Origin of the sequence: Cupriavidus sp. SZY C1 (genome assembly GCF_032190535.1) — a bacterium.
Taxonomy (GTDB): Bacteria; Pseudomonadota; Gammaproteobacteria; order Burkholderiales; family Burkholderiaceae; genus Cupriavidus; species Cupriavidus pauculus_C.
Genome location: NZ_JAUANU010000004.1, coordinates 112,638 through 227,407 on the forward strand (window position 1 = coordinate 112,638; position 114,770 = coordinate 227,407).

The following is a 114,770-nucleotide window of genomic DNA, read 5'->3' on the forward strand; positions in this document are numbered from 1 at the left end:
CCGGCCGTCGAGCCCGCCCCGCTGGACGGCCAGCCCGCGCCGGCGACGATCGACCCGCTAATCGACTGCATCGTGCCGATGCACCTGGAGCGCAAGGCGTCGGGCGACCGCATCCTGCCGCTGACCGGACGGCTGCGCCGCGCCGGCACCAAGCAGGTCCACATCGAGGGCCTGCGCGTGGAATCGAACGCCTGGGAGCCGGTGACCGCCGGCCACCAGTACGAAGACCTGCAGGTAGCGGTGCAGCTTGCCAACCGCAGCGGCCCGCTCAACGCGCTGGAGTTCTCGGAATTCGTCAACGCCGTGGAGGCGCTGGCGGAGGCGCTGGACGCGTCGGCCGAACTGCCCGACATGACAGAAACCGTGGCCAACGCGCGCGAACTGGACGGGTTTGCCGCCAGCGCGGACGTGCAGCTTGGCGTGAACGTGATTTCCGATGGCGCGCCGTGGTCGGCCGCCTACGTGCAGACCGTGGCCACGCAGGACGGCCTGGTGCTGTCCCGCGACGGCACGCGCTTCATCCGCTATGAACCTGGCGCCGACGGCGTGCAGAAGCCGCTGTTCACGCTGCAGTTCGGCGACACGAACTTCCTGCGCGACGACCTGACGCTGAACGCGGGCCGCCAGATCACGCTGCTGCTGGACGTGCCGCAGGCCGCGCAGGCCATCAAGCCGTTCAAGACGGTCTGCGAGTACGGCTACAGCCTGGCCCAGCGGATGGGCGCGCAACTGGTGGACGACAACATGCGCCCGCTCAGCGAGGCGTCGTTCGTGGCCATCTTCACCCAGCTCGAAAAACTCTACGAAAAGCTGGAAGCGCGCGGCATGCCGGCCGGATCGCCGGTGGCCCAGCGGCTGTTCAGCGTCTGACGACAAGCCCCCTATGACCGCCAAGAACGAAGGCGCGCGGGCTCCGGCCCCCGCGCCCGCCGGCGCATTGCCGGCCGACGCCTCTCCCGCCGAGCGCGTGCAATGGCTGCGCGCCGAACTCGATCGCCATAGCTACCAGTACTACGTGCTCGATGCGCCGACCATCCCCGACGCCGACTACGACGCGCTGTTCAGCGAGCTCCAGGCGCTGGAAACCGAGCATCCCGACCTGCTGACCGACGACTCGCCCACCCAGCGCGTGGGCGGGGCACCGCTGGCCGCGTTCGACACGGTGCGCCACCGCGTGCCGATGCTGTCGCTGAACAACGGGTTCGAGGACGAGGACGTGGTCAGCTTCGACCGCCGCTGCGCGCAGGGGCTGGGCCGGGCCCCCGTGGCCGCGCCGGCCGACGACCTGTTCAGCGCCGCCGAGGCGGACGACAACGGCGTGGAATATAGCTGCGAACTGAAGTTCGACGGCCTGGCGATGTCGCTGCGTTACGAGGACGGCCGGCTCGTGCAGGCCGCCACGCGCGGCGACGGCGAGACCGGCGAGGACGTGACCGCGAACGTGCGGACGATCAAGGACATCCCGCTGAAGCTGCGCGGCAAGGCGCCGGCCGTGCTGGAAGTGCGCGGCGAGGTGTTCATGTACCGCGCCGATTTCGACAAGCTCAACGCGCGCCAGGCCGAGGCCGGCGAGAAGACCTTCGTCAACCCGCGCAACGCCGCCGCCGGCAGCCTGCGCCAGCTGGACCCGCGCATCACGGCCAGGCGGCCGCTGTCGTTCTTTGCCTACGGGCTGGGCGAGCTGGAGGGCGCCGAGCGCCCGCCGACGCATGCGGTGATGCTGGACGGGTTTGCCGCACTAGGCCTGCCCGTCTGCGATGAGCGCCGGGTGGTGAAGGGCGCCCAGGGGCTGCTGTCGTTCCATCGTGACATCGGCGCCCGGCGCGACCAGTTGCCGTACGACATCGACGGCGTGGTGTACAAGGTCAACGCGATTCCCGAGCAGGAGCAACTGGGTTTTGTCTCGCGCGCGCCGCGCTTTGCGCTGGCGCACAAGTTCCCGGCCCAGGAGATGACCACGACGGTCGAAGACATCGAGGTGCAGGTCGGCCGCACCGGCGCGATTACCCCGGTGGCGCGGCTGGCGCCCGTGTTCGTGGGCGGCGTGACGGTGACCAACGCCACGCTGCACAACGAGGACGAGATCCGCCGCAAGGACGTGCACGTGGGCGATACGGTGATCGTGCGGCGCGCCGGCGACGTCATCCCCGAGGTGGTGGCCGTGGTGCTGGAACGCCGCCCGGCCGACGCCCGCGCGTTCGTGATGCCTACCGCGTGCCCGGTGTGCGGGTCGCACGTCGAGAAGCTGGAAGGCGAGGCCGTGGCGCGCTGCACGGGCGGGCTGATCTGCGCGGCGCAGCGCAAGCAGGCGCTGATCCACTTCGCGCAGCGGCGCGCGATGGACATCGACGGGTTGGGCGACAAGATCGTCGAGCAGCTGGTGGACATGGGCATCGTCCGCACGCCGGCCGACCTCTACAAGCTCGGCGTGGCCAAGCTGGCCGCGCTGGACCGCATGGCCGACAAGTCGGCGACGAACCTCGTGGCTGCCATCGACAAGTCGCGGTCCACCACGCTGAACCGGTTCATCTTCGCGCTGGGCATCCGCCATGTCGGCGAGGCCACGGCCAAGGACCTGGCCAAGCACTTCGGCAAGCTCGACAACCTGCTGGCGGCCGACGAGGCCGCGCTGCTGGAAGTCAACGACGTGGGGCCGGTCGTGGCCCAGTCGATCGCGGGCTTTCTGGCCGAATCGCACAACGTCGAGGTGATCGAACAGCTTCGCGCGGCGGGCGTACACTGGCCGGAATCGGAGCCCACGGCCCGCGCGCCGCTGCCGCTGGCCGGCAAGACCATCGTGCTGACCGGCACGCTGCCGACGCTGTCGCGCGAGGACGCCAAGGAAAAGCTGGAGGCCGCCGGTGCCAAGGTGGCGGGCTCCGTGTCAAAGAAGACCGACTACGTGGTGGCCGGCGCCGAGGCGGGCAGCAAGCTGGAGAAGGCCCAGGCCCTGGGCGTGCCCGTGCTGGACGAGGACGGGATGCTGAAGCTGCTGGCCGACGCCGGCGAAGGAGAGCCACAATGATCCGCGAAATCCTGAAGATGGGCGATCCCCGGCTGCTGCAGCAGGCGCGGCCCGTGACGCAGTTCAACACGCCAGAGCTGCGGCTGCTGATCGACGACATGTTCGACACGATGGAACACGCCAACGGCGCCGGCCTGGCCGCGCCGCAGATCGGCGTCGACTTGCAGGTGGTGATCTTCGGCTTCGACCGGAATCCGCGCTACCCGGACGCGCCCACCGTGCCCAAGACCGTGCTGATCAATCCGGTGCTGGAGCCGCTGTCCGACGAGATGGAGGAGGGCTGGGAAGGCTGCCTGTCGGTGCCGGGGCTGCGCGGCGTGGTGCCACGCCACCTGCGGCTCAGGTACTCGGGCTTCGACATGCTCGGCAACCCGATCGAGCGCGTGGCCGAAGGCTTCCACGCCCGTGTGGTCCAGCATGAATGCGACCACCTGATCGGCGTGCTGTACCCGATGCGGATCAAAGATTTCACGCGGTTCGGGTTCACGGAGATCCTGTTTCCAGAACTGCCGGCGAATTACGACGATTGAGGTTGGGGAGGATGGCTGGATCGTCGCGGCTTGCGGCGCTGGCCCTCTCCCCCGGCCCCTCTCCCGCAGGCGGGAGAGGGGAGCAAACCATTGGCCAGTTCAGGCTTGATCTCCCGACGGTGTTCTCCCCTCTCCCGCGCGCGGGAGAGGGGCCGGGGGAGAGGGCGTCGCGCTTCTGCTTGCCGACTCGTCCCCCGCAAGCCCCCAACTCAGAACTTCTCGAACTGCCCCAGGAAGCGCCACTTGCCCGGCGGCAGGTCGCCCAGGGCGATGCGGCCCATGCGGACGCGCTTCAGGCCCACCACCTTCAGCCCCACCTGTTCGCACATGCGGCGGATCTGGCGCTTGCGGCCTTCGCGCAGCACGAAGCGTAGCTGCTCCTCGTTCTGCCAGCTCACCTTGGCCGGCTTCAGCGCCACGCCGTCGAGCGACAGGCCGAAGCGCAGCCGCTCCAGCAGGTCTTCCGGGAAGACCGCGCTGATATTGCGTTCCACCGGCCCCTGCGGCGACTCCCAGACCACGCGCACCAGGTATTCCTTCTCCACGGTGGAGTCGTCGCCGATCAGCGCGCGCGCCACGCGGCCGTCCTGCGTCAGCACCAGCAGGCCCGTGGAATCGATGTCGAGCCGGCCGGCCGGGGCCAGGTTCTTGCGCTGCCAGGGCGCAAAGCGCTTGCGCGTGGGGTCCTCTTCCCACTGGTTCTCGGGCGCGAACAGCACCGCGGCGGGCTCGTAGCCGTCCTCGGCCTGGCCGGACACGTAGCCGACCGGCTTGTTCAGCAGCACGGTCACGCGCTCGCCCTGCTCGGAGCGGGCTTCCTGCCGGATCTCGATCTCGGCGTCGGGGCGCACGCGGGTGCCCAGTTCGGTGATCGGCTCGCCGTCCACCAGCACCCAGCCGCGCGGGATCCACTCGTCGGCCTCGCGGCGCGAGCACAGGCCCAGCTCGGACATGCGCTTGGACAGCCGCACCAGCCCGTCCTCGCGCGGCTCGGCAGCCGGCTGCGGGGCGGGGCGTTCGGCCCGGTCGGTCCGCTCGCCGCGCTCGGGGCGCGCCGGACGGGCGCGGTCGGCGGTATCGCTGAAACGACGCGCCGGCGCAGTGCCACGGCGCGGCGCGGCATCATCCCGTCGCGGCCGCTCGGCCCGCGCGTCATCGCCAAAGCGACGCGGGCGCTCGTCACGCTCGCCTTCGAAGCGGCGGGGGCGCTCGGTGCGCTCGCCTTCGAAGCGTCGGGGGCGCTCGGTGCGTTCGCCTTCGAAGCGGCGCGGGCGCTCGGTGCGCTCGCCTTCGAAGCGGCGGGGTTGATCGGCGCGCTCGCCCTCAAGGCGGCGGGGGCGCTCCGTGCGTTCACCCTCGAAGCGGCGTGGACGCTCGGTGCGCTCGCCTTCGAAGCGGCGGGGGCGCTCGGTGCGCTCGCCTTCGAAGCGGCGGGGCTGCTCGGTGCGTTCGCCTTCAAAGCGGCGCGGGCGCTCGGTGCGCTCGCCTTCGAAGCGGCGGGGGCGCTCGGTGCGCTCGCCTTCGAAGCGGCGGGGGCGCTCGGTGCGCTCGCCTTCGAAGCGGCGGGGCTGCTCGGTGCGTTCGCCTTCAAAGCGGCGCGGGCGCTCGGTACGTTCACCCTCGAAGCGACGCGGACGCTCGGTCCGCTCGCCTTCAAATCGACGCGGGCGCTCGTCGCGCTCGCCTTGAAACCGGCGCGGGGCCCGCTCGCCGTCGGCCGGGCGGGGACGCGCCGGGCGGGCCTGGCGATCCTGGCGCGGTGCCGTGTCGGCCGGCGCGGGCTTGCGCTTGTCCTTGTCGGCCGCGCGTTCCTTGGCCTGCTTGATGCCGGAGACCACGTCCTGCACGCGCTTGCGGTTCAGGTCCGACACGCGCACCGGGCGGGTGGCCTTGCGGGGCGCGCCCGAGGTGGAGGCCTTGACGCCCAGTGTCTTGCGGCCGGAGGTATTGCTGTCTGTCATATCTTTCCAAGCGCTCGCGCGCTGGCCATCGGAGGATCAGATGGCCAGCGCGTCGAGCAAATCCTGTTCCACTTGAATCTGCAATCGGTTGTCGGCGGTCAGGCGCGAGCCATCGACCAGGAACACGTCTTCCACGCGTTCGCCGAGGGTGTTGATGCGCGCCGAATGGACGGACACGCGGTATTTGGCCAGCACGCGGGCAATGGCGTACAGCAGGCCGGTGCGGTCGTTGGCCGACACCGACAGCAGGTAGTACTGGCCGCGCTCGTCGGGGCGCAGGTCCACGCGCGGCTTGATCGGGAAGCTGCGCGACTGGCGCGACAGCCGGCCCTGCGTCGGCTCGGGCAGCGGGCACTCCAGGCGCACGCGCTCGGCCAGTTCATGCTCGACCAGCGCCAGGATGTCGCGGTAGTCGCCGGCCAGGCCGGGGTCGGTGATCTGGAACGTGTCCAGCGCGTAGCCGTCGCGCGTGGTCTCGATCTTGGCATCCTGGATCGAGAACGCCTTGCGCTCGAAATAGCCGCAGATGCGCGCGAACAGGTCCGGCTGGTCCTTGATGTAGACCACCACCTGCAGCCCCTCGCCGGCGGGCGACACGCGGGCCTTGACCACCGGGTTGGCGCTGTTGACCTGGTTGAACAGGTGCCGTGTGACCCACGCGATGTCGCGCGCATCGTGCCGCATGAAGAACGACATGTCGAGCTTGTCCCACAACGGCTTGGCCAGCTCGGGGTCGAACGCCTTCAGGCGCAGCTGGGCGATGGTGTCGTCGCGCTTCTGGGCCCACAGCGAGTGCTGGTCCAGCCGGGCGCCGCCCAGCACGCGCAGCGTGATGCGGTACAGGTCTTCCAGCAGCTTGCCCTTCCAGGCATTCCACACCTTGGGGCTGGTGCCGCGGATGTCGGCCACGGTCAGCAGGTAGAGCGCGGTCAGGTAGCGCTCGTTGCCGACCACGTCGGCAAACGCCTTCACCACGTCCGGGTCCGTCAGGTCCTGCTTCTGGGCCACGTGGCTCATCGTCAGGTGGTGCTCGACGAGCCAGGCGATCAGGTCGGTGTCCTCGCGGGAGATGCCGTGCTGCCTGCAGAAGCGCCGCGCATCGACGGTGCCGAGCTTCGAATGGTCGCCGCCGCGGCCCTTGGCGATGTCGTGGAACAGCGCCGCCACCCAGAGCACCCACGGACGGTCGAACCCGGCCATCAGCTGGCTGCAGAACGGGAATTCGTGGGTGTGCTCGACGATGGCGAACCGGCGCATGTTGCGCACGACCATCAGGATGTGCTGGTCCACGGTGTAGACGTGGAACAGGTCGTGCTGCATCTGGCCGACGATGCGCCGGAAATTGATCAGGTAGCGGCCCAGCACGCTGGTCTGGTTCATCAGCCGCAGCGCGTGGGTGATGCCCTGCGGCTCCTGCACGATGGCCAGGAACAGCTTGCGGTTGACCGGATCGTTGCGCCAGCTTGCGTCCATCACGGTACGCGCGTTGTACAGGCCGCGCAGCGTGCGGGGCGACAGGCCCTTCACGCCCGGGGTGCGCTCGTAGAGCAGGAACGTTTCCAGGATGGCGTGCGGCTCGCGCTCGTAGAGGTCGTCGCTGGTGATCTCCAGCATGCCCTGGCGCTCGACGAACCGTTCGTTGATCTCGCGCGTGACCATCGACTCGCTCGGAAATAGCATGGCCTCGATGTTCAGCAGCAGCACGCTGTTGAGCTGCGTGACCGCCTTGGCCGCCCAGTAATAGCGGCGCATGAGCTGCTCGCTGGCGCGCTTGTGCGTGGTCTGGCGGTAGCCGAACGATTCGGCCAGCGCGGTCTGCATGTCGAAGACCAGCACGTCCTGGCGGCGGCCGGCCAGCAGGTGCAGCCGGGCGCGGATGGTGCGCAGCAGCCGCTCGTTGCGGGCCAGTTCCTGCGACTCGCGCTCGGTCAGCAGGCCGCGCTCGAACAGTTGCTTCCAGCTATCGCCCAGGCCGGCCGCCTTGGTCATCCACAGGATCACCTGCAGGTCGCGCAGGCCGCCGGGGCTTTCCTTGCAGTTCGGCTCCAGCGCGTACGGCGTGTCCTGGTACTTGGCGTGGCGCTGGCGCAGTTCCAGCAGCTTGGCCTGGAAGAAGTCGGCCGCGTCCATGTCGGCCTGGTAGCGCTGCTGCAGCTCGCCGAACAGCGGCCTGCTGCCGGTCAGCAGCCGGGCTTCCAGCAGCGACGTACGGATGGTGATGTCGGCGGCGGATTCGCGGATGCAATCGTCCACGGTGCGCACCGACGAGCCGATCTCAAGGCCCAGGTCCCAGCACAGGCCGATGAAGCGCTCCAGGCGGCTGGCCGTGTCGGCATCGGGCTCGTCGCGCAGCAACAGCAGCACGTCGACGTCGGAATGCGGGAACAGCTCGCCGCGGCCGTAGCCACCGACGGCCACCAGCGCGGCCGAATCGGGCAGTTCCAGCCCGGTCCAGGCGTCGATCAGCGCGGCATCGACGGCGCGGCGCAGCCGGGTGACCAGCGGCATCACCTGGTTGCTGGCGTCGAATTCGGCAAACAGGGCCTGCTTGGCGGCCTTGAGCGCGTCGCGTATGCGCTGGCAGAGCAGCAGTTCCGGCGTGGTGTCCATGGGCGGTTCGAAGGTGGGCGCGGGCACGGCTGGAAGAAGAAAGGGCGCCTTGGTGGGCGCCCTGGCTATCGGTGCGGGATCAGGCCGCTACGGTGTCGGTGATGAAGGCCGGCGGCACGGGCGAGCCTTCGGACAGCGTCAGCACCTCGTAGCCGGTCTCGGTCACCAGCACCGTGTGCTCCCACTGGGCCGACAGGCTGCGGTCGCGCGTCTTGACCGTCCACTGGTCGGGCATCGTGCGGATGTCGCGCTTGCCGGCGTTGATCATTGGCTCCACGGTGAAGATCATGCCGGTCTTGATCTCCATGCCGGTGTTCGGGCGGCCGTAATGGAGGATCTGCGGGTCCGAGTGGAATACCTTGCCGATGCCGTGGCCGCAGTACTCGCGCACCACGCTGTAGCCGGCGCCTTCCGCGTGCTGCTGGATGGCGTGGCCGATATCGCCAAGCCGGGCGCCGTTGCGCACCTGCTGGATACCCTTCCACATGCATTCATAGGTCACCTGCGCCAGGCGCTTGGCCAGGATCGATGCCTCGCCCACCACGAACATGCGGCTGGTATCGCCGTAGTAGCCGTCCTTGGTGATGACCGTGATGTCGAGGTTGACCACGTCGCCGCCCTTGAGCACGCGGTCGCCGGGAATGCCGTGGCAGATCACGTCGTTGACCGACGTGCAGATGGCGCCGGGGAAGGGCGGGTAGCCCGGCGGCGCGTAGTTCAGCGGGGCCGGCACGGTGCCTTGCACGTCACGCATGTAGGCGTGGCAAAGGCGGTCGAGTTCGCCGGTCGTCACGCCGGCCTTGACGAACGGGGTGATGTAGTCGAGGACTTCGGAGGCAAGGCGGCAAGCCACGCGCATGTGGGCGATGTCTTCGGCGGTATTGATATGGATGCTCATGCTGCTTCGCCTGAAATGTGATGGCCCAGCCACTGACTGCGCCTGAAACTGTTCGCAAAGCGGGATTATCTCACCTTCGTGACGAGAAAGCAGGGATTTGCGGGGCGGGCCTGGGCCGCCGATCCGCGCGGGGCCGTCCTTGTGCATCGCAATAGGGGCTTGAGCGACCGGCCGCTTTGTTGTTACAATCGCGGGCTGACTTGCCGTGGGTCCGGAATCGGGCTGCGGGGGTCGGTAAATCGAACTGTTTGTAAATCGCTGGTCCGCCCATCCGGGGTGTTCCTTTTCAGGAATGTCGGGGCGGACTTCAGACTAAACCCTTTTGGAGTCCCTCACATGTCCGTGACCATGCGCGAAATGCTGGAAGCCGGTTGCCACTTTGGCCACCAGACCCGCTTCTGGAACCCGAAGATGGCCCCCTTCATCTTCGGTCATCGCAACAAGATCCACATCATCAACCTCGAAAAGACCCTGCCGATGTTCCAGGACGCGCTGAAGTACGTGCGTCAACTGGCAGCAAACCGCGGCACCGTGCTTTTCGTGGGTACCAAGCGTCAGTCGCGCGAGATCCTGGCCGAGGAAGCCGGCCGCGCCGGCATGCCCTACGTCGATGCCCGCTGGCTCGGCGGCATGCTGACCAACTTCAAGACCGTCAAGATCTCGATCAAGCGCCTGAAGGACATGGAAGCCGCCAAGGAAGCCGGCGCGCTGGAAACCATGAGCAAGAAGGAAGCGCTGATGTTCGAGCGCGAGATGGAAAAGCTGGAAAAGTCCATCGGCGGCATCAAGGACATGGGCGGCGTGCCTGACGCCATCTTCGTGGTGGACGTCGGCTACCACAAGATCGCCGTGACCGAAGCCAACAAGCTGGGCATCCCCGTGATCGGCGTGGTCGACACGAACCACACGCCGGAAGGCATCGATTACGTGATCCCGGGTAACGACGACTCGAGCAAGGCCGTGGCCCTGTACGTGCGCGGCGTGGCTGACGCCATCCTGGAAGGCCGCGCCAATGCGGTCCAGGAAGTGGTGGAAGCCGCTCGCGGCGACGACGAATTCGTCGAAGTCCAGGAAGGCTGATTGCCCGCTGGCGCCTGAGGCCGGGACACACCGGCCGCCGGCGCCCGCCCTGCGGCAACCAAGAAAGGGGGCACTTCTGGCGCCCCCTTTTTGCAAACAGATTCAGTTGTCATCCGCCGCGGATAGCATCTGCCCCGGATGAAGCCAACCAAATCAAGGAGTGACAAATGGCGGCAATTACCGCAAGCATGGTTGCAGAACTGCGCGCAAAGACCGACGCGCCGATGATGGAATGCAAGAAGGCCCTGACGGAGGCCGACGGCGACCTGGACAAGGCTGAAGAGCTGCTGCGCGTGAAGCTGGGCAACAAGGCCAGCAAGGCCGCGTCGCGCGTGACCGCCGAGGGCATCGTGTCGACGTACATCGACGGCACGACCGGCGCGCTGGTCGAACTGAACTGCGAAACCGACTTCGTGTCGAAGAACGACGACTTCCTGGGCTTCGGCGCCAAGGTTGCCGAGCTGGTGGCCAAGCAGGCTCCGGCCGACGTGGCAGCCCTGTCGGCCCTGGAACTGGACGGCTCGACGGTCGACGCCGTGCGCGCCGCTCTGATCGGCAAGATCGGCGAGAACATGACGATCCGCCGCTTCGTGCGCTACGCCAACGGCGGCAAGCTGGCTTCGTACCTGCACGGCACCCGCATCGGCGTGATGGTCGAGTTCGACGGCGACGAAGTGGCCGCCAAGGACGTGGCCATGCACGTGGCCGCCATGAAGCCGGTGTCGCTGTCGTCGGAACAGGTGCCCGCCGAGCTGATCGCCAAGGAGCGCAGCATCGCCGAGCAGAAGGCTGCCGAGTCGGGCAAGCCGGCCGAGATCGCCGCCAAGATGGTGGAAGGTTCGGTCCAGAAGTACCTGAAGGAAGTGTCGCTGCTGAACCAGCCGTTCGTGAAGAACGACAAGCAGACCGTCGAGCAGATGCTGAAGGCCGCCAACACGACCGTGAAGGGCTTTACGCTGTTCGTGGTGGGCGAAGGCATCGAGAAGAAGCAGGACGACTTTGCCGCTGAAGTGGCTGCCCAGGTGGCCGCCGCCCAGAAGGGCTGATGTCCGGGTGGCGGGGCGGGTTTCCCTGGCGGGATGCCCGGCCTGCCACCGTATAATGCCGAGGGGCGCCGAAAGGTGCCCCTCTGCACAAGTGCGGGCGCCACGGCGCCGGCACCAGTCAGTTTTCGCAGTCACCGGCGATCTACGCGTTTTTTAGCGGCGCGTTGCACGCAGATGACGGCGAAAACCGGCTTTCGAGCTGTCTAGCAGTCCATATTCATGCGCGGCCGGTGCGCAGTTGCGTTGTGCCGCCCGCGTCCATCCATCCGTTCAAACGAGCGATCTAGAACCTGCCCGAGGGTGAACATGCCAGCCTACAAGCGCGTCCTTCTGAAACTGTCCGGTGAGGCCCTGATGGGCGACGATGCCTTCGGCATCAACCGGGCGACCATCGAAGGCATGGTCAACGACATTGCCGAAATCGTGAAGCTGGGCGTCCAGGTGGCCGTGGTCATCGGCGGCGGCAACATCTTCCGCGGCGTGGCCGGCGGCGCGGCCGGCATGGACCGTGCCACGGCCGACTACATGGGCATGCTGGCCACAATGATGAACGCACTGGCCCTGCAGGACGCCATGCGCCACGCCAACATCGAGGGCCGCGTGCAGTCGGCCCTGCGCATGGACCAGGTGGTCGAGCCCTACATCCGCCCCCGCGCCATCCGCCAGCTTGAAGAGGGCAAGGTGGTGATCTTTGCCGCCGGCACCGGCAACCCGTTCTTCACGACCGACACGGCCGCCGCGCTGCGCGGGTCGGAAATCGGCGCCGAGATCGTGCTGAAGGCCACCAAGGTGGACGGCGTCTACACGGCCGACCCCAAGAAGGACCCGAGCGCCACCCGCTACGCCACCATTTCGTTCGACGAAGCCATTTCCCGCAACCTCCAGGTCATGGACGCCACCGCCTTTGCGCTGTGCCGCGACCAGAAGCTGCCGATCAAGGTGTTCTCGATCGTGAAGCCGGGTGCCCTGAAGCGCGTGATCCTGGGTGAGGACGAAGGTACGCTAGTGCACGTTTAATCGGCGCGGACCGCATCAGAATGCGGATTCGGTCCGGCCTGAGAGTAGAATGTTTCATTTTCGATCCCGCCGTGCGGGGTCCTGTCTGGCAGTTTCCCGGAGGTAAACATGACCGTCGCCGACACCAAGAAGAGCGCCGAGCAGAAAATGCAGAAGTCGATCGAAGCCTTCAGGGCCGATCTGGCGAAAATCCGTACCGGCCGTGCGCATACCGGCCTGCTCGATCACGTCCAGGTGGATTACTACGGCTCGCTGGTGCCGATCAGCCAGGTGGCCAACGTCGGCCTGGGCGACGCCCGCACGATTACCGTGCAGCCGTGGGAAAAGAAGATGGTGCAGGCCGTGGAAAAGGCAATCCGCGACGCCGACCTGGGCCTGAACCCCGCCACGATGGGTGATGTCATCCGCGTGCCGATGCCCCCGCTGACCGAAGAGCGCCGCAAGGAGCTGATCAAGGTGGTCAAGAGCGAGGCCGAGGGTGCCAAGGTGGCCGTGCGCAACCTGCGTCGCGACGCCAACGAGCAGTTCAAGAAGCTCGTCAAGGACAAGACCATCTCGGAAGACGACGAGCGCCGCGGCGCCGACGACGTCCAGAAGCTGACCGACAAGTACGTCGGCGAAATCGACAAGCTGGTCGCCGAGAAAGAGAAGGAGATCATGACGGTGTAAGGCCGTCCCGGCGGCACGTCCGCCGGGGTAGCTCCCACTGTCGGCCAATCCATGCAGCATATCAGTTCGACGCTCGGCGTTCCCGATACCACCTATGTGCCACGACACGTTGCCATCATCATGGATGGCAACGGCCGCTGGGCGACGCAGCGTCATCTGCCGCGCGTGGCAGGCCACACCCGGGGCCTGGATACTGTGCGCGACATCGTCCAGGCGTGCGCCGCGCGCGGCGTGCAGTACCTGACGCTGTTCGCGTTCAGTTCCGAGAACTGGCGGCGCCCGGCCGACGAAGTGTCGTTCCTGATGCGCCTGTTCATGACCGCGCTGCGCCGCGAGGTGGTGCGGATGCACGCCAACAACATCCGGCTACGCGTGGTGGGCGACCTGGTGCGCTTCAGCCCCCGCATCCAGCAGATGATCAAGGACGCGGAGGCCCGCACGGCCGCCAACACCGGCCTGACCGTGACCATCGCCGCCAACTACGGCGGGCGCTGGGACCTGCTGCAGGCCATGCGCAAGATGCTGGCCCGTTCGCCGATGCTGGACAGCGAATCGGTCGACGAATCGATGCTGGCGCCGCACCTGGCCATGGCCTATGCGCCCGAGCCGGACCTGTTCATCCGCACCGGCGGCGAGCAGCGCATCAGCAATTTCCTGCTCTGGCAGCTTGCCTACACCGAGCTGTATTTCACCGATACGTTCTGGCCCGATTTCGACGCCGCCGAACTCGACAAGGCCTTTGCTTCCTACCGCCAGCGCGAGCGCCGCTTTGGCCGGACCAGCGCCCAAGTGGTGGCGCCGGGCCTGTCGGGAACGGCCTGAGCGCGGCCATCCAACCTCCACGGGAACCGCAGCCGCATGCTTCTGACCCGCGTTATCACCGCCGTATGCCTGTTGCTGTTGATCCTACCGATCCTGTTCCTGGCGCCGCCCACGGCGCTGGCGGTGCTGGTGGCGATCATCGTCCTGCTGGGCGGATGGGAATTCGCCCGCCTGATCGGTCTGCGCCGGCCTTGGACCTATGTCTACGCCGCGGCCTGCCTGCTGGCGTTGCTGGCGTGGCACCTGGCGCCGTCGGGCTACGCGATCGACTGGCTGCTTGAAGCGTCGCTGGTGGCGTGGGGCGTGGCGGTGGTGCTGCTGGCCCGGGGCGTGCGCAAGGCCACGCCGGGTTTCACGGCGCTGGGTGCCGTGCTGGGGCTGATCATGCTGCCGGCCTTCGGCCACGCGGTGATGGTGCTGCGTGCCGCCGGCGTGGGCGTGCTGCTGAGCGCCGCCGTGCTGGTCTGGGCGGCCGACGTGGGCGCCTATTTTGTCGGCAAGGCCATCGGCCGGCGCAAGCTGGCGCCGACCATCAGCCCCGGCAAGTCCTGGGAAGGCGCCATCGGCGGCTGGCTGCTGGCGATGATCGTCGCGCTGGGCCTGGCGGCCACCCATACGTTTGCCCCGACCTGGTATTCGCTGGTGGCGGACAAGGGCGGCCTCGGCCTGCTGGCCGTGCTGACGACTCTGCTCGTGGCGGCCAGCGTGGTGGGCGACCTCTTCGAATCCCTGCTCAAGCGGCAGGTCGGCATCAAGGACAGCAGCCGGCTGCTGCCCGGCCACGGCGGCGTGCTCGACCGCATCGACGCGCTGATCCCGGTGCTGCCGCTGGCGGCGCTGCTGCTGGCCTGGGTCTGATCAACTGAATTCCTCCGTCATATGCAACGCATTACGATTCTGGGCGCCACGGGTTCCATCGGCGAAAGCACACTCGACGTGGTGCGCCGCCATCCGGACCGCTATACCGTGCACGCGCTCAGCGCTCATCGGCAAGTGGACAAGCTGGCCGCCGCCTGTGCCGAATTCCGGCCCGCGCGGGCGGTGGTGGGGTCCGCCGAGGCCGCGGGCGAGCTGGAAGCCAGGCTGCGCGCGGCCGGTGTGCCTACCGAGGTCAGCCACGGCCCGGAAGCGCTGGAGTCGATCGCCTCGGACGCCGGCACCGATGCCGTGATGGCCGCCATCGTCGGCGCGGCCGGCCTGCGGTCGTCGCTGGCCGCCGCCCGGGCGGGCAAGCGCGTTCTGCTGGCCAACAAGGAATCGCTGGTCATGTCCGGCGGCATCTTCATGGATGCGGTGCAGCATCACGGCGCCACGCTGCTGCCAATCGACAGCGAACACAACGCGATCTTCCAGTGCCTGCCGACCAGCGACCCGCGCTATGGCGCCGGGGTATCGAAGGTGCTGCTGACGGCCTCGGGCGGGCCGTTCCGGACGCGCGATCCGTCCACGCTGCACGACATCACGCCCGACCAGGCATGCGCCCATCCCAAGTGGGTCATGGGCCGCAAGATCTCGGTGGATTCGGCCACGATGATGAACAAGGGGCTCGAAGTCATCGAGGCCCACTGGCTCTTTGGCGCGCCGGCGGACAAGATCGAGGTGCTGATTCACCCGCAGAGCATCGTCCATTCGATGGTGGCCTATGCCGACGGATCGGTGCTGGCCCAGCTCGGCAATCCGGACATGCGCACGCCGATCGCCTACGGCATGGCCTATCCGGAGCGGATCGACTCGGGCGTCACGCCGCTGGACCTGACGGTGGTCGGCGGACTGCATTTTGAGACTCCGGACCTTGAGCGCTTCCCGTGCCTCGGGCTAGCCTTCGATGCATTGCGTGCGGGCGGCGTGGCGCCGGCCGTGCTGAACGCGGCCAACGAGGTCGCCGTGGAGGCGTTCCTGGCCGGTAGTATCCGGTTCACGGACATCGCCCGGCTGGTGGCCGGGGTGCTGGAGCAGCCCGCCGACGGCGACGCCGGATCGCTGGAAGGCGTGCTGGCGGCCGACGCCGCCGCACGGGACGCCGCCCAGGCGCTGCTGAAATCATTGGCCAGCCGTTGACCACCGTCGCGGCCCGGCCCGGATCTGGAAAGGGGGATTTGCCATGCAAACCGTGATCGCGTTTATCGTCGCCCTCTGCGTCCTGATCTTCGTGCACGAGATGGGCCACTACCTGGCCGCCCGCGCCTGCGGGGTCAAGGTGCTGCGGTTCTCCATCGGCTTTGGCCGCCCGCTGGCGCGCTGGGTCAGCAAGGGCCGGGACCGGACCGAATGGACGCTCGCGGCCATTCCGCTCGGCGGCTACGTCAAGATGCTGGACGAGCGGGAGCGGGATCCGGAGACCGATCCGCCCATCGATGCCGCCGAACTGCCGCGCGCGTTCAACCGGCAGCCGGTCGGCAAGCGGTTCGTGATCGTCGCGGCCGGTCCGCTGGCCAACTTTGCGCTGGCCATCGCGCTGTATCTGGTGCTGTTTGCCGGCGGCATGCGCGAGCCGGTGCCGGTGCTGTCGACGCCCGCGGCCGGCACGGTGGCAGCCGAGGCCGGGGTGCGGGACGGCGACCGAGTGCTGTCGCTGGCGGCGAACGGCCAGACCGAGCCGGTCCGTTCCTGGAACGACCTGCGCATGGCCGTGTTCGCCCAGGGTTTTGGCGATGCCCGCGCGGTGCTGCGGGTGCGGGGCGCCGACGGCGCCGAACGCGACGTCACGCTGGGCCGGCTGCCCGATACGGGCGGCAATCCGGAACAGGATCCGCTGGCCACGCTGGGGCTGGCGCTCAAGGGCGGCCCCGTCACCATCACCGAGATCGTCGCCGATTCGGCCGCCCAGCGGGCTGGGCTACGCGCCGGTGACAAGGTACTGGCCTGGCAGGGCCAGCCGCTGACGCAGGCCGGGGAGCTCATCCGGGGCGTGCGCGCACGGCCGGGGCAAGACGTTACGCTCGGCATCGAACGCGGCGGACAGCGGCTGGACGTGGCCGTGAAGCTGGACGCCGCGCCCGGCGGCAAGTCCGACGCGGACGGCACGCCGGCGGCCACGGTCGGCAAGCTGGGCGCCGCGCTGAACCAGGCGGTCCAAACCGAGGTCGTGCGCTACCCGTTCGCCCAGGCGCTGGCCCGGGCGGCGGATCAGGTCTGGGACACCAGCACGCTGTCCCTGAAGCTGCTTGGGAAAATGCTGGTGGGGCAGGCGTCGCTGCAGAACCTGAGCGGTCCGCTGACCGTGGCGGACTACGCCGGACGCGCCGCCAACATGGGCTGGCAGCCGTTCGTGAGCTTCCTGGCGCTGGTCAGCGTGAGCCTCGGTGTACTGAATTTGTTACCCATTCCGGTGCTGGATGGGGGGCATTTGCTGTATTATTGCGTGGAATTTTTGACTGGCAGGCCTGTACCAGACCACTGGCAAGCGATGCTGCAGAAGGTCGGCATCGCGTGCATCTTGCTCCTGACCTCACTCGCTTTGTTCAATGACGTCAGCCGACTGTTTCTTGCGCGCGGCTAGTTTCGTGCAGCCGGAAACGTCTGTCGGCCGGGGGCGGTCGCATCCTGAGGGGATTTCCCCCGTCGGGCGGGAACGGTCGTGCCGGTATTGTCAGGCGTAGCTGCAATCGGCGTTGGAGCCAACACCCTGCATGAAATCGATGAGGAAGAGGGGATCGACTTTGATCAGAAATAAGCGCATCTCGCTGAGCTTGCTGACGAGTGCCATTATTGCGGCCTGGAGCCCGGTGGGCTGGGCCGCCGATCCGTTTGTGGTCAGGGATATCCGCGTGGAGGGCCTGCAGCGCGTGGAGCCGGGCACGGTCTTCGGCTACCTCCCCGTGCGCGTCGGCGAAACCTTCACCGACGACAAGGGCGCCGATGCCATCCGTGCGCTCTACAATACCGGCTTTTTCAAGGACGTGCAGATCCGCGCCGAGGACGGCGTGCTGGTCGTGCAGGTCGAGGAACGTCCGGCCATCTCGCAGCTCGAATTCGTCGGCATCAAGGAATTCGACAAGGACACGCTGCGCCGCTCCCTGCGGGCCGTGGGCGTGGCCGAGGCGCGCTACTACGACAAGGCGCTGATCGACAAGGCCGAGCAGGAACTCAAGCGCCAGTACGTGGCGCGCGGCTACTATGCCGCCGAGGTCCAGACCACCGTGACGCCGGTGGACCGCAACCGCGTGTCCGTGGTGTTCAACGTGGAAGAAGGCCCGGTCGCCAAGATCCGCCAGATCAATATCGTCGGCAACAAGGCGTTCAAGGAAAGCACGCTGCGCGACGAAATGCAGCTTTCCACGCCGAACTGGCTGTCCTGGTACACCAAGAACGACCTGTACTCGAAGCAGAAGCTGACGGCCGACCTGGAAGCGCTGCGCTCGTACTACCTGAACCGCGGCTACCTGGAGTTCCAGATCGAGTCGACGCAGGTGTCGATCACGCCGGACAAGAAGGACATCTACCTGACCCTCAACATCAACGAGGGCGAGCAGTTCAAGGTGTCCGATGTGCGCCTGGCCGGCGAGCTGCTGGGCAAGCAGGACGAGATGCAGAAGCTGCTGCAGCTCAAGAAGGGCGACATCTTCTCGTCCGAGAAGCTGACGGCCAGCACCAAGGCCATCACCGACCTGCTCGGTACCTACGGCTACGCATTCACGACGATCAACCCGCAGCCGCAGATCGACAAGGAGAAGCGCGAAGTGGCGCTGACCCTGATGGTCGACCCGGGCCGCCGCGTCTATGTGCGCCGCGTGAACGTGGTGGGCAACAGCAAGACGCGCGACGAAGTGGTGCGCCGCGAAATGCGCCAGATGGAAAGCTCGTGGTTCGACAGCGAGAAGCTCCAGCAGTCGCAGGCCCGTATCAACCGTACCGGCTACTTCACCGACACCAACATCACGACCGAGGACGTGGCCGGCGCGCCCGACCAGGTGGACGTGAACGTCAACGTGACCGAGAAGCCGACCGGCCAGATCAGCCTGGGCCTGGGTTTCTCGTCGACCGACAAGCTCGTGCTGCAGGCCGGCCTGCGCCAGGACAACGTGTTCGGCTCCGGTACCAGCCTGGGCCTCGACGTGAACACGGCCAAGTCGTTCCGGACGATCGCGCTGACGCAGTACGACCCGTATTTCACGGTGGACGGCATCAGCCGCTCGACCGACATCTACTACCGCACGTCGCGCCCGCTGTACTACACCGGTGACCAGGACTACAAGATCGTCTCGGCCGGCGGTGGCTTCAAGTTCGGCGTGCCGTTCTCGGAAAACGATACCGTCTTCTTCGGCATCGGCTACGAGCGCACGCAGGTGCACACGTCGGTCAATACGCCCAGCCAGTACACGGCCTGGCTGCAGAAGATCGGCAAGAACAGCGGCGACCCGATCAACAACTTCCCGTTCACGATCGGCTGGGCGCGGGACCGCCGCGACAGCGCGCTGATCCCGACCAAGGGCCCGTACACCCAGGCCAACCTGGAAGTGGGCGTGCCGGGCGGCGACACCCAGTACTACCGCGCCAGCTTCCAGCAGCAGTACTTCTACCCGCTGTCCAAGGCGTTTACGCTGGCCTTCAACGGCGAGGTGGCGTACGGTCACGGCTACGGCGACACGCCGTTCCCGGTGTTCAAGTACTTCTACGCCGGTGGTATCGGCTCGGTCCGTGGCTACCAGACCAGCACGCTCGGTCCGAAGGACCAGAACGGCAACCCGGTGGGTGGTGCCTCGAAGCTGATCGGTAACGTGGAATTCGTGTTCCCGCTGCCGGGCTCGGGCGTCGACCGCACGCTGCGCCTGTTCACGTTCTTCGACTTCGGTAACGTGTACCAGGAAGGCGCGCCGATCACGTTCAGCGACCTCAAGTATTCGACCGGTTTCGGTATGTCGTGGCTGTCGCCGATCGGCCCGCTGAAGGTCAGCATGGGCTTCCCGCTGAAGAAGGACGATACCGATCGCGTGCAGCGATTCCAGTTCCAGATCGGTACTGCATTCTGATCCCCACGAAGGATTCTGTTTTATGAAACGCCACACCCCACTGATCAAATCCCTGAGCGCGGCCGCGCTGGCCGCGGCGGCCCTTTGCGCGGCAGCCCCGGCGATGGCTCAGGAGGCGCGCATCGCCGCGGTGAATTCGGAACGTATCCTGCGCGACTCGCAGCCCGCCAAGGCGGCCCAGGTCAAGCTCGAGCAGGAGTTCTCCAAGCGCGACCGCGAACTGCAGGACATGGCCCAGAAGATCAAGGGCATGGCCGACAAGCTCGACAAGGACACGGCCGTGCTGGCCGACGCCGACCGCCAGCGCCGCCAGCGCGAGGTGGCCGACCTGGACCGCGAATTCCAGCGCAAGCAGCGCGAGTTCCGCGAAGACCTGAACCAGCGCCGCAACGAGGAACTGGCCCAGGTGCTGGAGCGCGCCAACCGCGTGATCCGCCAGCTGGCCGAGCAGCGCAAGTACGACCTGATCGTGCAGGAAGCGGTCTACGTCAATCCGCGTATCGACATCACCGACGACGTGATGAAGGCGCTGAACGCCGGTTCGGGCAAGTAAGCGGCGGCCGTCTGACGACCGTCTACGCTTTTTTCAAGGAAGTACCGCCATGCAGACACCCACACTGGGTCAGCTCGCCACCGAGAACGGCGCGCAGGTTGTGGGTGATCCCGACCTGCCCGTGGGCGGCCTGGCGCCGCTAGACCAGGCTGGCCCCGGCGACCTGTCGTTTCTCTCCAATCCGCTCTACCTGGCCCAGGCCGTGGCGTCGAAGGCCGGCGCGATCATCGTGTCGCAGGCCGACCTGGAGCGCATCCGCGCAGACGGGCAGGCCGATGGCCGCAACTGGCTGGTCGCGCGCAATCCTTACGTCTGCTTTGCCCGCGTGGCGCAGCGCTTCGACCGCGCCGCCAATGCTGATCCGCGTGTCGGCATCGACGCACGTGCGACGGTGTCGCCCGATGCCACGGTCCCGGCCTCGTGCTATATCGGCCCGAACGTCGTGATCGAGGCCGGTGCGCGGCTGGGCGAGCGGGTGCGCGTGCTGGCAAATGCCTTTATCGGCGCAGCCGCGGAGATTGGCGAAGATACGCTCATTTACGCGAACGTTTCTGTCTATCATCGTTGCGTGGTGGGTGCGCGCAACATCCTGCACAGCGGGGCGGTGATTGGCGCCGACGGCTTTGGCTTTGCGCCCGACATCGGGCCGGCCGGCGTGGCGTACGTCAAGATCCCGCAGGTGGGACGCGCGGTGCTTGGCGACGACGTGGAAATCGGCGCCAATACCTGCGTGGATCGCGGGGCGATGGCCGATACCGTGATCGAGGAAGGCTGCAAGATCGACAACCAGGTACAGATCGCCCACAACGTGCACGTGGGCGCCCATACCGTGATCGCCGGCACGGCGGCCGTGTCGGGCAGCACCAGGATCGGACGGTTCTGCGTGATCGGCGGCGCGGCGAACTTTTCAGGGCATCTGACGATTGCCGACCGGACCACGGTGTCCGGCGGCACGTCGATTACCAAATCGATTACAAAACCCGGTGGCCATTTCACCAGCGTGTTCCCGTTCACGTCGCATGGCGAGTGGGAGCGCAATGCGGCAATCGTGCGCGGGCTGTCGAAGCTGCGCGAGCGCGTCGTGCAGCTCGAGCGCCGGCTGCGCGGCGACGCCAGCGGGTCCCATGGCAACAAACAAGACGAAGAGAAATCATCATGACAGCCTCCGATATCGACATCCGCAAGATCCTGAAGCTGCTGCCGCATCGGTACCCGATCCTGCTGGTCGACCGCGTGCTGGAGTTCGAGCCGCAGAAGCGGATCAAGACCCTGAAGAACGTGACGATCAACGAGCCGTACTTCATGGGCCATTTCCCGGAACAACCGGTGATGCCGGGTGTCATGATCCTGGAGGCGCTGGCGCAGTCGGCCGGCCTGCTGACCTTTGGCGCCGACATGGAGCGCAAGGAAGGCGCGCTGTACTACTTCGTCGGCATCGACGGCGCCCGCTTCAAGCGCGTGGTGTACCCCGGTGACCAGTTGCACCTGAATGTGACCGTGGAACGCTACATCCGCGGTATCTGGAAGTTCAAGGCCAGCGCCACCGTGGACGGCGAGGTGGCTTGCGAGGCCGAACTGATGTGCACGGTCAAGCAGGCCGAAGGCTGAGCTTCCGATACCGAGCAGAACTGAACGCACAGGACAGGACGAATGACGCAAATCCATCCCACCGCACTGGTCGATCCGAAGGCCGAGCTTGCCGCCGACGTGGAAGTCGGCCCGTTCTCGATCGTCGGCCCGAACGTCCGGATCGGCAGCGGCACGCGGATCGGCTCGCACACGACCGTCGAGGGTTACACCACGATCGGCGCGGGTAACCGTATCGGCCCCTATGCCTCCGTGGGTGGCGTGCCGCAGGACATGAAGTACGCCAACGAGCCCACCCGGCTGGAGATTGGCGACCGCAACACGATTCGCGAATTCACGACGATCCACACCGGCACGGTGCAGGACCGCGGCGTGACGAGCCTGGGCAACGACAACTGGATCATGGCGTACGTGCACATCGCGCACGACTGCCAGGTGGGCAACCACACGGTGTTCTCCAGCAACGCGCAGATCGCCGGCCACGTCGAGGTCGGTGACTGGGCGATCCTGGGCGGCATGAGCGGCGTGCACCAGTTCGTGCGCATCGGCGCGCATGCCATGCTGGGCGGCGCGTCGGCGCTGGTGCAGGACGTGCCGCCGTTCGTGATCGCGGCCAGCGACAAGAGCGGCAACAAGGCCACGCCGCACGGCATCAACGTGGAAGGGCTGCGCCGCCGTGGTTTTGACGCGGGCCAGATCGCCGCGCTGCGCCAGGCGTACAAGCTGCTGTACAAGTCGGACCTGAGCTTCGACGACGCCCAGCGCGAGATTGCCGCGCTGCTGGGCCAGTCGGACGCCACGACCGCGGCGCCCCTGCAGTCGTTTGTCGATTTTCTTGCCGCCACCCAGCGCGGCATCGTGCGCTAAAGCCGGCCGCAGATGGTCGAGGCAGCCATGCCGGCCGCGCTTTCCGCCGAAGCGCCGGCCCACGTGAACAAGCGCGGCACGATCGCCATGGTTGCCGGCGAGGCATCGGGCGATTTGCTGGCGTCTTTGTTGCTGGAGGGCCTGCACGCGCGGCTGGGCGATTCGGTGGACTACGCCGGCATCGGCGGCCGTCGCATGATGGCCCAGGGATTCGTCTCGCACTGGCCGATGGAGACGCTGTCGGTCAACGGCTATGTCGAGGTGCTCGGCTCGCTGCGGGAAATCCTGGCGACGCGCCGCGCCATCCGCGACCGGCTGCTGGCGCATCCGCCGCTCTGTTTCATCGGCGTGGATGCGCCGGATTTCAATTTCGGGCTGGAGGTGCCGCTGCGGCGCGCCGGGATTCCGGTCGTGCACTTTGTCAGCCCGTCGATCTGGGCGTGGCGCGGCGGCCGGATCCGCACGATTGCCCGCGCCGTCGACCACATCCTCTGCTTGTTTCCGTTCGAGCCCGAGATCTACGCCAAGGCGGGCATTCCCGCCACGTACGTCGGCCACCCGCTGGCCGACGTGATTCCGATGGTGCCCGACGTGGCTGGCGCCCGCCGGGCGCTGGGGCTGCCCGACGGCAAGCGGATCGTCGCGGTGCTGCCGGGGAGCCGGCAGTCCGAGGTGCGCAATCTCGGCGCCACGTTCTTCGAGGCCATGGCGCGCATGCAGCGCATGGATGGCAACCTGGCCTTCGTGCTGCCGGCCGCCAACGCGGCGCTGCATGCCATCGTCGAGGCGTTGCACGCGCAGCATCCCGAGATCGACCTGACGATTGTGGACGGTCAATCGCATCTGGCGATGGAGTCGGCCGACGTCGTGCTGCTGGCCAGCGGCACGGCCACGCTGGAGGCGGCGCTGTACAAGAAGCCGATGGTGATTTCGTACAAGGTGCCCTGGCTGACCGCGCAGATCATGAAGCGGCAGGGCTACCTGCCGTACGTGGGGCTGCCTAATATTCTGTCAGGGCGCTTTGTCGTGCCCGAGTTGCTGCAGGACGATGCCACGCCCGAGGCGCTGGCGCGCGAAACGCTGCTGCAACTGAACGACGAAGGCAATATCGCCTTCCTGCGCGAACACTTCACGACCATGCACGAGACGTTGAAGCGCGACACGGCCCGGCTGGCGTCGGGCGTGGTGGCGGACCTGATGCACAGCCGGGGAGTTGCCTGATGCCGCGCGCCAAGGCCGCCCAGGCCGCCGACGCCGGCCAGCTCGGGCTCGAACTCACCCAGACCGTCGCCGTCGTCCGCTACCTCTGCGGCGTGGACGAGGCCGGACGCGGTCCGCTGGCCGGCCCCGTGTACGCGGCGGCCGTCGTGCTGAACCCGGAACGGCAGATTCGCGGCCTGGCCGATTCGAAGATCCTGTCGGCGGACAAGCGCGAGGTGCTGTTCGACCGCATCTGCGAGCGGGCGCTGGGCTGGCACATCGCCTTTGCCACGGTCGAGGAAATCGACCAGATCAACATCCTCCATGCCTCGATGCTGGCGATGCAGCGCGCCGTGCAGGGGCTGGCGGCCAGCGGCGTGATACCGGACCTCGTGCAGGTCGACGGCAACCGTTGTCCGCAGGTGTCGTATCCGGTGGAAGCCATCGTCAAGGGCGATGCCAAGGTGCGCGCCATCTCGGCGGCGTCGATCCTGGCCAAGGTCGCGCGCGACCGCAACCTCGTGGAACTGCACGCGGAATACCCGGAGTACGGCTTCGATTCGCATTTCGGCTATCCCACGCCGCAGCATTTCGCCGCGCTGGAGCGCCACGGCCCCACGCCGCATCACCGCCGGTCGTTCGCGCCCGTGCGCGTGGCGCTGGAGCGGCTGAGCGGCCTGGCGCCGGAAGCGCCGCCTTTCTAAGCTTTTTTCGACGTTCCTAAGACGTCTCCTACGACGACCACGCCTTGAAGCACGTCACTTCGCGCGACAACGCGCTGTTCAAGCATTTGAAGGCCCTGACGGGCTCGACCCATCAGCGCCGCAAGGCGGGCCAGTCCGTGCTCGATGGCGTGCACCTGGCGCAAGCCTATCTTGCCGCGCTGGGCCAGCCCGCGTCGTGCGTGGTGGGCGAGCGCCATTACGACCATCCCGAAGTCCTGGCGCTGCGCGACCAGGTGGAGTCCGAGCGCGTGGTCGTGCTGGCGGACGCGCTGTTCAGCCAGATCAGCAACGTGGCCAATGGCGTGGACCTGCTGTTCGTCATCGACACCCCCGGCGGCCACCTGCCGGCCAGGATCGACACGGACTGCGTGATCCTGGACGGCGTGCAGGACGCCGGCAACGTCGGCTCGATCCTGCGCAGCGCGGCAGCGGCCGGCATTCCGCATGCGTTCCTGACCACGGGCTGCGCGTTCGCGTGGTCGGTCAAGACGCTGCGGGCGGGCATGGGCGCGAACTTCCACCTGAACATCGTCGAACACTGCACGATGGACATGCTGGCGCCGCGCCTGGCGGTGCCGCTGCTGGCCACGTCCTCGCACGCCGATGCGGCCGTGTTCGATACCGATCTGCGGCAGCCGGTGGGCTGGGTGGTAGGGAACGAAGGGGCGGGCGTCGGGCCCGAGTGGATGGCGCGCGTGGCGCGCACGGTCGGCATCCCGCAGCCGGGCGGCCTGGAGTCGCTGAACGTGGCCGCCGCCACCGCCGTCTGCATGTTCGAGGCGGTGCGGCAGCGGCGGTCGGGTCAGTAGTTGTCCCGGTCGACCTTGATTTCCTGAAGGATCGTCGTCGCGATCTCCTCGATCGACTTGTGGGTCGACGACAGCCACTTGATGCCCTCGCGGCGCATCATCGCCTCGGCTTCGTTGACCTCGTAGCGGCAGTTCTCGATGGCGGCATACTTGCTGCCCGGCCGCCGCTCGTTGCGGATCTCGGTCAGCCGCTGCGGGTCGATCGACAGCCCGAAAATCTTCTGCTTGAACGCATAGAGCGCCGTGGGCAGCCGGCCCCGTTCGAAATCGTCCGGAATCAGCGGATAGTTGGCCGCCTTGAGCCCGTACTGCATGGCCAGATAGAGGCTGGTCGGCGTCTTGCCGCTGCGCGACACGCCCACCAGGATCACATCGGCTTCTTCCAGGTTCTTATGTGACTGACCGTCATCATGGGCCAGCGAGAAATTGATCGCCTCGATCCGGTTCTTGTACGCTTCGGTGTCGGCGTTCTGGTGGAAGCGGCCAATTGCATGCGTCGATTTCAGGCCAAGTTCTTTCTCCAGCGGCTCGATGAAAGTCTGAAACATATCCAGAATCATCGCCTTGGCGCGGCGAATCGCCTTGTTCGACTCCGGATTGACCAACGTGGTGAACACGATGGGCGGCACGCCCTCGTTGTAGAACGCTTCATTGATCTTGCTGACGGCTACGTGCGCCTTGTCCGGCGTATCGACAAACGGCATCCGCACCTTGCGGAAGCGCATCTCGAACTGGGCCAGGATCGAATGGCTGAACGTCTCGGCCGTGATGCCGGTGCCGTCCGAGACGATAAAGACCGTGCGGACGGCGGGGCGATCCGCGGCCACCGGGCTGGCGGCGGGTGACGGAGCAGGCTGGGAAGGCGTGGCCGGCGCCGGTTGCGAGGCGTCTGGCGCGTCGGGCAGGGACATATCTGAACGATAAAATGGAGCAGCCGCTGAGCGAAAGTGCGGTGCGGCACGGTAGAATAGCGGCGATCTTTTGGCTAAGCAATTCCGCCAACGCCGGCCAGACAACGATTCGGGGCCGGATTGTCGACAATGTGCGGCGCAGCATCGGCAAATGCCGAATCGCAGTCGGAATTGCTCAGCCAAGCGATCCGCCGGGGCCAGAACACCAAGAAAATACCGGTCGGTGCAAAAGATTTCTTACTTTGTTTTGAGGCTTTTATGACCAACCAGGTAGATAACGGCGCCTACGTGCTGCCGTTCGAAGAACTGCGCATGCAGGACGTGGAGACCGTCGGCGGCAAGAATTCGTCGCTTGGCGAGATGATCTCGCAACTGGCCGGCGCCGGCGTGCGCGTGCCGGGCGGCTTTGCCACCACGGCCCTCGCGTTCCGCGACTTCCTCGAACACAACAACCTGACCGCCCGGATCTCCGAGCGCCTGAAGACGCTCAACGTCGACGACGTCAAGGCCCTGGCCGAAGCCGGCGCCGAGATCCGCAACTGGGTGGCCACCGCCCCGTTCCAGCCCCGCCTGGAAGCCGAAATCCGCGACCACTACGCCCGTGTCTCCGCCCGCGAAGGCGCCGAGGCATCGTTCGCGGTGCGCTCGTCGGCCACGGCCGAAGACCTGCCCGACGCCTCGTTCGCCGGCCAGCAGGAGTCGTACCTCAACGTCAGCGGCATCGACGACATCCTCGACAAGATCAAGCACGTCTTCGCGTCGCTCTACAACGACCGCGCGATCTCGTACCGCGTGCACAAGGGCTTTGCGCACGACGTGGTGGCGCTGTCGGCCGGCGTGCAACGCATGGTCCGTTCGGACCTGGCCGCGTCGGGCGTGATGTTCACGATCGATACGGAATCGGGCTTCCCGGACGTGGTCTTCATCACGTCGAGCTACGGCCTGGGTGAGACGGTGGTGCAGGGCGCCGTGAACCCGGACGAGTTCTACGTCTTCAAGCCGACGCTGGAAGCGGGCAAGTACCCGGTCATCCGCCGTTCGATCGGCTCGAAGCTGATCAAGATGGAATTCACGAAGCCGGGCGAAGCCGGCCGCGTCAAGACCGTGGACGTGCCGCCCGAACTGCGCAACCGCTACTCGATCACCGACGAGGACGTCAGCGAGCTGGCGCGCTACGCGATGATCATCGAGAAGCACTATGGCCGCCCGATGGACATCGAGTGGGGCAAGGACGGCAAGGACGGCAAGATCTACATCCTCCAGGCTCGCCCGGAGACCGTGAAGAGCCAGTCGGCCGGCAAGGCCGAGCAGCGCTTCAAGCTCAAGGGTACCTCGGCCGTGCTGACCAGCGGCCGCGCCATTGGCCAGAAGATCGGCACGGGCCCGGTCCGCGTGATCAACGATCCGTCGGAAATGGAACGCGTGCAGCCGGGCGACGTGCTGGTGGCCGACATGACCGACCCGAACTGGGAACCGGTGATGAAGCGCGCCGCGGCCATCGTCACCAACCGTGGTGGCCGTACCTGCCACGCGGCGATCATCGCGCGTGAACTGGGCGTGCCGGCCGTGGTCGGCTGCGGCGACGCCACCGACGTGCTGAAGGACGGCACGCTGGTGACGGTGTCGTGCGCCGAGGGCGACGAAGGCCGCATCTACGACGGCCTGCTGGAGACGGAAGTCACCGAGGTCACGCGCGGCGAGATGCCCGAGATCGAGACCAAGATCATGATGAACGTGGGCAACCCGCAGCTCGCGTTCGACTTCGCGCAGATCCCGAACCACGGCGTCGGCCTGGCCCGCCTGGAATTCATCATCAACAACAACATCGGCGTCCACCCGAAGGCGATCCTGGACTACCCGCAGGTCGACTCCGACCTGAAGAAGGCCGTGGAATCGGTGGCCCGTGGCCACGCCAGCCCGCGCGCGTTCTACGTCGACAAGCTGGCCGAGGGCATCGCCACGATCGGCGCGGCGTTCTACCCGAAGCCCGTGATCGTGCGCCTGTCGGACTTCAAGTCGAACGAGTACAAGAAGCTGATCGGCGGTTCGCGCTACGAGCCGGACGAGGAAAACCCGATGCTGGGCTTCCGCGGCGCGTCGCGCTACATCGCCGACGACTTTGCCGAGGCGTTCGAGATGGAATGCAAGGCCATGAAGCGCGTGCGCGACGAAATGGGCCTGACCAATGTCGAGATCATGGTGCCGTTCGTGCGCACGCTGGGCCAGGCCGAGCGCGTGATCGAACTGCTGGCCAAGCACGGCCTGAAGCGCGGCGAGAACGGCCTGCGCATCATCATGATGTGCGAAGTGCCGTCCAACGCCATCCTTGCCGAGGAATTCCTGCAGTTCTTCGACGGTTTCTCGATCGGCTCGAACGACCTGACGCAGCTCACGCTGGGCCTGGACCGCGACTCGGGCATGGAACTGCTGGCCAAGGACTTCGACGAGCGCGACCCGGCCGTGCGCTTCATGCTGCAGCGTGCCATCTCCACGGCGCTGCGCCTGGACAAGTACGTCGGCATCTGCGGCCAGGGTCCTTCGGATCATCCGGATTTCGCGGCATGGCTGGCGAAGGAAGGCATCAAGTCTATCTCGCTGAATCCTGATTCTGTCGTGGAAACCTGGCAACAACTGGCTTCCTAAGGCATTTCGCGTCACAATAGCGACGTCCATACAAGCGGTGCCCGGCCTCGATGGCTGGCGCGCCGTGTGACACCGGCCCTGCGGCCAGGTGTTCCAACTGCCCCCGCAGGCGCCTCAGGCGTTTGGCGGGGGTTTTGTTTTTGGGGATCGGGATGACGTCGTACTTTTTTTGGTTTGCCGCGGCCGTGGTGCTGGTGATTGCCGAGATGGCCACCGGCACGTTTTACCTGCTGATGGTGGCCTGTGGCGTGGTGGCCGGCGGCCTGGCCGCCCTGTTTGGCGCGGAAGTGCCCATGCAGACCGTGACGGCCGCGCTGGTGGCGATCGTCGCCATCGCGGCGCTCCGGCGCACGCGCTACGGCAGGCTGCGCCGCAAGGACGCCGCGACCGACCCCGACGTGATCCTCGATATCGGGCAGGAGCTGGAAGTGCCTGCCTGGGATGCCTCGCGGCGCGCCCGCGTGCCGTACCGGGGCGCGGACTGGACGGTCGAGCTGGCGCCGGGCAACGAACCCGCGCCCGGCCGCTACCGGATCGTCGAGGTCCGGGGCGCCACGCTGATCGTGTCGCCGCGTTAGCCCGGCCCACGTTTTCCCTTTGCTTTTCCATGACCTTTGACGGGAGTCGTACATGCTCGCCTATCAGCTTGGTTTGTTTCCGCTGATCCTGCTCATCGCCGCGATCGTTCTGATCGCGAAGGCCATCAAGATCGTGCCGCAGCAGCACGCCTGGGTGCTCGAACGGCTGGGCCGCTACCACGCCACGCTGACGCCCGGCCTGTCGATCGTCGTGCCGTTCATCGACCGCGTGGCCTACAAGCACGTGCTCAAGGAAATCCCGCTCGACGTGCCGAGCCAGGTCTGTATCACCAAGGACAACACGCAGCTGCAGGTGGACGGCGTGCTGTACTTCCAGGTGACCGATCCGATGAAGGCGTCGTACGGGTCGAGCAACTTCGTGGTGGCCATCACGCAGTTGTCGCAGACCACGCTGCGCTCGGTGATCGGCAAGCTGGAGCTGGACAAGACGTTCGAGGAGCGCGAGTACATCAACCATAGCGTGGTCAACGCGCTGGACGAGGCCGCGGCCAACTGGGGCGTCAAGGTGCTGCGCTACGAGATCAAGGACCTGACGCCGCCAAAGGAAATCCTGCACGCGATGCAGGCGCAGATCACGGCCGAGCGCGAGAAGCGGGCGCTGATCGCGGCGTCCGAAGGCAAGCGGCAGGAGCAGATCAACCTGGCGTCGGGCGCCCGGGAGGCCGCCATCCAGAAGTCCGAGGGCGAGAAGCAGGCGGCCATCAACACCGCGCAGGGCGAGGCGGCCGCCATCCTGGCCGTGGCCGACGCGAACGCGCAGGCAATCGAGAAGATCGGCCATGCGATTCGCGGCGAGGGCGGGGCGGAAGCGGTCAACCTCAAGGTGGCGGAGGAATACGTGGCGGCGTTTGCCAACCTGGCCAAGCAGGGCAACACGCTGATCGTGCCGGGCAACCTGGGCGACATGAGTTCGATGATCGCCACCGCGCTGCAGATCGTGAAGGGTCAGAAGGTGGACCGCGTGCTCTGAGCGCGGCCTTGCGGAGCGCCCAAGAAAAACGGAGGCCGAAGCCTCCGTTTTGTCATTCCTTGCCGTCGCTTTTCATCAGGCGGGCTTTTTCGCGCTGCCAGTCGCGATTCTTCTCGGTCTCGCGCTTGTCGAACTGCTTCTTGCCCTTGGCCAGGCCGATCTCGCATTTGACGCGGCCGCGCGTGTAATGCAGGTTCAGCGGCACCAGCGTGTAGCCGCGCTGTTCGACCTTGCCAATCAGCTTCTTGATCTCGTCGGCCTTGAGCAGCAGCTTGCGCGTGCGCACGGGGTCTGGCTTGACGTGGGTGGACGCGCTCTGCAGCGGGCTGATATGGGCGCCGATCAGGAACATCTCGGCGTCGCGCACCACCACGTAGCCTTCCTTGATCTGCACGCGGTTGGCCCGGATGGCCTTGACCTCCCAGCCTTCCAGCACGATCCCGGCCTCGTAGCGCTCTTCGATGAAGTAGTCGAAAAAGGCCTTCTTGTTGTCAGCGATCGTCATGCGGGAGGTGGTTTCCTAGCGTAAGGTTGGGCGCCGCCGGGCAGGGCGGCGGTTGCGCTGCGGCGCGGCAAGTGGCGGCGCCGGGGTGCGGCAGCGTGCCGGGTTGGCGGCTGTCGGCTAAAATCACGATTTTAGCAAACCGCTCCGGCCCGGCCCAGCCCCGGGGCCACCGCAACCCGACTACATGGCAGACGTCCATAAATCCGTACTGCTCGGTTTTTCGGCCGAACAGATGTACGACCTGGTCACGCGCGTGGAGGACTATCCCAAGTTCCTGCCATGGTGCGGCGGCGTGGAGGTCTTCGAGCAGACCGAAACCCTGCTCGATGCCAAGATCCATATCCATTTCAGCGGCATCAAGCAGTATTTCCGCACCCGCAACACCCAGGAACGCCCCACACGCATCGATATGACGTTCGCGGACGGACCTTTCAAGACCTTCAACGGGTCCTGGCGGTTCACCCCGCTGCGCGCCGATGCCTGCAAGATCGAATTCCACCTGCACTACGAGTTTTCCAGCGTGCTGCTGGAAAAGATCATCGGCCCGGCGTTCAGCGTGATTGCCAACACGTTCGTCGATGCCTTCGTGAAACGGGCCGAGGTGGTCTATGCCAGCAAGCCCTGACGCGCCCGGCACGGTGCATGTGGCCGTCTGCTACGCGCGGCCCGACGCCATGTTCCTGAAGTCGCTGGACGTGCCGGCCGGCACCACGCTGCTGGGCGCCATACAGGCCAGCGGACTGACCGAGGCGCACCGCGAGGTTGATCCGACCACGCTGCGCGTGGGCATCTACGGCAAGCTCAAGACGCTCGATACGGTGGTGCGGGAAGGCGACCGGGTGGAGGTGTACCGCGCCCTGACTGCCGACCCGAAGACGGCGCGCCGCAAGCGCGTGCAGAAAACCCGCGCCTCCGGCGAGCGCGAGGGCCAGAAATGGCTGCGCGGCGGCGGGCAGGGCGCCTGACGGCCCCGCCCGGGCATCGGCCGAGCGGCTCAGCGGCTCAGCTCGTGCAGTGCTGGTTGATCGAATCGTTGGTCCGGGCCAGTTCGGCGGCGCGTTCGTCGTCATTGAGCCGCACCGGCGCGCCATCGGCGCCCGACCGCGACACGCGCACGCCGGCGCTCAGGCCCGTGGCGTAGTTGCGCATCTGCTGGCACCGCTCGTCGCGGGCCAGTTGCTCCCGTTCCTTCGTGGCGGCCTCCACATCGGCCTTCAGCCGTGCATCGCGCCGTTCGCGGAACGCCTCGTCGGCGTCGGCGGGCTTGTCGGTCTTGGCCTTGGCGCTCACCGTCTGCATGCGCGGCCCGCCGGCCTTGGCCTCGCCCTTGGCATCGGCAACCCGGGCCGGCTCGGCTTCCACCGGCCGATAGGTCCCCACTGCGCGGCCCGGCGCGGCCAGGATGGCGCGTTCCGGCACAGAAGGCGGCGGGGCGACATCGCTGTAGACCGTGCGCCCGTTGGCGTCCTTCCATTGCCATTGCGAGAAGGCGGTGCCGGGAAGGGCCAGGCTGGCGGCCAGCAGCAGGTACGGCGCGGACGATCGTTTCATGGCGATGGCGTGGGCAGAGTCGGGCAGGTCGGAGCGCAGGGACATCCAGCATCAGACGCCAGTGGGGTTGACTTTCGGAGTGACCCCTGCGGCATTGTCCGCTAGTCTACTGAGACTTGTCCGCCGCGTGCAAGCGGACGGACCATGCCACGCCGGCCATCAGCAACACGATGGCGGCGATTTCGAGCGGCCGGGGCCAGCGGTGGTCGAACACAAAGCCATATGCCAGCGCGAACAGCGTCTCGAAAACGATCATCTGGCCCGACAGCGTCAGCGGCAGCCGGCGGCTGGAAATGTTCCAGAGGTTGTTGCCAATAAGCGACGCGCCGAGCGCCACGGCCGCGTTGACCGTCCAGAACCACTGCCAGTCTCGGCCGCTGCCGGGCGCCGATAGCGCGTCGCCGACGGCCAGCCAGCCGGCCCCCGCCAGCACCAGCGATACCAGTCCGGTCGATAGCCCGTACAGGGCCGACCACTCGTTGCCGCTGAAGTGCGGATGGCGCTGCAGGTAGCGCGCGTTGTCCACCGCGTAGAGCGTCCAGCTCACCAGCGCGCCGGCCGCGCAGAGCACGCCGACGATCTTCTGCCAGACCGTGCGCACCGCGCCGTCCGCCGCGGCGGCGCCATGCGCGGCACCGCCGCCGCCGAACAGGTCGACGTTGATGCACGCAATGCCGGCCGCCACCACCAGCAACGGCAGCGCCAGCCGGGCCAGCGGCACGGCGCCGTGGTCGCGACGCCCCATCAGCGTGACCGAGATCGGCAGGATGCCGATGATCAGCGACGTCGGCCCCACGCCGGCCAGTTGCACGCCGAACGCCAGGAACACGTAGTAGAGCAGGTTGCCCGTGAACGCCTGGCGCAGCAGCGCCACGCAATCGCCGCGCGTGAGCTTGCGCGCGATCCGCCGCATCAGCGGCACCGACGCGACCAGCGCCACCAGCCCGTACGCCAGGTAGCGCCCGAGCGCCAGTTCCCACGGCGAAAACGCCGGCAGCAGCTTGGGTGCGATGAAGACCATGCCCCAGAACGCGCCCGCCAGCAGGCCGCACAACACGCCGATTCCCATGGTCTCCAGAGCCTTGCCCGAAAAGGAGGCCGAGAATAGCAAACCGGATGCAAGAAGGCATCAGCAAATCCTGCATTCCTGTATAATCTGCTTTTGCGCCTAGAGGATTCGCTATGCGTCTTGTCCAGAAAGCACTCACATTCGATGACGTGCTGCTCGTCCCGGCCTATTCGGCCGTCCTGCCCCGGGATGTTTCCCTCCGCACCAAGCTGACCCGTTCGATCGACCTGAATATCCCGCTGCTGTCCGCCGCCATGGACACGGTGACGGAAGCCCGCCTGGCCATCGCCATGGCACAGGCCGGCGGTATCGGTATCGTCCACAAGAACCTGAAGCCTGCCGACCAGGCCCGCGAAGTGGCGCGCGTGAAGCGCTACGAGTCGGGCGTGCTGCGTGATCCGATCACCATTTCGCCGGACATGAAGGTCCGCGATGTGATCGCGCTGTCGCAGCAGCATGGCATTTCGGGTTTTCCGGTGCTGGAAGGCAAGACCGTAGTCGGCATCATCACCAACCGCGACCTGCGTTTCGAGGAAGAACTCGACGCCCCGGTGCGCGCCAAGATGACCCCGCGCGACAAGCTGGTGACCGTGGCCGAAGGCGCGCCGCTGGACGAAGCCAAGCGCCTGATGAACCGCCACCGCCTGGAGCGCGTGCTGGTGGTCAACAGCGCGTTCGAGCTGCGCGGCCTGATCACCGTCAAGGACATCCAGAAGGCCGTGGACAACCCGCTGGCCAGCAAGGACGCCCACGGCCAACTGCGCGTAGGCGCCGCAGTCGGTGTGGGTCCGGACAATGACGAGCGCGTGGAACTGCTGGTCAAGGCCGGCGTGGACGTGATCGTCGTCGACACGGCGCACGGCCACAGCCAGGGCGTGCTGGACCGCGTGCGCTGGGTCAAGCAGAACTTCCCGCAGGTGGACGTGATCGGCGGCAACATCGCCACCGGCGCGGCCGCGCTGGCGCTGGTCGAGCACGGCGCCGACGGCGTCAAGGTGGGCATCGGCCCCGGTTCGATCTGCACCACGCGGATCGTGGCCGGCGTGGGCGTGCCGCAGATCACCGCCGTGTCGAACGTGGCCGAGGCGCTGAACGGCACCGGCGTGCCGCTGATCGCCGATGGCGGCATCCGCTACTCGGGCGACGTGGCCAAGGCCCTGGCGGCCGGCGCGCACACCGTGATGATGGGCGGCATGTTCTCGGGCACCGAGGAAGCGCCCGGCGAGGTGTTCCTGTTCCAGGGCCGCTCGTTCAAGAGCTACCGCGGCATGGGTTCGGTCGGAGCGATGAAGGACGGCGCGGCCGACCGCTACTTCCAGGAAGACAACACCGCCAACGTCGACAAGCTCGTGCCGGAAGGCATCGAGGGCCGCGTGGCCTACAAGGGCCCGGTGCAGGCGATCATCCACCAGTTGACCGGTGGCATCCGCGCGTCGATGGGCTACTGCGGCGCGAGCTCGATCCCGCAATGGCACGAGACCGCCGAGTTCGTCCAGATCACCGCCGCGGGCATGCGCGAATCGCATGTCCACGACGTGCAGATCACCAAGGAAGCCCCGAACTACCATATCGACTGATTGCGACATGGTCGGTACCACGGCCGCGCCGGTTCCGTTTCGCGACGGGGCGGCGCGGCCGCGTCGTAACAAGGAGCGCCCATGAAGGTTTTGCTGCGAGCCGTGCTGTTCTTCGATGCCTTGCTCGATCTGCTGCTTGGCCTGCTGCTCGTGATGTCGCCGTTCACCACGCTGTACGCCGCGCTGCAGCTGCCGGTGCCCGAGCCGGCCCTGTTCGGCCAGTTGCTGGGCGTGGTCACGCTCGGCATGTCCTGGCTGCTGTTCTCCGCCACGTTCAATGGCCAGATGACAGTGCCCGTGGCGCGCGTCGCCGGCTTCGTCAACCTGGCCAGTGCCTTGCTGGTCGCCGCCTGGACGCTGTTCCTGGACATGCCTGTGCAGCCGGCCGGCAAGGTCTGGCTGCTGACGCTGGCGGCCATGTTGATGTTCTTCGCGATTGTCCAGTTGCCGTCGGCCAAGAAGGTGCGGCTGCGCGAACGCGCGCTAGCTGACCAGGCAAAGGCTGACCGCGCCGGGCGCGAGACCGGTGTCTACTATCCGAATCCCGTAACTGACGTAAGCGACGTGACCGACGTTGCCGACAGCGGCGTCGGCCGCCCGGTACACCCGGCCACGAAGTCCCCCGCATCCCCCGAATACCGGCGCGAGCCGGTCATCACGCCGCCCCCGGGCTATGGCCCGGGCACCGAGGTGATGCCCGAACCCGATCCGGACGCACTGCCCAATGCCCATCATGCACGACAAAATCCTCATTCTTGATTTCGGTTCGCAAGTCACGCAGCTTATCGCCCGCCGCGTGCGCGAAGCGCACGTCTACTGCGAGATCCATCCGAACGACGTCACCGACGAGTTCGTCCGCGACTTCGCGCCGAAGGGCATCATCCTGTCCGGCAGCCACGCCAGCACCTACGAGGACCACCAGTTGCGCGCGCCGCAGGCCGTGTGGGACCTGGGCGTGCCCGTGCTGGGCATCTGCTACGGCATGCAGACCATGGCCGTGCAACTGGGCGGCAAGGTGGAGTGGAGCGATTCGCGCGAATTCGGCTACGCCGAGGTGCGCGCCCACGGCCACACGAACCTGCTCAAGGACATCGAGGACTTCGCCACGCCGGAAGGCCACGGCATGCTCAAGGTCTGGATGAGCCACGGCGACAAGGTCACGGCGCTGCCGGACGGCTTCAAGCTGATGGCGTCCACCCCGAGCTGCCCGATCGCCGGCATGGCCGACGAGGCGCGCGGCTACTACGGCGTGCAGTTCCACCCCGAAGTCACGCACACGGCCAAGGGCCGCGAGATGCTGGAGCGCTTTGTCCTGCAGATCTGCGGCACCCGCGCGGACTGGGTGATGCGCGACCACATCGCCGAAGCAGTGCAGAAGATCCGCGAGCAGGTGGGCGACGAGGAGGTGATTCTGGGCCTGTCCGGCGGCGTCGATTCGTCGGTGGCGGCCGCGCTGATCCACCGCGCCATCGGCGACCAGCTCACCTGCGTGTTTGTCGACCACGGCCTGCTGCGCCAGGACGAAGGCAAGATGGTGATGGAGATGTTCGCGGGCCGCCTGCACGCGAAGGTCGTCCACATCGACGCGTCCGAGCAGTTCCTGGGCCACCTGGCCGGCGTGACCGATCCCGAGCAGAAGCGCAAGATCATCGGCCGCGAGTTCGTCGAGGTGTTCCAGGCCGAGGCCCGGAAGCTCAGCAACGCCAAGTGGCTGGCGCAGGGCACGATCTACCCGGACGTGGTGGAATCGGGCGGCACCAAGACCAAGAAGGCGACCACGATCAAGAGCCACCACAACGTGGGCGGCCTGCCGGAGACGCTGGGCCTGAAGCTGCTGGAGCCGCTGCGCGACCTGTTCAAGGACGAAGTGCGCGAACTGGGCGTGGCACTGGGCCTGCCGCCCGAGATGGTCTATCGCCACCCGTTCCCGGGCCCGGGCCTGGGCGTGCGGATCCTGGGCGAGGTCAAGCGCGACTACGCCGACCTGCTGCGCCGTGCGGACGCCATCTTCATCGAGGAACTGCGCAAGACCGTGGCCACCGAGCAGGACGCCGCCGCGGGCCTGTGCGAGCCGCACCACGTCGGCAAAAGCTGGTACGACCTGACCAGCCAGGCGTTCGCGGTGTTCCTGCCGGTCAAGTCGGTCGGCGTGATGGGCGATGGCCGCACATACGACTACGTGGTGGCTCTGCGCGCCGTGCAGACCACGGACTTCATGACCGCCCACTGGGCGCACCTGCCGTACGCGCTGCTGGGCCGCTGCTCGAACCGCATCATCAATGAAGTGCGCGGCCTGAACCGCGTGGTCTACGACGTCTCGGGCAAGCCGCCGGCGACGATCGAGTGGGAGTGATCTCCCCGATGACCCCTCCGGGCGCGGCCATCCGCGCCTGAACCGGGCGGTGGCGCCGCGTCCGCGTCGCCCCGTCCGTCTTCCCTCAGACAGCCGCCGGGTATGCCTCGCGCGGCGCCACTTCCAGCCGGTTGCCACCCAGCGCCTTGGCGCGGTAGAGCGCCCGGTCCGCCTGCGCCAGCGCGTCGCCCAGGGCCGGGGCCGGGCCATCGAACTGCGCCAGCCCAATGCTGACCGTGGCCGGGATGCCGACATTGCCGGTCGGGGCCGAGACGTTCTCGGCGAACCGTTTCGCCACGGCCTCGCCCAGCGCCTGCGCGCGGCGCGCGTCGTCGCCCGACAGCAGGGCGGCGAATTCCTCCCCGCCGATGCGCGCCAGCAGCGTGTCCGCGCCCACCACCTCGCGCGCGATGGCCGCGAACGACTTCAGCACCTCGTCGCCCGCGTGATGGCCGTAGCGGTCGTTGATCGCCTTGAACTGGTCGAGGTCGAAGGCCAGCACGGCCACGGGCCCCCGGGCGCCGGCGCCGCCGAGAATGCGGTGGCCCTGCTCGAAGAACCAGCGGCGGTTGCCCAGGCGCGTCAGGTAGTCGGTCAGCGATTCCTGCAGCAGCTGGCCGTGATTTTCCTCCCGGATCATTTTCAGGATGGTCATCGGCAGGATCACCGAATACAGCACGCCTTCGTACATCGTCACCTTGCTGGCGGCGGCCTGCAGCGCCGGCCCGTAGGCCGACACCAGCCACGGCAGCAGGAAGGCGCGACCCAGGTACAGCACGGCGTGGATGCCGGTCACGGCCACGACGATATGCCGCGCGAAGAACGGCTTCATGGCTTCGCAGCGCAGCATCTCGCGCGCGGTCATCGCGCTGACGGCGGCGATGGGGAAGGCGCTGATGTGATTCCAGACCAGATCCATCCACCGGGCGCCGGATACGACCCATATGCCCGCCATGCCGACGAGCACCACCACCGCGCTGACGCGATAGCGCCGCCCGCTCAAGGCGGCAATGCCGTTGAGGACCAGCAGGTAACCAGACAGGATGACGAGATTGCAAAGTGCCGAACCGAGCGCACCGGGCAGGGTGCGGCGGAACAGCACGCCGGCGCAGCCGATGGCGATCGTCGCAAACCCGGCGGCGAGCACGCGCAGCGCCCGGCTGTGGCGAGGATTGGCGCGATGCTCCCAGAACATCATGCCCGCGCTGGCCAGCAGGGTGCCTATCGCCAGAAGATAAAGGGTGAGGAGATCGACGTACATCCAGATGTAAAGACATTGCGCCAGCGCGTTGCGCCGGCAGCCGGAATTCTACGTTGGAATTACGGCTGTCCGTGGATGGTTCCGAAGTTCTCCGTGGCTTGCCTGTTGCGGGAAAACGCCGCGCGGCCGGCCCTTGCGGGCCGACGTGCCGCCGGCATTACACGGTCACGGGCGGGGCAGGCGCGCCGGGGCGCGCGGAATCGTCAGCATGATCGAGATGGCAGCCACCACGACCATCGACAGGTTGAACAGCAGCGCCAGGATCGCGGCGGCCCGTACGGCTACCTGTTCCTGCGAGCCCTGGAAGTCGATCAGGCCGCTCAGCACCGACGCCCCCTCGGGGTGAACGCGCACCGCCGTGAAGATGGCCGCGGAGATCGCCACGCCAAACGCGCCGCCCAGCGACGACGCCATCTTGTAGATGCCGGCCCCGGCGCCCGCCTGCTGCTCGGGCAGGGCGGACAGCGCCGCATCGGTCGACGGCGTCGCGTAGAACGCCAGCCCGATGCCCTGCAGCGCAAAACCGATCATCGCCGCGATCTTGTAGTCCTCAAGCGTCAGGTGCGTCATCCCCAGGCAGATCACCGACGCCCCGGTCAGCACGCAGCCCCACAGCATCGGCTTGCGCGCGCCAAACCGCTGCAGCAGCTTCTCGCCCACGCGGATGAACGCGATGATGGTCACCGCGAACCCGATCGTCAGCATGCCGGCCTGCCGGGCGGTCAGGCTGCCGCCCAGTTGCACCAGCTGCATGACCACGATCAGCGTGCCGGCCACGCCGTTGAGCATGAAGTTGGAGATCGTGGCGCCGGTGTAGATGCGGCTGCGGAACAGACGGAAGTCGATGAACGGGTCGGCCGTGCGGCGCTCGTGGCGCAGGAAGACCGCGCCGAACACCACCGCCAGCGCCGCCAGCAGCAGCGTGTTGAGGCTGGACCAGCCAAACCGGGCGCCCTGCGTGACCACCACCTGCAGCGCGATCATCGCCACCATGAAGGTCAGGATGCCCAGCCGGTCGATCCCGGCGTCGCGCCGGCTCTCGGCGCGCGTCTCGGGCGTGCCGCGGATCATCATCAGCCCGGCCACGGCCGCCGCTACCGAGATGAAGAAGATGGCGCGCCAGCCGAACTGGGCCGAAACCACCCCGCCGAAGATCGAGCACAGCCCCGATCCGCCCCAGGAGCCGATCGACCAGATGCTGATCGCGCGCTGGCGTGCCGCGCCTTGCCAGTAGGTCTTGATCAGCGCCAGGCTCGACGGCATGATGCACGCCGCCGACAGCCCCTGCAGCGCGCGGCCGGCCAGCAGCGCGGGTGCGGCCAGCGTGCCGGCCGGGGCCAGCGCCACCAGCAGCGATCCCGCGATGCTCAGGCAGAAGCCGAGTTGCAGGATCCGGTAGCGGCCGATGCGGTCGGCAATGCCGCCCATGAACACGATGAAGATGCCCGAGAACAGTGCCGTGATGGCCACGGCGATGTTCATCGTCGTGGGCGCCAGGCCCAGCTCCTCGCCCATGTCGGGCGCGATGTTGAGCGTGGTCTGGGCGAACAGCCAGAACGTCAGCACCCCCAGGACGATGCCAAACAGCACCCGGTCGTTGCCGGCGAAGTGTGGCGGTTGCGCTTGCGCTGGCCTGGGCGGTGTGTCGATGCCGCGACCGCCCGCGGTATTACCCGTGACGTGGTTCATGACTGTCCTCTGGTTGTGATGGGTGCGATGCTCGGTCCATCGTATTTCCGGGGATAAGTGACAGTCTTGACGCGGATCACGGGGTGCGGTGCGGCATCGTCGTCTGCTGGAAAAGGGGGCCGGCGGCGCGGAGTCTTGACGCAGGCCATGGCAGACCGGCGCGGGCGTGGCCACGATGGCCGCTTTTTTACAAGCGGCCACGCTCTCCCATGACCCATTACGATTGCCTCGAACAGATCACAGACGCCGCCGCGCGCGCGCGCGCCATCGGCGGCCTGACCCGCCTGCGGCAGGCGCTGGCGCAGGAAATTCCCGCTCGCACCGCCACCGACACGCTGCTGCTGGCGACGTGGAACATCCGCGAGTTCGATTCAGGCAAGTACGGCTACCGGTCCGACGAGGCGTACCTGTACATCGCCGAAGTGCTGAGCCGCTTCGACCTGATCGCGGTCCAGGAGGTGCGCGACGGCCTGTACCCGCTGCAGCGCCTGCAGCGGATGCTCGGCCCGTGGTGGGGCCATCTGGTGACGGACGTCACGCTGGGCGCCTCCGGCAACGCCGAGCGCATGGCCTATCTCTACGACCGCCGCAAGGTCCGCTTCACGGGGCTGGCGGCCGAGCTGGTGCTGCCCCCGCCGGGCCGGTCCGCGCCGGCGCCGGTGCAACTGGCGCGCTCGCCGTACCTGGCCGGGTTCCAGGCGGGATGGGCCTACCTGACGCTGGCCACCGTCCACATCTACTACGGCACCAGCCGGCCCGACGACGCGCGCCGGCTGGCCGAGATCACGGCGTTCAGCCAGACCGTCGCCCAGGCGGCCGGCAAACTGTCCGCCGCGCCGCAGCCGGCGCCCGGCGCCAAGCCCGATCCGGGCAACCTGATCCTGCTCGGCGACTTCAATATCTTCAATCGCCGCGACGTGACGATGCAGGCCATCACCAAGGCGGGCTTCATCGTGCCGCCCGAGCTGCAATCGGTGCCAGGATCGAACGTGGGCAAGGACCGCCACTACGACCAGATCGCCTATTTCCGGCAGCTGTCGAGCATGGCGCCCACCGGCCGCGCGGGCGTGTTCGACGTGTTCGAGCACGTGTACCGGCTGGCCGATGCCGACGCCTACGCCGCCGAGCGCCAGTCGCGCCCGGGCCGCAGCTTCAAGGACTGGCGGACCTACCGCATGAGCGACCATCTGCCGATGTGGATCGAGTTCGGCATCGACGACGCCGACGCCTGGCTGGAGGGCCTGGCGCGCTAGCCAGCACGGCGCGCGGTTCCGGTCTATGCTTGCGCCTGCGGCGCCGCCAGGCGGGGCCAACCACCGCCGGACACCGCGCAGGCATCGTCCCCATCCCACGACCAAGGAGCCCCCATGGCCCTCTCGATGTACGACGTTTCGATCCCGGTGTTCATCCGGGCCCTGACGAACCTGTCCGCGATCCTGGACAAGGGCGCCGCCCACGCCAAGGCGCAGGGCATGGACGCCGCCGAGTTGATCCAGACCCGCCTGGTGGCGGACATGGACGCGCTGCCGGCCCAGATCCAGCGGGCCAGCGATTCGGCCAAGGGCTGCGCGGCGCGGCTGGCCGGCATCGAGATCCCGTCGTACCCCGACGACGAGACCACGTTCCCGGACCTTCAGGCGCGGATTGCCAAGACCATCGGCTTCCTGAAGACCATCCGCCCCGAACAGCTGGAAGGCAGCGAGACGCGCGTGGTGGAGCTGAAGCTGCGCAACGGCCCGGTGACGTTCGACGGCAAGAGCTACCTGCTCGGGTTTGCGCTGCCGAACTTCTACTTCCACGTGACCACGGCCTACGACATCCTGCGCCACAAGGGCGTGCAGATCGGCAAGATGGACTACCTGGGCGCCCCGCGCTGATCCGGCAGGGCGACGGGAGCGGTGTGGCGGTGTGGCGGCCTCGGCCACTTAGCAAAAACCCTAGGTTCTTGATACAATCGCCGGTTGCTCGCCTGCCGGCGATTGCCTAGTTTTTAGGCAGAAAGGCCCCCGCGCCCCATTACCGTTCCCATCGCATGACTTACGCCGTCAAGGAAATCTTCTATACGCTGCAGGGCGAAGGCGCCAACGCCGGCCGTGCGGCGGTGTTCTGCCGGTTCTCGGGGTGCAACCTCTGGACCGGCCGCGAGGAAGATCGCGCCCGCGCGGTGTGCCAGTTCTGCGACACCGACTTCGTCGGCACCGACGGCACGCGCGGCGGCAAGTACCGCACCGCCGAGGAACTGGCGGCCGTGGTGGCCTCGGAATGGCCGCAGGGCGCCGGCGGCCAGCCGCTGGTGGTCTGCACGGGCGGCGAGCCGCTGCTGCAACTCGATGCGCCGCTGATCGACGCGCTGCACGCGCACGGTTTCGAGATCGCCATCGAGACCAATGGCACGATTCCGGTGCCCGAGGGCATTGACTGGGTCTGCGTCAGCCCGAAGATGGGCTCGGAACTGGTGGTCACCAAGGGCGACGAGCTGAAGGTGGTGATGCCGCAGGCCGGCCAGGACTTCGCCGCATACGAGCAACTGGATTTCCGCTATTTCCTGGTGCAGGCCATGGACGGCCCGCTGGCCCGTCAGAATACGGCTGCGGCGGTGGATTTCTGCCAGCGCCATCCGCGCTGGCGCCTGTCGCTCCAGACCCACAAGCTGCTGGGCATTCGCTGACACATGAGCAAACAAGTTTCGATCACGCGCCGCCTTGAATTCGACGCCGGCCACCGTATCCCGAGCCACGGCGGCCAGTGCCGCAACATCCACGGCCACCGCTACCGGCTGGACCTGACGCTGGCCGGCGAGGTGCTGCGCCAGGAAGGCGCGTCCGACGACGGCATGATCCTGGACTTCGGCGACATCAAGGCGCTGGCCAACGAGCACCTGGTGTCGAAGTGGGACCATGCGTTCCTGATCTACCGCGGCGACACCGCGCTGCTGAACTTCCTCCAGTCGATGGACAACCACAAGACCGTGGTCATCGACAGCATCCCGACCGTCGAAAACCTGGCCCAGGCCGCGTTCGACATCCTGGCGCCGGTGTTCAAGGACTGCTTCGGCCATCACCTGCAGCTCACCCGGCTGGTGCTGTTCGAAACGCCGAACTGCTGGGCCGAGGTGAGCGCGCCGCTGTCGCTGCCGGCGCAGGACTGACCGGCCATGTCTGGCGCGCCGCAGTTCGAAGACGCCGCCGCGCGCGACCGCTTCTACATGGCGGCGGCGCTGGAAGAGGCGCGCCTGGCCGAGGCCGCCGGCGAAGTGCCGGTGGGCGCCGTGGTGGTCTGGAACGACGCCATCATCGCGCGCGGCCACAATCTGCCGATCCGCTCCGTCGACCCGTCCGCGCACGCCGAAATGCAGGCCCTGCGCGCCGCCGCCAAGGTGCTGGGCAACTATCGCATGCCCGAATGCGAGTTGTATGTGACGCTGGAGCCATGCGCGATGTGCAGCGGCGCCATCCTGCACGCCCGGCTGAAGCACGTCGTGTTCGGCGCGACCGATCCCAAGACCGGCGCCGCCGGCAGCGTTGTCGACCTGTTCGCGCAGGCCACGCTGAACCACCAGACCACGCTCGCGCGTGGCGTAATGGCCGACGAATGCGGCCAGTTGCTGCGCGATTTCTTCGGCGCCCGCCGCCGCGCGCAGAAAGCCGCACAGCAGGCCGCACAACAGGCCGCACAACAGGCCGCACGGGACGGGCAGGGCGTGCCGCCCTCGCCACCGGTGGCCGATTAGGCGAGAATCGGTGCTTCCGATCCCGTGCACCGATCGCCGCATCGACCCCTGCCCAGCATGACCCACCCCATCGACGTCCGCCTGATTGCCGCTTCCGGCTACCCGCATGACCTGAATGTGGCCGAGCGCGGCTGCGCCTGGCTGGCCGGGCACGGCTACCGCGTCGCCAATCCGGACATCCTCGCCCGGCGCCACCTGCGCTTTGGCGGCACCGACGCCGAGCGGCTGGCCGACCTGCACGCCATCGGCACCGGCACCGCGCGGGAACTGACGCTGGCGGTGCGCGGGGGCTACGGGCTGGCGCGGCTGCTGGGCCAGATCGACTTTGCGCGGATTGCCGACCAGGCGCGCGCCAGCGGCACGCCCATCGTCGGCCATAGCGATTTCACGGCGTTCCAGCTTGCCTACCTGGCCGCCACGGGCGGCGTGACGTTCGCGGGGCCGATGCTGCTGGCCGATTTCGGCCCGGAACTGGTGGACCCGTACATGTGGCAGCACTTCGACGCCATCCTGCGCCAGCCCGCGTACCGGGTCGAGGTGCCCGCGCCCCAGGCCGCGCCCGGCACCAGGACCATCGAAGGCACGCTCTGGGGCGGCAACCTGGCCATGCTCTGCAGCCTGCTGGGCACGCCGTACCTGCCGACGGTGGACGGCGGCATCCTGTTCCTGGAAGACATCAACGAGCCGCCGTACCGCGTGGAGCGGATGCTGCTGCAACTGCTGCAGGCCGGCGTGCTGGACCGCCAGCAGGCCATCGTGCTGGGCGATTTCTCGAACTACCGCACCACCGACTACGACAACGGCTACGACATGGACGCCGTGTTCGACTACCTGCGCGCCCGGCTGCGCGTGCCGGTGCTGACCGGCCTGCCGTTCGGCCACTGCCCGCGCAAGCTGACGCTGCCGGTGGGCGGGCAGGCCCGGCTCGAAGCCAGTGCCGAAGGCTTCACCCTGGCGCTGTCGGGCTATCCCACGCTGTAGGCCGGCACGGCTGACGGCGCCTGCCGCGAGTGGTAAAATCGCGGGTTATTTCCTCATTTCGCTGCGCCGGGCACGCCAATCGGGTGCGTGCCGTCCACAATCCGGCCGCCAGCGGGGCGGGGCCCATCGGGGCACCCCCACATTCCAGACAAGGTCCAGACGTGCTTTCTACCGCAAACATCACCATGCAGTTCGGCCCCAAGCCGTTGTTCGAGAACATCTCGGTCAAGTTCGGCGAGGGCAACCGCTACGGCCTGATCGGCGCGAACGGCTGCGGCAAGTCCACGTTCATGAAGATCCTGGGCGGCGACCTGGAGCCGTCGGCCGGCACCGTGATGCTGGAGCCGGGCATCCGCCTGGGCAAGCTGCGCCAGGACCAGTTCGCCTATGAAGACAACCGCGTGCTCGACGTGGTGATGATGGGCCACGTGGAGATGTGGGCCGCCGCCAGCGAGCGCGACGCCATCTACGCGAACCCCGAAGCCACCGACGAGGACTACATGAAGGCCGCCGAGCTGGAGGCCCGCTACGCCGAGTACGACGGCTACACCGCCGAGGCGCGCGCCGGCGAGCTGCTGCTGGGCGTGGGCATCCCGACCGACCAGCACCAGGGCCCGATGAGCGACATCGCGCCGGGCTGGAAGCTGCGCGTGCTGCTGGCGCAGGCGCTGTTCTCGAACCCGGACGTCCTGCTGCTGGACGAACCGACCAACAACCTGGACATCAACACGATCCGCTGGCTGGAAGACGTGCTCAACGAGCGCAACTCCACCATGATCATCATTTCCCACGACCGCCACTTCCTGAACTCCGTGTGCACGCACATGGCCGACATGGACTACGGCACGCTGAAGGTCTACCCGGGCAACTACGACGACTACATGCAGGCGTCGATGCAGGCCCGCGAGCGCCAGATGGCCGCCAACGCGCGCGCCAAGGAGCGCATCACCGAGCTGCAGGACTTCGTGCGCCGCTTCTCGGCCAACAAGTCCAAGGCCCGCCAGGCCACGTCGCGCGCCAAGCAGATCGAGAAGATCAAGGTCGAGGACATCAAGCCGTCGTCGCGCCAGAACCCGTTCATCCGCTTCGAGTTCGAGAAGAAGCTGCACAACCTGGCCGTGGAAGTCGAGGGCATCACCAAGACCTACGAGCGCAAAATCATCGACAACCTGTCGATGGCCGTGCAGGCGGGCGAGCGCGTGGCAATCGTCGGCGAGAACGGCGCCGGCAAGACCACGCTGCTGCGCAGCCTGCTGAGCAACATCGTGCAGACCGGCGTGCAGCGCGGCGTGGAAGTGGACCGCGGCACGGTCAAGTGGGCCGAGAACGCCAACGTGGGCTACATGCCGCAGGACACGTACGAGGAATTCCCGAACGACGCCACCGTGATGGACTGGATGAGCCAGTGGACCCAGGCCGGCGACGACGACCAGTCGCTGCGCGGCACGCTGGGCCGCCTGCTGTTCTCGGCCGACGACATCAAGAAGAACGTCAAGGTGCTGTCCGGCGGCGAGAAGGGCCGCATGATCTGGGGCAAGCTGATGCTGGGCCGTCACAACGTGCTGGCCATGGACGAGCCGACCAACCACATGGACATGGAGTCCATCGAGTCGCTCCAGATCGCGCTGGACAAGTTCCCGGGCACGCTGATCTTCGTCTCCCACGACCGCGAACTGATCAACGGCCTGGCCACGCGCGTGATCGAAGTGCGCACCGACGGCACGATCACCGACTACCTGGGCACGTACGACGAGTACCTGGCCTCGCAAGGCATCGAGGCGTAATTCCGCCACGGGTTGTCTCCGCGAGCGGGAGAGGGTAGACAACAAGCACAAGATTCAAGCTCGATATCCCGCTGGTTGTCTCCCCTCTCCCGCGCTGCGGGAGAGGGGCAGGGGGAGAGGGCCGGCGGTTCAAATTGCCACATGTCGGCAAGCAGCGCCGCAACACCCTCTCCCCCAACCCCTCTCCCGCGCGGCGGGAGAGGGGAGCCAAACAGCCGGCTCGCCGGCACCCCAGCCTTCACCCCCGCCACACCCTCCCTTCACACACCGCGCCCAGACTGGCCTCCCACCCATCGGAGCCCAGCCATGAGACGCCGCCGCATTCCCGACATCGAAGGTTTCCTGCGGCGCGTGCGCCAGTTGCTGCGCGTGCCCGAACCGGCGCGCGATGGCGGATAATACGCGGCGATGAAACCGCCAGCCATCCTCGTCGTCGAAGACGAATCCGCGATTGCCGACACGATCGTCTATGCCCTGCGCACCGACGGCATGCAGGCCACCCATTGCCTGCTGGGCAGCGACGCGCTGGCGCGGCTGCGCGCCGGCACCGACGCGCCGGACCTGGTGATCCTGGACGTCGGGCTGCCCGACATCAGCGGTTTCGAGGTCTGCCGCACGCTGCGCACGTTTTCCGACGTGCCGGTGATCTTCCTGACCGCCCGGCACGAGGAAATCGACCGCATCGTCGGGCTGGAGATCGGCGCCGACGACTACGTGGTCAAGCCGTTCTCGCCGCGCGAACTGGCCGCCCGGGTGCGCGTGATCCTGCGGCGCGCCCGGCCGGCGCCGGCCCAGCCCGCCGCCCCGTCCCAGCCGTTGCCGCCCGAAGGTTTCCACCATGACGAAGCCGGTGCCCGGCTGGCCTGGCGCGGCCGCTGGCTGGACCTGACGCGCTACGAATACCGGCTGCTCGCGCTGCTGGTGGCCCATCCGGGCCGCATCTATGCGCGCGCCCAGCTGATGGACCTGGTCTGGCACGACGCGCTCGACACGGTCGACCGCACCGTCGATACCCATGTCAAGACACTGCGCGCCAAGCTGCGCGAAGTGGACCCGTCGGCCGACCCGATCCGCACCCATCGCGGCATGGGCTACTCGCTCGACGCCTAGGCGGCCATGCACATCGGCCTGCGCATCTTCTTCGGCTTTTTCCTCGTGGTCGGGCTGGCCGCGTTCCTGACGCTGCGCGTGTTCGTGCAGGAGGTAAAGCCCGGCGTGCGCCAGGCGATGGAAGACACGCTGGTCGACACCGCCAACGTGCTGGCCGTGCTGGCCGCCGACGACCTGCGCCATGGTCAGCTCGCCGATGGCAATTTCGCCCGCAAGCTGGCGCGGCTGCAGGAAAGCCCGGTCGACGCCAGCGTCTGGGGCATGCACAAGGACGCCATTGGCTACCGCATCTACATCACCGACGACCGCGGCATCGTCCGCTTCGATTCCACGGGCCAGGCGCTGGGCGCCGATTATTCGCGCTGGAACGACGTCTACCTGACGCTGCAGGGCAAATACGGCGCCCGCAGCACCCGCACCGATCCCGACGACGAGGCCAGCACGGTCATGTACGTGGCCGCGCCAATCCGCGACGGCGCGCGCATCATCGGCGTGCTGACCGTGGCCAAGCCGAACCGGTCGGTGGCGCCGTTCATCGCGCGCAGCCAGGGCAAGATCCTGACCTACGGGCTGCTGCTGATTGGCGGCGCGGCGGTGATCGGCGTGGTCTGCACGCTGTGGCTGGTCATCGGCCTGCGCAAGCTGCAGCGCTACGCGCGTTCCGTGGCGGCCGGCGAGCGCGCCGAAATGCCGCTGCGCGGCGCCAGCGAACTGGCCGAGCTGGGCCGCGCCGTGGAAACCATGCGGCTGCGGCTGGAAGACAAGCAGTACGTCGAGCACTACATCCACACGCTGACCCACGAGATGAAAAGCCCGCTGGCCGCCATCGGCGGTGCGGCGGAGCTGTTGCAGGAAGACATGCCGCCGGCCGACCGCGCGCGCTTTGTCGGCAATATCCGCAGCCAGACGCAGCGGCTGGACGAGCTGATCCGCAAGCTGCTGACGCTGGCCGAAGTGGAGCAGCGCCAGCGGCTGGAGAACGCGGCGCGCGTGCCGCTGGCGCCCGAGATCGGCCAGATCGTGGCGGCGCTGGAACCACGCGCACGCCAGCGCGATGTCCGGCTGCACTGGCAGGCGCCGGCCGGCCCGGGCCCGGCCACGACCGGCGACCCGTTCCTGCTGCGCCAGGCCATCGTCAACCTGCTGGAGAACGCGCTCGACTTTGCGCCGGCGGGTACCACCATCGACATCGCGCTGGACCCGCTGCCCGCGCAGGACGCGGTGGCCGTGACGATCGACGACCGCGGCCCCGGCATCCCGGACTTCGCCCAGGGGCGGCTGTTCGAGCGGTTCTATTCGCTGCCCCGGCCCGGCGGGCGCAACCGCAGCACCGGGCTCGGGCTCTGCCTGGTGCGCGAGGTGGCCCAGCTCCATCGCGGCACCATCGAGGTGGCCAACCGCGACGGCGGCGGCACCCGGGCACGGCTGACGGTGCCGCTGGCGGCCTGACTTCACACCGGGCCCACATCGCCCCCATATCGCGCCCACATCGCGCCCACAGCGGCTCGCTAGTCTTGCGGCACGTCAACCCGACTGTCACAGGACACCATGAACAAGCCTCTGATTTTTCGCATCGTCACGATCGGCGCGGTCGTCGTACTGCTCTGGATCGCGCTCCAGATGGTGCTCGGCATCGTCCACGAGCGCGGCGTATACCGCGACCAGGCCGAGCGCAGCATCTGGCAGAGCTACGCCGGCCCGCAGACGCTGACCGGGCCGGTCATCGTCGTGCCCTACAAGGAAATCATCGCCGTGCCGCCGCCGGCGGACCGCCCGCTGACGCAGAACGCGGTGCCGGCGCCGCTGGCCCCGTACCGCGAGGAAATGCGCCAGTTGCTGGTGTTCCCGAAGTCGCTGCGGGTGCAGACCGCCATCACGCCGAGCGAGCGCTACCGGGGCATCCACAAGACCATCGTCTACGAAACGGCCAGCGAGCTGTCCGGCACGATTGAGCTGCCCGATCCCAAGGCGCGGCCCGAGCTGCCGGAATCGACCCACCACGTCCGCTTCGAGATGGGCCAGCCGTACGTGGTGGTGGGCGTGGCCGACATGCGCGGGCTGGTCTCGGAGCCGGTCATCGCGCTCGCCGGCACGGCGGTGCAGCTTTCGCAGGGCACCCGGCTGCCCAGCCTGCCGCAGGGGCTGCACGGGCGCGTCGACGTGTCCGGCGCGGCCGGCAAGCCTGCCGAGGCGCGCGTGGTGCCGTTCTCGATGAAGCTGGCGGTGCTGGGCGCCCGCGCGATGGCGGTCACGCCGGTGGCCGGCCTGAACCAGTTCAGCATGCAGTCGCCGTGGCCACACCCGAGCTTCGACGGCGACTTCCTGCCGCGCCAGCGCACGGTCACGGCCGACGGCTTCCGCGCCGACTGGTCGATCACGTCGTTCAACACCCGCGTGCGCGAGCAACTGGCCACCCAGCAGGGCGTGCACGACCTGCAGGCCGCGTCCGTCACGCTGATGGAGCCGGTCAACATCTACGTGCAGGCCGAGCGGGCGGTCAAGTACGGCCTGCTGTTCGTGGTGCTGACGTTTGCCGGGCTCTACCTGTTCGAACTGGTCAAGTCGCTGCGCATCCACCCGATCCAGTACCTGCTGGCCGGCCTGGCGCTGGCGATCTTCTTCCTGCTGCTGGTCAGCCTGTCCGAGCACGTGGCATTCGTGCTGGCCTACCTGACGGCCAGCGCGGCCTGCATCGGCCTGCTGGGCTTCTACCTGTCGTTCGTGCTGCGAAGCTGGCAACGCGGCCTGGGCTTTGCCGCGCTGCTGACGGCGCTGTACGGCGCGCTCTACGGGCTGCTCGTGTCCGAGGACAACGCGCTGGTCCTGGGCACCGCGCTGCTGTTCGTGACGCTGGCCATCATCATGGCGGTCACGCGGAAGGTGGACTGGTATGCGGTGGGGGGCGTGCAGCCGGTGGCGACAGAGGAGGGGACAGGCAACCAGGCTCGCGCGGGCGGCTGACTTGCGACAGCCGCCGACACGCTGGTGGTGGTCTCCCCTCTCCCGCATCGCGGGAGAGGGGCCGGGGGAGAGGGCGTTGAGGTTCTGCTTGCCGACTAGTCGCGATTTGAACCGCTGGCCCTCTCCCCCAACCCCTCTCCCGCAGGCGGGAGAGGGGAGCTAAAACCCCGCAGCAGCGCGACGTGTCGAGCGGTGCGCCCCTACCGCGCGGGTGCCACGCCCATTTCGGCCAGCAAATCGTCGAGCTGGTCGATGATGGCGTGGGCGGTGATGTCGCCCTTGGCTTTCTGCAAGGCGGCGCCCAGCGCGTCGCGCAGGGCGGCCAGTTCGACGACGGTGGCGGCTTTTTCCACCTTGACCTGCAGTACGTAGCCGCGCAGCCCCAGGTGGTTGCCGATCACGTCGGTGTAGAAGTGGTAGAGCCGCTGGTAGCCGTCGGCGCCGACGGTGGCCGGGGCGCGCGCCGGGGTCAGTGCCGGGGCGATGGTGGTGTCGGCCAGCACGTCGCGATCGTCGATGCGATCGTCGATGCCCTTGCCGCCGGCCGAGTTGAAGCCCGAATAGGCCGCGAACAGGTTGGTGTCGGCCGGGCGGGCCGGCGCGGCGGGGCGGCCGGACCGGGCGGCCGCTGGTGCTGCCCGCGCTGGCTCGGCGGCCGGCGCGATCAGGCCCAGCGCCAGCAGCGTATCGAACGCCTCCTCGGCCACGCCCATGCCGGCGACTTGCGCCAACAGCGCCGATCTGGCGCGTTCTCCGTTCACGATCAGCAGCAGCGCGCGCAGCTTGTGGTCCAGCTTGCGCGCGCGGGTGCGGATTTCCTCCTGACCTGCTTCCGTCTTGTGATAGACCGGGTCGACCATGTCTCGCTCCTTTGTTATCGATCGGCCGCCCGCGGCGAGGCCCTCGGGTGAGCTGTTGCGCGGCCGATTATCGCCATCTTGTTGTCCGGGCCGGCGGCGGATGGACGAAAAGCGAATCCGCAAACCGGCCTACAATGTGGTGCACCATAAAAGTAACAAAATTTGCACTCCGCCGATTCACCTCTTGAGGGCTGTGGCCATGCAACAACGAGACAAACTTTTCATCAACGGCAAATGGGTGGCGCCCCACGGTACGGGCAGTATCGACGTCATCCACTCCGCCACCGAGGCCGTCATGGGCAAGATCCCCGAGGGACATGCCCGTGACGCCGAGGACGCCATTTCCGCCGCCCGCGCGGCGTTCGACGGCTGGGCCGCGACGCCGCCCGCCGAGCGCGTGCAGTACATCCGCAAGATCGCCGAGGGACTCAAGGACCGCACCGAGGAACTGGCGCAACTGATCGCCGGCGAGGTGGGCATGCCGATCAAGCTGGCGCGCGCCATCCAGGTGGGCGGGCCGGTCTACAACTGGGGCCAGGCCGCCGCGCTGCTCGACCGCTTCACGTTCGAGGAACAGGTCGGCAACTCGCTGGTCGTGCGCGAGCCGGTGGGCGTTGTGGCGGCCATCACGCCGTGGAACTACCCGCTGAACCAGATCACGCTGAAGGTGGCACCGGCGCTGGCCGCCGGTTGCACCGTGGTGCTCAAGCCGTCGGAAGTGGCGCCGCTCAACGCCTTTGTGCTGGCCGAGGTGATCGAGGCCGCCGGCCTGCCGCCGGGCGTGTTCAACCTGGTGACCGGCTACGGCCCGGTGGTGGGCGAGGTGCTGGCCAGCCATCCGGAGGTCGACATGGTGTCGTTCACGGGCTCCACGCGGGCCGGCAAGCGCGTGTCGGAGCTGGCCGCGCAGTCGGTCAAGCGCGTGGCGCTGGAACTGGGCGGCAAGTCGGCTTCCGTGATCCTGGACGACGCGGACCTGCCGGCGGCCGTCAAGGGCACGCTGAGCGCCTGCTTTCTCAATTCCGGCCAGACCTGCTCGGCGCACACCCGCATGCTGGTGCCGCGCAGCCGCTACGACGAGGTCAAGGCGATTGCCGCCAAGATCGTGGAAGGCTTTGCCGTGGGCGATCCGATGTCGGACACCACGCGCCTGGGCCCGCTGATCTCGGACGTCCAGAAGCAGCGCGTGACCGGCTACATCCGGCGCGGGCTGGAAGAGGGCGCCGAACTGGTCGCTGGCGGCCCGGAGACCCCGGAAGGCTTCGAGCGCGGCTTTTTCGTCAAGCCCACCGTGCTGGGCAACGTCGATCCCCGGGCCACCGTGGCGCAGGAGGAAATCTTCGGCCCGGTGCTGTCGGTAATCTGCTACGACACCGAGGAAGACGCGATCCGCATCGCCAATGACAGTATCTACGGGCTGGGCGGCGGCGTCTGGTCCGGCGACGAGGCGCGCGCGATCCGCGTGGCGCGGCGCATCCGCACGGGCCAGGTGGACATCAACGGCGGCCCGTTCAACATGAATGCCCCGTTCGGGGGATTCAAGCAGTCCGGCAACGGCCGCGAGGGCGGCAAGTTCGGGCTGGAGGAATTCCTCGAATACAAGTCGCTGCAGCTCAAGAAGCCGGCCTGAGCGGCTCCGGCCGCTGCCCGCACCCCGTAGTACCGATGCCCGGCCCGTCCGGGCATTCTTGTCTGCGCGGAAATCTGCCATGCTTGCGTCTTTCCTTGGGGGGAGCGTGTCGATGCGCTGGTTCAAACGGCTGGGCTGGGTCATCCTGGGTGCGATGGTGCTGACGCTGACGGCGGCAATTGGCGCCTATGTCTGGTACCGCCAGGCGTCGCAGCCCGATACGGCCGGCACGCAGCAGCTATCCGGGCTGCGCGAGCGGGTGGTGGTGGTGCGTGACCGCAACGCCGTGCCGCACATCCAGGCCAGCCATCCGCTGGACGCCTACTACGCGCTGGGCTACGTCCACGCGCAGGACCGGCTCTGGCAGATGCAGATGAACAAGCGCATCGTGGCCGGGCGGCTGGCCGAGATCCTGGGCCCCAAGGCCGTGGACAACGACCGCTTCCTGCGCACGCTGGGGGTGCGCCGCAACGCCGAGGCCATCGTCGCCCGCACGTCGCCGGAGGTCCGCGCGGTGCTGCAGGCCTATGCCGACGGCGTCAACGCCTTTATCGACACCCGCAAGTCGGCGCTGCCGCCCGAATTCCTGATGCTCGGCATCCGCCCGGAACGCTGGGAGCCGGCCGATACCGTCGGCTGGCAGACGATGATGGCCTGGGACCTGGGCGGCAACTGGACGCAGGAAGTGCTGCGGATGGGACTGGCCCAACAGCTCCCGACCTCGCGCATCGCCGAGATCCTGGCGCCGTACCCCGGCGACAAGCCGCTGCGCACGATGGATTACGCCAGCTTCTACCGCCAGCTCGCCCCGGTGGCCACGGCCATGGCCCAGGTGGCCGACCGCGCGCCGTCCAGCCATATCGAAGGGATGGGCTCGAACAACTGGGTGGTGTCGGGCGCGCACACCCGCAGCGGCAAGCCGCTGCTGGCCAACGACCCCCATCTGGGGCTGCAGGCGCCCGCGCTGTGGTATTTCGCGCACCTGCAGGCGCCGGGGCTGGACCTGACCGGCGCCACGCTGCCGGGCGCGCCGCTGGTGGTGCTGGGCCACAACCAGCGCATCGCCTGGGGCTTCACCAATACGGCGCCCGACGTGCAGGACCTGTTCATCGAGCGGATCGACCCGTCGAATCCGGCCCGCTACCAGACCCCCGACGGCTGGGCGCCGTTCGAGACCTATACCGAGACCATCCACGTGAAAGGCGAGCCCGACGTGTCGCTGCGCGTGCGCGCCACGCGCCACGGGCCGGTGATGTCCGACGTGGCCGAGCCAATTGGCGCGGCGGCCAAGCCGCTGGGCGCCCAGTACGTGGTGGCGTTCCAGTGGACGGCGCTGCGGCCTGACGACAAGACGTTCCAGGCCAGCCTGAACATGGGTCTGGCAAAGGACTGGAAGAGCTTCGTGGCCGCGCTGCGCGACTTCCACGCGCCGCAGCAGAACATGGTCTACGCCGATGTCGATGGCAACATCGGCTTCATCGCGCCGGGCCGCGTGCCGGTGCGCCGGGCCGACAACGACCTGATGGGCCTGGCGCCGGCGCCGGGCTGGGACGCGCGCTACGACTGGCAGGGCTTTATCCCGTTCGAGCAGTTGCCGCAGCGGTTCAACCCGCCGTCGGGCATGATCGTGACGGCCAACCAGAAGATCGTCGACGACCAGTACCCGTTCTTCCTGACCAGCGAATGGAGCGTGCCGTACCGCGCGCAGCGCATCCAGACGCTGCTGGACGCCACGCCGCGCCATACGCCGGACACCTTCGCCGCGATCCAGAAAGACGTGGTGTCGCTGGCCGTGCGCGACGCCTTGCCGCTGCTACTGGCCGCCCCGGTGGCCAGCGATGCATCGCGCCCGGCCCGCGAGCGCGCGCTGTTCGACGCGCTGCGCCAGTGGGACGGCACCATGGCGGCCGACCGCGCCGAGCCGCTGGTGGTGACGGCATGGCTGCGCGAGCTGTCGCGGCTGCTGTTCGCGGACAAGGTGGGCGACGCGCAGTTCGTCCGGCTCTGGGACCAGCGCAACGTCCAGTTGCCGATGCTCAACGCCATGCGCGACCCGGCCGGGCAGGGCGCCTTCTGGTGCGACAACTCGCGCACCACCGCCCGCGAGACCTGCGCCGACACGATCGGCCTGGCCTGGCAGCGCGCGCTGGCCGACCTCGATACCCGCTACGGTGCGGACCCGGACAAATGGCGCTGGGGCAAGGCCCACACGGCGCGCTCGGAGCACAAGCCGTTCGGCAAGGTGCCGTATCTGGCCGGGCTGTTCAACGTCCGCGTGCCGACCGGCGGCGATACCTATACGGTCGACGTGGGCCGCCACAGCCTGCGCGACGAGAAGGCCCCGTTCGAGAACACCCACGCGGCCAGCCTGCGCGCGATCTACGACCTGGCCGACCTGTCCGCGTCGCGCTTCATGTCGTCGACCGGGCAGTCCGGCAACGCGCTGTCGCCGCACTACCGCGACTGGACCGACAAGTGGGCCGCCGTCCAGTTCATCCAGATCGGCGCGCAGCGGCGCAACCCCGGCGGCGACAGCTTCGAGACGCTGGTGCTGCAACCGGCACGCGACAGGCATTGATGCGGTGCGGTATCGTATCGCCCTGCGTCCCCTATCCGATGCCCACCATTTCTAGCAGGAGCGTTACGCAATGAGCGAAACCAGGCGCCAGTTGAGGACCGATGTCATCCAGCACGTTGCATTCGAACATGCAGGCGTGATTGCCGACGTGGCGCGCGACCGCGGCCATGACATTCGCCTGTTCCAGGCGGGCGTGGACGACCTGACGCTGGTGCAGACCGACCCGGCCGACCTGCTGGTCGTGCTGGGCGGCCCCATCGGCGTCTACGAGACCGAGGCGTACCCGTGGCTCGAAGCGGAGATCAGCGTGATCCGCCAGCGGCTGCAGGACGAACTGCCGATCATCGGCGCCTGCCTGGGCGCGCAGTTGATTGCCGCGGCATGCGGCGCCCGCGTCTATCCGGGCACGCGCGAGATTGGCTGGGCGCCGATTTCGCCGACCGAGGCCGGCCGCCGCTCGCCGCTGGCGCTGCTGGCCAACGCCGACTGGGAGGTGCTGCACTGGCACGGCGACACGTTCGACCTGCCCGAGGGCGCCGAGCGGCTGGCATCGACCGCCGCGACGCCGAACCAGGCGTATGCCATCGGCAAGCACGTGCTGGCGCTGCAATTCCACCCCGAGGTCAAGCCGGGCGATATCGAGACCTGGCTGATCGGCCATACGGTCGAGCTGGCCAAGGCCGGCGTGGACCCGCGCACGATCCGCCGCCGCACGGCCGAGATCGGCGCCACCGTGGCCAGCGCCGGCGAGCTGATGTTCGCGCGCTGGATGGAGGAGGCGGGGCTGTGAGCGGCGCGGCTGTGGACGTCAGGATCGACGTGCTGCTGGCGGGCCGCGTGCAGCCGTTCGGCCCGAAAGGCGTGCCGAGCGGCATCGGCAAGACGCCTGTGGACGGGCCGGTGCGCGTCACGCCGGTCGGGCTGGCCATCGACGAGCAGGGCGATCCGAAGCACCACGGCGGCCCCGAGAAGGCGCTGCACCACTATCCGCGCGACCACTACGCGGGCTGGCGCGGCGAACTGGCCGGGCAGGGCGGCAACACGGCCGTGCTCGACCATGCGGGTGCGTTTGGCGAAAACCTGAGTACCACGGGGCTGACCGAGGCCGACGTCTGCGTCGGCGACCGCTACCGGCTGGGAACGGCGCTGGTGGAGGTGTCCCAGGCACGCCAGCCGTGCTGGAAGCTGAATCACCGCTTCGGGTTTGCCGGCATGTCGCGGGCGGTGCAGGGCAGCGGACGCACCGGCTGGTATTACCGCGTGATCGAGGAAGGCGAGGTGGCCGCCGGCGACCGGCTGGTGCTGGTGGCGCGCCCGTATCCGCAATGGAGCCTGCAGCGGCTGCTGCACGTGCTCTATGTCGACCGGCTCAATCTATCGGCGCTCGCCGAAATGGCCGAACTGCCATGCCTGGCCGAAAGCTGGCGCAAGCTGGCCCGGCAGCGCGTGGCCAGCCACGCGGTCGAGGACATGGAGAAGCGGCTGGCGGGCGGTTGAATGAGGGGAGGGGGCGGCGAAGGCGCTGCTTAGTCCTGGCGAAACCGCCACGCCGTGCCTTCGCGCGTGATCCGCTCCCAGATCGCCTGCTTTTCTGTCTCGCTGTAGAACACCCAGTTGCTGACCTCGGCGGCCGTCCGGCCGCAACCCTGGCAAACCTCGTCGAACAGCGTCGAACAGATGCCGATGCACGGGCTGTCTGGGCGGTCGCTCAGGCGGGTGTCGTCGGGCGTGGAAGCGGTGGGGTCGGCGGGGCGGTCGGACATGGAAGGCGGGCGGGAAACTGAGCGCGCATTATAAACGCCCGCTGCGGGGGCGCCCCGCCCCCCGCCTTCCGATGACATCTAGCGGCAAGGCACCGGGGCGGGCCCGGCGCCTCGGTGCATCAGTACTTCCAGAAGATCTGCTGAAGCTGCTTCGGATCGTTGGTCTTGGTCAGCGCCAGCGCCATCAGGATGCGCGCCTTCTGCGGCAACTGGTCGTCGGTGACGATCCAGTTGTACTTGTCGTCAGGCTGCTCGGCGTTGCGCACGACGATGCCGCTGCCCGTGCGCGACGCGCGCACGACCTGCACGCCCTTGGCCTGCGCGGCCTTCAGCGGCTCCACCATGTAGTCGCCCACGCTGCCGTTGCCGGTGGCCGCATAGACGATGGCCTTGGCGCCGCTCTTGACGGCCGCGTCGACCATGGCCGGGTTCACGTTGCCGTAGGCGTAGAGCACGGCCACTTCGGGCAGGCGGTCGATCTTGTCGATGTCGAACTCGGTCTGCACCGTGTGCGGCCGGGCCAGCGTGCGGTAGTACAGCGTGCGGCCTTCCACCACGTAGCCCAGCGGGCCGAACGGCGAGCGGAACGTCTCGGTCTTGAACGTGTTGCTCTTGGTCACGTCGCGGCCCGTGTGGACCTCGTCGTTGAGCACGACCAGCGTGCCCTTGCCCCTGGACGCCGGGCTGGACGCCACCAGCACCGCGTCATAGAGATTCAGCGCGCCGTCGGCGCCCAGCGCCGTACCCGGACGCATGGAACCCACCACCACCACGGGCTTGTCGCTCTTGAGCGTGAGGTTCAGAAAGTAGGCGGTTTCCTCGATCGTGTCGGTGCCGTGCGTGATCACGATGCCGTCCACGTCGGGCTGCTTGAGCAGTTCGGACACGCGCTTGCCCAGCTTCAGCAGCCGCTCGTTGTTGAAGCTCTCGGACCCGATCTGGAAGATCTGCTCGCCCTTGACGTTGGCGACCTTCGAGACTTCCGGCACCGAGGCAATGATCTTGTCGACCGGCACCACGGCCGACTGGTAGGCCGCCGTGTTGGTGGCCGAGGCACCGGCCCCGGCAATGGTGCCGCCCGTGCCGATGATGACGATGTTGGCCTTGCGGGCCTCGGCGGTCGTACCGGCCGGAGCCGCGCCGGGGGTGCCGGGCGCCGGGGCCAGTTGCGCACAGGCCGTGCCGGTCAGCAGGGTGGCGGACAGCAGCAGCGCGGCGATGGGTTTCAGGGTGGCAGTACGTTGCATGATTCTCCTCTTGGCGGCGGGCTGCTGGTTTCTCGTGGAAAGCGCGGGGCCGCCGCGTATGGTTGGTTCATGAGACCGTGGTGCCAGGTAGGCGTGTCAGGCACCACGGACCGAGCACTATAACCACCCATCCCCGTTGCGTCGACAACCACAACAGAATCTGCACAGCGCCCGGCCATCGCCCGGAAACGTATGCCAGATAAGACAAAGCGGCATTCTCCGCGCTGGGAGAATGCCGCCCGGTGACGACAACGGCCGCGTTGTGCGACGGGTCAGAAACTGTCGCCTGGTACGCGGACCCAGCCTTCCATCAGCACGCGCGCGCTGCGGCTCATGATGGCCTTGCGCACGGTCCACTGGCCGTTGGCCTGTTCGGCCTGGGCGCCCACGCGCAGCGTGCCCGACGGATGGCCGAAGCGCACGGCCTCGCGTGCGCCGCCGCCGGCGGCCAGGTTGACCAGCGTGCCGGGAATGGCTGCCGCCGTGCCGATGGCCACCGCCGCCGTGCCCATCATCGCGTGGTGCAGCTTGCCCATCGACAGCGCGCGCACCAGCAGGTCCACGTCCTCGGCGCGCACGGTCTTGCCGCTCGATGCCGTGTACGTGGCCGGGCCGGCGACGAACGCCACCTTCGGCGTGTGCTGGCGCGTGCGGGCTTCGTCCAGGTCCTGGATCAGGCCCATGCGCTTTGCGCCGTGCGCGCGGATCGTCTCGAACATCGCCAGTGCCTTCGGGTCGCCGTTGATGGCGTCCTGCAGCTCGGTGCCGGTGTAGCCGATGGCCGCCGCCTCGACGAAGATCGTCGGGATGCCGGCGTTGATCATCGTCGCCTTGAGCGTGCCCACGCCGGGCACCTCCAGGTCATCGACGAGGTTGCCGGTCGGGAACATCGCGGCGCCGCCGTCGTCGCCTTCCTCGGCGGCCGGGTCCATGAACTCCAACTGCACCTCGGCGGCCGGAAAGGTCACGCCATCCAGCTCGAAGTCGCCGGTTTCCTGCACCGCGCCGTTGGTGACCGGCACGTGGGCGACGATCGTCTTGCCGATGTTGGCCTGCCAGATGCGGACGGTGACGGTGCCGTTCTGCGGAATCCGGGCGGCCTCGATAAAGCCGTTGCTGACCGCGAACGGGCCCACCGCCGCCGACAGGTTGCCGCAGTTGCCGCTCCAGTCGACGAACGGCTGGTCGATCGACACCTGGCCGAACAGGTAGTCCACGTCGTGGTCCGGCCGCGTGCTGCGGGCGATGATCACCGTCTTGCTGGTGCTCGACGTGGCCGCGCCCATGCCGTCGATCTGCTTGCCGTACGGGTCCGGGCTGCCAATCACGCGCAGCAGCAGGCGGTCGCGCGCCGGGCCCGGCTGCTGGGCGGCCTCGGGCAGGTCCTGCAGCCGGAAGAAGACGCCCTTGCTCGTGCCGCCGCGCAGGTACGTCGCCGGGATCTTGATTTGGGGAACGTGAGCCATCGTGGTTTCCTTGAAAGTCTGCGCCGGGGATCGTCAGGCGGCTGACCGCGACGATTCCAGGAAGTCCTGCGCAAACCGTTGCAGCACGCCGCCGGCCTCGTAGATCGACACTTCCTCGTCGCTGTCCAGCCGGCAGCGCACCGGCACCCGCACGGTCTCGCCATTGCGGCGGTGGATCAGCAGCGTCAGCTCGGCGCGCGGCTGGCGGTCGCCCACCACGTCGAACGTCTCGGTGCCGTCGATGCCCAGCGTCAGCCGGTTGGTGCCCGGGAAGAATTCCACGGGCAGCACGCCCATGCCGATCAGGTTGGTGCGGTGGATGCGTTCGAAGCCCTCGGCCACGATGGCTTCCACGCCGGCCAGCCGCACGCCCTTGGCGGCCCAGTCGCGCGACGAGCCCTGGCCGTAGTCGGCCCCGGCAATCACGATCAGCGGCTGCTTGCGGTCCATGTACGTCTCGATGGCCTCCCACATCCGCACGACCTTGCCCTCGGGCTCGATGCGCGCCAGCGAACCCTTCTTCACGGCGCCGTCCACCACGGCCATCTCGTTGACCAGCGTCGGGTTGGCAAACGTGGCGCGCTGGGCGGTCAGGTGGTCGCCGCGGTGCGTGGCGTACGAGTTGAAGTCTTCCTCGGGCAGGCCCATCTTCGCCAGGTACTCGCCAGCCGCGCTGTTCGGCAGGATGGCGTTCGACGGCGACAGGTGGTCGGTCGTGATGTTGTCGCCCAGCACGGCCAGCGCGCGCATGCCGCGCAGCGTGCGCTCGCCGGCCAGCGCGCCTTCCCAGTACGGCGGGCGGCGGATGTAGGTGCTCTGCGGGCGCCAGTCGTAGAGCGGATCGATCGCGGCGTCGTTCTCGGCACGCACGGCGAACATCGGCTCGTAGACCTTGCGGAAGTGCTCGGGCTTGACGCTCTGGCGCACGATGGCGTCGATCTCGTCGTCGCTGGGCCAGATGTCGCGCAGGTAGACCGGCTGGCCGCTGGCGTCGGTGCCCAGCGCGTCCTGCTCGATGTCGAAGCGGATCGTCCCGGCGATGGCATAGGCCACCACCAGCGGCGGCGACGCCAGGAACGCCTGCTTGGCATACGGGTGGATGCGGCCGTCGAAGTTGCGGTTGCCGGACAGCACGGCCGTGGCGTACAGGTCCCGGTCGATGATTTCCTGCTGGATCTTCGGGTCCAGCGCGCCGGACATGCCGTTGCAGGTGGTGCAGGCAAACGCGACGATGCCGAAGCCGAGCTTTTCCAGGTCGGGCAGCAGGTTGGCTTCCTGCAGGTACAGCTCCACGGCCTTGGACCCCGGCGCCAGCGACGACTTGACCCACGGCTTGCGCGCGAGCCCGCGCTGGTTGGCGTTGCGGGCCAGCAGCGCGGCGGCAATCACGTTGCGCGGGTTGCTGGTGTTCGTGCAGCTCGTGATGGCGGCGATGATCACGGCGCCGTCGGGCATCTGGCCCGGCGTGTCTTCCCACTGGCCGGCAATGCCGCGCGCGGCCAGGTCGGACGTCGGCAGCCGCTTGTGCGGGTTCGACGGGCCGGCCATGTTGCGGACCACGGTGGACAGGTCGAAGTGCAGCACGCGCTCGTACTCGGCGTCGGCCAGCGCGTCGGCCCACAGCCCGGCGGTGCGGGCGTAGGTTTCCACAAGCTGCACCTGGGCTTCGTCGCGGCCGGTCAGGCGCAGGTATTCGGTGGTCTGGCCGTCGATGAAGAACATCGCGGCCGTGGCGCCGTACTCGGGCGCCATGTTCGAGATGGTGGCGCGGTCGCCCAGCGTCAGGCTGGCCGCCCCTTCGCCGCGGAATTCCAGGTAGGCGCCGACGACCTTTTCCTTGCGCAGGAATTCGGTCAGTGCCAGCACGATGTCGGTGGCGGTGATGCCGGGCTGGCGGCGCCCGGTCAGTTCCACGCCGACGATGTCGGGCAGCCGCATCCACGACGCGCGGCCCAGCATCACGTTCTCGGCCTCCAGGCCGCCCACGCCGATGGCGATCACGCCCAACGCGTCCACGTGGGGCGTGTGGCTGTCGGTGCCGACGCAGGTGTCCGGGTAGGCCACGCCGTCCGCGGCATGGATCACCGGCGACATCTTCTCCAGGTTGATCTGGTGCATGATGCCGTTGCCCGGCGGGATCACGTCGACGTTGCGGAACGCCTTCTTGGTCCAGTTGATGAAGTCGAAGCGGTCCTCGTTGCGGCGGTCCTCGATGGCGCGGTTCTTGGCGAACGCGTCGGGGTCGAAGCCGCCGCATTCCACGGCCAGCGAGTGGTCGACGATCAGCTGCACCGGCACCACCGGGTTGACCTTGGCGGGGTCGCCGCCCTGGTCGGCAATGGCGTCGCGCAGGCCGGCCAGGTCCACCAGCGCGGTCTGGCCCAGGATGTCGTGGCAGACCACGCGGGCCGGGAACCACGGGAAGTCCAGGTCGCGGCGGCGCTCGACGAGCTGCTTGAGCGAATCGGTCAGCGTGGCCGGGTCGCAGCGGCGCACAAGGTTCTCGGCGAGCACGCGCGAGGTGTACGGCAGCTTGTCCCAGGCGCCCGGGGAAATGTCATTGACGGCTGCGCGGGCATCGAAGTAGTCGAGCCGGGTGCCGGGCAGCGGCTTGCGGTAGGCGGTATTCATGGCGGCGTGAGGACTGGCGGGCCGGCTGGCCGCCCGCCCGGAGGCACGGGCGGCGCAGCGGCACATCTCTAATGGTGTGGCGGACGTTCAGGCGCGCTTGTCGAGCGGCACGAACTTCAGGTTCTCCGGGCCGGTGTAGTTGGCCGTCGGGCGGATGATCTTGTTGTCGATCCGCTGCTCGATCACGTGCGCGGCCCAGCCCGACGTGCGGGCGATGACGAACAGCGGCGTGAACATGGCCGTCGGCACGCCCATCATGTGGTAGCTCACGGCGCTGAACCAGTCCAGGTTCGGGAACATCTTCTTGGCGTCGGCCATGACCGTTTCCAGGCGCTCGGCGATGTCGAACATCTTCATCGAGCCGGCGTCCTTCGACAGCTTGCGCGCCACTTCCTTGATCACCACGTTGCGCGGGTCGCTGATGGTGTAGACCGGGTGGCCGAAGCCGATCACGACTTCCTTGTTCTCCACGCGGCGGCGGATGTCGGCCTCGGCCTCGTCCGGGGTGTCATAGCGCTTCTGGATCTCGAACGCCACCTCGTTGGCGCCGCCGTGCTTCGGGCCGCGCAGCGCGCCGATGCCGCCGCAGATGGCCGAGTACATGTCGGACCCCGTGCCGGCCACGACGCGGCAGGCAAACGTCGACGCGTTGAACTCGTGCTCCGCGTACAGGATCAGCGACGTCTGCATCGCGCGTTCCCAGAGCTTGGACGGTGCCTCGCCGTGCAGCAGGTGCAGGAAGTGGGCGGCAATCGAGTCGTCGTCGGTTTCCACCTCGATGCGGCGGCCGTTGTGGCTGTAGTGGTACCAGTACAGCAGCATCGAGCCCAGGCTGGCCATCAGGCGGTCGGCGATGTCGCGCGCGCCCGGGGTGTTGTGGTCGTCCTTTTCCGGGAGCACGGTGCCCAGCACCGACACGCCCGTGCGCATCACGTCCATCGGGTGCGCGCTGGCCGGCACCCATTCCAGCGCGGCCTTGACGTTGGCGGGCAGGCCGCGCAGCGCCTTGAGCTTGGTCTTGTAGGCAGCCAGTTCGGCCTTGTTCGGCAGCTTGCCGTGAACGAGCAGGTGGGCGATTTCCTCGAACTCGCAGGTGTCGGCGATGTCGAGGATGTCGTAGCCGCGATAGTGGAGATCGTTGCCGCTACGGCCGACGGTGCACAGCGCGGTGTTGCCGGCGGCAACGCCCGACAGGGCAACGGATTTCTTGGGTTTCGGCGTGGCCAGCGGTTGGGCTTCGGACATCTGGGTCTCCTTGGGGGGTGTTTCGCGTTGGGCCATGGGAGTGGCGTCTCGCTATCAGCTTGTTCTGGATCGGTTCTCGATGGGCGGCCGGGCGGCGTTACTTGCCCTTGCCCTGGGCGAACAGCGCGTCGAGCTTCTGCTCGTAGGCATGGTAGTCGATCCGCTCGTACAGTTCGGCACGGGTCTGCATCGTATCCACCACGTTCTTCTGGGTGCCGTCGCGGCGGATGGCGGCAAACACGTTCTCGGCGGCCTTGTTGGCGGCCCGGAACGCCGACAGCGGGTACAGCGCCATTGCCACGCCCACGCCGCGCAGGTCGTCCAGCGTGAAGTACGGCGTGGCGCCAAATTCGGTCAGGTTGGCCAGCACGGGCACCTTCACGGCATCGACGAACCTGGCGTACATGTCGAGATCGGTCATGGCCTCGGGAAAGATGGCGTCGGCGCCGGCTTCGGCGCAGGCCACGGCGCGCTCGATGGCGGCGTCCAGGCCCTCCACGGCCAGCGCGTCGGTGCGGGCCATGATCACGAAGTTCTGGTCGGTGCGGGCGTCGACGGCGGCCTTGATGCGGTCGACCATCTCCTGCTTGCCGACGATTTCCTTGTTCGGGCGGTGGCCGCAGCGCTTGGCGCCCACCTGGTCCTCGATGTGCATGGCGGCCGCGCCGAACTTGATCAGCGAGCGCGTGGTACGGGCGACGTTGAACGCCGAGGCGCCAAAGCCGGTGTCGACGTCGACCAGCAGTGGCGTGTCGCAGACATCGGTGATGCGGCGGATGTCGGTCAGCACGTCGTCAAGGTTGGAGATGCCCAGGTCGGGCAGCCCCAGCGAGCCCGCGGCCACGCCGCCGCCGGACAGGTAGATCGCGCGATAGCCGGCCCGCTTGGCCAGCAGCGCGTGGTTGGCGTTGATCGTGCCCGGAATCTGCAGCGGGCTTTCGTCGGCCAGGGCCTGGCGGAAGCGGGCACCCGCGGAGCGGGCGAGTTCGTTGGCGGAAAAAGTCATGGCGTGGTCTCTTGTCTGGATCGTTCCTGCTCGGGGCAGGGCCGGCTATAGGCGCAAGGGGTGTGCCAGCAGGGCGGGCACCATGCCCGCGATGGCGGCGGCGTCATGCCGGTACGCGAAAACCCTTACGGTTCAGGGGCTTAGGTGATGTTTTCGGCGGTTGCCGCCGGGAGATGAGCGGCGGATGCTTCGCCCGCTGTCCCCATCGTTGCATTTCATGGATTTCAAAGTTGAAATGCATCGGACGTCCGCGCACAATGCAGGCATTCCGTCGCCCTCCGCCGTTGCCGCCATGTCCTCGCTCCCCGCGCCCATTCCGCATCACGCCTCCCAGCCAGCCGCCGCCGGCGCCCGGCCGCGCATCTGGGCGATGGGTATCAGCCGCCTGTCGCGCGCGTTTGCCGACCTGATTCCGGCCTACGCCGCCCGCGCGGAATTCCGCATCGTCGGCCGCGCCTTTGAGGCGGCGGCCAGCGCCATCAACCGCGAGGCCCGCGACGGGCGCGTCGACGTGGTCGTGGCCGGCGGCTCGAACGGGGCGTACCTGCGTCAGCATGTGGATATCCCGGTGGTGCTGGTCAAGGTGACCGGTTTCGATGTCATGAGCGCGCTGGCCACGGCGCGGCGCATCTCGCCGAAGGTGGCGCTGGTGACCCATGCGTCGACCTATGCCGAAGTGGACGAGTTCGTCGGCGCCTTCGGGCTGGACATCCCGCGCTACACCTACCTGACCGAGGACGACGCCACGGCGCGCGTGCGGGCGCTCAAGGAAGAGGGCATCCGCGTGGTGGTGGGGCCGGGCATGGTCACCGACCTGGCCGACAAGTACGGGCTGGTCGGCGTGTTCCTGTACTCGGGCAATGCGGTGCGGCTGGCGCTGGAGGATGCCATCGAGGCCGCGCGGCTGCGTCGCATCGAGGCTACCCGGCGCGACTACGTCAACGCGATCCTGGCCCACCTGAACGAAGGCGTGGCCGCCGTGGACGCGGAAGGGCGGGTGCAGGCGTTCAACCCGGCGATGGAGCGCTTCCTGGGTACGCCGGCCGGCGTGGCGGTGGGACGCAAGCTGGCCACGCTGGCGCCGGGGCTGTCGCTCGATGGCGTGATGCAGAGCGGCGCGCGCGAGCTGGAGGCCATCCACCGGCTGGGCGACCGCATGGTGGTGGTCAACCGTATCCCCATCGTCGGCGAGGCCGGCACGTCGGGCGCCGTGCTGACGATCCAGGACGCCAACGCCATCCATCGCGCCGACCGCAACCTGCGCTCGCGCACCCGGGCCCGCGCGGCCGGCGTGCGCTACAGCCTGGAAGACCTGGCCGGCGATTCCCCGGCGATGAGCGACCTGCGCGCGCTGGCGCGACGTTATGCGGTGGTCGATTCGACGGTGCTGGTGAGCGGCGAGAGCGGCACGGGCAAGGAGGTGCTGGCGCAAGGCATGCACGACGCCAGCCCGCGTCGCGCGTTTCCGTTTGTCGCGGTCAACTGCGCAGCCTTTCCCGAGACGCTGCTGGAATCGGAACTGTTCGGCTACGAGGAAGGCGCGTTCACGGGCGCCCGGCGCGGCGGCAAAGCCGGCCTGTTCGAATCGGCGCACAACGGCACGCTGTTCCTGGACGAGGTGGGCGACATGCCGCCGGCGCTGCAGACCCGGCTGCTGCGCGTGCTGCAGGAAAAGCAGGTGCTGCCGATTGGCGGGCTGGAGGCGGTGCCGGTCAACGTGCGGGTCATCGCCGCCACGCACCGCGACCTGGCCGCGCTGGTGCGCGAGGGCACCTTCCGGCAAGACCTGTACTACCGGCTCAATATCCTGCGCATCGAAATGCCGCCGTTGCGCGACCGCGCCGGCGACCTGCCCGCGCTGGCCGCGCTGCTGTACCGCCGCGCGCAGGAGCGGCTGGGCATCGACACGCCGCAGCCGCTGCCCGACGCCGTGCGCGACCGGCTGTCGCGCTACGCCTGGCCGGGTAATATCCGCGAACTCGAAAATGTGACCGAACGCATCGCCGTGCTGGTCGCCGGCGCCGAACTGGCCCCCGCCGCGCTGCAACGCGAACTTCAGGCGGCCGTGCCCGAGCTGTTCTCGGCGATGCCGGCCCTGGAACACGCCGTGCCGGCCGACGCGCCGTCGCTGGCCAACGTCGCCCGCACCAGCCAGACCGAACACATCCGTCGGGTACTGGACGAATGCGGCGGCAACCGCGCCGCCGCCTGCGCCAAGCTGGGCATCAGCGCCACGACCCTGTGGCGCCGCCTTCGGGAGGGGTAGGGCGGGTTTGCATCGGGTTTGCCCCGGAATGGATCTTGTGAGTTCCCCGATCCCGCCTGCGTGGGAGGAGCCCATCAATTACCCAACGAAGCCTCGACCTCAATTCAGCAATTAACCGCCATTTTTGGCCCCCACCATCGAAAATGGCCGCTCCCGTCACCGGAAGCGGCCATCTCAAATCTGGCTGGCAGGGCGGCCCTGCCTTGGCTCAACCCCTCACACATCATCCGCCAGCCGTACCCCGGTGAACTGCCACCGCTGGTGCGGATAGAAGAAGTTCCGATACGTGGCCCGGATATGCGATTCCGGCGTGACACACGACCCGCCGCGCAGCACCATCTGGCTGCTCATGAACTTGCCGTTGTACTCGCCGACGGCGCCCGCGCTGGGGCGGAAGCCGGGATAGGGCAGGTAGGCGCTGGCCGTCCATTCCCAGACGTCGCCGAACATCTGGCGCAGCACGCCGGACGTGTTCTGGCGATCCGGCAGCGGCCGCAGCGAGCGGCCTTCGACGAAATTGCCGGTGGCCGGCAGGTTGCGCGCCGCGTGTTCCCACTCGGCCTCGGTCGGCAGGCGGCGTTCGGCCCAGCGCGCGAAGGCGTCGGCCTCGAAGAAGCTCACATGCGTGACCGGGCTTTCCGGGTCCACCGGCTGCATGCCGCGCAGCGTCATGTGCCACCACGTGCCGTCGCGGTCTTCCCAATAGAGCGGGGCCTCGATGCGGTGGTCGCACACCCAGCGCCAGCCGTCGGACAGCCACAGGCCCGCGGTCTGGTAGCCGCCGTCCTCGATGAACTCGAACCACTGGCGGTTGCTCACCGGGTGCGAGCACAGCGTGTACGGTTGCAGCAGCACCTGGTGGCGAGGCCCTTCGCAGTCGAACGCAAAGCCGTCGCCGTCATGGCCGATCGTGACGATGCCGCCGGGCAGCGTGATCCAGTCCGGCGCCGGGCGCGGGTCGGCCACCACGGGCACCGTCAGCGCCGGGGCAAATGCCGGGCGCAGCGGATTCTGGGCAAACAGGTGCAGGATGTCGGTCAGCAGCAGTTCCTGGTGCTGCTGTTCGTGATGCAGGCCCAGCGTGATCAGCGCGGCTTCGTCGTCGGTCTGGGCGCTCATCAGCAGCGACAGCATCGCGTCGTCCACGGCCTCGCGGTAGGCCAGCACTTCGTCCAGCGTCGGGCGGGTCAGCAGGCCGCGCTTGGGCCGCGGATGCCGCGCGCCAACCGCTTCGTAATAGGAGTTGAACAGGTAGCGGTACTGGGGATCCACCGGCTCGTAGTCCGGCACGCGGGGGGCCAGCACGAATTCCTCGAAGAACCACGTGGTATGGGCCAGGTGCCATTTGGCCGGGCTGGCGTCATCCATCGACTGCACGGTTGCGTCGGCGTCCGACAGGTCCGCCACCAGCGCCTCGGACGCGGCACGGACATGGCGATACTGGCTGAGCAGGGCGGGTTCGTGCGGCGGATGACTGGCGGTGGCAGGCAGCAGGGCTGAAACGGCGGTCATGCAGGCTCCCGGTGGGGTTGGCTGGCGGACAGTCGAACCATCATAGACCCATCTGCGCCGGGGAGCGAGCGGGCAGGTTTCCGCGATCGACGTAGGTCAATGCCTACAATCCGGCCCTGCAAGAAAAACAGGCACCCCGGGGATGGGATGCCTGTCTGAGGCAGCGGGAGGAAGACCGATCAGGCGGCGGCGCGCAGGGCGTCGTTCAGGGCCGCGATCTCGGTCTTGGCCGTCGTCAGGCCGGCCTCGCGGGCTTCCGGGCCCATCGCCAGGCCGTGGGCGCGGACGAACGAGATGTCGGTGATGCCCAGGAAGCGCAGCACCACGTCAACCGTCACTTCATGCAGGTCCAGCGCGGCGCCGTCCTGGCGCACACCGCCCCGCGACGACACGATGACGGCCTTCTTGCCCTTGGCCAGCCCTTCCGGACCGTTCTCGGTGTAGCGGAACGTGCGGCCGGCCTGGGCGATGCGGTCGATCCACGCCTTGAGCTGGCTCGGGATGCCGAAGTTGTATTGCGGCACGCCGATCACGAGCACGTCGGCGGCCAGGAATTCGGCCAGATAGGCTTCGGTCACGTCCAGTTCGGCCTGCTGTGCGGCGGTCAGGCCGTCCTTCGGGCCCCCCAGCACGGGCAGCAGCTGGTTGCCCAGGTGGGCCGGCGCTTCACGGTCCAGGTCGCGCACGGTGACCTTGGCGGCCGGGTTCTGGGCCACGAGGTCGGCCACAATGCTGGCGGTGAGGTTGCGCGAGACGGAGTTGTCGCCCAGCACGCTCGAATCGATCTGCAGGATGTTCATGGTCTGGCTCCACTAAGTTCGGTTGGGATGGCTGAAAGATATAGACTCGCCATTGATGCCGGTAGTGATGCAGAATGCAAATGATTGTTCTACCGATGCAACGGAGCCCCGACCATGCAGGACCTTAACGATTTGTCGCTGTTTGCCCAGGTGGTGCAGCACGGCAGCTTCTCGGCCGCCAGCCGAGCCACCGGGGTGCCAAAGTCGCGCCTGTCGCGGCGGATCGCCCAACTGGAGCGCGACCTGGGCGTGCTGCTGCTGCGCCGGACCACGCGCCAGGTGCGCGTCACGCCACTGGGCGAGGCGTACTACGCGCGCTGCCGTGAAATGCTTCAGGCCGCCGAGGCCGCCCGGGAAGTGATCGAACAGTCGTGCGAGCAGCCGGGCGGGCTGCTGCGCATCAGTTGCCCGGTGGCCATCGTCCAGATCCTGCTGGCGCCCAACATCGGCCATTTCATGCGGGCCAACCCCGGCATCCAGCTAGAAGTGGAAGCGACCAACCGGCGCGTGGACGTCATCGCCGAGGGCTACGACCTGGCCCTGCGCGTGCGCAACGTGCTCGACGATTTCAGCCTGGCCGTGCGCACGTTTGGCAAGAGCGACCTGAAGCTGGTGGCCAGCCCGGCGCTGCTGGACAGCATCGGCCGCCCGCGCACGCCGCAGGCGCTGGAAGGCATGCCCGGCGTGGGCCAGAAGCCGCACGAAGGTCGCCACGTCTGGACGCTGTTCGACAAGGCCGGCGATCCGGTCCACATCGGCTACGACCCCCGGCTGGTCTCGGACGAATTCGCCATCCTGCGCGAGGCGGCCATCGCCGGCGTCGGCCTGGCCATGCTGCCGCGCATGTATTGCCGCGACGAGATCGAAAGCGGCGCGCTGGAAGTGGTGCTGCCGCAGTGGGACCTGCCGATGGGCGTGCTGCACGCGGTGTTCCCGTCCCGCCAGGGCGTCACGCCGGCGCTGCGCCGCTTGCTGGATTTCCTGGCCGAAGTGCTGCCCGAGCACGGCCGCAAGGTCGGGATGATGTCGATGACGGGGATGCCGATGCATGTCGCGCCGCCCACCGAAGTGCCGGCCGACGGGCATGTCGCCCCCACGCCGGACGCCGACTGACCGCCCGGCGCGGCGCGCGCGCCACGCTGCGCCTTTACCTTCACGCCGGCACGATCTAAGGTAGTTGTGCAGGTCACATAGCGCCTGCAACCAACCGCAAGGAGCCAACGCGATGAGTCGCACGCAAGGAACGCAGGACCTGGGCAAGGCCATTCTTCGTATCGTGCTGGGCGTGCTGATCCTGCTGCATGGCATTGCCAAGCTGATGGCGGGCCCCGGCTTCGTCATCCAGACCGTGACGCAGGCCGGCCTGCCGTCGTTCGTGGCCTACGGCGTCTACATCGGCGAGGTGCTGGCGCCGATCCTGCTGATCATCGGCCTGTGGACGCGGCCCGCCGCGCTGATCGTCGCCATCAACATGGTGTTCGCGCTGGTGCTGGTGCACGCCAAGCAGTTCGGCGACATGGCCCCCACGGGTGGCTGGGCGCTGGAGCTGCAGGGGATGTACCTGGGCGCCGCGCTGGCCGTGGCCTTCCTGGGCGCGGGGCGCCTGAGCGTCGGCGGCATCGACGGCAAGTGGAACTAGGGAGCCTGCCATGGCAAGCCTGATCCGTCACCGCACCGCGGCGCCGTCCGGTGCGGCGATGCTGGCCGCGCTGGCGGCCGCGATGCTCGCCGGCTGCGCGACCGGCCCCGATATCCGCACCGACTACAACCGCGCCACCGATTTCTCGCAGTACCGCACCTTTGCGTTCGTGCCGCGTCCCGGCACGGACCGGCAGGGCTACGAAAGCCTGACCACCCAGTATCTGAAAGACGCCGTGGAGCGCGAGATGACCGCGCGCGGCTACCAGTACGTGCCGCGCCAGCCTGACCTGCTGGTCAACTTCAACATGCAGTTCCAGCAGAAGATCGCCACCAGCCCGGCGCCGATGCCGCCGCCCGGCTACATGGGCTACTACGCCTACCGGGGCGGCCTCTACGCGCCGTGGCCCGGCTACGGCTTCTACAGCGACACCTATACCTACACCGAGGGCACGCTGAACATCGACCTGGTCGACGCCCGGCGCAACCAGCTGGTCTGGGAAGGCGTGGCGCAGGGCGACGCGAGCCAGCCGGAGCGCCAGACCAGCCAGCTCGTGATCGAGCAGGTCGTCGGCCAGATCTTCGCCAGGTACCCGTTCCGCGCGGGCATTGGCACGCCGAGTCAATAAACCCGCGGCAAAAGCGTAAGTTTTTACGCCACGCGTCCGTGGCGCGCAGCCAGACCCGCTACAATCGCTGCCCGTGGTTTTGAATGTGTCATATCTAAAATGGGTCTGGGCTGGTTCGGATTGTCCACCTTCTGGCTGTTGCCGCTGGTCTGGCGAACGGTGGGCCGCGTGCTCGCCGGTGATCGCCGGCTGTTCGGCCGCGGTTCGCTGCGTGTTTGGATGGGTACGGTGCTGGTGCTGGGTGCCAGTGCCACGCTGGAAGCCCTGACCGGCGGCGAAGGTGACACGGCCGGCGGTGCCGTGGGCCATGCGCTGGCCGGCACCGCGAGCGGCATGCTCGGATGGACCGGCGCGCTGCTGATGATGCTGGCCGTGCTGGGCCTGGCCGCGCCGATGGTGTTCGGCGAGACGTGGCGCAGCCTGTTCCTGCTGCGCCGGCCCCGCACCGACGCCGACGAGGCGCCCGCCGCCACCCGGCACGAGTCGCGTGCCGATTCCCGTGCTGACCTGCGTGCCGATCTGCGCGCGGATTCCCGTGCCGACAGCCGTCCCGATTTCCGCCACGATGGCGCGCCGTCGCAGCCAGCCGCCCGCGACGCGGGCCACCGCTGGAAGACGACGTCGCTGCCGTCCCAGTCCACGCCCGCATGGCAGTCGCCGCGTCACAAGGGCATCGAGGCCGTGTCCGCGCGCCGCCAGCCCGCATGGCAGCCGCCGCCGCGCACGCGCCAGTCGCCGCCCCAGCCGGGCGAGATCTGGCTCCATCACGCCGAGGCCCCGGGCGCCGTGAACCGCGAGCCGGCGGGTGTTGCGCCGGCGCGGCCGGCGTCGCGTCCCGAATCGCGCCCTGTCCCCGCGCCGCAGAAGCCGTCGCCCCGTCCGGCTGCCACGGCCGCGGCCCGTCCCGCGTCGCCGCCGCAGGCCACCGTGGTCAGCAGCCCGTTCCGCAATCCCCAGCTCGGCCTGCGCTCGGCCGTCACGACGCTGCCCGAGGCGATGGCCAAGCCGGCCGTGGCAGCGGTGCAAGCCGATGCCGATGTCGCCGTGGTCGACGCCCCGCCCGTATCGGCGCCGCCGGTAGTGGTGCAGGCCGAACAGCCGGCGCCGGTCGCCCCTGTCGCGCCGGTCACGGCAGCGGACGACGCCCCCGTCACGCTGGAATCGATCCGCGAAGAAGCGCTCGCGCTGCTGGCCGAACTGCGCCAGTGGGCCGGGCAGCCGGTGGAAACACCGGCTTTGACCGAAGCCGCGTTGGCACCATCGGTGGTCGAGCCTGCTGCCATCGAAGCGGTTGCCGAAGAGGCAGTCGAAGCGGCCCCCGAAGCGGAATCGCCGGCCGAAGTCCTCACCGCCTCCCCGCCATCCCCATCCACGTCGGCAGCCATCGACGCCGCCGTGGCTGCGTCGATTTCCGACGCCGAGACGGTCGAAGCCAGTGCGCCCGAGCCGGACGTCGCCCAGGGCGCTGACGCCCCGCCGCCCGTCGCCGAGGACCCGTCGCCGGTCGAGGACGCCAACGCCTTCGTCCAGCCCACGCCCAAGCCGCGCATCGTGCTGCCGGCCGTGGTCGGCCGCACCGTCCCGCTGACACCGGCCACGCCGCCGGCAGCCGTGGCCCCGGCCCCGGCCGTAGTGCCGCCGCCGCCAGTGCCGCGCCCGCCGGTCGACTACCGCCTGCCGGGCACCGACCTGCTCGAACCGGCGCCCGAGGAGGTCGGCGGCAACGCCGAGCAGATTTCCGAGGAACGGCTGCAACAGACCAGCGACCTGATCGCCCAGCGGCTGGCCGAGTTCAAGGTGCCGGTGTCCGTGGTGGGCGCCAGCGCCGGGCCGGTGATCACGCGCTTCGAGGTCGATCCGGCCGTCGGCGTGCGGGGCGCACAGGTGGTGGGACTGGTGAAGGACCTGGCGCGCGCGCTGGGCGTGACGTCGATCCGCGTGGTTGAGACGATTCCCGGCAAGACCTGCATGGGCCTGGAACTGCCGAACGCCAGGCGGCAGATGATCCGGCTGTCCGAGATCGTCAGCGGCAGCGCGTTCGATCACCATGCGTCCAAGCTGGTGCTGGCGATGGGCAAGGACATCACCGGCAACCCGGTGGTCACCGATCTGGCCCGCGCGCCGCACTTGCTGGTGGCCGGCACCACGGGCTCGGGCAAGTCCGTCGCGGTCAACGCGATGATCCTGTCGATGCTGTACAAGGCCACGCCCGAGGACGTGCGCCTGATCATGATCGACCCGAAGATGCTGGAGCTGTCGGTCTACGAGGGCATTCCGCACCTGCTGGCGCCGGTGGTCACCGACATGAAGCAGGCCGCCCACGCGCTGAACTGGTGCGTCGGCGAGATGGAGAAGCGCTACCGGCTGATGTCGGCGCTGGGCGTGCGCAACCTGGCCGGCTACAACCAGAAGATCCGCGCGGCCGAGGCGGCGGAGCAGAAGGTGCCGAACCCGTTCTCGCTGACGCCCGACGCGCCCGAGCCGCTGTCGACGCTGCCGCTGATCGTGGTGGTCATCGACGAACTGGCCGACCTGATGATGGTGGCCGGCAAGAAGATCGAGGAACTGATCGCGCGGCTGGCGCAGAAGGCGCGGGCGGCCGGCATCCACCTGATCCTGGCCACGCAGCGGCCGTCGGTGGACGTCATCACGGGCCTGATCAAGGCCAATATCCCGACGCGCGTGGCGTTCCAGGTGTCGTCGAAGATCGATTCGCGGACCATCCTGGACCAGATGGGCGCCGAGAGCCTGCTGGGGCAGGGCGACATGCTGTTCCTGCCGCCGGGCACCGGCTACCCGCAACGCGTGCACGGCGCGTTCGTGGCCGACGAAGAGGTGCACCGCGTGGTGGAGCACTGGAAGCAGTTTGGCGAGCCCGACTACGAGGAAGCCATCCTGGCCGGCGACGCACCCGAGGGCGCGGCCGACCTGTTCGGCGAAGGCGGCAGCGATGGCGAGGCCGATCCGCTGTACGACGAGGCCGCCCAGTTCGTGCTGACGTCGCGCCGGGCGTCGATATCCGCCGTCCAGCGGCAACTGCGCATCGGCTACAACCGCGCGGCGCGGCTGATCGAACAGATGGAAGTGGCGGGGCTGGTCTCGCCCATGGGCCGCAACGGGACGCGCGAGGTCATCGCCCCCGGCGGGCCCGCCGACTGACGCACCCGGGAGACGCCCGCCATGCACGCAACCCAGGGCAACCTGCTAGGCGACGTCCCGGTCCACGCCGACGGCGAGGTCTTCACCGAACTGCTGCGCTGGGCCGGCACAGGCCAGGTTCGCATCGAGCGGATCGTCTCGAACGGCCAGGCCAGCCCGCCCGGCTTCTGGTACGACGAAGCCGACGACGAATGGGTGCTGCTCATCAGCGGCACCGCCGCCGTCGAGATCGAAGACGGCCCCACCCACACCCTGGGCGCCGGCGACTGGCTCCACCTGCCCGCCCACTGCCGCCACCGCGTAGCCTGGACCGACGCCGCCCAGCCGACAATCTGGCTGGCCGTGCACGTGGCGCCGGCAATCGGGCGGTCAACGTAGTCCCGCATTTGCTTTTCCCCTCTCCCGCCGGGAGAGGGGCAGGGGAGAGGGCGTTGAGGCTCTGCTTGCCGACGGATCGCTGTTTGAACCGCTGAGCCCTCTCCCCCGGCCAAACCATCGGCCCACCCGCGATCCTGGCTGCTCCGACCCTTGTATGGCCCTCGTATGGCTTTATGATGTCGGCAGAACTCACCCGGAGACTCCGGCTTGCCCCACATCCCCCGGCTGCTCGTTGTCTGGATTGCCCTGGCGGGCCTGCTCGCCGGCGTGGCCCGTGCGGATACGTTGCGCATCGGGTCCAAGCGCTTTACGGAGTCATACATCCTGGGCGAAATCCTCGCGCAGACGGCGGCGCCGCATGCGGACGTGCGCCATGTGCCGGGGCTGGGCAACACGGCCATCGTGTTCGAGGCGCTCAAGGCCGGGTCGATCGATGCCTATCCCGATTACACCGGCACGCTCGCCAGCGAGATCCTGAAGCTGCCGGGCGCCGCTGCCACGCTTGAGCAGATCAACGCCGCGCTGGCGCCGATGGGGCTGGGCGCGGCGATTCCGCTGGGGTTCGACAACACCTATGCCATTGCCGTGGCCGACGCCCGGGCGGGCGCGCTGCGCACGCTGGCGGATCTGGCCAGCCAGCCGGGGCTGCGCGTGGGCCTGTCGCACGAATTCCTGGGCCGTGCCGATGGCTGGCCGGCGCTCGTGCAGCGCTACGGGCTGCCGCAGAAGCCTGTCGGCATCGACCACGGCCTTGCCTACGAGGCCGTCGCCAACGGTCAGATCGATGCGACCGACATCTACGCCACCGACGCCAAGATCCGCAAGTTCCACCTGCGCGTGCTGGCCGACAACCTGCACGTCTTTCCGCGCTACGACGCCGTGATCGTCTACCGGCTCGACGTTGCCCAACGCTTCCCGACCGCGTGGCAGGCCGTGCGGCAGCTCCACGGCCGCATCACGGTGGCGGACATGATCGACATGAACGCGGCGGCCGAGATCGATGGCGAATCGTTCGCGGCCGTGGCGCGGCGCTTTCTGGCAGGCCACGCCGACCCGGCCGCGGCCGCGCGCCCGCAGGGTCTGCTGGCGGTGCTGACCGGTGCCGATACCTGGCGCCTGACCGTGCGACATCTGGCGCTGGTGGGCGGCGCGGTGGGGGCGGCCACGCTGGTCGGAGTGCCGCTTGGCATCGTCGCGGCGCGCCGGCGGCGGCTGGGGCAGGCGCTGCTGGTGCTGGTGGGGGTGTTGCAGACCGTGCCGTCGCTGGCGCTGCTGGCGATGCTGATCCCGCTGCTGGGGCGCATCGGCGTCTGGCCGGCGCTGATCGCGCTGTTCCTCTACGCGCTGCTGCCGATCGTCCGCAATGCCTGCACCGGCCTGCAGGAGATACCGCCCGGCATGCGCGACGCGGCGCGCGCGCTCGGTTTCCGGCCGTTGCAGGTGCTGCGCTACGTCGAGGTGCCGCTGGCAATGCCGGTGGTGCTGGCCGGGGTCAAGACGGCGGCGACGATCAGCGTGGGCACGGCGACGATTGCCGCGTTTGTTGGCGCGGGCGGCTATGGCGAGCGCATCGTCACCGGGCTGGCGCTCAACGATTCGACGCTGCTGCTGGCGGGCGCCATCCCGGCCGCGCTGCTGGCCATGCTGTTGCAGGGCGCGTTCGGCGGCGTGGAATGGTGGACGCGCCGGAGGCGGGCAGTCTGATGAGGCGGGACACGATACAGACGATGATGCGCGGGCTGCTGGCGATGCTGGCCATGCCGCTGGCCGCGCACGCCGCGCCGGCTGACCCCGCCGCCCAGGTCGCCCAGGTCGCCCAGGTCGCCCAGGTCGCCCAGGTCGCGCAAGGCCGCTATCTGGCCCGCATCGCCAACTGCGTGGCCTGCCACACGGCGCCCGGCGGCGCGCCGATGGCTGGCGGACTGGCGCTGCAGACCGACGCCGGCACGATCTACTCGACCAACATCACGCCCGACCCCGAGACCGGCCTGGGCCGCTACACGCTCGACGACTTCGACCGCGCCGTCCGCCACGGCCAGGCGCGCGACGGCAAGCGGCTCTATCCGGCGATGCCGTACCCGTCCTACGCCCGCATGACGCGCGATGACGTGGCGGCGCTCTACACGTGGCTGCGCAGCGAGGTGCAGCCGGTACGCCAGGCCAACCGCGATACGTCGCTGCGCTGGCCCTACAACATGCGCTGGCTGCTGGTGCCGTGGAACTGGCTGCATCTGCGCGACGATCCGGTCCGGGCCGACGCGGGGCAGGGCGAGACCTGGCGGCGCGGCGCCTACCTGGTGCAGGCCGTGGCCCATTGCGGCGCGTGCCACACGCCGCGCGGTGCGCTGTATGGCGAGAAGGGCCGCGACGCGGGCAGTCGGCAGTTCCTGTCGGGTGCCATGGTCGAGGGCTGGTCGGCCACCAACCTGACCGGCGACATGCTGACCGGCCTGGGCGCGTGGTCGAAGGCCGATGTCGTCGAATACCTGCACACGGGCCGCAACGCGCACGCCACGTCGTTCGGGCCGATGTCGACGGTGATCGCAACGTCCACACAGTTCATGAACGCCGCGGATCTGGATGCCGTCGCGACCTTCCTGAAGTCGATCCCGCCCGCGCGCGGCGAGACGCAGCCGTATCGCTACGACCCCGCCGCGGCCGCGCGGCTCGAACAGGGCCGCTTCGACACGCCCGGCGCGCGCCAGTACGCCACCTACTGCATGCCGTGCCACCAGGCCAGCGGCAAGGGCTTTGCGCGGGTGTTTCCGCCGCTGGCCGGCAATCCGACCGTGGTCGACCCCAATCCCGCCTCGCTGGTCAACTTGCTGCTCGAAGGCGCCGTGACGGCCCGCGTGCAGACCGCGCCCACCGACTACCACATGCCCGGTTACGGCTGGACGATGGAAGACCAGGAGCTGGCCAACCTGCTGACGTTCATCCGGCGTAGCTGGGGCAACCAGGCCGCGCCGGTCACCGAGGAAGCGGTGGCCGCCCGGCGCCGCGCGCTGGGCCTGCGCGCGCCCGAGACCCCGTGATCCCATGACCATCACCCGCAGAGACTTCCTCAACGGCACGGCCCTGACGATTGCGGCCGGCATGGCGCCGGCCCGGCTGCTGGCCGCGAACCCGCCGGCCGGGCCGTATCCGCCGGCGCTGACCGGGCTGCGCGGCAACCATGCTGGCACCTTCACGCTGGCCCACAGCCTGGCGCGCGAGGGGGCGTCCTATCCGGGCGTGCTGGCGAAAGAGGCGTATGACCTGGTGGTGGTGGGCGGCGGGATCAGCGGGCTGGCGGCGGCATGGTTCTACCAGCGGCGTTTCGGGGCCGGCCGGCGCATCCTGATCCTCGACAATCACGACGATTTCGGCGGGCATGCCAAGCGCAACGAGTTCACGGTCCGTGGCCGGCGGCTCGTCACGTACGGCGGCAGCGCGGGGATGCCGCCGTCAGCCAGCGACAACGCGGCCGTGCAGGCGCTGCTGGCCGGGCTGGGCATCGCACCCGGCGCAGCGGCCCGGGCGGTACCGGGTGAAGACTACGGGCGGCGCGGGCTGGGGCGGGCGGTGTTCTTCGATGCCGAGCACTTCGGGCGCGACCAGTGGCTGGCGGCCGACCCGTTCGGCACGCTGATCGACGCCCGGCTGCGGGGCGGGCCGCCGTCGCTGGACGGATTGGGAGATTTCCTGGCGCGGGCGCCGTTGCCGGCCGCGGACCGGCAGGCGCTGCTGCGGCTGGCGCAGGGGCAGGTCGACTATCTGGCGGGGATGCCGGCCGAGGCGCGCCGCGGCTATCTGTCGACCACGCGCTACGCCGCGTTCCTGCGCGACAAGGCCGGGCTGGGGCTGGCCGGGTTGCGCTTCCTGCGCGCCCGCAGCCAGGACGCCTATGCGCTCGATGCCGACGGCATCAGCGTCGCCCAGGCCATCGCCATCGGACTGCCGGCGGGCGCGGGCATGCCGGCCCCGGTGCTCGACGCCCGGCTAGGCCAGTCGGCCGCGTCGCGGCTGTGGTTTGCCGATGGCAACGCCACGCTGACCCGCGCGCTGGTGGCCCGGCTTGTGCCGGGGGCCATGCCGGGTGGCGCCGGCGCGCCGCTTCAGGACGCCCGGTTCGACTACGGCAAGCTCGATGTGGAAGGCAAGCCGGTGCGAATCCGGCTCAATAGCACGGCCATCGCCATCGAGCCCGACGTGCGCATCACGCGCGTCACCTATGGCTGGCAGGGCAACCTGCAGCGCGTGGAGGCCCTGCACGTGGTCGTGGCCGGCTACGGCATGATGGTGCCGTTCATCCTGCCCACCCTGCCGGTGGCGGCCCGCACGGCGCTGCGCGCGGCGGTCAAAGCACCTTTGATCTACACCAAGGTGGCACTCGATAACTGGCGGGCGTTCGACGCGCTGAAGGCGTGGCGCATCCACGCGCCGACCATGGCGTATTCGGACATCTGGCTGGAATCCCCGTCAGGTCAGCGCGACGACCCCGTGGTGCTGCACATGGCCTATGTGCCGACGGTGCCGGACAGCGGGATGCCCGCGCGCGACCGCTTCCGCGCGGGCCGCGCCCTGCTGCTGGGCACGCCTTTCGATGTGCTGGAGCGGGATATCCGCCAGCAACTGGACCGCATGCTGAGCCCCGGCGGCTTCCAGTCCGCCCGCGATATCCGCGGCCTGACCGTCAATCGCTGGGCGCACGGCTACAGCTACATGCCGTCGACGCTGGCGCCCGACGATGCCGGGCTTCAGGCGGCGCTGACGCAGGCCGGGCAGGGCGTGGGCAACATCCGTATCGCGGGCGCCGACGTGGCCGGCAGCCCGTCGGTAACCGCCGCGATCGAGCAGGCCCAGCGCGCGGTGCTGGCCTTGCCGGAGGGAAGCTGAAACCCGGTCAGAATCCCTTCGTGCGATTTTGCCGTCGTCGTCTGTTTTGTCACTTCTGATGCGTGTGCGCGATAAATGCCTCAATTGCCAGTCACGAACTTCTGCAGCAGCCGGTGGAACTCCTCGAATTCCTCAACGGTAAATCCCTGCAGCCGGTGATTGAGCACCTCCGGTGCAATAGTGGGGATTTCCGACGCGATGGTCCGACCTTTCGGGGTGAGCGTGAGATTCACGACGCGCCGGTCGTCGATACTGCGGCTGCGTTCCAGCAGACCCTTTTCCTCAAGCTTGTCCAGCATCCGTGTCATCAGCCCGCTGTCGATGCCGAGCAGTTTGCTGATTTCGAATGGCGTACTGGCCATGCCGCGCGTCAGTGATAGGAGAATTCCCATCTGTTGGCCGTTGATGTCGAGCGGACGCAGCGCCGAATCCATTTCCACGAGCAGGCTGTTGCGCGCCTTGTTCAGATGAAAGCCGATGCTCTGGGTGAGCTGGAAATTGTCTGGTGTGTAGTGCTTCACCGTGGTTTCCTTTTGCATGACGCCTGTCAAAAAGTGGGCCGGCGGGTTATCCGGCCCACACCCTGATCGAATGCAGACTCTCCAAAACATTCGTCGGACGATAGTCTGGCAAATCCATTGCCGAAGGGGAATTCAATTTTATTGTCTTTTGATTTAGATGAAGTGGAATACGCGAAAACTGTATCGCTTCATTACCATTGACTCAAATGGGTGGATTTTCGAATAATCCCCCGTACGGGTTATCGAATGACTCGACATTATGTCAATGTGTGATACGGCGCCAGCGGGGGGCGGTCCGCCGGCAAAACTTCTTAACGCGCCCCACAAGAAAGTTCATGACGACGCGGCACGCCACCGCGCGGAGCGTCCGGTACATTGGCCCGAAGATTTGCATTGCCGCCCGGCGGCATCCGCCTTTGTCTTGGAGTCCGAACAATGCGTGCGCGATTTGCACTGAAGATCGCCGGGGGATGCCTGGCGCTGGCCGCCTTCTGTCCCGCCGCCCAGGCCCAGTCCAGCGCCGAGCTGGCCAACAAGAGCAACAACCCGCTCAACCTTGCTCCCGCCTTCAACCTGCACAACTACTACACGCCGCGCCTGTACGACAGCGGCGCCCACACCAACGACTTCCTGCTGCGGCCGACCGTGCCCATCGCGCCGGGCCGCCTGGTGGGCGTGCCGCAGATCCTGCGCGGCACCGTGCCCATCAGCACGCGGCCCCAGGCCGACGGCTCGTACGAGACCGGGCTGGGCGACATCAACCTGTTCGACATCTTCCTGCTGCGCAGCCAGGGCACGCAGATCGGCGTCGGCCCGCTGCTGACGATTCCCACCGCCACCGACCCCAGCCTGGGTACCGGCAAATGGCAGGCCGGGCTGGCCGCCGTGGTGGTCGATCCCACGCCCGCGCGGCTGCTGGGCATGCTGGTGCAGTGGCAGCATTCGTTCGCGGGGCAGAGCAGCCGGCCCGACGTGCAATCGCTGACCGCGCAGCCGTTTGCGATCTTCAACCTGCCCAACGGCTGGTACCTGCGGTCGACGGGCATCTGGACCTTCGACCTCCAGCGCGGCACCTACTACGTGCCGGTCGGCCTGGGCGCGGGCAAGGCTTGGAAGGAGGGCAACACCGTGTTCAACCTGTTCGTCGAGCCGCAGTACACCGTGCTGCACGAGGGGTCGGGCCTGCCGCAGTGGACGGTCTTCGCCGGCCTCAACATGACGTTCGGAAAATGACAGCGCGCCGGGCCGTTCCGCTCGCACTGGCCACGATGCTGGCGCTGTCGGCAGGGCCGGCCCTGGCCGTGCCGGAGACGGCCGAATCGACCGCCCCGGTGCCGGCGCCGGCCCCCAAGCTGTCGTTCTTCGATCCGGAAGACGGCATGCTCGACCTGAGCGATTTCCTGCTCCATCACAAGGGCGCCTTGCCGGTGCCGGCCATCATCACCGAGCCGGCGATCGGTTATGGCCTGGGCCTGGGGCTGGCATTCTTCTCGGAATCGATGGCCGAGGCCGCCCAGCATGCCCGCGAATCGGGCAAGGGGCCGGCGCCGCCCAACATCACGGCCATCGGCGGCGCCTATACCGAAAACGGCACCTGGGCCGCCGGCGCCGCGCACTTCCACACCTGGGGCGGCGACCGGATCCGCTACCTGGGCGCGGTCGGCAAGGTCAACGCCAACCTCGAATACTTCGGGCTGCAGAACCAGCCGCGCGCCTACGCGCTGGACGGCTTTGCGCTGGTCCAGCAACTGCTGTTCCGCCTGGGCGATTCGCACTGGTACGTCGGCCCGCGCTACGTCTATGCCGATACGTCGGCGACGTTCAAGTTCGGCGCCAGCACCGGCGAGCTGGGGCCGCTGGAAAAGGACCAGCGCATCGGCAAGGGCGGGCTGGTCATCGACTACGACTCGCGCGACAACATCTTCTTTCCGAACAAGGGCAGCTACGCCGAGATCGAGGCGCAGTTTGCGCGCGGCGGGCTGGGCAGCACGCAAAGCTTCAACATGTACAACGCGCGCGGCTTCACGTGGCTGCCGCTTGCGCGCGCGTGGATCCTGGGGCTGCGCGCGGACACGAAGTTCTCCACCGGCGAGGTGCCGTTCTACGCCCAGCCGTACGTCGACTTGCGCGGCGTGCAGAAGGGCCGCTACCAGGACCGCAACGCGCTGGCCGCCGAGGTGGAGCTGCGCTGGGACGTCACGCCGCGCTGGTCGGTGCTGGCGTTCACCGGTACCGGCAAGGCGTACGGCCGCTGGCACGACTTTGCCGATGCCAGCACGGTCGTCAGCGTCGGCGGCGGCTTCCGGTACATGATCGCGCGCAAGCTGGGCCTGTCGATGGGCGTCGACGTGGCCCACAGCCGCGACCAGAACGCGTTCTACATCCAGGTCGGCAGCGCCTGGAAATAGGCGCCGCCGGCCCGGCGTCGGGCCACGGCCGGGAAGTCCAGCGTGGTGTCGCAGTACATACGGGACCGATCCGTCTGGATTAGAATCCGCGCAACTTCTTGCCGATTCGTCTCACGTTCCCGAAACTCCATGGATAGCCTTAGCGAACTGGTGCGCCTGCTGGCGCCGTCCGGCACGGTGGACTTGCATTGCCGCGTGGCCGGCGCGTGGTCGGCCCACAATGCGCAGGCCGCGCCGGGGCACGTGCCGTACCACGCCATCCTGGACGGCCAGGCCGACGTGGCGATGGGCGCCGAGACGCTGCGCGTGGCCGCCGGCGACGTGCTGCTGTTCCCGCACGGCGCGGCCCATACGCTGTCGGGCCTGCATGGCGGCAAGTCGCGCCCGGCCGAATCGCGCCATTTCAACGGCGTGGTGACCGAGGTGACCGTGCCCGGCGCCGCCGCGCCGCTGGACATCCTCTGCGGCACCTTTGTGCTCGGCAGCGCGGCCGACGTGCTGCTGCGCACGCTGCCGGAGATGCTGTGCGTGCAGACCGCGCGCGGCGGCGAGGCTGGCCTGGGCTGGCTGCGAGGGCTGATCGGCATGATGCATGTGGAAGCGGACGCGCCGGGGCCGGGCAGCGCGGCGATCATCGCGGACCTGTCCACCGCGCTGTTCACGGTGCTGCTGCGCACGCTGATCGCCCGAGGCGCGGTCTCGCGCGGCGTGCTGGCGCTGATGGCCGATGCGCGGCTGGCCCGGGCCGTGGACGCCGTGGTGCGGCATCCCGAGCAGCCGTGGACGGTGGACAGCCTGGCCGAGGTCTGCAACGTGTCGCGCGCCACGCTGGCCCGCCGCTTTGCGCAAGTCGGCATTACGCCGCTCGAACTGGTGACCACGCTGCGCATGGAGCGCGCCGCCCGGCTGCTGCGCAAGGACGGAATGTCGGCGGCGGCCGTGGCCGAGCAGTGCGGCTACGCCTCGCAGGCCGCGTTCGGGCGCGTGTTCGCGCAGCATTTCGGCGTCGGCCCCGGTGCCTACCGCCGCCAGCAGCGCGCGCTGCGCAGCGCGGCGGCCGACGGCGACGCCCCGGCCCAGGCGGCGTAGGACGTCTCTGACGCGAGACATCGGCCGGGCCGACTGGCGCCGCGCGTCGCGCGGACTACACTGGGTGGACGTTTGCCCCGTTCCTTTGCCCGGGAGATGTCGCCATGGCCGCACGTTCCATTGCCTCGCTATCCATCAGCTTCGGGCTGGTTTCCATCCCCGTGAAGGTCTACTCGGCCACCGAGAGCAAGGCCGCCGTCGGCTTCAACCTGCTGCACAAGGGCTGCGGCTCGCGGCTGCGCCAGCAGTACATCTGCCTCAAGGAAGACGTGGTGGTCGAGCGCGCCGACATGGTCAAGGGCTACGAATTCGAGAAAGACCGCTATGTGACCTTCACGCCCGATGAACTCAAGGCGCTGGAGGATGCCGCCGAGCAGACCATCGACATCGTGTCGTTCATGCCCGTGGGCGCCATCGACCCGATCTACTACGACAAGGCGTACTACCTGGGCCCCGACAAGCGCGGCGCCAAGCCCTACAACCTGCGAGGCCATGCGCGAGACCGGCACCTGCGCGCTGGCCAAGTGGGCGTGGAAGGGCAAGCAGTACATGGTGCAGATCCGCGTGGGCAATGACGGGTTGATCCTGCAGCAGCTGCTGTACGCCGACGAGGTACGCGACATGGCCGACCTGCACGTCGAGCGGACCGAAGTGGCGCCGGCCGAACTCAAGCTCGCGCAGCAGTTGATCGAGCAGAACGCCGTGGATGGCTACGATGCCAGCGCCTATGTGGACGAGGAAAAGGCGCGCATCCTGGAGCAGATCGACAAGAAGATCGCCGGCAAGAAGATCACCGTGGCGGCCGAGACGCCCGCGCCGTCCGGCGGCGAGGTGATCGACCTGATGGAGGCGCTGCGCAAGAGCATCGGCGCCAACAAGCGCCAGCCGGCCGCGCAGGCGCCGGCCAAATCCACCGGCAAGGCCGCCGCCAAGGCTGCGGCGCCGGCCGAGGCCCCGGCCCGCAAGACCGCCCGCCGCGCGGCCGCCGCCCCCGCCGAGACCCCCAAGCGGGCGGCGCGCAAGTAGCCCATGCAAGCGTATTCGATGCGGGATGTCCAGGCGTTGCTGGGCATCTCGCGCACCGTCATCACCGCGCTGATTGCCGCCGGCGTGATCGCGCCCCGGCGCGGCGCGCGGCGCGAGTATCGATTCAGCTTCCAGGACGTGGTGCTGCTGCGCACCGCGCAGTCGCTGCGCGAGGCGGGCATCCCCACGCGCCACGTCACGCGGTCCCTGCGCCGCCTGCAGGGCCTGGGCGAGGGCCGCCCGCCCACCGGCCTGCGCGTGACGGCCGTGGGCGGCGACGTGGCCGTGCAGGACCGGCGCGGGCGCTGGCATGTCGATTCGGGCCAGTTCGTGCTCGATTTCGATGACGCGCCCGGCCACGACGCCGCCGAGGTGGTGGACCTGCGCCGCCGGCCCGCGCCCAACCCCATCGCTGCCAGCCACCCCGACGATCCGGTCGCGTGGTTCGATCGCGGTGTCGCGCTGGAGCCCGTCTCGCCGGGTGAAGCCGAAGCCGCGTACCGCACGGCCGTGGCCCAGGCGCCCGATTTCCTCGATGCGTGGCTCAATCTCGGCTGCCTGCTGTGCGACCAGGGGCGGCTGGCCGAGGCCATCGCGCAGTACCGGCAAGCCCTTAGTTATCTGCCTCGCCAGCCGTTAGTTCATTTCAACCTGGGCGTGGCACTGGAGGATGCCGGTTCGATGCGCGAGGCGTTGCAGAGCTACCACGCCTGTATCGCGCTGGCGCCCGACTTTGCCGATGCCCACTACAACGCCGCGCGGCTGCACGAAGCGCTCGGCGACCCGCATCGTGCCATCCGGCACTACAACCAGTATCGCAAGCTCGAACCCGTGTTGTAGGCCGGTGCCGTCACCGACACTTTGCCGCGGTCTCCACTTCCGTGTAGGCGTGCCACCGACAGTATTCATACGTCCATCCGCCCCACAATCTGCGGAAACGGGCATCGACAACGACGAGGGGACTTTTGGCTTCGAATTTCTGGAGCGAGCGTTTTGGCGGCTGGCATGTGTCGCCGATGACGCTGCTGGTGTGGATCTTCACGTGCCTGTGCTTCGTCGCGGTGGCCGTGGCGCTGGGCAGGCGGCAGGTGGACCGTATCGTCACGCAGCGCGAGGTGGGCATTGGCACCGAGATCGTGGCGGCGCTGGACCGCATGGTCGAGACCGCCGGCACGCAGGGCCGCCAGCACGCCGCCAAGCTCGCCGGCCAGCCGTGCGGCAAGATCGAGCAGCCGCTGGGCACCGCGCAGAGCTTCATCCCGTACATTCGCGCGGTCGGCATCGCCGAGCGTGGGGTCATCTATTGCTCGTCCACGCGCGGCGCGGTCAGCGTGCCGCTGGACTACTACTTCCGCGACCTCGATACCGGCACGCCCCAGCGGCTGATGCTGGTGCAGGGCACCCCGTTCCGCACGTACGCGCCGGCGCTGGCAATGTTCCTGCAGCAGCCGGGGCAGCCCGGCAGCGGCACCTTCCTGCTGATCGACGGGCGCTACGTGACCGATACGCTGTCGCACGGCCTGGCCTTCGGGGCGTCGGAAGTCGTGCTCAGCGTGGGGCAGGCGTCGATCTATCACGATGGGACATTTCTGGCGGCGCCGGTCAAGGTGGCCGGCGGCGGCGTGACGTCGCGCTCCACGGCGTGGCCGATGCAGGTGCACGTGGCCGCGTCGGCCGACTACGTGACCACGGTGCGCCGCAAGTACGACCTGCTGTACGGCGCCATTGGCCTGCTGGGCGGGCTGCTGGCGGTGGCGCTGTTCCTGCTGGTGGCCGCGCCGCGCCGGCTGCTGATGCAGGCGGTGCGCCAGTCGCTGCGGCGCGGGGATTTCCATGTGGCGTACCAGCCCATCGTCGAGGTGGGCTCCCGGCGCTGGATCGGCGCCGAGGCGCTGCTGCGCTGGCAGCATCCGCGCTGGGGCAGCATCCCGCCGGGGTCGTACATCGAGACCATCGAGTCCACGCCGCTGATCGACGACATCACGCATTTCGTGCTGCGCCGCGTGGTGGAAGACATGAACCGCTACGGCCCGCTGGCGCCGCTGCACATGGCCGTCAACGCCGCGCCGCTGAACCTGCGCCGCCGCACCTTCCTGCACGACCTGGACGCGCTGCAGCGGGCCATGCCGGACGGCTCCGGGCTGGTGCTGGAGATTACCGAGCGCCACCTGCTGGGCGACAGCGGCGCCACGCGCGAGGCATTCGACCGGTTGCACGAATCGGGCATCCGGCTGGCCGTGGACGACTTCGGCACGCGCAACAGCAACCTCGACCTGATCCGCAGCCTGCCATTCGACTACCTGAAGATCGACCGCCAGTTCACGCAGGACGTGGACGCCAACGCCCGCGCGCTGCTGCGCAGCATCGTCAGCATGGCGCACCATTTCCATCTGGTGGTGATTGCGGAGGGGATCGAGACCGAGGCCCAGCACGCGCTGATTGCCGAGGCCGGCGTGGACTGGGCGCAGGGCTACCTGTACCAGCGCCCGGCGCCGCCGGCCAGCATCCTGGCGCGGCGTGGCATCTGGGTCAACGAACAGTCCGGTGCCGAAGCAGCCGAGGCGCCCGCGGCGGTCTAGGCGGAAGGTACGGCGCCGGGCTCAGGCCACGGCGGTCTGCCACAGCAGCGCGCCATTGAGCAGGATGATCAGCAGCGCCGACGCGGCGGCCAGCACCAGCGGTACGCCGCGCACGCGCCAGGCGCCCATCAGGCGGCGGTCGGCGCCGAACAGGATCAGCGGCACCACGGCCAGCGGCAGCGTCAGGCTCAGCACCACCTGGCTGGCCACGAGCAGGCTGGCCGAGCCGTGTTCGCCGAACACCCACACCGCCGCCAGCGCCGGCACGATGGCCACGGCCCGCGTCAGCAGCGCGCGGCGCATGCGCGACATCTTCAGGTCCAGGAAGCCTTCCATCACGGCCTGCCCGGCCAGCGTGCCGGTCAGCGTGGAATTGAGCCCGCAGGCCAGCAGCGCCACGGCGAACAGCAGGCTGGCCAGGTCCGAATGCAGCAGCGGAGCCAGCAGGCGGTGCGCGTCGGCCAGGTCTTCCACGTCGGTCAGGCCGTTGGCGTGGAACACCGAAGCGGCCAGGATCAGCAGCGCGGCGTTGATCAGGAACGCGAAACCGAGCGATCCGAAGGTGTCGAGGTTCATGCCGCCGAGCACTTCGACGAACGTGCGGCGGCGCGCGGTGCGGGTGCCGGGCGGCGGCGTGAAGCGGCGCACCAGCGACGAATGCAGATAGAGGTTGTGCGGCATGACCGTGGCGCCGACGATGCCGGCGGCCAGCCAGAGCATGCCGGCGTCGCGCACCAGATCGGCCGACGGCGCCATGCCGCCCAGCACGGCGGCCCATTCGGGCTGCGCCATGGCCAGTTGGGCGACGAAGCACAGGGCCACCATCAGGATCAGCCCGGCCACCATGGCCTCCATGGTGCGCTGGCCGTAGCGCTGCACCGCCAGCATGACGATGGTGACGACGGCGGCAATCAGCACGCCGACCCAGAGCTTGACGTGGAACAGCAGCTGGAGCGCCACGGCGCTGCCGACCACCTCGGCCACGTCGCAGGCGATGATCGCGATCTCGCTGGCCACCCAGAGCCCCAGCGTCACGCGGCGCGGAAACCGTTCGCGGCACAGTTGCGCCAAATCGCGCCCGGTAACCACGCCGACGCGCGCGGCAATCCATTGCAGCAGCATCGCCACGAGGCTGGACAGCGCGACGACGGTCAGCAGGCTGTAGCCGTACTTGGCGCCCCCGGCGATGGCCGTGGCCCAGTTGCCGGGGTCCATGTAGCCGACGGCCACCAGCGCGCCCGCCCCCAGGAAGGCAACACGCGACCGCCGCGCGGGTGGCGCGGCGGGCAGGGCGGCGGAATCGGTGGGCGGGGGCATGGTGGCGTCCAGGTGATCCAGAGGAGGGCGAGGGATCGCACGACCCCGATACTGCATTCTAGGGGGGTTGTTGAGAATTATTCCCAATTGGCTTTGGCTAACAAGGGGATTGCCAAAGCCGGGGATGCGCCGGCTGGCGCCGGTGGATCGGTAAGACTAGCGGCTCCATCCGCCGCCGCCCGCGCGTCCCGCGAGCTTGACCGGCCCGCAGCACGCGCACGCCGCGCCGTGGCTGGCCGCGCCGGCGTCGGCCGAGCCACCGGCCAGCCCCGGCGCCGCTACCAGCGCCCGCGCCGCCACGCCGCCGCAGCCGGGGCAGACGGCCGGCTCGTCGCGGCGGGCCATCGGCCGCAATTCGGAGAAATCTCCGCAGGTACCGCATCGGTAGTCGTAGGTCGGCATCGCCGCTCCGGAACAGGGCCAGGTTGGCGCCCAGCTTAGCGCAATCCCATGGCGCGTGCGCACGCGCCACGCGCGCCGGGCAATGTCGAAAGGATCAGGGTTTTCGTCAGCAAACCGAATCACGCAACTCCCTATAATCGCGCGCATGGAAAAGAACCTTGAAAAGCGCTTCGGCTTTCTGGTGGCGGACGTGGGCCGGCTGTCGGGCAAGCGCTTCGACGACCTGTCGCGCGCGTCGCTGGACCTGACGCGGGCCCAGTATCGCGCCATGGCCTACCTGTCGTTCCACGGCGAGATGAACCAGGCCGCGCTGGCGGACCTGATGGAAGTGGCGCCGATTTCCGCCGGCCGCCTGCTGGACCGCATGGAAGAGGGCGGCTGGATCGCCCGCCGCCCGAACCCCGACGACCGCCGCGAACGCATGGTCCGCTTGACGGAGAAGGCCGACCTGGCCCTGGACGCCGCAAGGGACGTGGGCGACGTGGTCACGGCGCAGGCGCTGGGCGGATTCTCAGAGACGGAGATCGAGCAGTTCCTGGAGTTTCTGCAGCGCGCGCGGGGGAATTTGCTGAAGGGGTAGGGGTGAGAATGGCGGCGAAATTGCCTTTGGTTTGCTCCCCTCTCCCGCGCGCGGGAGAGGGGTTGGGGGAGAGGGCGTTGCGGTGCAAATTGCGACCTGTCTCAATGTGAACGGCTGGCCCTCACCCCCGGCCCCTCTCCCGCAGGCGGGAGAGGGGAGCAAACAACCCCGAGCGATACCTCAACTCCCCCCGCTCACCCTCCACACCCGGTTCCCCACGTCATCCGCCACCAGCAGCCCGCCGCGCTTGTCGATGGCTACGCCGACGGGGCGGCCCTGGGCGTTGCCTTCGTTGTCGAGGAAGCCGCCGAGTACGTCCAGCGGGGCGCCGACCGGCTTGCCCTGGTCGAACTGGACGAAGATCACCTTGTAGCCGGCGCGCGGCTTGCGGTTCCACGAGCCATGCTGGCTGACGAACATGCCGTTCTGGAACTGTGCCGGCAGGCTGTTGCCGGTGGCCCCGGTCAGGCCCAGCGCGGCCGTATGGGCACCGACTGCGTAGTCCGGGATGATGGCCTTGGCCACCATGTCCGGCGCGGGCGGCTTGACGCGTTCGTCGACGTGCTGGCCGTAGTAGCTGTACGGCCAGCCGTAGAACCCGCCGTCACGGACCGACGTGATGTAGTCGGGCACGAGGTCGCTGCCAATCTCGTCGCGCTCGTTGACCGACGTCCAGAGCGCCTTGGTGGTCGGCTCCCACGCCATGCCGTTCGGATTGCGCAGCCCGCTGGCGAAAATACGATGCTGGCCGCTCTGCCGGTCGACTTCCCAGATGGCCGCGCGGCCCGCTTCCTTGTCGATGCCGTTCTCGGCGACGTTGCTGTTGGAGCCGACCGTCACGTACAGCTTGCTGCCGTCGGGGCTGGCGATGATGTTCTTGGTCCAGTGGTGGTTCAGCGGGCCGGCCGGCAGGTCCACCACCTTCTGGCCCGGCTCGGTGATGCTGGTCTGCCCGGCCGTATAGCGGAAGCGCACCACGGCGTCGGTGTTGGCGACATAGAAGTCCTCGCCGACCAGCGCCATGCCGAACGGCGAGTTCAGGTTCTGCAGGAAGACCGAGCGCTGGTCGGCCACGCCATCGCCGTCGGTGTCGCGCAGCAGCGTGATGCGGTTGGCGCTGGGCGTGTTCGAGCCGGCCCGCTTCATCAGCATCTTCATGACCCAGCCCTTGATGCCCTTGCCGTCGTCGGGCTTGGGCGGGGCGTCGGTCTCGGCCACCAGCACGTCGCCGTTGGGCAGCACGTAGAGCCAGCGCGGATGTTCGAGCTGGTCGGCAAACGCGGCCACGCGCATGCCCTGTGCGGCCGTGGGCGCCTTGCCGTTGTCCCAGCCCTTGGCCGGGGCCACGTGGACGGTGGGCACCATGGTCTTGTGCGGCGCCGGCAGCTTGGGGGCCGGGCCATAGCCGGCGGCGTCGGGCAGCTTGGCCGATTCGCCACATCCGACCAGCAGCGTCACCGCCGCGATCGCGAATAGCGAGGCCATCGGGTAGATTAAATATTCGCGCATCGCAGGCTCCTGGGTTGCGGCGTCGTTGCTGCCTGGAGCATAGGATCGCGCGGGCGCGAAGTATGTCAGCGCGGCGGCCAGGGCCTGTCGGAAACCGTCCGATTAGCCGTCGGATTCTGCAGCGCCCACGGGCGACAGCAGCCCGTGCCGCGCATGCCATTCGCGCAGCGATTCCTCCGGCCACGTGCCCACATGGCGATGGCCCTTGCCGCGCGGCACCTCAACCCACGGCGCCGCGTAGTCCAGCCCGGCCTCGACCACATCGGGCGGCCGGGGCAGCGGCGTGTCGATGGCGCCGGCGTAGGGGTGGACCAGATCGGGCCAGCGCGGGTCCCACATCCAGAGCGGGCTGCCGCACTGCCTGCAGAAGTGCCGGTATCCCTTCGATCGCTTCGGCCGCTTGCCCGGCTCGCGTATCACGGCGTGAAAGTGCGCCACGTGTTCCTGGCCGCTCACGCGCAGCGAGTGGGCATCGCCGCCCAGGTTGATGCCGAAGCCGCCGCTGCCGCCGGTCTTGCGGCAGATTGAGCAGTGGCAACGCATGTAGGGGTAGGGCGAATCGGACTCCAGGCTGAACTGCACGGCACCGCACTGGCATGAACCTTCGAGATGCATGGCGACTCCTGACGGCATGGTCGATGCGGTTCAGTTTGGGCGACATGCCAGCAGGGAGCAAGGCACGAAATTCGCAAAATTCGATAAAAACTGTGGTGTTGTCAGTCGATGTCTGTCAGCGCAGGCGAGTTTTTGTAAGGAGTTGTGTGAATGCGGCACGCGGACCACGGCACCGCTTCTAAACTGGGCACGCGGCAGGCAACACGGGCCGCGTTTTTTCGATAACAACCACCTGAGAGGTCTCACATGTCTAAGCAACGAACCATCCGCACCGCTTCGCTGATTGGCGCCCTGGCAGCCGGCATGATCTCCGCCTCGGCCTTTGCCCAGACCACGACCGCTCCGGCCGGCACCACCACCGCGGTGCCCCCGGGCACCGTCCAGCTCCAGCCGCCGAAGGACCCGCTGGTGGAGCGCCGCGAGGCCCGCAAGGCCGCCAATGACCAGTACAAGGCCGAGAAGTCGGCCGCCAAGGGCGAATACAAGCAGGAAGTCGGCGCCGCCAAGGCCGAACGCAAGGACGCCAAGAAGGCCGCCGACGAGGCCGCCAAGGCCGAACTGCAGAGCGGGACGACGAAGCAGTAAGGCGCGGTTGGCTCCCCTCTCCCGCATCGCGGGAGAGGGGAGCCAACCCAGCAGCGCTCCCCCACACACAGCCTTTCCCCTACACCAGCCGCGCTCCCGGCCACGCCCCCGACATCACGATATTTCGCACGGACTGCCGCACCGTCTGCATGATGTCCCACAGTTCGGGCACCACCGGGCGATTGCGGGCCGTGGTCATGGCGACCTGCCGCGTCACCACCGGATCGATGATCCGCGCGGAATGCAGGCGGCCCTGTGCCACGCGGTCGGCCACGGCGGCAAACGGCAGCAGCGTGGCGCCGCAGCCGTCTTCCACGAGCCGCATCGCCACCGTATTGGACGCATCGCACTCCATCGCCATGTTCAGCGTGGTGCCGACGCGCGTGGCCAGCGATTCGGCCAGCACGCGCAGGCCGTTGGCCGTGCTGGGCAGGATCAGCGGCACCTCGCCCAAACGCCGCGCCGGGAACGTCGGGCCCAGATGGCTCCATGACGTCGGCGCGACCAGCGTCAGGTCTTCTTCCAGCAGCACATCCACCTTCAGCGCGCCCTGCTGCTCGGGCAGGTAGAGCAGGGCGACGTCGATCTCGCCGGCCGCCAGCCACGCCAGTACCGGATTGGCCAGCCCCTCCACGAACCGCAGCCTGGTAGCCGGAAACCGCTGCTTGAGCGCGGTGCCGATGGCCGCGAACGCCGTGTTGGCGATGGTCGGCTGCGCGGCGATGACCAGTTGCGACGGGCCCTGCGCGGTCGACGCCCGCACGGCCGCGCGTGCCTCGGTCAGCGTGGCGGCCACCTGCCGCGCGTAGCCCAGCAGCGTGGAGCCGGCTTCGGTCAGCACCACGCCGCGTCCGCTGCGATGAAACAGGCGCGTGTCCAGCGCCGTCTCCAGCCGCGCGATCTGGCGGCTCACGGTCGACTGGTCCGCGCCCAGTTCCAGCGCCGCGCGCGAGATGCTCTGCGTGTTGGCCACGCAGACAAAGCACGCCAGGTCGTCGGAATTGAGCGCCGGGCCCATGGGCGATGTCATGCCGGTCTCAGCCCGCCTTGTCGCCGATGGCGAACGACGACAAATGCTCGATGGCCTTGACCAGCCCCGAATGGTCCCAGCCCGCGCCGCCCTGCGCCACGCAGACGTTGAACAGTTGCTGCGTCGAGGCCGTGTTCGGCAGCCCCAGCCCCAGTTCCTTGGCCGTCGACAGCGCCAGGTTCAGGTCCTTCTGGTGCAGTTCGATGCGGAAGCCAGGGTTGAACGTGCGCTGGATCATCCGCTCGCCATGGACCTCCAGAATCTTGGAGCTGGCAAAGCCGCCCATCAGCGCCTGCCGCACGCGCGCCGGGTCGGCACCAGCCTTGGCGGCCAGCACCAGCGCCTCGCTGACGGCCTCGATGGTCAGCGCCACGATCACCTGGTTCGCCACCTTGGCCACCTGGCCGTCGCCGACGTTGCCCACCAGCGTGATGTTCTTGCCCATCCGTTGCAGCAGCGGCAGCACCTTGTCGAAGACGTCCTGCTTGCCGCCGGCCATGATCGACAGCGTGGCGGCCTTGGCGCCCACCTCGCCGCCCGAGACCGGCGCGTCGACGTAATCGCAGCCCAGCGCCTCGATCTTCTTTGCAAACGCGCGCGTCTCGATGGGCGAGATCGAGCTCATGTCCACCACGATCTTGCCCGCGCTCAGCCCCTCGGCCACGCCGCCTTCGCCGAACAGCACGCGCGCCACGTCGGGCGTATCGGGCAGCATCAGGAAGATCACGTCGGCCTGCCGGGCCACCTCGGTGGCGCTGGCGCACGCCTGCACGCCCTTGTCCAGCAGGTCCTGCGGCACGCCGCTGCGCGTGTGCGCGTGCACGGTGTGGCCGCCGGCCTGCAAATGTTCCGCCATGGGCTTGCCCATGACGCCCAGTCCGATGAATCCGAGCTTGCTCATGTTCCTATCCGTATCGAAATGAAGTTTCAGGACGCAAAGCGTTCGCGCAGCGCGCGTGCCGCATCGCGCAGCAGCACGTGGTCCAGGCCCACGGCCACGAAATGCGCGCCCATGTTCAGGTAGCGCCGTGCATCGGCCTCCGCCGGGGCCAGCGTGCCGATGGCCTTGCCGGCGCGGTTGGCCGCGTCGTAGATCTGCTGCACGGCCGCCTGCACGTCCGGGTGGTTCGGGTTGCCCAGGTGGCCGTAGGCCGCCGCCAGGTCGTTCGGGCCGATGAAGATGCCGTCGACGCCCGGCTCGGCGCAGATCTCGTCGATATTGTCCACGCCCTTGCGGCTTTCCACCTGCACCAGCACGCAGATGTTGTCGTTGATGGTCTGGAAGAAGTCGGGCAGGGTGCCGAAGCGGTTCTGCCGCTGCACGCCCGACACGCCGCGGATGCCATCGGGCGGATAGCGCGTGGCCCGCACCGCGCGGCGCGCCTCGTCGGCCGATTCCACGAACGGGATCAGGAAGTTGTAGAAGCCGATGTCGAGCAGGCGCTTGATCATGACCGGGTCGTTCCACGGCGGGCGCACGACCGGCGCGCTGGTGCTGTCCTTGAGCGCCATCAGCTGCGGCGCGAACGTCAGCACGTCGTTGGGCGAATGCTCGCCATCGAGCAGCAGCCAGTCGAAGCCGGCCAGCCCGACGATCTCGCTGGTCACGGGCTGGCCCAGCGAACTCCACAGGCCGATCAGCCGCTTGCGCGCCAGCACGTCGGCCCGGAAGCGGTTGGGCAGCGGGTGGATCTGCGGCAGGTGAGGGGTGGTGGTCATGCGGGGGTCTCCTGTTCAGTCGGCGGCCAGAGCGGACAGCGGGCCGGGCGACTTGCCGCGCGCCTGCAGCACGCGCGCGGCCGCATCGTCAAGCTGGGCCAGCGTGCTGCTGTCCACGGGAATGGCTTCGGCGCGGGCACGGCGCCACGCGCGCTCGGGGTCGCCGGGCAGGCGGATGGCGTCGTTGCCGGGCTGCAGCCGCGACGCCTTCATCCATTCGACGAACGCTTCCACCTCGTGGCCGAACGTCGTGCTGCTGCCCAGCCGCGCGGGGTCGAAGATGATCGCCAGCATGTTGTTCCAGACCGCGTGCTCGTGCGTGAGCGTCTCCGGGCGGATCGTGTGCCCGCCGGTCACGGCCGCGCCCAGCAGCTCGCACATCACGGCCAGCACGTAGCCCTTGTGCTCGCCGAACGTGCGCAGCGCCCCCTGCGGCGTGCCCGGGTGCGGGAACATCACGGCCGGGTCGTCGGTGGGATGGCCGTGCGGGTCCATCAGGCAGCCGGGCGGCACGGGCACGCCCTTGTTGTTGGCCACGCGCACCTTGCCCAGCGCGATGGCGCTGGTGGCAAAGTCCAGCACCAGCGGCGGCTGCCCGGCCACCGGCACGCCGATCGTGAACGGGTTGGTGCCAAAGCGCGCGTCGTAGCCGCCGTGCGGCGCCACGATGGGCTTGGACAGCACGTTGACGAAGTGGATCGAGATCATGCCGGCGGCCGTGGCCTGCTCGGCCCAGTGGCCCACGCGCCCCAGATGGTGCGAGCGGCGCAGCCCCAGCACGCACACGCCGTGTTCCTGCGCGCGGGCGATGCCCAGCCGCATCGCCTGCTCGGTCACGGCCTGGCCCATGCCGCGGTTGCCGTCCAGGCTCAGGATGCCGCCCGATTCGTGCACCACGCTGACCTGCTGGTTGAGCTGAAGCTGGTCGGCCTGCCACGACATCACGTACTTTGGGATCATGCCCACGCCGTGCGAATCGTGGCCGGCCAGGTTGGCGCCGACCAGGTGATCGGCGGTCAGCGCGGCCTCGCGGGCGTCGGACCCGGCGGCCAGCCACAGGTCGACAACCCACTGGTGCAGCCCGGCGGTGGGAATGCGGTGATCGCTCATGCTTACTCCAGGTGGATGTTGGCCACCTTGATCAGGTTGGCCCATTTGGCGACTTCGCTTTTCTGGAAACTGCCGAGTTCGGCGGGGCCGGCGCCGGACGGCTCCACGCCCATCGACGCCAGCTTGGCCCGCACGTCCGGCTGGCGGATGATCTTGCCGATCTCGGTCGACAGCTTGTCGACAACAGGCCTGGGCGTGCCAGCCGGCGCGAAGATCGCCTGCCACGACACGATCTCGTAGCCCTTGAGCCCGGCTTCGTCCATGGTCGGCACGTCGGGCAGCTCGCCGGCGCGCTTGGGGCCGGTGGTGGCCAGCGCGCGGAACTTGCCGGACTGGATCATCGGGATGGCCGCCAGGCTGTTCTCGAACACCAGGTCCACCTGGTTGCCCAGCAGCGCCTGCACCGCCTGGCTGCTGCCCTTGTACGGCACGTGGGTCATGCGCAGCCCGGCCATGTTGGCGAACAGTTCCGCCGCCAGATGCTGCGACGTGCCATTGCCCGACGAGCCGAAATTGACCGCGCCCGGCTTGGCCTTGGCGGCGGCAATCACGTCCTGCACGCTCTTCCACGGGCTGCTGCTGTTGACCACCAGCACGTTCGGCAGCGTGCCGATCAGCGTGATGGGCTGGAAGTTGCGGATGGGGTCGTACGGCATCTTCGGATACAGGCTCACGTTGATCGCGTGCGAGCTGATGGTGCCGCCCAGCAGCGTGTAGCCGTCCGGCGCGGCCTTGGCCACGTAGTCCGAGCCGATGTTGCCGCCGGCGCCGGCGCGGTTTTCCACGACCACCGACTGGCCCAGCGCCGCCGACAGCTTCTGGCCGATCAGCCGGCCCAGCAGGTCAGTGGTGCCGCCGGCGGCGAACGGCACGACGTAGGTAATCGGCTTGCTGGGGTAGGGATCTGCGGCCTGCGCGCCGGCCTGCTGGGCGGCGGCCATGCAGCCGGTACAAAGCACGGCCAGCACGGGCCGCATGAATCGGGTGGAAAAACGCATGCTGTGTCTCCTGTTTGCGCGAACGTCGGGGTACGGCATTCCAGTGTGCTTGCGGTGCTGCCAGGCGGTTTCCGGGGAGAAACCGTGCCGGGCGGCCCGGGGCATCTTGTCGTGCGCCCGCCAGCAAATCTACACGGTCGGCCGCCGGGCCGACTTGCAGAATCTGCATAACAGAAATGCACGATAGGCCCCGCGGCGCCGCGCGTCAAACGGAACAATCGCAGACATTCAGTTGCCAGCGTGCCGACTGCCCACCCGCCGACCCCGACCTCGCCATGACTTCCACCCCTGCCCAAGCGGCCCGCACCGGCGGCCGCGTACTCGTCGACCAGCTCCGCCTGCACGGCACCGAGCGCATCTTCTGCGTGCCCGGCGAAAGCTTTCTGGACGTGCTGGACGCGCTGCACGACCAGCCCGCCATCGACCTCGTGGTCTGCAAGCACGAGGGCGCCGCGGCCAACATGGCCGAGGCCGACGGCAAGCTGACCGGCCGGCCCGGCATCTGCTTCGTCACGCGCGGGCCGGGCGCCACGCACGGCAGCATCGGCGTCCATATCGCCCAGCAGGACTCCACGCCGATGATCCTGTTCGTCGGCCAGATTGCCCGCGAGCACAAGGGCCGCGAGGCGTTCCAGGAGGTGGACTACGCCGCCGTGTTCGGATCGATGGCCAAGTGGGCCGCCGAGATTGACGACCCGGCGCGGATTCCGGAGATGGTGGCGCGCGCGTTCCAGGTGGCCACGTCGGGCCGCCCCGGCCCGGTGGTGCTGGCGCTGCCCGAGGACGTGCTGGACGGCATGGTCGAGGTGGCCGACGCCGCGCCATACCGCAGCGTGGCCGCCGCGCCGCGCGCCGAGGATGCCCGGGCGCTGGCGGAGGCGCTGCAGACGGCCCGGCGCCCGCTCGTGATTGCCGGCGGCGCGAACTGGACCGACCAGGCCGTACGCGATTTCGCCGCGTTCGTGACGGCGTGGGACTTGCCCGTGGCCTGCGCATTCCGCCGCCAGGACGTGATCGACAACCGCGATCCGCACTATGTCGGCCACCTGAGCCTGGGCGTCAGCCCGAAGCTGGCTGAGCGCGTGCGGACGGCCGATCTGATCGTGGCATTCGGCACCCGGCTGGGCGATATCGCCACCGACGCCTATACGCTGCTCACGCCGCCGCTGCCGGCGCAGAAGCTGGTGCATATCCACGCCGACAGCGCCGAACTGGGCCGGGTCTACCAGGCCGCGCTGCCGATCCACGCCGGCGTGGCGCCGGGCGCCGCAATGCTGGCGTCGCTGCCCGCGCCGGCCACCGTCCCCTGGAAGGACTGGACCGCCGGCGCCCGCGCCGACCACCAGGCATTCGTCACGCCGCCCAAGCCGCACGCGGAACTGACCGGCGTCGACATGGCCGCCGCCATGGCCCATCTGAACGATGTGCTGCCCGATGACGCGATGCTGTCGAACGGCGCCGGCAACTACACGGTCTGGCTGCACCGGTTCTACGCGTACAAGCGCCCGCGCACGGAACTGGCACCCACCTGCGGCGCGATGGGCTACGGCCTGCCGGCCGCCATCGCCGCCAAGCTGCGGTTTCCGGAAAAGACCGTGGTCTGCTTTGCCGGCGACGGCTGCTTCCTGATGTACCCGCAGGAAATCGCCACCGCCGCCGCCCACGGCGCCAACCTGATCACGATCGTGGTGAACAACCGCATGTACGGCACGATCCGGATGCACCAGGAACGCCGCTACCCCGGCCGCCAGAGCGGCACGGCCATCGTCAACCCCGATTTCGTGGAACTGGCCCGCGCCTGCGGCGCCTGGGCCGAACGCGTCGAACGCACCGAAGACTTCGCCGCCGCCTTCGCCCGCGCCACCCAGGCCGGCAAGCCGGCCGTGCTGGAACTGGTGACCGACCCGCTGCAAATCACACCGGCCATGCGGGTAACGGAACTGCCGAAGTAAGGGAGGAGGGCGGGGTAGTACATCGAACATCGACCGCAGCGTGAAATTCACCGCCGGGGTTGCTCCCCTCTCCCGCGTTGCGGGAGAGGGGAGCAAGACATCGGGATGTCGAGCTCGCAGCCGAATTTCAGCGATGGTGGTCTCCCCTCTCCCGCCTGCGGGAGAGGGGTTGGGGGTGAGGGCCAGCGGCTCAAATCGAGACAAATCCCCAATTACCCCGCCATACCCCAAGCCACGAAGCGCCTCATCCAGCACCCCACCGACTTTTACCCCAAATTATTCAAAACCAATAATTCTCACTAAACGCCGGAAACTGCCTAGCACACCGGCCTAGAACAGCGACCCCTGCGGCCGCTCCTCTCCATGGCCGGCATCCCGCTGCCGCGCAGGCACAGCCAGGATCTGCCGGATCTGCGCCAGATACCGCTCGCCCACCGCCCGATGCGTCTTCCGCGCCTCTTCCGCAAAGCTGCGCCGCGACGGCGGCCGGATGTTCAGCATGCGGCAAAGCGTTGACAGGTAAGGCTTTTTTCCATCCGTGGTGGCGCGGCGGGCGGCCGTCAGCAGGGCGGCGTCGCCAATGCGGCTGCGCAGCCAGATCAACACCTGACGGTCATATTCGTTCTGTACACGGATCAAGTTTTCCATTTCCCAGGGCTCCGAAGGTTCCGATACTGTTTATGCATACAGTACCTGTAAATATATACAGTGAATCGGAAATTTCAAGGCCGTGGGTGGGACGTCGGTGCCACAATGGCAACCCCCTGCGTCCCCGCCCGAATACCGCCTGACCATGCGCCTGCCCAGCCTGATCGCGCTCCAGATGCTCGAAAGCGCTGCCCGCCTCGGCAGCTTCACGCGCGCCGCCGCCGAACTGAACGTGACCGAAAGCGCGATCTCGCGCCAGATCCAGGCGCTGGAAGCGCGCCTGGGCGTACGGTTTTTCGAACGGGTCAAGCAGCGCGTGGCGCTGACCGCCGACGGCGACCGCTACGTGCGCGAGATCCGCGCTGAACTGAAGGCCATCGAACGCGCCACGCGCGACCTGGCCTCGCGCGCCGGCGGCATGGAAGTGCTGGAACTGGCCGTGGTGCCCACCTTCGCCACGCAATGGCTGATCCCGCGCCTGGCCGGTTTCCGCGACGACCACCCGCGCATCGTCGTCAACGTCCACGCCCGGCCCGAGCCGTTCCACTTTGCCGATTCCGTGTTCGATGCCGCCATCTACTTCGGCGAACGGCCATGGGAGGGCCACGCCTCGGCCCGGCTGCTCGACGAGGGGCGCTCGATCGCGGTCTGCAGCCCGCAGCTACTGGCCGGGCAGCCGGTGCGCCGCCGCGAAGACCTGCTCAAGCTGCCGCGCCTGCATCTGCAAAGCCGGCCCGAAGCGTGGCCCGACTGGTTTGGCGGCGACGACGAGGCCATCCGGCGCCAGGCCCGGCTGGGCCCGCGCTACGACCTGTTCTCGATGATTACCCGCGCGGCGGCCAGCGGCCTGGGCGTGGCCGTGCTGCCCGAGATGATGGTGCGCGCGGAAATCGACGCCGGCCAGCTTGTGGCGCTGCCCTTTGCCGACGCGGCCCCGGCGCGGCCGTCGGGCGCGTACTTTGTGACATGGCGGGCGGGCAACGAGCGGGCCGAGCGCTTTGCCGACTGGCTGCGCCACCAGTGCGCGGCATCAACTTGATGCGCAAAGTGCAATAAGTCCGTCACAAATATCGCTTGTCGCGCCATGCGTCGCCGCCCAGACTTGGCGGCTTTCCGATCCGCCCCACAGCCATAGCCTGACGATGTCCGCTTTCACGTCCCCGAGCCAGATCCGCGCCCAGTTCTCGCGCGCCATGTCCGATATGTACCGCGCCGAGGTGCCGCAATACGGCACGCTGATGACGCTGGTGTCCGATGTCAACGCCGACGTGCTGGCCGGCATTGGCGCGGCCGCCGCCGGCGCCGCCGGGCAGGAGGCCCGGATCGAGGTGGAGCGGCACGGCGCCATCCGCGTGGGCACGCCCGCCGAACTGGCCACCATCCGCCGCCTGTTCGCCGTGATGGGCATGTTCCCGGTGGGCTATTACGACCTGTCCGTGGCCGGCGTGCCGGTCCATTCCACCGCGTTCCGGCCCAGGGACGTAGCCGGCCTGGCCGAGAACCCGTTCCGCGTGTTCACGTCTCTGCTGCGGCTGGACCTGATCCAGGACGCCGCGCTGCGCGACGCCGCGGCCGGCGTGCTGGCCACGCGGTCGATCTTCACGCCGGGGTGCCTGGCGCTGATCGAGCGCGCCGAGCAGCAGGGCGGGCTCGATGACGCCGACGCGGCGCAGTTCGTCGCCGAGGCGCTGGAGACGTTCCGCTGGCACGGCCGCGCCACCGTGGACGCTGAGCTGTACTGGAAGCTGCGCAAGACCCATCCGCTGATCGCGGATATCGTGTGCTTTCCGGGGCCGCACATCAACCACCTGACACCGCGCACGCTCGACATCGACGTGGTGCAGGCGCTGATGCCCGAGCGCGGCATCCAGCCCAAGGCCGTGGTGGAAGGCCCGCCCACGCGCCAGTGCCCGATCCTGCTGCGCCAGACCAGCTTCCTGGCGCTGAGCGAGCCGGTGACCTTCCGCGACGGCGGCGAGGCCGGCACCCATACCGCGCGCTTTGGCGAGATCGAGCAACGCGGCGTGGCGCTGACGCCCAAGGGCCGCCAGCGCTACGACGCGCTGCTGAACGAGGTGCGCCAGATCATCACGCCAGCCGGCGACGGGTCCAACGCGGCGGCCTACCGCCAGACGCTGGAGTCGGTGTTCCGCGCGTTCCCGGACGACCATGACCAGATGCGGCGCGAAGCGCTGGCGTACTACCGCTACAAGGTGGGCAAAACCGCGGCCGACGGCGCTGACGTCGAAGCCCTGATCGCCGCCGGCGCGCTCGTGGCCGAACCCATCACGTACGAGGATTTCCTGCCCGTCAGCGCCGCCGGCATCTTCCAGTCGAACCTCGGCGACGAAAACCGCGACGCCCTGGAAGCCTCGCCCAACCGCGTCGCCTTCGAAGCCGCCCTGGGCGCCGCCGTCAGCGACGAACTGGCCCTGTACGCGGCCGAGCAGGACGCATCGCTGAAAGCCGCACTGAAGGCGCTGGGGGTAGGTTGAGCCCTGGTTCTTGCTCCCCTCTCCCGCACGCGGGAGAGGGGTTGGGGGTGAGGGCAGGCGGTTCAAATTGCGACCTGTCGGCAAGCAGAACCTCAACACCCTCACCCCCAGCCCCTCTCCCACGTTGTGGGAGAGGGGAGAAAACCGGCGGCATGACATTCGCCGGCGGCGTTTTTTTGCTCCCCTCTCCCGCACGCGGGAGAGGGGTTGGGGGAGAGGGCCGGCGGTTCAAATTGCGACCTGCCGGCAAGCAGAGCCTCAACGCCCTCACCCCCGGCCCCTCTCCCACGTTGTGGGAGAGGGGAGAAAACCAGTGGCATGACATTCGCCGGTGGCGTTTTTTTTGCTCCCCTCTCCCGCATGTGGGAGAGGGGTTGGGGGAGAGGGCAGGCGGTTCAAATTGCGGCCTGTCGGCAAGCAGAGCCTCAACACCCTCACCCCCGGCCCCTCTCCCACGTTGTGGGAGAGGGGAGAAAAACCAGTGGCATGACATTCGTCGGTGGCGTTTTTTTTGCTCCCCTCTCCCGCGAGCGGGAGAGGGGTTGGGGGTGAGGGCAGGCGGTTCAAATTGCGGCCTGTCGGCAAGCAGAACCTCAACGCCCTCTCCCCCGGCCCCTCTCCCACGTTGTGGGAGAGGGGAGAAAACCAGTGGCATGACATTCGCCGGCGGCGTCATGGGCGATGGAGAAAACCGGCGGCATGACACACGCCACCGGCCTTCTCTCTCCCCAACAAGCAACCCCTCACCGATGCAGCAGTTCCCGGAATCCGGCGATCAGGCGGTGCATGTCGGCGGCGGTCAGTGCGCCCATTGTCGAGATGCGGAACAGTTGCGACGACAGCCCGCCCTGGCCGGCGTAGATGACGAAGCCGCGCGCCTTCAGGCCGTCGTGCAGTTGTTCGTAGGTCACGCCGGCGGGCAGCTTGTACGCGCGCAGCACCACTGACGACTGGGCGGCGGGCCACAGTGCCTCGATGCCCAGCGCGGCCAGGCCGGTGCGGACTTCCTCGGCCAGCGCGGCGTAGCGCTGGTGGCGCGCCTGCCAGCCGCCTTCGTCCTGGTGCTCGCGCAGCGCCTCCACCAGCGCGTAGAACGCATGCACCGACGGCGTGAACGGCGTGTTGCGCTGGTCCTGCTGGCGGGCGTAGCGGGCGATGTCCAGGTAGTACGTGCGGCTGACCGCGTTGGCCAGCGCCGCGCGGCGCACGATGACGAACGCCGCGCCCGGCACGCCGTGCAGGCATTTGTTGGCCGTGGCGGCCACCGCGTCGATGTGGCCGCCGAAGTCGATGGCCTCGGCGCCGAAGCTGCTCACAGTATCGGCCAGCAGCCGCACGCCGCGCGCCTGGCACAGCCGGTCGATGGCGGGCAGGTCGTTCAGGCGGCCCGTGGTGGTCTCGTGGTGGATCACCGCCAGGTGCGTGATGGCCGGGTCGGCCGCCAGCGCCGCGTCGATGCGGGCCAGGTCGGGCGCCTCCATCCACTCGTGCTTCACCACCGTGTGCGGGATCTGGTACTGCGTGGCGATCTGGGCGATGCGCTCGCCATAGACGCCGTTCTGCACGATCAGCAGCTTGCCCTGCGCCGGCACCAGCCCGGCGATCATGCTTTCCAGCGCGGCCGTGCCGGACCCGGTCATCAGCACCGCCGTCCAGACGGCCGGGTCCAGCCCGTAGATGTCGATCAGCCGCGCGCGCGCTTCGTCCTGCAGGTCGAAGAACTCGCTTTCGCGGTGGCACAGGTCGGTTTGCAGCAGGCTCTGGCGGACGCGCTCGGACAGCGTCACCGGGCCGGGATTCAGAAGCAGCATGCGATTGGTCTCAAGCGTGATTCAGGCGTGGTTGGCGTTGCCCTGGTCGGCGCCGATCTGGCGCGCCAGGCGCGTCTTGACCTGCACCGGCGTCACCGACGGGCGGGGCAGGTCGTCCGGCGATCCGGGGCGCGTGCGCAGGCAGACGAAGGCGGGCCCCGACGTGGCCGTGGCCGCCTGGGCCAGCACCGTGTCCAGCAGGTCAAGGCTGTCGCCCTCGACGGCCGACGCATAGCCGCAGGCCGCCGCCACGCCGGCGAACGACACGTTGTGCGACACCGTCGCCTGGCCGCCCGTGGAATCGTGCGCATTGTTGTCCAGCAGCACGTGCGTCAGGTTGGCCGGACCGTAGGCGCCCAGCGTTGCGAACACGCCCATGCGCATCAGCGCCGCGCCGTCGCCGTCCACGGCCACCACGCGCAGGTCCGGCCGCGCCAGCGCCAGGCCAAGCGCGAACGGCGTCAGGCAGCCCATCGAACCCACCATGTAGAGCTGGTTCGGCCGGTCATCGAGCGCGTACAGCTCGCGGCCGCAGAAGCCCGTGGACGCCAGCACCACGGTCGAATCGACCGGCGTATGGGCGATGACCCGCTGCAGCGCCTGCTGGCGGCTCGGCAGCGTCGCCGCGCCGGTGCCGGCGTCTCGCGGCACCGCCTTCGGGCGGGCCACCGGCGGCGTCTGCGGCGTCAGCGGGTAGGGCGCCACGCTGCCTTTCTGCATGACCAGCGCGTACGGCCGGCCGGTGGCGTCCATGTGGGCGATGGCCCGGTCGAGCGCCGGGCCCACGGCCTCGGCGTCGGTCGGAAACAGTTCCCACGGGATCTGCATCGTGTCCAGCATCTGCGGCGTGACCGGCCCCATCAGCGCGTGCTGGGGCTCGTCGGCGGCGCCGCCGGGCTGGCCGCGCCACGTCACGATCAGCAGTTGCGGCAGCCGGAACGTGTAGGTCAGCGACGTCAGCGGGCTCACGGCGTTGCCGAGCCCCGAGTTCTGCATCATCGTGATGCCGCGCACGCCGTTGCGCGCGCCCTGCGTCACGCCGGCGATGAACGCCACGGCGTCGCCCTCGTTGGCGGCCGACACGTAGTGCAGCGACGGGTCCTGCACCACGTAGTTGATGAACGGCGTCAGGTACGAGCAGGGCACGCCCGCGTACCACTGGAAACCGCGCTCGCGCGCGGCTTCCACGAACTGGACCGCCTCGATCATTGCGCGGCCTCGCCGCCGCCCACCGCGAACGGCGTCTGGCCGTGCGCGAAGTCGCCGGCCCGGCGGAAGTCGTCCAGGTCATTCACACCGCGCCAGTGGCCGTGCACGTACTTGACCTCCACCTGCTCGCCGGCGGCGACCAGCGCGTTGAGCAGGTCGGGGATGTCGAGCTTGTCGAAGTCCGGCCGCTCGCGCAGCTCGGCCAGCAGCTTCTGCAGGCGCGCCCGGCCTTCGCCGCGCACGTTCATCAGGCCGATCCAGCGGCCGTGCGGCGCGTCGCCGGCGGGCACGTCGTCAGAGATCTTCTTGAGCACGATCTTCTGGCCGAACAGGTCGCGGTCGTCGGCGGCCGAGCACCACGCAAAGTCGCGCACGCTCTGGTTCGACGGCGCGGACTCGGACGAATCCACCACCACGCTGAACGGCGCGTCGGTTTCCAGCAGGTCGCGCAGGATGTAGCTGCGGAACAGCAGGTCGCCGTAGGCGATGACCGTGTCGTGCTGCAGCGCGTCGGCCGCGGCGGCCAGCGACGCCAGCTCGCCGGTCTCGGCATGGCGCTCGTTGCGCACCAGGTGGATGCCGGCCGCGTCGATGGCCTCGGCCTTGTAGCCGCCCACCACGGTGATGTCGTTGATGCCCTGGTTCTTGAAGCCGTCCACCAGCCAGCGCAGCAGCGGCTTGCCGGCCACCGGCAGCATGACCTTGGGCTTGTCCTCGGTCAGCGCCTCCAGGCCCTTGCCGCGGCCCGCGGCCAGCACCACGGCCGACCCCGGCGCCTGGCCGCCGGTCAGATAGATCTTCTCGGCCGCCGAGTACTCGTCGGCATCCTGCAGGCGGAAGATCTCGTTGACCGTGGCGATGCGGTCTTCCACGTTGACCAGCGTCTGGTTCTCGTAGATGTCCTTCGCCACGGCCTGCATGCCGGACGCCGCCACGCGGATCAGGTGGTTGGCCCAGATGATCAGGCTGATGCCGGCACGGCGGAACACGTCGGTTGGCGTGCTGTAGTACTTGGTCGGCACGATCACCAGCGGGCAGCGGTTGCCCCATTCGCGCGCGAACGTGACGATCTCGTCGGCCTTCGACAGCTTGCTGTGGATCAGGATCGCGTCGGCGCCGGCCTGGTGGTACGCCTCGGCGCGGCGCAGCGCCTCTTCCATGCCCCAGCCGGCGATCAGGGCCTCCACGCGGGCGACGATCGAGAAATCGTCGTCGGCCTGCGAATCCTTGCCGGCCTTGATCTTGCCGCAGAACTCGTCGATGTCGGCCAGCGGCTGCTGCTCGCCGCCGATGAAGCTGTTGGTCTTCGGGAAGATCTTGTCTTCGATGCAGACGCCGGCAATGCCGCGCTGCTCCAGCTTGCGCACCAGGCGGCGCACGTTGTTGAAGTTGCCGTAGCCGGTGTCGCCGTCCAGCAGGATCGGCAGGTCGCTGGCGTCGGCCATGAACTCAAGGTTGTCCACCACCTGGGTCCAGCTTGCCTCGTTGTTGTCGCGCACGCCGAATTGGGCAGAGATAGCCAGGCCCGAGGCCCAGATGCCCTTGAAGCCGGCCTCGCGCACGATCCGCGCGGACAGGCCGTTGTGGGCTTCCATGATGAATTCGAGTTCGTCGGACAGCAGCATCCGGCGCAGGCGCGCGGCGCGCGACAGCGGGGCGGAGGTGGCGGAGCCGAGCAGGTTCGGGTCGATGGCGTTCATTGTGCGATTCCTACAGGCAGAAGTTGGGGCAGGACTTCTTCGGCGGCGCGAGCCACGTCGCCGGGAAAATCGATTTCGATCCAGGGCGCGCCGGTCACGTCGGCGGTGTCGAACACGTGCGAGCGCTCCAGCAGCAGGTCACGGACGGCTTCCTCGTGCGGCATGTTGGCGCGGCCCGAGTCCACGTAGCCCTGGACGATGGCGGCCAGGCGGCGGGCGCAGTCTTCGCGGAAGCGGAAGAAACCCACCGATTCGCCGATGGTGTCGTATTCCAGGTCGGCCATGAGCTGCTTGCGCAGCTCCACGGGCACGCCGTCGCGCAGGCAGAGCTTGACGGGCTCGTCGCCGGCCTCGAAGTCGCGGTCGATCAGCAGCCGGTTGGCGGTCTCGCCGGCCACCAGCTTGGTCATGATGCGCTCGTCGTAGAGCACGTCGGCGTCCATCAGCAGCACGTCGCCGCCGCGCGTGATGGCGTCGGCCACGGTGTGCACGGTCAGCACGCTGCCCAGGTCGTAGCGCGGGTTGATGACGATTTCCAGATCGCGGCCCAGGCGGGCCAGTTCTTCCTTGACCTGGTCCGGCTCGAAGCCCAGCGCCAGCACCACCTCGGTCACGCCGGCGGCGTCCAGCAGGCGCAGGTGACGTTCCAGCAGCGTCAGGCCGTCAAAGCGCAACAGGCACTTGGGAAACTGCTTGCCCGGCTGTTGCTGGAGTCGCAGGCCCAGGCCCGCGGCAAGAATGATTGCTCGCATCAGGTTGTTCTCGTGATTTGTGGAAGAGCCGCTAGCCCCTGTCCGCCGACAGGGCCGTTGCGGCGCGACGGCGCTGGAACTTCCGTTCGCTGAAATGCAGGTACACCAGTCCGGGGATGCCAAGCACCAGCTCGCGTACGCGCTTGGCCAGCGACAGCGCCAGCGCGGCGTCCGGCGGCAGGCCCACCAGCGGGCCCAGCAGCAGGTAGCCGCCTTCCTGCGCGCCGAGCGAGCCCGGAATCGCAAACGCGGCGCCCCGGATGGCCTGGCCCACGCTTTCCAGCAGCAGCGCCTCGTGCCAGTTCACCGGATGCCCCAGGAAATGGAGGATCAGCCAGACCTCGCCCGTGCCGGCAATCCAGCCCAGCAGGTTAAGCGCGAAGCTGGCCGCGACCTTCTTGCGGTCGCGGTAGAGTTCCCGAATCGCACTGTCGACGGCATCGGCCCGCAGCGCCAGCCCGGCCCAGCGGCCCGGTTTGGCGCCCGGGGCGTCGGCATCGGCCTGGCGCTTGCCGAACAGCTTCTGGCCAATACGCATGACGCGGCCGAACATGCCGCGCCGCTGCAGCACGCAGAAGCCCAGCACGCAGGCGCCCAGGACGGCGGTGATGGCGATGACGGGGGTACGGTATTCGGACAGGTCGTCGTGGGCGCCGAACACGGCGATGCCGAGCAGCGCGAACAGCATCTGGGACAGCGCCTGGGTGGTGGTGCTGACCGTGATGGCCGCCGCCGCGTCACGCATGCGCGCGCCGCGGTGCGCCAGGTAGCGCACCATCAGCACCGGGCCGCCGATCTGGCCGGCCGGCAGCAGGCTGTTGACGGCCTCGCCGGTCCAGCGCGCCTTGAGCGCGCTGCAGAACGACCCGTGGCGGGTCTTGCGGTCCAGCAGCACGGCAATGGCCCCGGCGTCCAGCGCCAGCGGCAGCAGGTGGAACGCGGCCACCACGGCCAGGCCCCAGCCGGCGGACATCAGCGTGGTGGTCACCGCGCCAAAGCCCTGCCACGCCAGCAGGCCGACAAACAGCGCCGCGCCTACCGACAGAAGGATGAAAGCTGCACGATTCACGCGGGGCCTGCTGACTTCCTGCCCAGCAGGCGCCGGAACACCTGCCGGAAGCCGAAGTACGCCACGGCGTCCTTCATGTTGGAGATCAGGCGCAGCCACGGCCGCATGCCCGGATCGGTGACGTACTCGAACGTCAGCGAGACGCGGATCTCGTTGGGGCCGGCCGGCGTGATGCGGTGGCGCAGCTTGTCGCCATCGAACAGCACGATGCCGCCCGGCGGGATCTGGACCGAGCCCGGCTCGTCGGGCACGTCGGGGTTGCGCGTGTGGAGTTCGTAGTCCAGCCGGCAGGACGATTCGTCCAGCACGCCGATCAGCAGCGTGTAGCGCCGGCCTTCGTAATAGGACGTGTCGTAGTGCCAGCCGATATGGTCGCCCGGCCGCGTGTAGTAATAGAGCGCGTAGGCGTGGGGGTCGGACTCGGGGCAGACCTGGAGCTTGTCGCCGGTCACCTGTTCCAGCCAGCCGATCAGCGACTTCGAGCGGTACAGGTCGGCGATGAACGGCGCCTTCTCGTCGATCGTGTGCCGGCTGACGCTGCCGCCCTGCTTGTGGCCGGGCAGGTAGTTGCGGTTCAGGCCCGACTGCAGCGCGCGGGCCAGCGCCACCAGTTGCGCGGTCTCGTCGGGGCCCAGGAAGCTGTCCAGGTAGAGGAAGGCGCCCTGGCGCTCGAAATCCTGGCGCAGCGCCGGGGTATCGAGCCGCGCCACCACGCCGGCCACGGCGGCGTCCGGGCGTCGCGCGGCCGGGCGGGTGGCGGCGGGCTCGGCGTCGCGCGGTGCGGCGGGCGCGATGGCGATGTCGCCGGTAACTTGCTCTGGCATGTGGCTGCCTCAGTGATCAGGGGTAGTTGCGACGGGCTGCGGGCGCCGCATGACGCGCCAGTAATCGATGATGACCAGGACGGCAAACAGCGGGGCGCCGATGGAGGCCGCCGTCAGGAACGGGCCGATGCCGTCCGTCAGCGTCACCAGCGGCAGCAGGTACAGCACGTCCTCGGTCTCGAAGCCGCCGGCCGAAGCCTGCTTCGTGCCACTTTTTCCAACCCGCGATTCTATACGCATGCGCAGGAAGAAGATCAGCGCCACGGCCAGCCCGGCAATCGTGCCGCGCAGCACGGGGCCGAATGCCTCGGGCGCCGGGCCGGTGGCGGCCACGGCCATGCCAAAGCCGATGAACAGCAGGACGGTGATCAGCGCGTCGCTGGCCAGGTCGTAAAAGTGGCCGATCTTGCTCGATTTGCCGCTGATCCGCGCCAATTCGCCGTCGGTATGGTCGACGAAGTTGGACAGCACCACCAGCAGCGCGCCCCAGTTCGACCAGGCGTAGCCGCCCTGGGCAATGCAGGCGATGCCGGCCACGCCGATCAGCAGGCGCAGCGTGGTCAGGTGGTTCGGGGTGACACGGGTATTCTTGAGCGGCCGTACCAGGTGGCGGGCCAGGCGGGCATCCCAGGTGGACGGCAGGGGCGGTTCATCCGGGTATTTGGGGGATTTCGGGTTCATCCGTCAAAACAGGGCAGGGAGGGGCGGCGTGAGCACTTGGGCGCGCCAGGCGATGCGCAACACTACGCCTACGACGCCCGAATGACAAGTTCGCCAGAATACGCCCTTTCCCGCACCGCTGCAGCAGGCCAGGCCCCGGCGCGGTCACGTGGCGGGCCCCGGGGCGCGCAGCTTCGGATCGGTCCGATTGTGCTGCATTCGTCAGATCGGTTTAGATCGGCTACCGAAAAGATTGAATATCCGGCGCCACGCCGGCGCGCGAGCATAGGGCTTTTCGACTTGCCGGAGATGCCGCCATGGCCCGCCTTCGTCCGACCTGGTTCCGCACGCTGATTGCCACCGCCGCCCTGACCACCCTGACCACGCTGGCCGCCATGCCGCCCGCGCTGGCCGCCAGCCAGCCGGCGTCCGCGCCCCAGGCCAAGCTGCCGCCGGGCCCGGTGGCCGGGGCCAACATGCCGCTCAGCTATGTGAAGAACGTGGCCAAGGTGGCCTATATCTGGGGCTGGCCGATGGTGAACATCCACAACCGGCACCTGGTGTTCTCCAAGGTGCCGGAAAACGGCCTGGGCGACGGGGTGCTGCCCGTGGCGCCGCTGAACCGGCTGACCATGCTGACCGACTACATCAAGCCGGAAGAACGCGCGGTGGCCACGCCGAACCAGGACGTGGCGTACGGCTTCGGCATCCTGTCGCTGGCCAAGGAGCCGGCGGTGTTCCAGGTGCCGGACTTTGGCAACCGGTTCTGGGTCTACCAGCTAGGCGACCAGCGCACGGACACGCTGGGCGGCGTGGGGCGGATGTATGGCACCAAGCCGGGCTTCTATATGGTGGTGGGGCCGGACTGGAAGGGCAAGGTGCCGAAGGGCATCCGGGGCGTGTACCGGTCGCCGACCAATATCGCCTACATCATCCCGCGCGCGTTCCTGGACGACACCGCGCAGGACCGCGCCGCCATCCGTCCGCTAGTCAGCCAGATCGTGGCGTATCCGTTGTCCGAGTACGACGGCAAGGTAAAGACCAAGGACTGGACCAAGCTGCCGAATCTGTCCGACCCGGCCGGCGGCAAGCAGGGCAGCGGCGGCGAGACGCAGTGGGTCAAGCCCGAGGCGTTCTTCAAGGAACTGCCGATCATCCTGAAGGAAGTGCCGCCCCAGCGCGGCGAGGAAGCGTTGTACGCGTGGTTCCAGTCGCTGCTGGACGCGGCCGCCAAGGACCCGGCCGTTGCCGACGCGCTGACGCAGGCCGCCGTCGAGGCCGACAAGGAAATGATGCCGGAGATGCACCGCTACGCGAACGCGGGGGTGACGGTGGGCAATGGCTGGGTGGCGCCGATGAATGGCGCGGAGTTCGGCACCGACTACTACAGCCGCGCGGCGGCGGCCAAGGCCAATATCTTCGTCAATCCGCGACGCGAATCGGCGTACTTCGGCCAGGAATTCGATGCCGCCAAAGGCCGGCTGAACGGCGCCAATGCCTATACGATCACATTCCCGAAGGGCGGGCTGCCGCCCGTGAACGGCTTCTGGTCGCTGACGCTCTACGACGCCGCGCACTTCTTCGCGCCCAACGAGATCAACCGCTTCTCGCTGGGCACCAAGAACAAGGACCTCGTCTACAACCCGGACGGCTCGCTGACGCTTTACGTCCAGAACAAGAAGCCGGCCGCGGACAAGGTGGCCAACTGGCTGCCCGCCCCGACCGGCGACTTCGAACTGTTCATCCGCGCCTACTGGCCGAAGGCGGAAATCCTGCAGAACACGTGGTCGCCGCCGCCGGTGCAGAAGGTCAGCGCGAACTGATGGCGGGGGCCGTCGCCGGGCGCGACGGCCATCGCGGCATCAGGAACCGACCTTGAGCTGGCCGCCGCGGCCCAGGCCGCCCTTGACTTCCTGCGCCTTGTAGTTGCGCAGCGAGACGACCATGTTGTTGTAGGCGTCCATGAACGCGGCCACGGTGGCCTTGCCTTCCGGGGTCCGCGAGAAGCCGCCCAGGCCGCCCGCCGCACCGCCGCCGAACGCGCCCACGGCGGCGCCGAAGTTGGTCGCCGTGGCGTTGCCTTCCGAGATCGACAGTTGCACGCCCGAGCGGATGTCGAACATCGTCAGCGTCACGACCGACGCCTTGCTCTGCATCGCACCGCCCACCAGCGCACCGACGCTGCCGAACAGGCTGCCCACGCCGGCGGCCAGCTGGCCCGTGGAATCGTTGTCGATGATGATGGCCGGTTCCATGTAGTAGTCGGCGGCCACGCGCTGGCCCTTCTGCTGGCGCGAGCCGGCGCGGAATTCGCCCGAGTTGCGCTGCTTGTCGGTGATGTTCGACAGCTTGCTCTCGGTGCGGTTGTTGCCGACCGACGTGATCACGAAGCAGTTGGACTGCTGCACGGCCAGGCGGATCAGCGGCTCGATCGTCGTGATCTTGGTGGCGGCGCCAAAGCTGGCGTACCACTCCTTGCCGCGGCCGTCATCGACGGCCAGCGTGCCCAGCGGCTTGTCGCAGCGCTCCAGCGACGGGTTGGCGTTCACGCTGGCGGCACCGCCGGCCGCGCCGGTGGCGGCGGTGGGCGCCGTGCCGGTGCTGATGTGGCCACCGGCCGGGTTGGCACAGCCGGCCAGAACGAAAGACGTGGCCAGTACAGCCACGCTCAAAGCAGTCATCTTGGGCATGAAGTCGCGTCCTGTTGACGGAAAGGGAAGGGAAGGGAATTGGTCGGGCAGGGCAGCCAGCGAGCGGCCGGGAGCCGCCCATGAGCCGCCCGTCAACGGGCCGGGTCTAGCGCTGGTACCAGCCGGACGGGCCCCATACCCAGTAGTACGGGTAGGTGGTGTACCAGGCGAACCATTGCTTGCGATAGGCGTCGCGCACCTGGTAGGCGGCCTGTTCGTCGCGCTTGGCGGCCTGTGCCTGCGGAATCAGGTCGCGCGCTTCCTTGCTGCCCTTGGCGGCGGCACGGGTCAGCCACGCCTCGGCCTCGGCCGGGTCCGGACCCATTTCCTCGAAACCCATCAGGTACAGGCGGCCCAGCGCCAGCTGGACTTCGGCGTGGCCGTTGTCGCCGGCCTTGCGCAGCCATTCCAGCGCCTGGTAGCTGTTGCGCTCCACGCCGTCACCGCGCAGCAGGCGCAGGCCCAGGTCATAGGCGGCATTGGGATTGCGCGCGGCCACGTCGGCCAGCGCCTGCATGCGGCGCTCGGCCTCGGCGTCCACGGGCGCCGTCTGGAACGTCGCCACGCGCCGGTCCTGCTCGGCACAGGTGTTGCCCTGGCACAGGCGCACGGTCTGCGAGCGCGGCGCAAGCTGATCGGCAGCCGACTGCGATGCGCAGCCGGTCAGCGCGGCCATGGCCGCGAATGCCAAAGGAACCAGACGATTCATTCCCCACCCCGTCGA

The 114,770-nt window shown here is 68.4% G+C and carries 100 protein-coding genes and 1 pseudogene (1 of these 101 only partly in view); 63 read left to right on the top strand and 38 right to left on the bottom strand.

The genetic code is table 11. The features are described from left to right. The 3 genes in view from QTN24_RS08795 to def are tightly spaced (at most 13 nt apart) and all read left to right on the top strand, a layout consistent with a single transcriptional unit that may run on beyond the window. Positions 1-870: the 3' portion of a cell division protein ZipA C-terminal FtsZ-binding domain-containing protein gene (locus tag QTN24_RS08795; RefSeq protein WP_313836514.1), read on the top strand. It extends 513 nt beyond the left edge of the window; the window shows 870 of its 1,383 coding nt (coding positions 514-1,383); its start codon lies beyond the left edge, outside the window; the stop codon is at positions 868-870. A 13-nt stretch (positions 871-883) separates the two neighbouring features. Beyond that, the gene (gene ligA / locus QTN24_RS08800) at positions 884-3,025 is read left to right on the top strand and encodes an NAD-dependent DNA ligase LigA (RefSeq protein ID WP_313836515.1); all 2,142 of its coding nucleotides are present in this window, start codon (positions 884-886) and stop codon (positions 3,023-3,025) included. Then, complete coding sequence (def, locus tag QTN24_RS08805; RefSeq protein ID WP_124684143.1) at positions 3,022-3,555, top strand: peptide deformylase; 534 nt, start codon at positions 3,022-3,024, stop codon at positions 3,553-3,555. The genes ligA and def overlap by 4 nt, the downstream gene beginning before the upstream one ends. A gap of 209 nt (positions 3,556-3,764) precedes the next feature. Here the strand turns inward: def and QTN24_RS24905 are convergent, their stop codons facing one another. Next, on the bottom strand, positions 3,765-4,526 hold the full coding sequence (locus tag QTN24_RS24905; protein WP_409558997.1) for a pseudouridine synthase: 762 nt from the start codon (positions 4,524-4,526) through the stop codon (positions 3,765-3,767). Positions 4,527-4,932: 406 nt separating this feature from the next. Between QTN24_RS24905 and QTN24_RS24910 the strand changes: the two genes are divergently transcribed. Beyond that, positions 4,933-5,244, top strand: coding sequence for a hypothetical protein (locus tag QTN24_RS24910; RefSeq protein WP_409558998.1), 312 nt, complete (start codon positions 4,933-4,935; stop codon positions 5,242-5,244). Between the two features lie 308 nt (positions 5,245-5,552). Here QTN24_RS24910 and QTN24_RS08815 read toward each other — a convergent pair whose 3' ends face one another. Both QTN24_RS08815 and map read right to left on the bottom strand, forming a co-directional pair. Further along, positions 5,553-8,126 carry a [protein-PII] uridylyltransferase gene (locus tag QTN24_RS08815; RefSeq protein ID WP_124684145.1) on the bottom strand — a complete coding sequence of 858 codons (2,574 nt, stop codon included), beginning with the start codon at positions 8,124-8,126 and terminating at the stop codon, positions 5,553-5,555. 79 nt (positions 8,127-8,205) lie between these two features. Further along, on the bottom strand, positions 8,206-9,024 hold the full coding sequence (gene map / locus QTN24_RS08820) for a type I methionyl aminopeptidase (protein WP_313836518.1): 819 nt from the start codon (positions 9,022-9,024) through the stop codon (positions 8,206-8,208). Positions 9,025-9,360: 336 nt separating this feature from the next. Between map and rpsB the strand changes: the two genes are divergently transcribed. From rpsB to QTN24_RS08900, 16 genes are all read left to right on the top strand, one after another. Further along, positions 9,361-10,104, top strand: a complete 744-nt coding sequence (gene rpsB / locus QTN24_RS08825) for a 30S ribosomal protein S2 (protein ID WP_124684147.1) — start codon at positions 9,361-9,363, stop codon at positions 10,102-10,104. Between the two features lie 167 nt (positions 10,105-10,271). Further along, positions 10,272-11,150 carry a translation elongation factor Ts gene (tsf, locus tag QTN24_RS08830; RefSeq protein WP_313836521.1) on the top strand — a complete coding sequence of 293 codons (879 nt, stop codon included), beginning with the start codon at positions 10,272-10,274 and terminating at the stop codon, positions 11,148-11,150. Between the two features lie 306 nt (positions 11,151-11,456). After that, positions 11,457-12,167, top strand: a complete 711-nt coding sequence (gene pyrH / locus QTN24_RS08835; protein ID WP_124684149.1) for a UMP kinase — start codon at positions 11,457-11,459, stop codon at positions 12,165-12,167. Between the two features lie 108 nt (positions 12,168-12,275). After that, positions 12,276-12,836 (top strand): ribosome recycling factor, encoded by a 561-nt coding sequence (frr, locus tag QTN24_RS08840; RefSeq protein ID WP_124684150.1) that lies wholly within the window; start codon positions 12,276-12,278, stop codon positions 12,834-12,836. A gap of 51 nt (positions 12,837-12,887) precedes the next feature. Then, positions 12,888-13,658, top strand: coding sequence for an isoprenyl transferase (locus QTN24_RS08845; RefSeq protein ID WP_124684151.1), 771 nt, complete (start codon positions 12,888-12,890; stop codon positions 13,656-13,658). A 36-nt stretch (positions 13,659-13,694) separates the two neighbouring features. Beyond that, on the top strand, positions 13,695-14,516 hold the full coding sequence (locus QTN24_RS08850) for a phosphatidate cytidylyltransferase (protein ID WP_313836524.1): 822 nt from the start codon (positions 13,695-13,697) through the stop codon (positions 14,514-14,516). A gap of 21 nt (positions 14,517-14,537) precedes the next feature. After that, on the top strand, positions 14,538-15,716 hold the full coding sequence (gene ispC / locus QTN24_RS08855) for a 1-deoxy-D-xylulose-5-phosphate reductoisomerase (protein ID WP_313836525.1): 1,179 nt from the start codon (positions 14,538-14,540) through the stop codon (positions 15,714-15,716). A 43-nt stretch (positions 15,717-15,759) separates the two neighbouring features. Continuing rightward, positions 15,760-17,157 (top strand): RIP metalloprotease RseP, encoded by a 1,398-nt coding sequence (gene rseP, locus QTN24_RS08860; protein ID WP_313836526.1) that lies wholly within the window; start codon positions 15,760-15,762, stop codon positions 17,155-17,157. Between the two features lie 160 nt (positions 17,158-17,317). Then, on the top strand, positions 17,318-19,627 hold the full coding sequence (bamA, locus tag QTN24_RS08865; protein ID WP_124684155.1) for an outer membrane protein assembly factor BamA: 2,310 nt from the start codon (positions 17,318-17,320) through the stop codon (positions 19,625-19,627). Between the two features lie 22 nt (positions 19,628-19,649). Beyond that, entirely contained in the window at positions 19,650-20,180 is a 531-nt protein-coding gene (locus QTN24_RS08870; RefSeq protein WP_124684156.1) for an OmpH family outer membrane protein, read from the top strand. A gap of 49 nt (positions 20,181-20,229) precedes the next feature. Then, positions 20,230-21,339: a UDP-3-O-(3-hydroxymyristoyl)glucosamine N-acyltransferase gene (lpxD, locus tag QTN24_RS08875; RefSeq protein WP_313836530.1), complete on the top strand. Its 1,110-nt coding sequence runs from the start codon at positions 20,230-20,232 to the stop codon at positions 21,337-21,339. Then, entirely contained in the window at positions 21,336-21,788 is a 453-nt protein-coding gene (gene fabZ, locus QTN24_RS08880; RefSeq protein ID WP_019447440.1) for a 3-hydroxyacyl-ACP dehydratase FabZ, read from the top strand. Before lpxD ends, fabZ begins: the two co-directional genes overlap by 4 nt. Positions 21,789-21,830: 42 nt before the next feature. Then, entirely contained in the window at positions 21,831-22,634 is an 804-nt protein-coding gene (gene lpxA / locus QTN24_RS08885) for an acyl-ACP--UDP-N-acetylglucosamine O-acyltransferase (protein WP_124684158.1), read from the top strand. Positions 22,635-22,661: 27 nt separating this feature from the next. After that, complete coding sequence (lpxB, locus tag QTN24_RS08890; RefSeq protein WP_409558999.1) at positions 22,662-23,855, top strand: lipid-A-disaccharide synthase; 1,194 nt, start codon at positions 22,662-22,664, stop codon at positions 23,853-23,855. Then, the gene (rnhB, locus tag QTN24_RS08895) at positions 23,855-24,538 is read left to right on the top strand and encodes a ribonuclease HII (RefSeq protein WP_124684160.1); all 684 of its coding nucleotides are present in this window, start codon (positions 23,855-23,857) and stop codon (positions 24,536-24,538) included. The genes lpxB and rnhB overlap by 1 nt, the downstream gene beginning before the upstream one ends. Before the next feature lie 44 nt (positions 24,539-24,582). Continuing rightward, on the top strand, positions 24,583-25,368 hold the full coding sequence (locus QTN24_RS08900; RefSeq protein WP_313836535.1) for an RNA methyltransferase: 786 nt from the start codon (positions 24,583-24,585) through the stop codon (positions 25,366-25,368). Here QTN24_RS08900 and QTN24_RS08905 read toward each other — a convergent pair. Then, positions 25,362-26,279, bottom strand: coding sequence for a pyruvate, water dikinase regulatory protein (locus QTN24_RS08905; protein WP_313836537.1), 918 nt, complete (start codon positions 26,277-26,279; stop codon positions 25,362-25,364). The two genes, QTN24_RS08900 and QTN24_RS08905, sit on opposite strands and share 7 nt — an antisense overlap. 258 nt (positions 26,280-26,537) lie before the next feature. Here QTN24_RS08905 and ppsA point away from each other — a divergent pair, with 258 nt between their 5' ends. The 3 genes from ppsA (at position 26,538) to QTN24_RS08920 (ending at position 30,491) form a co-directional block, all read left to right on the top strand. Next, positions 26,538-28,922, top strand: a complete 2,385-nt coding sequence (ppsA, locus tag QTN24_RS08910) for a phosphoenolpyruvate synthase (RefSeq protein ID WP_124684163.1) — start codon at positions 26,538-26,540, stop codon at positions 28,920-28,922. 152 nt (positions 28,923-29,074) lie between these two features. Then, the gene (locus QTN24_RS08915) at positions 29,075-29,500 is read left to right on the top strand and encodes an NfeD family protein (protein ID WP_124684164.1); all 426 of its coding nucleotides are present in this window, start codon (positions 29,075-29,077) and stop codon (positions 29,498-29,500) included. A gap of 52 nt (positions 29,501-29,552) precedes the next feature. Further along, positions 29,553-30,491 carry an SPFH domain-containing protein gene (locus QTN24_RS08920; protein WP_124684165.1) on the top strand — a complete coding sequence of 313 codons (939 nt, stop codon included), beginning with the start codon at positions 29,553-29,555 and terminating at the stop codon, positions 30,489-30,491. A gap of 52 nt (positions 30,492-30,543) precedes the next feature. Here QTN24_RS08920 and smpB read toward each other — a convergent pair whose 3' ends face one another. Then, on the bottom strand, positions 30,544-30,996 hold the full coding sequence (gene smpB / locus QTN24_RS08925) for an SsrA-binding protein SmpB (protein WP_124684166.1): 453 nt from the start codon (positions 30,994-30,996) through the stop codon (positions 30,544-30,546). A 184-nt stretch (positions 30,997-31,180) separates the two neighbouring features. On the opposite strand from smpB, the gene QTN24_RS08930 reads away from it, so the two are divergent. Continuing rightward, positions 31,181-31,621 (top strand): type II toxin-antitoxin system RatA family toxin, encoded by a 441-nt coding sequence (locus tag QTN24_RS08930; protein ID WP_124684167.1) that lies wholly within the window; start codon positions 31,181-31,183, stop codon positions 31,619-31,621. Beyond that, positions 31,605-31,961 (top strand): RnfH family protein, encoded by a 357-nt coding sequence (locus QTN24_RS08935; RefSeq protein ID WP_313836539.1) that lies wholly within the window; start codon positions 31,605-31,607, stop codon positions 31,959-31,961. Before QTN24_RS08930 ends, QTN24_RS08935 begins: the two co-directional genes overlap by 17 nt. Before the next feature lie 37 nt (positions 31,962-31,998). Here the strand turns inward: QTN24_RS08935 and QTN24_RS08940 are convergent, their stop codons facing one another. Both QTN24_RS08940 and QTN24_RS08945 read right to left on the bottom strand, forming a co-directional pair. Then, complete coding sequence (locus tag QTN24_RS08940) at positions 31,999-32,547, bottom strand: DUF4124 domain-containing protein (protein WP_313836541.1); 549 nt, start codon at positions 32,545-32,547, stop codon at positions 31,999-32,001. A gap of 106 nt (positions 32,548-32,653) precedes the next feature. Then, positions 32,654-33,616, bottom strand: coding sequence for a DMT family transporter (locus QTN24_RS08945; RefSeq protein WP_124684170.1), 963 nt, complete (start codon positions 33,614-33,616; stop codon positions 32,654-32,656). Positions 33,617-33,729: 113 nt separating this feature from the next. Between QTN24_RS08945 and guaB the strand changes: the two genes are divergently transcribed. The 3 genes from guaB (at position 33,730) to guaA (ending at position 37,546) form a co-directional block, all read left to right on the top strand. Beyond that, positions 33,730-35,193, top strand: a complete 1,464-nt coding sequence (gene guaB, locus QTN24_RS08950) for an IMP dehydrogenase (RefSeq protein WP_124684171.1) — start codon at positions 33,730-33,732, stop codon at positions 35,191-35,193. A gap of 81 nt (positions 35,194-35,274) precedes the next feature. After that, a complete protein-coding gene (locus QTN24_RS08955) occupies positions 35,275-35,952 on the top strand; it encodes a hypothetical protein (protein WP_313836543.1) in 678 nt (225 codons plus the stop codon). After that, positions 35,927-37,546 carry a glutamine-hydrolyzing GMP synthase gene (guaA, locus tag QTN24_RS08960; RefSeq protein WP_124684173.1) on the top strand — a complete coding sequence of 540 codons (1,620 nt, stop codon included), beginning with the start codon at positions 35,927-35,929 and terminating at the stop codon, positions 37,544-37,546. Before QTN24_RS08955 ends, guaA begins: the two co-directional genes overlap by 26 nt. An 85-nt stretch (positions 37,547-37,631) precedes the next feature. Here the strand turns inward: guaA and QTN24_RS08965 are convergent, their stop codons facing one another. Next, entirely contained in the window at positions 37,632-38,807 is a 1,176-nt protein-coding gene (locus tag QTN24_RS08965) for a diguanylate cyclase (RefSeq protein ID WP_313836545.1), read from the bottom strand. Positions 38,808-38,972: 165 nt separating this feature from the next. After that, a complete protein-coding gene (locus QTN24_RS08970; protein ID WP_124684175.1) occupies positions 38,973-40,496 on the bottom strand; it encodes an MFS transporter in 1,524 nt (507 codons plus the stop codon). Positions 40,497-40,705: 209 nt separating this feature from the next. On the opposite strand from QTN24_RS08970, the gene QTN24_RS08975 reads away from it, so the two are divergent. From QTN24_RS08975 to creD, 10 genes are all read left to right on the top strand, one after another. Then, entirely contained in the window at positions 40,706-41,749 is a 1,044-nt protein-coding gene (locus QTN24_RS08975; RefSeq protein WP_313836547.1) for an endonuclease/exonuclease/phosphatase family protein, read from the top strand. A gap of 114 nt (positions 41,750-41,863) precedes the next feature. Then, positions 41,864-42,373, top strand: coding sequence for a DUF1993 family protein (locus QTN24_RS08980; RefSeq protein WP_124684177.1), 510 nt, complete (start codon positions 41,864-41,866; stop codon positions 42,371-42,373). A 155-nt stretch (positions 42,374-42,528) separates the two neighbouring features. Next, positions 42,529-43,164, top strand: coding sequence for a 7-carboxy-7-deazaguanine synthase (gene queE / locus QTN24_RS08985; protein ID WP_313836549.1), 636 nt, complete (start codon positions 42,529-42,531; stop codon positions 43,162-43,164). A gap of 3 nt (positions 43,165-43,167) precedes the next feature. Next, positions 43,168-43,644 (top strand): 6-pyruvoyl trahydropterin synthase family protein, encoded by a 477-nt coding sequence (locus QTN24_RS08990; protein WP_124684179.1) that lies wholly within the window; start codon positions 43,168-43,170, stop codon positions 43,642-43,644. Between the two features lie 6 nt (positions 43,645-43,650). Further along, a complete protein-coding gene (gene tadA / locus QTN24_RS08995; protein WP_313836552.1) occupies positions 43,651-44,226 on the top strand; it encodes a tRNA adenosine(34) deaminase TadA in 576 nt (191 codons plus the stop codon). A 57-nt stretch (positions 44,227-44,283) separates the two neighbouring features. Beyond that, positions 44,284-45,207 (top strand): muramoyltetrapeptide carboxypeptidase, encoded by a 924-nt coding sequence (gene ldcA / locus QTN24_RS09000; protein WP_313836554.1) that lies wholly within the window; start codon positions 44,284-44,286, stop codon positions 45,205-45,207. 161 nt (positions 45,208-45,368) lie between these two features. Continuing rightward, entirely contained in the window at positions 45,369-46,991 is a 1,623-nt protein-coding gene (locus QTN24_RS09005; protein ID WP_124684182.1) for an ABC-F family ATPase, read from the top strand. Between the two features lie 408 nt (positions 46,992-47,399). Further along, positions 47,400-48,101: a two-component system response regulator CreB gene (creB, locus tag QTN24_RS09010; RefSeq protein WP_313836557.1), complete on the top strand. Its 702-nt coding sequence runs from the start codon at positions 47,400-47,402 to the stop codon at positions 48,099-48,101. Positions 48,102-48,107: 6 nt separating this feature from the next. Beyond that, positions 48,108-49,550 carry a two-component system sensor histidine kinase CreC gene (gene creC / locus QTN24_RS09015; RefSeq protein ID WP_313836558.1) on the top strand — a complete coding sequence of 481 codons (1,443 nt, stop codon included), beginning with the start codon at positions 48,108-48,110 and terminating at the stop codon, positions 49,548-49,550. Between the two features lie 99 nt (positions 49,551-49,649). Beyond that, a complete protein-coding gene (creD, locus tag QTN24_RS09020) occupies positions 49,650-51,062 on the top strand; it encodes a cell envelope integrity protein CreD (RefSeq protein WP_313836560.1) in 1,413 nt (470 codons plus the stop codon). A 200-nt stretch (positions 51,063-51,262) separates the two neighbouring features. On the opposite strand, the gene QTN24_RS09025 is transcribed toward creD, so the two are convergent. Next, the gene (locus tag QTN24_RS09025) at positions 51,263-51,922 is read right to left on the bottom strand and encodes a hypothetical protein (RefSeq protein ID WP_313836562.1); all 660 of its coding nucleotides are present in this window, start codon (positions 51,920-51,922) and stop codon (positions 51,263-51,265) included. 199 nt (positions 51,923-52,121) lie between these two features. Here QTN24_RS09025 and QTN24_RS09030 point away from each other — a divergent pair, with 199 nt between their 5' ends. The 4 genes from QTN24_RS09030 to QTN24_RS09045 all read left to right on the top strand — a co-directional run bounded on the left by QTN24_RS09030 (position 52,122) and on the right by QTN24_RS09045 (position 57,627). After that, on the top strand, positions 52,122-53,552 hold the full coding sequence (locus QTN24_RS09030; RefSeq protein ID WP_313836564.1) for an aldehyde dehydrogenase family protein: 1,431 nt from the start codon (positions 52,122-52,124) through the stop codon (positions 53,550-53,552). Positions 53,553-53,664: 112 nt separating this feature from the next. Next, positions 53,665-56,130, top strand: coding sequence for a penicillin acylase family protein (locus QTN24_RS09035; RefSeq protein WP_313836683.1), 2,466 nt, complete (start codon positions 53,665-53,667; stop codon positions 56,128-56,130). 70 nt (positions 56,131-56,200) lie between these two features. Further along, positions 56,201-56,920: a glutamine amidotransferase gene (locus QTN24_RS09040; protein ID WP_124684189.1), complete on the top strand. Its 720-nt coding sequence runs from the start codon at positions 56,201-56,203 to the stop codon at positions 56,918-56,920. Continuing rightward, the gene (locus tag QTN24_RS09045; protein WP_313836565.1) at positions 56,917-57,627 is read left to right on the top strand and encodes an MOSC domain-containing protein; all 711 of its coding nucleotides are present in this window, start codon (positions 56,917-56,919) and stop codon (positions 57,625-57,627) included. The genes QTN24_RS09040 and QTN24_RS09045 overlap by 4 nt, the downstream gene beginning before the upstream one ends. 29 nt (positions 57,628-57,656) lie before the next feature. On the opposite strand, the gene QTN24_RS09050 is transcribed toward QTN24_RS09045, so the two are convergent. The 6 genes from QTN24_RS09050 to prpB form a co-directional block, all read right to left on the bottom strand. Continuing rightward, positions 57,657-57,893: a DUF1289 domain-containing protein gene (locus QTN24_RS09050; RefSeq protein WP_313836566.1), complete on the bottom strand. Its 237-nt coding sequence runs from the start codon at positions 57,891-57,893 to the stop codon at positions 57,657-57,659. A gap of 119 nt (positions 57,894-58,012) precedes the next feature. Next, on the bottom strand, positions 58,013-59,140 hold the full coding sequence (locus QTN24_RS09055; RefSeq protein ID WP_124684192.1) for an asparaginase: 1,128 nt from the start codon (positions 59,138-59,140) through the stop codon (positions 58,013-58,015). A 272-nt stretch (positions 59,141-59,412) separates the two neighbouring features. Next, the gene (prpF, locus tag QTN24_RS09060; protein WP_313836569.1) at positions 59,413-60,606 is read right to left on the bottom strand and encodes a 2-methylaconitate cis-trans isomerase PrpF; all 1,194 of its coding nucleotides are present in this window, start codon (positions 60,604-60,606) and stop codon (positions 59,413-59,415) included. 33 nt (positions 60,607-60,639) lie between these two features. Continuing rightward, complete coding sequence (acnD, locus tag QTN24_RS09065) at positions 60,640-63,237, bottom strand: Fe/S-dependent 2-methylisocitrate dehydratase AcnD (protein WP_313836571.1); 2,598 nt, start codon at positions 63,235-63,237, stop codon at positions 60,640-60,642. A gap of 87 nt (positions 63,238-63,324) precedes the next feature. Beyond that, positions 63,325-64,482 (bottom strand): 2-methylcitrate synthase, encoded by a 1,158-nt coding sequence (gene prpC, locus QTN24_RS09070; RefSeq protein WP_124684195.1) that lies wholly within the window; start codon positions 64,480-64,482, stop codon positions 63,325-63,327. Positions 64,483-64,579: 97 nt separating this feature from the next. Further along, positions 64,580-65,488 (bottom strand): methylisocitrate lyase, encoded by a 909-nt coding sequence (gene prpB / locus QTN24_RS09075; RefSeq protein ID WP_313836572.1) that lies wholly within the window; start codon positions 65,486-65,488, stop codon positions 64,580-64,582. Between the two features lie 292 nt (positions 65,489-65,780). Between prpB and prpR the strand changes: the two genes are divergently transcribed. Then, positions 65,781-67,754 carry a propionate catabolism operon regulatory protein PrpR gene (gene prpR, locus QTN24_RS09080; RefSeq protein ID WP_313836574.1) on the top strand — a complete coding sequence of 658 codons (1,974 nt, stop codon included), beginning with the start codon at positions 65,781-65,783 and terminating at the stop codon, positions 67,752-67,754. Between the two features lie 216 nt (positions 67,755-67,970). Here the strand turns inward: prpR and egtB are convergent, their stop codons facing one another. Next, positions 67,971-69,266 carry an ergothioneine biosynthesis protein EgtB gene (egtB, locus tag QTN24_RS09085; RefSeq protein ID WP_313836575.1) on the bottom strand — a complete coding sequence of 432 codons (1,296 nt, stop codon included), beginning with the start codon at positions 69,264-69,266 and terminating at the stop codon, positions 67,971-67,973. 179 nt (positions 69,267-69,445) lie between these two features. Continuing rightward, positions 69,446-70,066, bottom strand: a complete 621-nt coding sequence (locus tag QTN24_RS09090; protein ID WP_313836576.1) for an FMN-dependent NADH-azoreductase — start codon at positions 70,064-70,066, stop codon at positions 69,446-69,448. Positions 70,067-70,180: 114 nt separating this feature from the next. On the opposite strand from QTN24_RS09090, the gene QTN24_RS09095 reads away from it, so the two are divergent. The 8 genes from QTN24_RS09095 (at position 70,181) to QTN24_RS09130 (ending at position 80,748) form a co-directional block, all read left to right on the top strand. Further along, positions 70,181-71,179 carry a LysR substrate-binding domain-containing protein gene (locus QTN24_RS09095; protein WP_313836578.1) on the top strand — a complete coding sequence of 333 codons (999 nt, stop codon included), beginning with the start codon at positions 70,181-70,183 and terminating at the stop codon, positions 71,177-71,179. Positions 71,180-71,291: 112 nt separating this feature from the next. Beyond that, positions 71,292-71,705, top strand: coding sequence for a DoxX family protein (locus QTN24_RS09100; protein ID WP_124684201.1), 414 nt, complete (start codon positions 71,292-71,294; stop codon positions 71,703-71,705). A gap of 10 nt (positions 71,706-71,715) precedes the next feature. After that, positions 71,716-72,333 carry a DUF4136 domain-containing protein gene (locus QTN24_RS09105; protein WP_124684202.1) on the top strand — a complete coding sequence of 206 codons (618 nt, stop codon included), beginning with the start codon at positions 71,716-71,718 and terminating at the stop codon, positions 72,331-72,333. Between the two features lie 99 nt (positions 72,334-72,432). Then, complete coding sequence (locus QTN24_RS09110) at positions 72,433-75,492, top strand: FtsK/SpoIIIE family DNA translocase (protein ID WP_313836581.1); 3,060 nt, start codon at positions 72,433-72,435, stop codon at positions 75,490-75,492. 21 nt (positions 75,493-75,513) lie between these two features. Further along, positions 75,514-75,870, top strand: a complete 357-nt coding sequence (locus QTN24_RS09115; protein ID WP_313836582.1) for a cupin domain-containing protein — start codon at positions 75,514-75,516, stop codon at positions 75,868-75,870. A 207-nt stretch (positions 75,871-76,077) separates the two neighbouring features. After that, entirely contained in the window at positions 76,078-77,574 is a 1,497-nt protein-coding gene (locus tag QTN24_RS09120) for a glycine betaine ABC transporter substrate-binding protein (protein WP_409558995.1), read from the top strand. Further along, positions 77,574-78,905, top strand: coding sequence for a cytochrome c (locus QTN24_RS09125; protein WP_313836584.1), 1,332 nt, complete (start codon positions 77,574-77,576; stop codon positions 78,903-78,905). The genes QTN24_RS09120 and QTN24_RS09125 overlap by 1 nt, the downstream gene beginning before the upstream one ends. Positions 78,906-78,909: 4 nt before the next feature. Continuing rightward, positions 78,910-80,748 (top strand): FAD/NAD(P)-binding protein, encoded by a 1,839-nt coding sequence (locus QTN24_RS09130; RefSeq protein WP_313836585.1) that lies wholly within the window; start codon positions 78,910-78,912, stop codon positions 80,746-80,748. Positions 80,749-80,828: 80 nt separating this feature from the next. On the opposite strand, the gene QTN24_RS09135 is transcribed toward QTN24_RS09130, so the two are convergent. Further along, on the bottom strand, positions 80,829-81,269 hold the full coding sequence (locus tag QTN24_RS09135) for a MarR family winged helix-turn-helix transcriptional regulator (RefSeq protein ID WP_124685099.1): 441 nt from the start codon (positions 81,267-81,269) through the stop codon (positions 80,829-80,831). Positions 81,270-81,704: 435 nt separating this feature from the next. On the opposite strand from QTN24_RS09135, the gene QTN24_RS09140 reads away from it, so the two are divergent. The 6 genes and pseudogenes from QTN24_RS09140 (at position 81,705) to QTN24_RS09165 (ending at position 88,371) form a co-directional block, all read left to right on the top strand. Continuing rightward, entirely contained in the window at positions 81,705-82,502 is a 798-nt protein-coding gene (locus tag QTN24_RS09140; RefSeq protein ID WP_313836586.1) for a hypothetical protein, read from the top strand. Further along, positions 82,499-83,677, top strand: coding sequence for a BamA/TamA family outer membrane protein (locus QTN24_RS09145; RefSeq protein ID WP_313836587.1), 1,179 nt, complete (start codon positions 82,499-82,501; stop codon positions 83,675-83,677). The genes QTN24_RS09140 and QTN24_RS09145 overlap by 4 nt, the downstream gene beginning before the upstream one ends. A 129-nt stretch (positions 83,678-83,806) precedes the next feature. Continuing rightward, a complete protein-coding gene (locus QTN24_RS09150; protein ID WP_313836589.1) occupies positions 83,807-84,766 on the top strand; it encodes an AraC family transcriptional regulator in 960 nt (319 codons plus the stop codon). 104 nt (positions 84,767-84,870) lie between these two features. Next, positions 84,871-85,792: pseudogene (locus QTN24_RS09155) on the top strand (Ku protein). Positions 85,793-85,795: 3 nt separating this feature from the next. Then, positions 85,796-86,632, top strand: a complete 837-nt coding sequence (locus QTN24_RS09160; protein ID WP_313836591.1) for a tetratricopeptide repeat protein — start codon at positions 85,796-85,798, stop codon at positions 86,630-86,632. 125 nt (positions 86,633-86,757) lie between these two features. Beyond that, positions 86,758-88,371 carry an EAL domain-containing protein gene (locus QTN24_RS09165; RefSeq protein WP_313836593.1) on the top strand — a complete coding sequence of 538 codons (1,614 nt, stop codon included), beginning with the start codon at positions 86,758-86,760 and terminating at the stop codon, positions 88,369-88,371. 21 nt (positions 88,372-88,392) lie between these two features. On the opposite strand, the gene QTN24_RS09170 is transcribed toward QTN24_RS09165, so the two are convergent. Together QTN24_RS09170 and QTN24_RS09175 are read right to left on the bottom strand one after the other, a co-directional pair. Further along, a complete protein-coding gene (locus tag QTN24_RS09170) occupies positions 88,393-89,688 on the bottom strand; it encodes an Nramp family divalent metal transporter (RefSeq protein WP_313836595.1) in 1,296 nt (431 codons plus the stop codon). 156 nt (positions 89,689-89,844) lie between these two features. Then, positions 89,845-90,090, bottom strand: coding sequence for an FmdB family zinc ribbon protein (locus QTN24_RS09175; RefSeq protein WP_124684215.1), 246 nt, complete (start codon positions 90,088-90,090; stop codon positions 89,845-89,847). A gap of 145 nt (positions 90,091-90,235) precedes the next feature. Between QTN24_RS09175 and QTN24_RS09180 the strand changes: the two genes are divergently transcribed. Beyond that, positions 90,236-90,670: a MarR family winged helix-turn-helix transcriptional regulator gene (locus QTN24_RS09180; protein ID WP_124684216.1), complete on the top strand. Its 435-nt coding sequence runs from the start codon at positions 90,236-90,238 to the stop codon at positions 90,668-90,670. Between the two features lie 180 nt (positions 90,671-90,850). On the opposite strand, the gene QTN24_RS09185 is transcribed toward QTN24_RS09180, so the two are convergent. Continuing rightward, on the bottom strand, positions 90,851-92,179 hold the full coding sequence (locus tag QTN24_RS09185) for a PQQ-dependent sugar dehydrogenase (protein ID WP_124684217.1): 1,329 nt from the start codon (positions 92,177-92,179) through the stop codon (positions 90,851-90,853). 102 nt (positions 92,180-92,281) lie between these two features. Beyond that, positions 92,282-92,794: a GFA family protein gene (locus QTN24_RS09190; protein WP_313836598.1), complete on the bottom strand. Its 513-nt coding sequence runs from the start codon at positions 92,792-92,794 to the stop codon at positions 92,282-92,284. A 246-nt stretch (positions 92,795-93,040) separates the two neighbouring features. Between QTN24_RS09190 and QTN24_RS09195 the strand changes: the two genes are divergently transcribed. Next, a complete protein-coding gene (locus QTN24_RS09195) occupies positions 93,041-93,379 on the top strand; it encodes a hypothetical protein (RefSeq protein ID WP_124684219.1) in 339 nt (112 codons plus the stop codon). A 79-nt stretch (positions 93,380-93,458) separates the two neighbouring features. Here the strand turns inward: QTN24_RS09195 and QTN24_RS09200 are convergent, their stop codons facing one another. Genes QTN24_RS09200 through QTN24_RS09220 form a run of 5 tightly spaced genes read right to left on the bottom strand, consistent with a single transcriptional unit; the run spans position 93,459 to position 98,236 of the window. Next, positions 93,459-94,397 (bottom strand): LysR substrate-binding domain-containing protein, encoded by a 939-nt coding sequence (locus QTN24_RS09200; protein WP_124685100.1) that lies wholly within the window; start codon positions 94,395-94,397, stop codon positions 93,459-93,461. Positions 94,398-94,416: 19 nt separating this feature from the next. After that, the gene (locus QTN24_RS09205) at positions 94,417-95,310 is read right to left on the bottom strand and encodes a 2-hydroxy-3-oxopropionate reductase (protein WP_124684220.1); all 894 of its coding nucleotides are present in this window, start codon (positions 95,308-95,310) and stop codon (positions 94,417-94,419) included. A gap of 26 nt (positions 95,311-95,336) precedes the next feature. Then, positions 95,337-96,128 (bottom strand): 2-dehydro-3-deoxyglucarate aldolase, encoded by a 792-nt coding sequence (gene garL, locus QTN24_RS09210; protein ID WP_313836601.1) that lies wholly within the window; start codon positions 96,126-96,128, stop codon positions 95,337-95,339. Positions 96,129-96,143: 15 nt separating this feature from the next. Then, a complete protein-coding gene (locus tag QTN24_RS09215) occupies positions 96,144-97,238 on the bottom strand; it encodes a malate/lactate/ureidoglycolate dehydrogenase (protein ID WP_313836603.1) in 1,095 nt (364 codons plus the stop codon). Between the two features lie 2 nt (positions 97,239-97,240). Beyond that, the gene (locus QTN24_RS09220) at positions 97,241-98,236 is read right to left on the bottom strand and encodes a Bug family tripartite tricarboxylate transporter substrate binding protein (RefSeq protein ID WP_124684223.1); all 996 of its coding nucleotides are present in this window, start codon (positions 98,234-98,236) and stop codon (positions 97,241-97,243) included. A gap of 275 nt (positions 98,237-98,511) precedes the next feature. On the opposite strand from QTN24_RS09220, the gene QTN24_RS09225 reads away from it, so the two are divergent. Further along, positions 98,512-100,188 carry a thiamine pyrophosphate-binding protein gene (locus QTN24_RS09225; RefSeq protein WP_313836606.1) on the top strand — a complete coding sequence of 559 codons (1,677 nt, stop codon included), beginning with the start codon at positions 98,512-98,514 and terminating at the stop codon, positions 100,186-100,188. Between the two features lie 330 nt (positions 100,189-100,518). Here the strand turns inward: QTN24_RS09225 and QTN24_RS09230 are convergent, their stop codons facing one another. Then, positions 100,519-100,836 carry a hypothetical protein gene (locus QTN24_RS09230; protein ID WP_124684225.1) on the bottom strand — a complete coding sequence of 106 codons (318 nt, stop codon included), beginning with the start codon at positions 100,834-100,836 and terminating at the stop codon, positions 100,519-100,521. Between the two features lie 145 nt (positions 100,837-100,981). Here QTN24_RS09230 and QTN24_RS09235 point away from each other — a divergent pair, with 145 nt between their 5' ends. After that, positions 100,982-101,875, top strand: coding sequence for a LysR substrate-binding domain-containing protein (locus QTN24_RS09235; RefSeq protein WP_313836608.1), 894 nt, complete (start codon positions 100,982-100,984; stop codon positions 101,873-101,875). 103 nt (positions 101,876-101,978) lie between these two features. Continuing rightward, entirely contained in the window at positions 101,979-103,331 is a 1,353-nt protein-coding gene (locus QTN24_RS09240; RefSeq protein WP_313836610.1) for a VOC family protein, read from the top strand. A gap of 743 nt (positions 103,332-104,074) precedes the next feature. On the opposite strand, the gene QTN24_RS09245 is transcribed toward QTN24_RS09240, so the two are convergent. The 7 genes from QTN24_RS09245 to QTN24_RS09275 are packed head-to-tail and all read right to left on the bottom strand — an operon-like array spanning position 104,075 to position 111,377. Then, the gene (locus QTN24_RS09245; protein WP_313836612.1) at positions 104,075-105,142 is read right to left on the bottom strand and encodes a 2-aminoethylphosphonate aminotransferase; all 1,068 of its coding nucleotides are present in this window, start codon (positions 105,140-105,142) and stop codon (positions 104,075-104,077) included. A gap of 21 nt (positions 105,143-105,163) precedes the next feature. Then, complete coding sequence (gene aepY, locus QTN24_RS09250) at positions 105,164-106,351, bottom strand: phosphonopyruvate decarboxylase (RefSeq protein WP_313836614.1); 1,188 nt, start codon at positions 106,349-106,351, stop codon at positions 105,164-105,166. Further along, positions 106,348-108,051, bottom strand: a complete 1,704-nt coding sequence (gene aepX, locus QTN24_RS09255; protein WP_313836615.1) for a phosphoenolpyruvate mutase — start codon at positions 108,049-108,051, stop codon at positions 106,348-106,350. Before aepX ends, aepY begins: the two co-directional genes overlap by 4 nt. Continuing rightward, positions 108,048-108,803, bottom strand: coding sequence for a phosphocholine cytidylyltransferase family protein (locus QTN24_RS09260; RefSeq protein ID WP_313836616.1), 756 nt, complete (start codon positions 108,801-108,803; stop codon positions 108,048-108,050). Before QTN24_RS09260 ends, aepX begins: the two co-directional genes overlap by 4 nt. Positions 108,804-108,834: 31 nt before the next feature. Beyond that, positions 108,835-109,872, bottom strand: coding sequence for a lysylphosphatidylglycerol synthase domain-containing protein (locus tag QTN24_RS09265; protein WP_124684294.1), 1,038 nt, complete (start codon positions 109,870-109,872; stop codon positions 108,835-108,837). Beyond that, a complete protein-coding gene (locus QTN24_RS09270) occupies positions 109,869-110,696 on the bottom strand; it encodes a 2OG-Fe(II) oxygenase (protein ID WP_313836618.1) in 828 nt (275 codons plus the stop codon). Before QTN24_RS09270 ends, QTN24_RS09265 begins: the two co-directional genes overlap by 4 nt. Positions 110,697-110,705: 9 nt before the next feature. After that, positions 110,706-111,377, bottom strand: coding sequence for a CDP-alcohol phosphatidyltransferase family protein (locus tag QTN24_RS09275; protein WP_124684292.1), 672 nt, complete (start codon positions 111,375-111,377; stop codon positions 110,706-110,708). A gap of 296 nt (positions 111,378-111,673) precedes the next feature. Here QTN24_RS09275 and QTN24_RS09280 point away from each other — a divergent pair, with 296 nt between their 5' ends. Continuing rightward, positions 111,674-113,179 carry a DUF1254 domain-containing protein gene (locus tag QTN24_RS09280; RefSeq protein ID WP_124684291.1) on the top strand — a complete coding sequence of 502 codons (1,506 nt, stop codon included), beginning with the start codon at positions 111,674-111,676 and terminating at the stop codon, positions 113,177-113,179. A 39-nt stretch (positions 113,180-113,218) separates the two neighbouring features. On the opposite strand, the gene QTN24_RS09285 is transcribed toward QTN24_RS09280, so the two are convergent. Together QTN24_RS09285 and QTN24_RS09290 are read right to left on the bottom strand one after the other, a co-directional pair. Beyond that, a complete protein-coding gene (locus QTN24_RS09285; protein ID WP_124684290.1) occupies positions 113,219-114,046 on the bottom strand; it encodes a hypothetical protein in 828 nt (275 codons plus the stop codon). A 106-nt stretch (positions 114,047-114,152) separates the two neighbouring features. Further along, complete coding sequence (locus tag QTN24_RS09290; RefSeq protein ID WP_313836624.1) at positions 114,153-114,755, bottom strand: sel1 repeat family protein; 603 nt, start codon at positions 114,753-114,755, stop codon at positions 114,153-114,155. Positions 114,756-114,770: the final 15 nt, after the last annotated feature.

Coding starts and splice junctions, on each gene's coding strand:
- ligA (WP_313836515.1), top strand. CDS start 884: ATGACCGCCAAGAACGAAGGCGCGCGGGCTCCGGCCCCCGCGCCCGCC.
- def (WP_124684143.1), top strand. CDS start 3,022: ATGATCCGCGAAATCCTGAAGATGGGCGATCCCCGGCTGCTGCAGCAG.
- QTN24_RS08815 (WP_124684145.1), bottom strand. CDS start 8,126: ATGGACACCACGCCGGAACTGCTGCTCTGCCAGCGCATACGCGACGCG.
- map (WP_313836518.1), bottom strand. CDS start 9,024: ATGAGCATCCATATCAATACCGCCGAAGACATCGCCCACATGCGCGTG.
- rpsB (WP_124684147.1), top strand. CDS start 9,361: ATGTCCGTGACCATGCGCGAAATGCTGGAAGCCGGTTGCCACTTTGGC.
- tsf (WP_313836521.1), top strand. CDS start 10,272: ATGGCGGCAATTACCGCAAGCATGGTTGCAGAACTGCGCGCAAAGACC.
- pyrH (WP_124684149.1), top strand. CDS start 11,457: ATGCCAGCCTACAAGCGCGTCCTTCTGAAACTGTCCGGTGAGGCCCTG.
- frr (WP_124684150.1), top strand. CDS start 12,276: ATGACCGTCGCCGACACCAAGAAGAGCGCCGAGCAGAAAATGCAGAAG.
- QTN24_RS08845 (WP_124684151.1), top strand. CDS start 12,888: ATGCAGCATATCAGTTCGACGCTCGGCGTTCCCGATACCACCTATGTG.
- QTN24_RS08850 (WP_313836524.1), top strand. CDS start 13,695: ATGCTTCTGACCCGCGTTATCACCGCCGTATGCCTGTTGCTGTTGATC.
- ispC (WP_313836525.1), top strand. CDS start 14,538: ATGCAACGCATTACGATTCTGGGCGCCACGGGTTCCATCGGCGAAAGC.
- rseP (WP_313836526.1), top strand. CDS start 15,760: ATGCAAACCGTGATCGCGTTTATCGTCGCCCTCTGCGTCCTGATCTTC.
- QTN24_RS08870 (WP_124684156.1), top strand. CDS start 19,650: ATGAAACGCCACACCCCACTGATCAAATCCCTGAGCGCGGCCGCGCTG.
- lpxD (WP_313836530.1), top strand. CDS start 20,230: ATGCAGACACCCACACTGGGTCAGCTCGCCACCGAGAACGGCGCGCAG.
- fabZ (WP_019447440.1), top strand. CDS start 21,336: ATGACAGCCTCCGATATCGACATCCGCAAGATCCTGAAGCTGCTGCCG.
- lpxA (WP_124684158.1), top strand. CDS start 21,831: ATGACGCAAATCCATCCCACCGCACTGGTCGATCCGAAGGCCGAGCTT.
- lpxB (WP_409558999.1), top strand. CDS start 22,662: ATGCCGGCCGCGCTTTCCGCCGAAGCGCCGGCCCACGTGAACAAGCGC.
- rnhB (WP_124684160.1), top strand. CDS start 23,855: ATGCCGCGCGCCAAGGCCGCCCAGGCCGCCGACGCCGGCCAGCTCGGG.
- QTN24_RS08905 (WP_313836537.1), bottom strand. CDS start 26,279: ATGTCCCTGCCCGACGCGCCAGACGCCTCGCAACCGGCGCCGGCCACG.
- ppsA (WP_124684163.1), top strand. CDS start 26,538: ATGACCAACCAGGTAGATAACGGCGCCTACGTGCTGCCGTTCGAAGAA.
- QTN24_RS08915 (WP_124684164.1), top strand. CDS start 29,075: ATGACGTCGTACTTTTTTTGGTTTGCCGCGGCCGTGGTGCTGGTGATT.
- QTN24_RS08920 (WP_124684165.1), top strand. CDS start 29,553: ATGCTCGCCTATCAGCTTGGTTTGTTTCCGCTGATCCTGCTCATCGCC.
- smpB (WP_124684166.1), bottom strand. CDS start 30,996: ATGACGATCGCTGACAACAAGAAGGCCTTTTTCGACTACTTCATCGAA.
- QTN24_RS08930 (WP_124684167.1), top strand. CDS start 31,181: ATGGCAGACGTCCATAAATCCGTACTGCTCGGTTTTTCGGCCGAACAG.
- QTN24_RS08935 (WP_313836539.1), top strand. CDS start 31,605: ATGCCAGCAAGCCCTGACGCGCCCGGCACGGTGCATGTGGCCGTCTGC.
- QTN24_RS08940 (WP_313836541.1), bottom strand. CDS start 32,547: ATGAAACGATCGTCCGCGCCGTACCTGCTGCTGGCCGCCAGCCTGGCC.
- QTN24_RS08945 (WP_124684170.1), bottom strand. CDS start 33,616: ATGGGAATCGGCGTGTTGTGCGGCCTGCTGGCGGGCGCGTTCTGGGGC.
- guaB (WP_124684171.1), top strand. CDS start 33,730: ATGCGTCTTGTCCAGAAAGCACTCACATTCGATGACGTGCTGCTCGTC.
- QTN24_RS08955 (WP_313836543.1), top strand. CDS start 35,275: ATGAAGGTTTTGCTGCGAGCCGTGCTGTTCTTCGATGCCTTGCTCGAT.
- guaA (WP_124684173.1), top strand. CDS start 35,927: ATGCACGACAAAATCCTCATTCTTGATTTCGGTTCGCAAGTCACGCAG.
- QTN24_RS08965 (WP_313836545.1), bottom strand. CDS start 38,807: ATGTACGTCGATCTCCTCACCCTTTATCTTCTGGCGATAGGCACCCTG.
- QTN24_RS08970 (WP_124684175.1), bottom strand. CDS start 40,496: ATGAACCACGTCACGGGTAATACCGCGGGCGGTCGCGGCATCGACACA.
- QTN24_RS08975 (WP_313836547.1), top strand. CDS start 40,706: ATGACCCATTACGATTGCCTCGAACAGATCACAGACGCCGCCGCGCGC.
- QTN24_RS08980 (WP_124684177.1), top strand. CDS start 41,864: ATGGCCCTCTCGATGTACGACGTTTCGATCCCGGTGTTCATCCGGGCC.
- queE (WP_313836549.1), top strand. CDS start 42,529: ATGACTTACGCCGTCAAGGAAATCTTCTATACGCTGCAGGGCGAAGGC.
- QTN24_RS08990 (WP_124684179.1), top strand. CDS start 43,168: ATGAGCAAACAAGTTTCGATCACGCGCCGCCTTGAATTCGACGCCGGC.
- tadA (WP_313836552.1), top strand. CDS start 43,651: ATGTCTGGCGCGCCGCAGTTCGAAGACGCCGCCGCGCGCGACCGCTTC.
- ldcA (WP_313836554.1), top strand. CDS start 44,284: ATGACCCACCCCATCGACGTCCGCCTGATTGCCGCTTCCGGCTACCCG.
- creB (WP_313836557.1), top strand. CDS start 47,400: ATGAAACCGCCAGCCATCCTCGTCGTCGAAGACGAATCCGCGATTGCC.
- creC (WP_313836558.1), top strand. CDS start 48,108: ATGCACATCGGCCTGCGCATCTTCTTCGGCTTTTTCCTCGTGGTCGGG.
- creD (WP_313836560.1), top strand. CDS start 49,650: ATGAACAAGCCTCTGATTTTTCGCATCGTCACGATCGGCGCGGTCGTC.
- QTN24_RS09025 (WP_313836562.1), bottom strand. CDS start 51,922: ATGGTCGACCCGGTCTATCACAAGACGGAAGCAGGTCAGGAGGAAATC.
- QTN24_RS09030 (WP_313836564.1), top strand. CDS start 52,122: ATGCAACAACGAGACAAACTTTTCATCAACGGCAAATGGGTGGCGCCC.
- QTN24_RS09035 (WP_313836683.1), top strand. CDS start 53,665: ATGCGCTGGTTCAAACGGCTGGGCTGGGTCATCCTGGGTGCGATGGTG.
- QTN24_RS09040 (WP_124684189.1), top strand. CDS start 56,201: ATGAGCGAAACCAGGCGCCAGTTGAGGACCGATGTCATCCAGCACGTT.
- QTN24_RS09050 (WP_313836566.1), bottom strand. CDS start 57,893: ATGTCCGACCGCCCCGCCGACCCCACCGCTTCCACGCCCGACGACACC.
- QTN24_RS09055 (WP_124684192.1), bottom strand. CDS start 59,140: ATGCAACGTACTGCCACCCTGAAACCCATCGCCGCGCTGCTGCTGTCC.
- prpF (WP_313836569.1), bottom strand. CDS start 60,606: ATGGCTCACGTTCCCCAAATCAAGATCCCGGCGACGTACCTGCGCGGC.
- acnD (WP_313836571.1), bottom strand. CDS start 63,237: ATGAATACCGCCTACCGCAAGCCGCTGCCCGGCACCCGGCTCGACTAC.
- prpC (WP_124684195.1), bottom strand. CDS start 64,482: ATGTCCGAAGCCCAACCGCTGGCCACGCCGAAACCCAAGAAATCCGTT.
- prpB (WP_313836572.1), bottom strand. CDS start 65,488: ATGACTTTTTCCGCCAACGAACTCGCCCGCTCCGCGGGTGCCCGCTTC.
- prpR (WP_313836574.1), top strand. CDS start 65,781: ATGTCCTCGCTCCCCGCGCCCATTCCGCATCACGCCTCCCAGCCAGCC.
- egtB (WP_313836575.1), bottom strand. CDS start 69,266: ATGACCGCCGTTTCAGCCCTGCTGCCTGCCACCGCCAGTCATCCGCCG.
- QTN24_RS09090 (WP_313836576.1), bottom strand. CDS start 70,066: ATGAACATCCTGCAGATCGATTCGAGCGTGCTGGGCGACAACTCCGTC.
- QTN24_RS09095 (WP_313836578.1), top strand. CDS start 70,181: ATGCAGGACCTTAACGATTTGTCGCTGTTTGCCCAGGTGGTGCAGCAC.
- QTN24_RS09100 (WP_124684201.1), top strand. CDS start 71,292: ATGAGTCGCACGCAAGGAACGCAGGACCTGGGCAAGGCCATTCTTCGT.
- QTN24_RS09105 (WP_124684202.1), top strand. CDS start 71,716: ATGGCAAGCCTGATCCGTCACCGCACCGCGGCGCCGTCCGGTGCGGCG.
- QTN24_RS09110 (WP_313836581.1), top strand. CDS start 72,433: ATGGGTCTGGGCTGGTTCGGATTGTCCACCTTCTGGCTGTTGCCGCTG.
- QTN24_RS09115 (WP_313836582.1), top strand. CDS start 75,514: ATGCACGCAACCCAGGGCAACCTGCTAGGCGACGTCCCGGTCCACGCC.
- QTN24_RS09125 (WP_313836584.1), top strand. CDS start 77,574: ATGAGGCGGGACACGATACAGACGATGATGCGCGGGCTGCTGGCGATG.
- QTN24_RS09130 (WP_313836585.1), top strand. CDS start 78,910: ATGACCATCACCCGCAGAGACTTCCTCAACGGCACGGCCCTGACGATT.
- QTN24_RS09140 (WP_313836586.1), top strand. CDS start 81,705: ATGCGTGCGCGATTTGCACTGAAGATCGCCGGGGGATGCCTGGCGCTG.
- QTN24_RS09145 (WP_313836587.1), top strand. CDS start 82,499: ATGACAGCGCGCCGGGCCGTTCCGCTCGCACTGGCCACGATGCTGGCG.
- QTN24_RS09150 (WP_313836589.1), top strand. CDS start 83,807: ATGGATAGCCTTAGCGAACTGGTGCGCCTGCTGGCGCCGTCCGGCACG.
- QTN24_RS09160 (WP_313836591.1), top strand. CDS start 85,796: ATGCAAGCGTATTCGATGCGGGATGTCCAGGCGTTGCTGGGCATCTCG.
- QTN24_RS09170 (WP_313836595.1), bottom strand. CDS start 89,688: ATGCCCCCGCCCACCGATTCCGCCGCCCTGCCCGCCGCGCCACCCGCG.
- QTN24_RS09175 (WP_124684215.1), bottom strand. CDS start 90,090: ATGCCGACCTACGACTACCGATGCGGTACCTGCGGAGATTTCTCCGAA.
- QTN24_RS09180 (WP_124684216.1), top strand. CDS start 90,236: ATGGAAAAGAACCTTGAAAAGCGCTTCGGCTTTCTGGTGGCGGACGTG.
- QTN24_RS09185 (WP_124684217.1), bottom strand. CDS start 92,179: ATGCGCGAATATTTAATCTACCCGATGGCCTCGCTATTCGCGATCGCG.
- QTN24_RS09190 (WP_313836598.1), bottom strand. CDS start 92,794: ATGCATCTCGAAGGTTCATGCCAGTGCGGTGCCGTGCAGTTCAGCCTG.
- QTN24_RS09195 (WP_124684219.1), top strand. CDS start 93,041: ATGTCTAAGCAACGAACCATCCGCACCGCTTCGCTGATTGGCGCCCTG.
- QTN24_RS09200 (WP_124685100.1), bottom strand. CDS start 94,397: ATGGGCCCGGCGCTCAATTCCGACGACCTGGCGTGCTTTGTCTGCGTG.
- QTN24_RS09205 (WP_124684220.1), bottom strand. CDS start 95,310: ATGAGCAAGCTCGGATTCATCGGACTGGGCGTCATGGGCAAGCCCATG.
- garL (WP_313836601.1), bottom strand. CDS start 96,128: ATGACCACCACCCCTCACCTGCCGCAGATCCACCCGCTGCCCAACCGC.
- QTN24_RS09215 (WP_313836603.1), bottom strand. CDS start 97,238: ATGAGCGATCACCGCATTCCCACCGCCGGGCTGCACCAGTGGGTTGTC.
- QTN24_RS09220 (WP_124684223.1), bottom strand. CDS start 98,236: ATGCGTTTTTCCACCCGATTCATGCGGCCCGTGCTGGCCGTGCTTTGT.
- QTN24_RS09225 (WP_313836606.1), top strand. CDS start 98,512: ATGACTTCCACCCCTGCCCAAGCGGCCCGCACCGGCGGCCGCGTACTC.
- QTN24_RS09230 (WP_124684225.1), bottom strand. CDS start 100,836: ATGGAAAACTTGATCCGTGTACAGAACGAATATGACCGTCAGGTGTTG.
- QTN24_RS09235 (WP_313836608.1), top strand. CDS start 100,982: ATGCGCCTGCCCAGCCTGATCGCGCTCCAGATGCTCGAAAGCGCTGCC.
- QTN24_RS09240 (WP_313836610.1), top strand. CDS start 101,979: ATGTCCGCTTTCACGTCCCCGAGCCAGATCCGCGCCCAGTTCTCGCGC.
- QTN24_RS09245 (WP_313836612.1), bottom strand. CDS start 105,142: ATGCTGCTTCTGAATCCCGGCCCGGTGACGCTGTCCGAGCGCGTCCGC.
- aepY (WP_313836614.1), bottom strand. CDS start 106,351: ATGATCGAGGCGGTCCAGTTCGTGGAAGCCGCGCGCGAGCGCGGTTTC.
- aepX (WP_313836615.1), bottom strand. CDS start 108,051: ATGAACGCCATCGACCCGAACCTGCTCGGCTCCGCCACCTCCGCCCCG.
- QTN24_RS09260 (WP_313836616.1), bottom strand. CDS start 108,803: ATGCGAGCAATCATTCTTGCCGCGGGCCTGGGCCTGCGACTCCAGCAA.
- QTN24_RS09270 (WP_313836618.1), bottom strand. CDS start 110,696: ATGCCAGAGCAAGTTACCGGCGACATCGCCATCGCGCCCGCCGCACCG.
- QTN24_RS09275 (WP_124684292.1), bottom strand. CDS start 111,377: ATGAACCCGAAATCCCCCAAATACCCGGATGAACCGCCCCTGCCGTCC.
- QTN24_RS09280 (WP_124684291.1), top strand. CDS start 111,674: ATGGCCCGCCTTCGTCCGACCTGGTTCCGCACGCTGATTGCCACCGCC.
- QTN24_RS09285 (WP_124684290.1), bottom strand. CDS start 114,046: ATGCCCAAGATGACTGCTTTGAGCGTGGCTGTACTGGCCACGTCTTTC.
- QTN24_RS09290 (WP_313836624.1), bottom strand. CDS start 114,755: ATGAATCGTCTGGTTCCTTTGGCATTCGCGGCCATGGCCGCGCTGACC.